Here is a 115343-nt window from a genome sequence, read left to right as displayed (position 1 = left end):
AAAAGTAGTTCGATTAGGGAGTTTAGCTCAGCTGGTTCAGAGCACCTGCCTTACAAGCAGGGGGTCACTGGTTCGAACCCAGTAATTCCCACAAAGTTTTAGATTTTTCTAAAATTTCCTAGTTTTTAAAGTTTTTGTCTTGGGAGTTTAGCTCAGCTGGTTCAGAGCACCTGCCTTACAAGCAGGGGGTCACTGGTTCGAACCCAGTAATTCCCACGAAGCCTCAACGAAAGTTGGGGCTTTTTTTTGTTTAATCGTAGGTTTTTCTTCTTGCCTCAAATAAAACTCCAAAAACGCTTGACTTTTGATTATTAATTAGATTACCTTTGTTCATTAAAACAATTTTAAGAGATGAATAATATTATATCACACAACCACATATCAAAATCATGATAGAAATGATACTTATTAAACAAAATGAGTGCAGAATAAGAAGCATTGAAACAGAGAAGAATACTATTAGACGTTTAAATTTTCATTATTTAAACTACTCGTCCAGCTAAAACAAGGATTGTAGACAAAAAAAGGATGTATTCTCGCTCGCCAAAGTTCAAATACATCCTACCCATTTTTAAATTTTCTTAAACAAAATGAATTATTCCGTTTAGTAAAACAAAAAACTTATGACAAAAATACCGAATCTCCTGCTTAAAAGCAATTCCAATTATCATAGTCCTGATATTTGGTTCTTCCTACCTCCTTCTAAATGCCCTAAATGTTGTGGGTTTTCTTCATTTGATGAAGACGATAATATATGCACAATTTGTAATCGCTCATGCTGATTGACAAATGAGCATACCGTATTTTTACGTATTGATATTGCGTAGAAGTACTCTATTATTTGAGAATTAAAATTCTTTAATTGCAAAAAAATGTTTTATGCTCAATACTCTAATTAAACTTGGCTCACAATTAAGTCACAATCGTGGCGAATGGGACGATATTATTGATTATCCTAATATTCAACAGGAAAAGGAAAAAAACATAAAGCTTTATGTCGCTGAATTAGTCTTTGATTTAGATAATCAAGATATTTATGTCAATCCTTCGTTAAAAGAATACGATGAAGAAAAGTCTTGTTTGAATTATAAAAACATTAAAATACAAGGAGGAAATAATAAAGCAATTTATGCTTGTGTAGAAGCTGGAAAACTTGAACAAATTAGAAAAAGTTTTTTTGGTATTATTGATTCAAAAGGAAATACACCTGCGGTTAGCCAATTCCAAGAAGCCCTATCTAAAGATTTTCCTCAGTTTATAATATCTCCATTAGGTAGGTTATTGCCTCAAATATTTAAGTTAAGAAATATTTTTGAAGCAAAATTTACCATTGAAAAGGAAAGCAAAGGAAAAACAGAAAATATTATTGATGAAAAAATAATAGCTTCAATGATAAACCTTCCTGCATTTTCTAAAATCGTACTTTTCTATACAAGTGTAATCTCTTCATATGATGGGTATATTAATTCTACTCCAATTTCACAAGTAGTTGGTTTTCAGGAATTTATGAAGGCTAAGTTTCTTGAAAAAGGGCAAACAAAAAATACTGTCAATAAAAAAGTATGTTATGCTACTGGTGTTTTAAGTGAGAATGTTGATGAAGTTGATTTTGCAGACAGGTATAGTATGAACAAAATGTTTGTGAAAGAAACCAAAAACTATGCTTCTTTTTTTGATAAAAATAGCTTCGCTGCAAATTATCAAGTTTCGGCAAATAATCAATTATTACTCGGAAGAGCATCAAAATATCTTTTAGAGCATCAAAAAGTTAGAATTGCAGGGATAGACCATTGTATAATACCACAGTTCCTCAATAAGGAAGATGTTGATATTCGCTATATTACAAGAGGTATATATCAAAAAACAGAACTCTTATTTAACTCAGACCCATTGCAGGAATTAATAACAGAGGCTGAATACGAGACAGATTCTCCATTTTGGATAACTTATTTAGCTTTTGAATCTGATGGCAATTTTTTCAAAACAATCAATGAAATAAAAGATGTAAGCAAGTTTCATTTTTATAAAATCATTGAAACATTCCAAAAAATTAATACTTTTTTCAAAGTTGATTTAAAAGATGCTGTTGATTGGCTTTCAGTAATGACAGACTATGGGAAACAGCATAGTTTCAATTTAGCATCTATTTATTCAATAATTCCACTTAGAAAGGATAAAGAGAAAAAAAATGAAGTTCTTGCCTTATTTAAGTTGATGTTTGAAAACAGAAAAATTGATTCAAATAAACTATATAAACACTTTTGCTACCTTGTTTTGTGTCATAGATATAAAAGATATGACGCATTTAAAAATATTAAAAAGTATGATGATAAATACTTCGATTTTGCCATTCGAGATTCAGTATTCAAATATTTTGCTCTAATTCAAACACTTAAACAATTAAATCTTTTACAAGACATGGAGGAAAACGAAATAATTATTGACGAAGTTTCAGAAAGCATAAAGAATGAATATCAACAAAAGATTGATTCATTTTTCACTAAAATGAGCTATAATACAAATCAAAAAGCCATGTTTTATTTAGGAAGAATGTTAAGCACTGTTGCATATATTCAGAAAGATAAAAGTAAGAATGTTTTAGAAAAGGTCAATTTTAGTGGTATGGATAAAACAGATATTCTACGTCTAAGAAACGGTCTTGTCGAAAAGGCTAAGCAGTATAAGGAGGTATCCAAAATAATATTTACAGACTCAGAGTTTTCAACATACTTTAATTTTAATGATTGGAATATGAAATCTGAAGAAGCTGTATTTTTCTTATTATCTGGTTACTCGTTTGGAATAGTCAAATCAACTGAAAATAATTAATCATCTACTCAATAACAATGGAAAATAACAACATTATCAACGAAAATTCTGACTTTCTTTTTATTTATGATGCTACACTTAGTAATCCAAATGGCGACCCTGACCAAGAAAATAAGCCAAGAATGGATTATGATACAGATACTAATTTAGTAACAGATACAAGAGTTAAACGTAGTATCAGAGATTATTTAAAAGCAACAGGAAATGAAATATTTGTGGACATGGAAGGCGACACAAAAGTAAGTCCTGACTCAAAGTTAAAAGCGGTAATCAATAGAATTTTAGCAGATGAATCGCAAATAGATACTTTCTTTGGTGAAAACTCTCATAAGGTATCTTTCTTAAAAATAATGAAAGAAAAGAAGGAAACAGAACCAATTTTCAAGGCTCTTCAAGACAAGAAAAACCTTGAATTGAATAGTTTTATTCTTGAACAATTAGTTAAGCAGAAATTTATTGATATTAGAATGTTTGGAAGTGCTTTTGCTATTGGCGGCTTTTCAAAAGCATACACTGGCCCAATTCAATTAAATTGGGGTTATTCTCTACATAAAGTTGATTTAGTTGATTCTAATACCATCGTAACAACGATGAACGATGATAGCAGTACATTTGGAAAAGATTATCGTGTTCATTACTCAATGCTGGCATTTAATGGAACTATTAATAAGCACGTTGCAAAATCGACAGGATTAACTGTTGATGATAGAACAACATTTCGTAAAATGATTTGGGAGAGTATTTCGGCTATGCCAACTCGTTCAAAACTTAATCAGTATGCCAAGTTATATGTTGAAATTGTATATAATGATGGCTTCTCGAATGGTCATTTTGGCGATTTGCGTAACCTTATTTCTGCCAATCCTTCTGAAAATGTTCGCAAAATCCAAGATGTAAATGTTGATTTAAACAAACTAATAAAGTTACTCCAAGATAATAAAGGAGAAGGTAAAGCAATCAAGGACGTAATCTTTAAAAACCAATTAACAGATGATAAAATTTAGGGTAAACTATGGAAATCATTCAATTTGATATTAGTGGTAAGTTTGCCCATTTTAGAAAGTATTATGCCAATAATACAGCTCTGACTTACAGTTTACCACCACGAACCACTGTAATGGGGATATTGGCTGCAATTTTAGGGAGGTCAAGAGATAGTTATTATGAGGAGTTTTCATCGGATAAAATCTTGATTGGGATTGCAATAAGAACCCCAATTAAAAAGAATTTTCACAGGCTCAATCTCTTATCTGTTAAAAGTTTAGGAGACTTCAAGAAATCTTTTGAATCCGATTTTAGAGGAATGGCAGGCAATTCTATTCAAACACCATTTGAAGTCGTCACGGGGTTAGATTTACAAAAAGATGATGTTTGTTACCGAATTTTTGTTGCCTGCAACACAACTGGAAAAGAGACATTTCAAGCCTTAAAAGGTGCATTATTAGATAATAATCAGGTTTACGCTGTAACATTAGGTACAGCAAATTTTAATGCTTTTATTAATCGAATCGTTTGTTATGAGGATATTCAAGTAACTGAGAAACAAGCTGATAAAGAGTTTTTTGAATTTGATTCTGCTGTAAATTCTGAGTTAGTTGATGAAATTAGTTTTGAAAAAGACGAAAAATTAATGAGTTTTATTGAAGAAGAACTTCTTCCAGCAGATTTTGTAGCAAATAATAATCGAGAACTCTCAAAAATGAACAGAGTTCTTTATACGACTGCTGGTCTTCCTTTAAAGGTAAAAGTCTCAGGTAAAGTATTTATTTTAAAAAATCAATTAGTAACTCAAACTATTCAATTTTTAGATTAATGATTTTCTATTCGCACAGCATAACCTTGCCTGATGGGTCTAAAAAAGGGGTAAAGACAATACAAACACATAATCAAGGCGTTGTTCACAATGCCTTGATTTCGTTTGAGCCGTCTATTTCTTTTTCAATAGAAAGTCAAGAACTAAAAAACTTAATAGAGGATATTTGTCGCTATCACGACCTCGGAAAATATTCGGAGTACTTCCAAAAATATTTATTAACGAATGATAAAATTGATAGTTTTTTAAAAGCTCATGCACGATTTGGGTCTTATGTAATTTTTCAAAAGTATAAGGATAAAGACACAATTACAGCTTTGTTTTTATATTATATTGTTGTAAATCACCATCTTAATTTGGATGATATTAGTGGCAATGAATTTTCAAAGAAAATAGATGCACAAGCAAATGAAGGTTATTTCAACAAACAAAAAATAACTTTAGCTGATTCTTTAACTTTAATAAAAAAGGAATTGGGTGAAGAGGATTTAGAAAAACATTTAACTACCCCAGATGGAAAACTTTTCTACAAAACAACCAAAAAGGTAATACAAGAACCCAACATCCAAAACTACTTTCTTATCAATTATCTATTTTCCCTTTTGATTGAAGCGGATAAATTAGATGCGTCAGACACAAAGTTTTACCACAAAGCACTAATTCCTACACATTTAGTAGATAAATATCGTCCTCTGATATTTTCACAACTATCAGATAATCAAGATATAAATACATTTTCTCAAAATGAACTTCGTAGTTATGGACGTTTAAGGGTTAATCAATATCTTAAACGTCAAGATTGGCAGGAGCATAAACTTTTTACACTCACAGCCCCCACAGGTCTTGGAAAAACCTTAATGGCTCTTGATTTTGGCTTAAAATTGAGAGAGAAAATTAGGCAAACAGAGCAAAGAGAAGCCCAAATAATTTATGCTTTACCTTTTATTAATATCATTGAACAATCATTACAAGTATATAATGAGGTTTTTGAAGGCGAAAACATAAATCTTTTAGCCCACTATCAGTATGCAGATGCTTTAGAACAAACTTCTAAGAATGAAACAAGTAATTATAATCAAAAAATGATGACACTCGACACTTGGCAGTGCGATATTGTTATTACTACTTTTGTCCAGTTTCTTCAAACGCTTATTGGTAATCGAAATAAGCTACTCAAAAAATTCAATCATTTTGCAGGTTCAATTATTATTCTTGATGAAGTTCAAACTATTCGTTTGGGACAATTGCCGTTAATTGGTGCTTCCTTATTTTATCTTGCCAAATTCTTAAATACCCGAATTGTTCTAATGACGGCAACGAAGCCTAAAATTTATGAATTAGCTAATCAAGAAATTCTAAAAAATGAAGGGGAAGAAGCGAAAAGTATAGAATTACTTCCAGACTATTGGGAAATCTTCCAATGTTTTAAAAGAACAAAAATAGTTTCATTAATTAGTCAGAAAATAGAAGATGAAAACGATTTTATAGAACAAATATTTATACATAAATGGTCAGATGAAAAATCATGTATCATAGTTTGTAATACTGTTAAACGTTCATTGGATGTCTATAACCTTATTTTTGAGTTAGTTGATGAAACTATAAATCCAGTTTATTACCTCTCAACAAATATTATCCCTGCAAGAAGACAGGGAATTATTGATGATATTAAATCTGATTTAGGAGTAGGATTAAAGCCAATTTTAGTATCCACCCAATGTGTAGAAGCTGGGGTTGATTTAGATTTTGACATGGGTTTTCGAGATTTAAGCCCAATGGATTCCATTATCCAAGTAGCTGGTAGAATTAACCGCAATAATAACCCTAACAAAAATTATTCACCCCTATATATCATTGATTTTGGCGATTGTAAGAAAATTTATGATGTCGTTACTCAACAGCAAGCAAGACTATTATTAGAAAAAAACACTGAAATTTTAGAAGATAATTATTTAGATGTTATTGAAGAGTATTTTTCAAACGTTGCTGGAGATAAATCGTTTATAGATTCCCGCAAGATATTTGATGCAATGAAAACTTTAAAATATGATTCCCAAGAGCCTAAGACAGATATTGCAGTTTCTTCTTTTAAAGTAATTGATGAAAAATTCCCAGCACTTTCTGTTTTTATCGAAATTGATGAAATGTCAGTTAAATACAAGGTTTTATTTATTAAAATGATAACTAAAGAGATTTCACAAGAAGAATTCTCTCCTTATAAAAAAGACTTTCACCAACATATTATTACAGTTCCAAGCCATTTACCTAAAGCTAAAGATTTACTTAAATCGGATAGATATTTAGTTTGTGAGGGAATTTATCTTGTCCCTAACAACGAATTAGAGGATTTTTACAATGTAGTTACTGGCTTTATAAGAACCAACGAAAATAAAGAGCATTCAAGATTTTTCTAAACCCCATGCAAACCATTCACCAAACAATCATACGTTTTCCAGAGATTCAGCTTGCTACGAGAGATGCCCATAAATTGCGGGGCTATTTTGGTAATATTTTTAAAGAACATTCTTCGCTGTTGCATAATCATTTGGAGTCGGGCGAGTCGGCATACAGGTATCCGTTGGTGCAATACAAGGTTTTGAAAAATATTCCGACTTTGGTTGGCTTAAACGAAGGTGCAGAGTTATTGATAAATCTATTTTTAAAGATAAAAACCCTGCAAATTGAAGACAGAACTTACGAAATTCAACAAAAAAATATTGAATCAAAAAACATAGAAATTGGACTTTCGTCAGAGTTACATTCGTATCGTTTTCAAACACTTTGGATGGCATTGAACCAAGAAAATCACCAAAAGTATTTGAATAACAGTCCAGCCGAACGCCAAAAACAGTTGAACGTTTTGCTTCAAAATAATATTTTGAGCTACTATAAAGCCATGAATTATTGGGTTGATGGGCAAGTAATGGGAATGCTACAAAATGTATCGGAGAAAGAAACGAAGTTTAAGGATAAAGCAATGATTGCTTTTCAAGCAGATTTTGTGACTAATGCCATTTTGCCTTCTTTTATTGGTATTGGTAAGTCAGTTGCTCGTGGTTTTGGGAGTATTGAAGCGGTTTAGGTAAAAAGAATAATAATGAGTTATCTATTCTAAAAAAGGCATGAAAAATGAATTTAGAACCAATAAAAACAGATAAAGATTATGAGGCAATGTTGAAATGGGTAAATATTCAGTTCGATTTATCGCCTAATATTGATAGTCCAGCAGGTAAAGAATTACAGACTGCTTTATTGTTGATTAAGGATTATGAAGATGTTCATTACAAGATTCCAAATTTGATTTCTTAAAATTTACTCCGATGCAAATCTTTCTAAACACTTATGGCACGTATCTACATATCAAAGATGATATGTTTGAAATTCGTGTGCCTGTGAAAGATAGCCCACCAAAGGTTACGCTGTTGGCTGCTCACAAAGTTAGCTCTTTTGTGATGGCAACTTCGGCAGCACTTAGCACCGATGCTGTGCGTTTGGCATTGAAAAACAATATTGATATTATCTTTACTCATGCCAACGGGCATCCAATGGGGAGGATTTGGCATAGCAAACTGGGTAGTACAACTCGCATCCGTAAGCGACAACTCGAAGCAAGTTTGGGCAAAGAAGCGGTAAATTATACAATAAAATGGATTTCCGATAAAATGACGAATCAATTGGAGTTCATCAAAGATTTGAAGAAGCATCGTCCGCAAATGTCTGATTATCTGAATGATAAAATTACTCGAATTGAAAACTTAATTGTGTCGGTTGGCAATTTGAAGGGTGAACAAGTGGCGGATTTTGCCGAAACTATTAGAGGTTTGGAAGGAACGGCAGGAAGGTTGTTTTTTGAAACAATAAACCATGTGATGCCCGAACAATATAAATTTAGTGGTCGAAGTATGCGTCCAGCTAAAGATATTTTCAATGCATTTCTAAATTATGGCTACGGTATTTTATACACAAGAGTTGAGAAGTGTTTGATGATTGCAGGGCTTGACCCTTATGTGGGTTTTCTTCACCGTGACGATTACAACCAAAAAAGTATGGTTTTTGATTTTATTGAGCCTTACAGAACTTTTGTAGAAATACCCATTTTTAGACTATTTACGGCAAAAAAAGTTAATAAATCTCACGTTGACGAAATAACAAACGGAGTTAGTCTGAATAAAGAGGGGAAAGAATTATTAGTCAATGCCTTACTCGATTATTTGGAGGGAGATAATATTCGTTATCGAGGGCGTAATCAAACAAGGGCTAATGCCATGCAGCAGGAAGCTCATGTTTTTGCCAATGAATTAATTGAAAAAGATGTTGAACCCGATTCTATTGAATTATAACAATGATTGCATGGGTAATGTACGATATTGAGAATGATAAAGCTCGCACGAAGGTAGCCAAAGTTTGTAAACAAGCAGGGCTTTATCGGGTGCAGTTTTCAGTGTTTTTAGGTACGCTTGATAAAAGTAGAAAAGATACTTTACAACTTCAAATTGAGGAATTGATTAATGAGGAAAGCGATTCTGTTTATATTTTCCCAATGTCAAAAAATGAATTGCAAGAAACGGTGTTATTGGGTCAGGCATTTGATAAAAAATTGATTACAGATGAAGTAAACGCATTGTTTTTATAAAAATGACAATTACACCTTCACATATTATTGAATACTTGTATTGTCCAAGATTTACTTTTTTTGAGTATGTTTTGGCGATTCCGCAATACGAAGACCGTCATTATAAAGTACAAAGAGGGCGAGAAGTACACGATAAAAAATTAGAACAAAATAAAGACTATTTACGACGACGTATAGGGGTGGTAGAACGATATAATGACCAATATCTAACAAGTGATTTATTGAGAGGAAGAATTGACGAAGTAGTCAAATTAGAAAACGGAACAATGTCGCCATTAGATTATAAATTTGCTCAATATGATGAAAAAACTTATGAAACATATAAAACACAATTATACTGTTACGCATGGTTAATTGAAGAAAATTTCGGTTGTAAAGTTGAAAAAGGTTTTTTGGTTTATACGAGAAGTAATAACAAATTGATTGATGTTGAAATTAAAGATTCAGACAAACAATTGGTGAAAGAATATGCCAGAGAGATAGTATCAATGATTGATAAAAATTTGTATCCTAAAGCTACAAAATACAAGCAAAGATGCTTAACTTGCACATATAGGAATATTTGTACCCAATAATTTTAGTTCCGAGTATTAATTTATTTTTGTCAATTAAAAATGGCGTTGTAAATCGCTGGTAGTCAATGTTTTATATTTACGGAAAATATCAGAAAACAAGCCAAAAAGAGTTCTTTGACGTACTAAAAACAGAAAAAAGAACATATATAAAGTGGCTTCAACTCATTGATTATCAGGCAATTAGTCAAACCAACGGATTTAAGAACACCTTCCAAAAGAATAAGGATTGAAACCGACACACATACTTTTTGTCTTGATACATTAGATTTAAAATTTAAGAACACCTTCCAAAAGAATAAGGATTGAAACACATAATACATTATTATATAACATTTCACACTTGGAATTTAAGAACACCTTCCAAAAGAATAAGGATTGAAACCCACTACTAACCCTAATAATGGCACTGATTATGGTGATTTAAGAACACCTTCCAAAAGAATAAGGATTGAAACAAATATCCTTCTTTATTTTGTTTCTTTTGAGATTTAATTTAAGAACACCTTCCAAAAGAATAAGGATTGAAACGACTCTAAAGTTATATACCTACAAGAAGGAGTAGATATTTAAGAACACCTTCCAAAAGAATAAGGATTGAAACATAATAGTATGAAAATTGTGCCAAACAGGGTGTCATTATTTAAGAACACCTTCCAAAAGAATAAGGATTGAAACTAATTTATCAATTTCTACACAAGGTGCATAATTATATTTAAGAACACCTTCCAAAAGAATAAGGATTGAAACAGTACCAAACACCTTTTTTCTGTTGAATATTTACATTATTTAAGAACACCTTCCAAAAGAATAAGGATTGAAACTGATCACGACACGAAGCAACATCGAGAGATTTTGATATTTAAGAACACCTTCCAAAAGAATAAGGATTGAAACTTAAGATTTTTCCCCTTTTCATAAAGTTTTCTCATTATTTAAGAACACCTTCCAAAAGAATAAGGATTGAAACAAATTTACTGATATGGTTGTGATACGTGATGAGGTTATTTAAGAACACCTTCCAAAAGAATAAGGATTGAAACTATACGATGGAATTTTCATTTAAAAAAATGGGTGCGATTTAAGAACACCTTCCAAAAGAATAAGGATTGAAACATTGTTAAAAATATGTACCACTATAATTCCATTAAATTTAAGAACACCTTCCAAAAGAATAAGGATTGAAACAGAATCAATGAAATCAATACTTATCGGGGTCAGGAAGATTTAAGAACACCTTCCAAAAGAATAAGGATTGAAACCATCCGCTTGAGTGGGCTTGCATACTTGGTGAAGAAGATTTAAGAACACCTTCCAAAAGAATAAGGATTGAAACAACGGCAGTATGATTATAGCGACTGCTTCGACGATTATTTAAGAACACCTTCCAAAAGAATAAGGATTGAAACAAAAAATAGCCCAAACCGTCGAACAAAACCGAGAATATTTAAGAACACCTTCCAAAAGAATAAGGATTGAAACAAAGACAATAGCTACGAAAGCTACAAGACTGATATAATTTAAGAACACCTTCCAAAAGAATAAGGATTGAAACTATCTACTATGAAATGTAGGGTATGTACTTTCCAAACAATTTAAGAACACCTTCCAAAAGAATAAGGATTGAAACAAGATATGCCATTACAAACGGGCTTAATTTGGTTGGGTATTTAAGAACACCTTCCAAAAGAATAAGGATTGAAACCTTCTTCATGCCCTTCTTTTTCAGATTTTCCTTTTGATTTAAGAACACCTTCCAAAAGAATAAGGATTGAAACTGTTCAAACCTAATCGTAAATCTTGACGAACTAGCAATTTAAGAACACCTTCCAAAAGAATAAGGATTGAAACTGACAACGCCAAAAAGTTTTACCCACAGGTGGCCACATTTAAGAACACCTTCCAAAAGAATAAGGATTGAAACAATCTAGGTGGCAAAAAAAGAACTGGCCGTAAAAAGATTTAAGAACACCTTCCAAAAGAATAAGGATTGAAACAAAATGTACTGATATGGTTGTGATACGTGATGAGGTTATTTAAGAACACCTTCCAAAAGAATAAGGATTGAAACTTATTATAATCGGCTTCATTGTTTAGTACTGCATCAAATTTAAGAACACCTTCCAAAAGAATAAGGATTGAAACAATCAGTATGGGGCTGGGGCTGAAAGTGCTGCGAAAATTTAAGAACACCTTCCAAAAGAATAAGGATTGAAACAGAAAACCCAATACTACATCCAAAAACCAATAAAAAATTTAAGAACACCTTCCAAAAGAATAAGGATTGAAACAAACAAAAACTAGAACAAATGGGAACACAAACAACGATTTAAGAACACCTTCCAAAAGAATAAGGATTGAAACGAAAAAAAACTTCTTTTTTGAAACGCAGATTCATCAATTTAAGAACACCTTCCAAAAGAATAAGGATTGAAACTGACTATTGCTGAAGTAAATAAGATTGCGGTTGAGTATTTAAGAACACCTTCCAAAAGAATAAGGATTGAAACTTAGGGAACGACGGTTGATTAGTGATAGCAGCGTGCCAATTTAAGAACACCTTCCAAAAGAATAAGGATTGAAACACAAAACAAATTGAAAATGAAAACAAGATTTGGATATTTAAGAACACCTTCCAAAAGAATAAGGATTGAAACTCTACAATCTTCTTGAGTTTCACTCTCAGTCCCTGCAAATATTTAAGAACACCTTCCAAAAGAATAAGGATTGAAACAAAAATCAGTTAGTTTTTTCCATAAAGCTCAGCAAATTTAAGAACACCTTCCAAAAGAATAAGGATTGAAACGCAACTATGGGACTGGGTTTTTGAAAACTAATAGTATTTAAGAACACCTTCCAAAAGAATAAGGATTGAAACAAATCAAAAAGCTCCCTTCGCTAGCAAAAAAACATAATTTAAGAACACCTTCCAAAAGAATAAGGATTGAAACAACTTTCAACCACAACTTTTGCAGATTCAGGCACATATTTAAGAACACCTTCCAAAAGAATAAGGATTGAAACTAACGCAATCAATCACAAAATCATGTCAAACAGAACAATTTAAGAACACCTTCCAAAAGAATAAGGATTGAAACTCCCAAATTAATTTAGCTTTTGTTAGGGCTGCATTGATTTAAGAACACCTTCCAAAAGAATAAGGATTGAAACAAAAAGTCATCTTCTAATCCTTTTTTACCAATAATTATTTAAGAACACCTTCCAAAAGAATAAGGATTGAAACCATTAATATTGCTTGAAACAAGTTCTAACGGGGAATATTTAAGAACACCTTCCAAAAGAATAAGGATTGAAACATGCAGGAAAACGAATAATCTCCCATTGGTTGGGCATTTAAGAACACCTTCCAAAAGAATAAGGATTGAAACTATAACCCGCAATTTCAATGATTTTTTGTTCATCCTATTTAAGAACACCTTCCAAAAGAATAAGGATTGAAACAAGTATTCAATTAGCTGTTCGTCTGTTATCGGGTCTATTTAAGAACACCTTCCAAAAGAATAAGGATTGAAACAGAACACTAGGCAATGCACTAAAAAAAGATTGCACACTATTTAAGAACACCTTCCAAAAGAATAAGGATTGAAACCGAACAGGATAAGCTGTATCTTTCATCTTCCGCTATATTTAAGAACACCTTCCAAAAGAATAAGGATTGAAACTTTCTTACATTTGCATATAAATTAAACATTAAAAAGATTTAAGAACACCTTCCAAAAGAATAAGGATTGAAACTTTCACTTAGTGGCACACCCGAAAAAACCAATCAAATTTAAGAACACCTTCCAAAAGAATAAGGATTGAAACTTATTTTAGAATATTCGCTTTTCTACTAAAATAGAAATTTAAGAACACCTTCCAAAAGAATAAGGATTGAAACAGAAAATAGCCCAAACCGTCGAACAAAACCGAGAATTATTTAAGAACACCTTCCAAAAGAATAAGGATTGAAACGGTATTTTCTAGGGCTATTTCTAGGTATAGTCTAGGCTATTTAAGAACACCTTCCAAAAGAATAAGGATTGAAACAAGTATCTTTCGACGTAAGTAAGTTGCTCAACATTAGATTTAAGAACACCTTCCAAAAGAATAAGGATTGAAACACGGACTTAGTAGCTTTAAGCTGGAAACGGGTAGTAATTTAAGAACACCTTCCAAAAGAATAAGGATTGAAACAAGAAAGCTACATTATCATTGTATTTTTTTTCTGTAAATTTAAGAACACCTTCCAAAAGAATAAGGATTGAAACACCCTAAGCTTGTCGGGTGCGAGTGAAACACAACAATTTAAGAACACCTTCCAAAAGAATAAGGATTGAAACTCTCATTCCCCGAATATTCATGCCATCGAATTTTGAATTTAAGAACACCTTCCAAAAGAATAAGGATTGAAACTTGACACCGAGCAAAGTAAGCAAAAGACACAGGAATATTTAAGAACACCTTCCAAAAGAATAAGGATTGAAACGGTGTTATATTCATTGTTTAGTTAATAGTTTTATACTATTTAAGAACACCTTCCAAAAGAATAAGGATTGAAACAGGATATACTTTATAGTTCCTCTCAATTCTTTACCCGAAATTTAAGAACACCTTCCAAAAGAATAAGGATTGAAACTAGCGTGCAAATAGGCAAATTCTTCCGTTGTAGTTGCAAATTTAAGAACACCTTCCAAAAGAATAAGGATTGAAACCATAAATGATGTAGTTGATGGCGAAGGTGTTACGCATTATTTAAGAACACCTTCCAAAAGAATAAGGATTGAAACAAAAGATTAAAGAACTTATACTAACTAAACATGAAAAAATTTAAGAACACCTTCCAAAAGAATAAGGATTGAAACCAAAACTCGACTGCTCATTTGACCAGTGGAATTATTATTTAAGAACACCTTCCAAAAGAATAAGGATTGAAACATGCAAAGCGAGCAGGATTTAAAAACGCTTTACACATATTTAAGAACACCTTCCAAAAGAATAAGGATTGAAACCAGTCATGCAATAATGAACATAATCTATAATGATTATATTTAAGAACACCTTCCAAAAGAATAAGGATTGAAACAAACGTCATTTGTAGTATGACCATCAAACTCGTACTATTTAAGAACACCTTCCAAAAGAATAAGGATTGAAACCATCAGTTTGAGCAACCAACAATTCAGCATCTTTACATTTAAGAACACCTTCCAAAAGAATAAGGATTGAAACTTTATTGTCTCAACTGGAGTATAATCAAACAAGTCAGATTTAAGAACACCTTCCAAAAGAATAAGGATTGAAACCGCCTGATGTAGAGTGGCCGAAACGTGCGGATATTAATTTAAGAACACCTTCCAAAAGAATAAGGATTGAAACCAAAACCTTCTAAGTGCTTACCTTCACCGCTTTCAAATTTAAGAACACCTTCCAAAAGAATAAGGATTGAAACGTTGCCCGTTTGTGTATGTCAAAAGTAAGAAGGTTATTTAAGAACACCTTCCAAAAGAATAAGGATTGAAACAATTTATCTACAACTAAAGAGGCTAAAGATATTCGCATTTAAGAACACCTTCCAAAAGAATAAGGATTGAAACTTGCTGGTCGATGTAAACTCAAAAACATCTGACATAATTTAAGAACACCTTCCAAAAGAATAAGGATTGAAACGTGGACAACTTGGAAAGGTTATCAACGATATTCAAGATTTAAGAACACCTTCCAAAAGAATAAGGATTGAAACGAGCAATATTTCAATTCCGTTTTTATTGAACACTCAAATTTAAGAACACCTTCCAAAAGAATAAGGATTGAAACATAGTAGAAATCAGAAGGTCAACATCCTCACAATCTATTTAAGAACACCTTCCAAAAGAATAAGGATTGAAACAGCAAGATTTCTGTTATGCACCTGGCACTGCTACCCATTTAAGAACACCTTCCAAAAGAATAAGGATTGAAACACAATAAAATTGAAAGCCCTGAAAGACCACTTGGCAAAATTTAAGAACACCTTCCAAAAGAATAAGGATTGAAACAAAAATAAAAAAATGATACATCAAGGGACTAAAATAATTTAAGAACACCTTCCAAAAGAATAAGGATTGAAAACAAGAAAGTAGTAAACGCATAATTATTTTGAAAGATAATATTTAAGAACACCTTCCAAAATAATAAGGATTGAAACAAGCATGGTGCATATAAAGTGAGATCTAATAGCGGAATTTAAGAACACCTTCCAAAAGAATAAGGATTGAAACTAATGATTAAAAAAGCACCGTCAGAACGATTAAAATAAATTTAAGAACACCTTCCAAAAGAATAAGGATTAAAACTATAGAAAACGGTGCTTTGAAATTGCTTGCATAAAAATTTAAGAACACCTTCCAAAAGAATAAGGATTGAAACAATCAGAATAGGCAGCAACCCTTCTAGTATTAATATTATTTAAGAACACCTTCCAAAAGAATAAGGATTGAAATAAAGATTATTAAAAAATATTTACAACCAAAATTCCAATACCATTTAAGAACACCTTCCAAAAGAATAAGGATTGAAACTAATAAAGTAAATAGAAATTAACAAAAACTCTAACAAATTTAAGAACACCTTCCAAAAGAATAAGGATTGAAACTCTCACTTGCATATTTCAACAGAAACTGGAAATTAGATTTAAGAACACCTTCCAAAAGAATAAGGATTGAAACCCATTATACCAATAATTTTCCCAATAACCATCTTTTTTATAAGATCACCTTCCAAAAGAATAAGGATTGAAATTCAATATGTTTATCTAACTTTAATTTACTAGCATTTTTGAAGCATCATAAAGCACTTCATTATCAAAATCATCTAAATAAATCTGAGTAGTTTTTTCAGAATCGTGACCCATCATTTCTTGAATGACTGGAGTTGGTAAGCCTTTTCTCTTTAAAACTGTGGCAAATGTATGCCGAGCTACATAAAATGTAATATCTGCATCAATACCAATCATTGAGGCTATCTCTTTAAGATTAGTATTTACCTCACGATTTATTTTCTTTATTCGGTTATAAATAGATGTAGCTGTCTGATGACGTTTCTTATAAAGGATTGGAAAAATATAATTATCTCTTCGATATTGTCGATAATAATCTATTATATTTATTGCTTCTGCTATTAATGGAATAGTATATAACCTATCATTTTTTGAACGGATATATTTCAAAACATTATTTTTAAGGTCAGATCATTCCAACGTAGCTATATCAGCAAAATTAATACCCAAGCAAAATAACTAAAAATAAACAATTGCTGAGTATCGTATAAATCTGATTCTTTTGGAATATCTAAATTTATAATTTTTTGTATATCTTCCCAATAAATCGCACGATTTTCGGTTTTAGTATTAAATTTAGAAATTTTAAAATCTGAAAAAGGATAGTTTATTTGCTTAGCATACTTTTCTGTAATAGCTTTATTATATAAGGCATGAAGAGTACGAAAATATGTACTCTTCGAAACTTCAGACATTCCCCTATTTCTACAATCTTGTTCTATTTTTCTCAAAAATAACTCGTCAATTTCAGCAAATCCCATATCTTTTTCATTCCGAAATCGACTAAGAAATCGTTTTAAATCTTTATAAACATCTGCATTCCCAATTCTATTCTCTTCTGTAAGTTTTGCGATTAGCAAATCTAAAAAAACAAAAACTGATTTAGATTCATTTTTTGTTTGTAATCCTTTTTCAAAATCGGTTAATGAAAAATTTTCTTTTCATCCTCTAATGCAATTAATAGTTTTTTTGCCTCTGATTTCTTTTTTTCAATCAAGATTTCTAAATCTCTAAATTGGGGATGTTTATGTTTAGGGTGTTGTAATTTAAAGTCCCAAAGAGCGGGTAAACAACTACCAACTAGTATTTTTTTTTACTTTTCTATCTTTGACTCATCCTGAAAAAATATATACCGATTAGTTTTAAAACTACATTCATACTAAAGTCTCAGTGAAATTCGGATTTTTGTTAATCTAACTCTTTTTTTATTACATTAATTTAAAACTTATGTTTTAAGTCATATTACTCCAAGTGGTTTCATCATATTTTAGTTTTTGTACTGACCCGAAATTGCTTTCGATTTCAAGCAGTATTATTTCTTACCTAAAATAAGTTTTTATGAAACTTTTTAAGACAAAGTACCCGTGGGTAATAACAGCTTTCGTGTTAGCTGTTTTTTACGACATCAGTTGTACAAAAGATGATCAAGTGTTAGATACACTTCAAACAAATGCTTCTACTGACCTTACTTCTATTAAGGTTTCCACTTCTCCTACAATCGATGGCACTATTGAGCCAATGTGGGATAACGCAACCAAACTAAAATTTAACTTGGTTGTACCAGACCCAGGCAATGCACTTTTTAGTGGATATATTGGTGATAGTTATCCTACATCAATACGTTCGATGTATGATGATAAGTATATATATTTTTTAGCAGAATACGCAGATAACACCAAAAGCGTAAATATTACACCTTGGTATTTTAATCCAAAAACAAATCTTTGGGCTCAAGAACCTTCCAGTAGAACCTTTGATGGAAATGGTGTTTTGACAAGAACAGACTTTGGTGAAGACAAAATGGCAATGTTATGGAATATTGATTTCTCTACTCCAAAATTTACAACTCAAACTTGCTATGCGAGTTGTCATGTTTTTACTCCTTATACTGATTATTCGCTAACACCTGCAGTTTATAAATCTAACGCTGGAAGTGGTAATCACTATACCAATGGAGCCAATGAAAAAATTGATATGTGGTGGGGACATTTAAGCAAGGATTTAGTATTTAACCAAATGGATGATAATTATCAAGACTGGGCTGGTGGCCCAGGAGTTACTAACTTAACTGGCGGTAATGGTAATGGAAGACACGTAGATGGCATTGTCGTATCTGGAACTTCTAGCACATGGCCTAATAGACCAACTTACACCACAACCCAAGCACAAGGGTCATTTAATAACAGACAATCATTGAAAATAGATGGAAAAGGTGCTTCCGTTACAGTTCCAATGTGGTTAATTCCTACGGCAACTAATTATAACTATATTCTTGCTGCTGATACTTTGGCTGGTGGAAAAGCAGTGAAAGTTACGGCTGTTAGTTCAACTGGAGTGCTAACTTATAATGGTGGCACGATTGACCCAACGGTTGGTACTGATTTTCAAAGAGTTGGTGATGCCGTAACAGGCGGCGTAGGGCCAAAAGCAATCCCAAGTTTTATTGCGTCACCTTTAATTGGTGGAAGAGCCGATATTACATGTGCAGCAGTTCATACTGGTGCTGGTTGGGTTGTTGAATACAAACGTTTATTGAAAACATCTGATGTATTAAAACAAGACGTTGATTTTTCAAGCCTAAAAGACCAACAGTTTGGATTTGCGATTTGGGATAAATCAAATAACCAACACGCCATACAGCCAAATTTGGTCTTGAAGTTCAAAAAATAGTTTTATCAGTGTGAGTATAATTCATACAAAACTCAAAATGTCATGTTTCATAAAAGAGCAGTACAGCGGGTGATTTTAATGTATGGAAGCATCTTGTTCTTGGCCAGTTGTTACAAAGACCGAACGGTTATCGCAGAAGTTCCTGAGATAACAAGGACAGTAAGCTTCTCTCAAGATATTACCCCTATTTTTAATAACAGTTGTAGCATGAGTGGCTGCCATAATGCTGGAGGGCAAGTACCTAATTTATCAACAACCAATGCTTTTAATTCACTAATCGTTGGTAATTATATTGATAAAAATAACGCTACAAACAGTATCTTATACTTAAAGATGACTGGAAAACGAGGTATTCCAATGCCTGTGAGTGGCGTAAATAAAGATTATAATGCACTCATTTACGCATGGATTAAACAAGGTGCTTCCAACAATTAAGCACCTACCGTTGGTGATTATCTATTATTAGTTAGGTGCTGATAGTAAATATATAGATAATCAATCTGATTTTGGCACAAGTATTTAAAACATTAACATGAAAAGTTATATAAATAATATACCTAAGTTTCTTGCAAAATTTTTCTTGCTCATGCTTATTGCTGGTCAAGTGTTTGCTCAAGATTCAACAGAAGTGGCTCAGGTTAAGAAAAAAGCAAAACCTGTAAAAAACACTTTTGGAAGTGTTTGGTTGATGGATAACCAGACCGTAATGGTACCGATAAAAGGTACATTAGAGTTTGATATTCAACACCGATTCGGAACAGTGAAAAATGGAGCTAAAGACCTCTTTGGTTTTTTTGCTCCTTCAAATATCCGATTAGGGATAAGTTATGCTCCCATGCAAAAATTATTTATTGGGGCGGGCATAACCAAAGATAGAATGCAAGTTGACCTTAATGCCAAATATGCTTTGCTTCAGCAGATTAATGGTAAAATACCCGTAAGTATTAGTTATTTTGGTAATTTGGTTATTGATTCCCGTAATGCCAGTAATTTTCGTTACGATGTTCATCGCTTATCTTATTTCAACCAATTGATTATTGCCCGAAAAATAAATGATAAGTTTTCGGCACAGATTTCTCCTACGTTTTCTTGGTATAATAACATTGAAGGGTACGTAAACAGTAATGGTGAGATTATGAATAAAATGAAAAATGGACACTTTGCTATTTCTGTTTTAGGTCGCTTCAAAATAAGCGAAAAATCGGCAGTTATTGCGGGTTACGACCAACCACTTACTCAACATCCTACCAATAATCCTCATCCTAATATTTGTTTTGGTTTGGAAACAACGACTTCAGCTCACGCATTTCAGGTTTTTGTGGGTAATGCCGCTGGTATCGTACCTCAAAGTAATTACTTCTTTAATCAAAACGACTATACAAAAGGACAGTTTTTAATTGGTTTTAACATCACACGTTTGTGGAATTTCTAATTAACCCTTTTTCAATACCTAAATTTCTTAAAACAATGAAAGGAAAAATGTTATTAGTAGCCTTTGCTACCATATTCTTATCTCTCGGTTTTACATCGAATGCCAATGCACAAAAAAAACCATGGACAGTTCCCGATGCAGCAAAAAACAAGAAAAATCCCGTTGCAAATGATGCCGATGCTATTGCTACAGGCAAATCGTTGTGGAGTACACACTGTAAGTCTTGTCATGGTACAAAAGGTTTGGGAGATGGCACTAAAGCAGCTCAACTAAAAACCGAACCTGGTGATTTCTCAAAAGCCGATATTCAGTCTCAATCGGATGGTTCAATCTTCTATAAAACCTCTGAAGGTCGTGATGATATGCCCTCTTTCAAGAAAAAAATTCCTGATGATGATGATAGATGGAGCCTTGTTTATTTTATCAGAACACTGAAAAAATAATTAATCCCCCTTGAAGAATGGCTCATCTATTGAGCCATTTTTCATCTATTTATTCTCTTCAAATTAGTCTCCTACTGAGGTCAAAATTCAGTAGTGTAAGATTCCACTATTTAATTCTAAGAAAATGCAAGCCTCTCAATCATCTCCAACAAGGAAAAAATTTATACTATTGAGTGTTGTCGCGGTGTGTTCGGCCACAGTTCTTAAATTTTTCACAGGAGAAAATAAGAAAAAAGACGAGGGTGACACCGTAAAAATGCTTACCCAAGATGGAAAACTTGTTGAAATAAACACCAAACTCATTACGCAATGTGGCGGTAAAATAACCAACGAAGAATTGCAAAAATGGGTAAAAACTAAGGCAAACTCATGAATAATAACAATAATATACCAAGACGAGATTTCCTTCTGGGCGGACTACTAGGTACTGCTGCTTTGGTAGAAGGGTGTAGTGAACCTAAAAATCCTTTTGCTCAAGATGAAGTGGTTTTGACGGGAGAAAAAGTAAAACTACTTTCAGTTGATGGTCAAATAATTGAAATCGATAGGGCTTTCTTGAAACCTGTACCCGATGTGCCTCATTTGTCGAATGCAGAAGAAAGACAAGGCGTAGCAGGTAAAAAATTTATTATGGTGATTGACCTTGCTCGCTGTAAAAATTTAAAAAAATGCCAAAGTGCTTGTAACCACATGCACCAAGTTCACCCAGGTCAAAACTGGATTAAAGTACTTGGTATGGAAGATGCAGATCACACTGCACCCTATTGGCAGCCAACCACTTGTATGCACTGCGACGAGCCTCCTTGCGTAAAAGTATGTCCAGTTGATGCTACTTTTAAACGCCAAGATGGAATCGTGCTGATTGATAGCGACCGTTGTATTGGTTGTCGTTTTTGTATGGCGGCTTGTCCTTACTCAACCCGTGTTTTCAACTGGGAAGAGCCTGTTTTGACACAAGAAGTAGCCGAACAGCCATATTCATGCGAAACAAGTATGCCGCAAAAGAAAGGAACTGTTGGCAAATGTGATTTCTGCCCAGATATGACTCGCAAAGGAGAATTACCTCACTGTGTATCAGCTTGTCCGAATGGAGTATTTATGTTTGGCGATTTGAATGAAGATTCAGTCACCAATGGTGCCGAAACATTCCGTTTCAGTGATTTGATAAAAGATAGAGCTGGTTATCGTCTAATGGAAGATTTAGGTACAAAACCAAGCGTTTATTACTTGCCGCCTGTCAACAGAAACTTCCCATACGAAGCTGGTCTGGAAAATGAAAATAGTGAGGAAACTAAAAAATAAGCAGAAATAGATAGCTTGTCGATTTCACAAGAATCATCTCAAAAATAACTGCTTAGTTATTTAACTCTAAATAATTAATAATGAATACTTCTTCTAACGATAAACAAATCACTGATGATTTGATGCCCCAAAAATTTAGCAAAAGCGGAATGATTTGGGTGGGCATTTTATCTACTATTTGTGTGATTGGAGCTTATGCTTATTACCGCCAATTACGCTACGGATTAGGTGTTACTTCCATGAGAGACTACGTTTCGTGGGGAATTTATATCTCTAATTTTGTTTTTTTTGTAGCCATCAGTTTAGTTGGCTCGCTTATTACAGCCATTTTTCGCTTGGCAAATGTAGCGTGGAGTACTCCGCTAACTCGGATTGCCGAAATTATTGCGGTATCTGCTATTACTTTTGCATCGCTCATTATCATCGTTGATATGGGTCGCCCCGAACGACTATACAATTTATTCGCTCATGGTCGTTTACAGTCACCAATTGCATGGGACGTAATCGTAATTACTACTTACCTTTTCATCAGCCTTTTTCTATTATACGTTCCTCTTTTGCCTGATTTGAAAATCATGAATCAGCAAAAAAACAAAAACAGTGCTTGGCAAAACAAAATCTATATTTTTTTAGGTTCATTTTGGAAAGGCAACAGCGAACAAGTAAAAATAAGCGATAAAATCATCAATATCTTGTGTATTATGATTATTCCCGTCGCTTTTTGTATTCACACTGTTACGTCTTGGCTTTTTGCAACCACCTATCGACCAGGTTGGGATAGTACAAACTTTGGTGCATATTTCATTTCAGGGGCTTTTTTAGTGGGAGCTGGTGGGGTAATCGTAGCAATGTATGTATTTCGTAAGCATTATCATCTTGAAAAATATATTACTGAATTACATTTTGAAAAAATGGGTCGAATCGCAGTAATGCTTTCACTTATTTATCTTTATTTCAACATCAACGAATACCTTGTTCCTGCTTTCAAAATGAAAAAATCGGAAGCAGCTCATTTAGCCGAATTATTTACAGGAGAATTTTCAATCATGTTTTGGTTTGCCATTATGGTTGGCATGATAATTCCAATTTTTATCATGCTATTCAAAAAAGGTCGAAAACCTCTGCCAATGTTCATAACAGGTATCATGATTGTTGTTGGAGCATGGTTTAAGCGATATTTAATAGTAACACCTACATTGTTACATCCATTTTTACCAATGCAAAATGTTCCTGATAATTATAAACATTATTTCCCAAGTTGGGAAGAATGGGCCATTACAATGGGGTCACTCGCAGGAGCTTTGCTTATCGTTACTTTTTTTGTACGGATTTTTCCAATTATTCCTATTCACGAAACAATAACCGAACAAAATGAAAAAGATCATTCAAAATAGATACCTACTCCTGTTTTTCGTTTTCTCTTCGATGTTGTTTGCAAATAGGAGTTTTGCACAAGAAGATGCTGGACAAGAGATTGTTAAACTGCACTATTATAATTCCAATAATAGCATACAATATTTAATTTTAGAAAGCACATTAAAGAAAAACAAGGTTTTTACACCACAAAAAGATAAAACTTATCAAATTTATCTTGACAGTGCGGGCACAAATCTGATTGCCAAAGTCAAAACTGACGCAGCAGGAAAAGGCAAAGCTTTTTTGCCACCAACACTCAAAAAAATATGGGATGCTTCTCCTCAACATACATTTATCGTGAAAGCTGGTGACGAAGAAATTATTTCTGATTTCATCATCACAAAAGCCAAAATTACGATTGATACTCTTAATCTTGATGGAATAAAAAGTATTGTTGCAACCGTATTTAAGTTTGAAAATAACACGTGGACACCCGCAAAAGATGTAGAAATGAAAGTTGGTATTCAACGCCACGGAGGTGTACTTTCAGCAGGAGATGAAGAAACATATACAACAGACTCAACTGGCTCGGTTACTGCTGAATTTAAAAAACTTAACTTACCAGGCAATCAAAAAGGTGATATTACATTAGTTGCGAAAGTTGAAGAAAATGAGTTTTTTGGTAATCTTGCTGCTCAAAAATCAGTAAAATGGGGCGTTCCTACCAAAGTCGATACACATTTTTTTGAACAACGCACTTTATGGACAACTCGCTTTAAAACGCCTTATTGGCTTTTATTCATGGCCTATTCAATCATAATTGGCGTTTGGGGAACACTCATTTATTTGGTTCGTCAAGTGATTAAAATAAAAAAATTAGGTTCTTAATTGAAAAAAAGTCTTTATTTCCTATAATCATCAAGTCAGTAAAATCCTCGCCAATTGCGGGGATTTTTAGTGTTATAAGGATTCAGTTTTTTAAGGCTACAAATCAGTAATATATTTTGTACTTAATCAAACTCATTTTTATTGACTATTTGATAATTATAATTCATCGTAATGATTGAATCATTACGAATATATTTTAAGAAAACTAATGTTTTTAAGAAAAAAACTCCTACCTTTGCACCCTAATTTCAAAAGAGTGTAATTATTTTTAAAAATTACTACTCCTTTCGTGAGACTTACAAATCAAAAATAATTTAAAACAAAAAAATGGCACGCGATTTAAAATTCACAAGAAATATCGGTATTGCTGCCCACATTGATGCGGGTAAAACTACCACTACTGAGCGTATCCTTTACTATGCTGGTGTTAGCCACAAAATTGGTGAGGTACACGACGGAGCAGCAACGATGGACTGGATGGAGCAAGAGCAAGAAAGAGGTATCACTATTACTTCGGCAGCTACAACTGTAGATTGGGACTACCGTGGCGACAAATACCATATTAACATCATTGATACCCCAGGTCACGTTGACTTTACTGTTGAGGTAAACCGTTCGTTACGTGTATTAGATGGTCTTGTATTTTTATTTAGTGCGGTTGATGGTGTTGAGCCTCAATCAGAAACTAACTGGCGTTTAGCAAACAATTATCACGTTGCTCGTTTGGGCTTCGTTAATAAAATGGACCGCTCAGGTGCTGATTTCTTGAACGTGTGTAAGCAAGTAAAAGAAATGTTGGGTAGCTACGCAGTGCCATTACAATTACCAATCGGTTCGGAAGAAAACTTTAAAGGTGTTGTTGATTTGGTAAACTTCCGTGGTATCGTTTGGAACGAAGATGATAAAGGTATGACTTTCACTGAAGTTCCGATTCCTGACGATATGATGGAAGAAGCAACTGAATACCGTGAAAAATTACTTGAAGCTGTTGCCGAATTTGACGACACTTTGATGGAAAAATATTTTGAAGACCCAACTTCAATTACTGAAGCTGAAATCTTAGCCGCTCTTCGTGCAGCAGTTGTTGCAATGAAAGTTGTTCCGATGCTTTGTGGTTCTTCATTCAAAAATAAAGGTGTTCAAACAATGCTTGACTACGTGATGGCTTTATTGCCTTCACCATTGGACAAGCCAGCGATTGTTGGAACAAACCCTGATACAGGTGAAGAAGTGATTCGTCGTCCTACGGAAGATGGTCCTTTTGCTGCATTAGCGTTTAAAATCGCAACTGACCCTTATGTTGGTCGTTTGTGCTTTATCCGTGCATATTCAGGTGGTTTGGATGCAGGTTCTTATGTTTTGAACAACCGTTCTGGAAATAAAGAGCGTATCTCTCGTATCTTCCAAATGCACGCTAACAAGCAAAACTCAATTCCAAGATTGGGTGCTGGTGATATCGGTGCGGTAGTTGGTTTTAAAGACATCAAAACTGGTGATACTTTATCTGACGAGAAAAACCCAATCGTTTTAGAATCAATGGTATTCCCTGAGCCAGTTATCGGGTATGCAATTGAGCCTAAGAAAACTGCTGACCAAGATAACTTCTCGAAAGCAATCACTAAACTTATCGAGGAAGACCCAACGCTTACAGTTGAATCTAACGAAGAAACAGGTCAAACAATTATCCGTGGTATGGGTGAGCTTCACCTTGAAATCATCATCGACCGTATGCGTCGTGAGTTCAAAGTAGAAGTAAACCAAGGTGCTCCACAAGTAGCATACAAAGAAACATTGACAAAAGCATTCGAACACCGTGAAGTTTACAAAAAACAATCAGGTGGTCGTGGTAAATTCGCTGACATCGTGTTTGAAATTATGCCTCGTGAAGATGGCAAACCAGGTTTAGAATTCGTTAATGAAATCGTTGGTGGTGTTATTCCTCGTGAATTTATCCCTGCGGTTCAAAAAGGATTTGAACAAGCAATGGCAAATGGTCCATTAGCTGGTTTCCCAGTTGATTCAATGAAAGTTCGTTTATTCCACGGCTCTTACCACGATGTCGATTCAGATTCATTATCTTTCGAACTTGCTGGACGTATGGGCTTTAAAGAAGCTGCTCGCCAAGCTGGTCCTAAGATTCTTGAACCAATCATGGCTGTTGAGGTAATCACTCCTGACGAATATACTGGACCAATCACTGGTGACTTAAATCGTCGTCGTGGTATGATGAAAGGAATGGATACAAAAGCTGGTTCACAAGTAATCAAGGCTGATGTACCTTTGTCAGAATTGTTCGGTTATGTAACTGACCTTCGTACAATGTCTTCAGGTCGTGCTACTGCCAACTTGACATTTGACCACTACGAAATCGTTCCGCAAAATATCGCAGAAGGTATCGTTAAAAAATCAAAAGAATAGTCCTTAGACTCTTTCTATAGTAAAAGTCCCTCGTTGAAAAATGAGGGACTTTTTTTATACTTTCTACCATACAATTAAGCTCAAAATTAGATTGCTTTAGGTAAACAGGGTATTTTTACCGAACTTTGCAAAAAAATGTGGAGCTATCAGGCAGCGTTTTGCTGGCCGGCATTCCGTTGGGCGTCATTCCGCTCTCCAAAATCGTTTAAAAAGATAAAATGAAAACAAAAGGAATAGTAAAAAATAAAATCAATATCGTTACGCTTGGTTGTTCAAAAAACATTGTTGATTCAGAAGTGCTTTATACACAACTCAAAGGCAATGGAATGAAAGTTGAACACGAGTCGAAAAAAGATGATGCGAATATTGTCATTATCAATACTTGTGGTTTTATTGATAATGCCAAACAAGAATCAATCGATACTATTTTACGCTACGTTGATGCAAAAGATGCAGGAATTGTTGATAAAGTTTATGTAACAGGTTGTTTATCGCACAGATATAAGGATGAACTTTCAGTCGAAATTCCAACAGTTGATGCATGGTTTGGTACAAATGAGCTACCAAGAATGCTCAAAACCTTGAAAGCGGACTACAAACACGAGTTAGTTGGCGAAAGACTTCTGACAACACCTGCTCACTATGCCTACTTAAAAATAGCCGAAGGTTGCGACCGTCCTTGTAGTTTTTGTGCAATTCCATTAATGCGTGGAGGTCACGTAAGCCGCCCAATGGAGGAAATGGTTTTGCAGGCTCAAAATTTGGCAAAAAAAGGCACAAAAGAATTAATTTTGATTGCCCAAGATTTAACTTATTATGGACTAGATATTTACAAAAAACGCAATTTAGCCGAGCTTCTCGACAAGCTTTCTGACGTTGAAGGCATCGACTGGATTCGTTTACAATATGCTTATCCTTCAGGATTTCCGATGGATGTATTGGATGTAATTAAAAACCGCTCCAACGTATGTAAATATTTGGATATGCCACTCCAACACGGCTCGTCAGAAATGTTGAAAATAATGCGTCGTGGTATTGACCGCCCGAAAACAGAAGCTTTAATCAATACAATTCGTGAAAAAGTGCCAGAAATAGCCATTCGTACTACGCTGATTGCAGGCCATCCCGGTGAAACTGAAGAGCATTTTGAAGAAATGTATCAATTTGTAGAAAAAATGAGATTCGACAGGCTCGGCGTTTTCCAATATTCTCACGAAGACGATACGCATTCATTTACAATGGTGGATGATGTTCCTTCGGAAGTGAAACAAGAACGCACCGACATAATTATGGAGTTGCAACAAGGTATTTCTGCAGAATTGAATCAAGCTAAAATCGGGAATACTTACAAAGTTTTATTTGATAGAAAAGAAGGCGGATATTTTATTGGAAGAACCGAATTCGACTCACCAGAAGTTGATAATGAAGTACTTGTTTCAGCTTCACAATATGTGCGATTAGGAGATTTTGCCAACGTAAAAATCAATAATGCTGAAGAATTTGATTTATACGGCGATTTGGTTTAATAAAATAATTGAAAGAGACATTGCATGCAACGTCTCTTTCAATTAAATCTATCATTTCACTGCCGCAACAATCCCCTTTACTAATGCAGAATGATTGAAATTATCATTTGGTGTACATCCCAAACGTACAATAACCAATTGTTTCGATGGAATAATCGTTACATATTGCCCCTCAAATCCAACTGCCATAAAAGCATCTTGCGGAAACGATTTATCTTGGTGGTCTAGCCAAAACTGAGCCGCATATTTTCCATCAGCGTGTGGTGTTTCAGTTGATGAATATCGAACCCAACCTTCGGGTAATATTCGCTCGCCATTCCAAACGCCATCTTGTAGATAAAGTTGTCCAAATTTTGCCCAATCACGGGCAGTTGCAAACATAAATGAAGAGCCAACGTAAGTTCCCGAAGCATCAGGCTCGATAACAGCACTTTTCATGCCTATTTTATGAAATAATCGTTGATGTGGAAAAGCCAAATAATCAGCATGGCTAGTAAATTGTCGACGAATAATCTCTTGTAGAATATTGCTTGTTCCACTAGAATACGACCAAATTTTATCAGGTTCGGCAGCTGCTTTACTCAACAAAGCATAAGCCCCTGCTCCTTTTTTTCGGAAAAGCATTTGCGTTGCATCACTTGGTGAAGCGTAATTTTCTTCAAAATCAAGTCCACTACTCATCCGTAATAAATGGTCAATTGTGATTTTTTTACGTTCATCATTTTTCCATTCTTCAATAGGAGCTGCCTTTTTTATATCTAATTTTCCATCTTTTACCAAAAGTGCAATCATAGCATTTGTCACACTTTTAGTCATTGACCACCCTAAAAGTGGGGTTTGAAATGTAATATTTGGAGCATATTTTTCGGCAATAAGTTTACCATTTTGTAAAACAACCACGGCTCTTGTTCTGATAATATTTTTCGGGTCATTTTCAATAAATGCTTCGTCAATTGTTTTCTGCAAAGTAGTTTCATCAATATTTGAAGGCAACTTTGTTTCTAAAGAAAGTATCTCCGTTAAAGTATCGGCCGACGGAACACTCGGTTGTTTTCTGATGTCCTCTTCCGACAACTCATTGACCAAAGTACAGCCTAATCCTGTGCGATAAATAGCTTTTGTTTCCGCAAAACCATATATATTTGAAGTTACGGTTTTGTTAGCTTCGTCAACATTAATCGTGGCAAAAGGCACAGCATAAAGGTCTTCAGCTTTTATATTTTCCAGTTTTCTTCCCGAAACAAACATACACGAACAAACTGTTTTTGTATCGTAAGATGAACCGATATAAGCGTACTGAATGGCATAATTTCCTACATAAATTAGTCCTAAAAGTACCGCAATGACAATTACATAAATAATTTTTCTAGTGTTTGACATCTCCGTTTTGATTAAATCTAGGTTATATATTTACCAAATTCGCACTCTTTTTTCAGGAGCGATATACATTTTATCGGTTGGTTTTACTCCAAAAGCCGAATAAAACTCATCTACATTAACAAAGATATTATTCACTCGATTTTTTGAAGGCGAATGCACATCTGACTGTAATTGCTCTTTCAAACTTTCTTTTCTTTCATGCCCAAGCCAGCCCAAAGCATAACCCATAAAATAGCGTTGCGTCGGCGAGAAACCTGCTATTTTTTCATTTTTCTTAAACTGCTCTGTTTTCTTGAAAGCATCTAAACCAAGCAAAACGCCGCCCAAATCTGCTATATTTTCACCCAAAGTTGCTTTTCCGTTGATTTTTATACCATCCACTACAACGGTATTATTAAATTGGTTTACCATCACATCTGCCCGCTTTTTAAACTCAACTTCGTCGGCATTTGTCCACCAACTTTTTAGATTACCTGTTTCGTCAAATTGGCGACCTTCGTCATCAAAACCATGTGTAATTTCATGTCCAATCGTTGACGCTCCACCATAACCATAAACAGTTGCATCGTCCAATTCTTCGTCTCGATAACCCGGTACAGTAAAAATACCAGCAGGTAATACAATTTCATTGTTAGATGGGTTATAATAAGCATTGTATGTTTGTGGCGTCATATCCCATTCGTCACGGTCAACGGGTTTACCAAGTTTGTTTACACTATAATTATGCCACCATTGCGACGCACGAATTACATTGCGAGCGTAAGAATCTTTGGTTATTTCTAAGGATGAAAAATCTTTCCATTTATCGGGATAACCCACTTTTTTCTTAATCGTTGATAGTTTTTGTAAGGCTTTTTTCTTGGTTACATCACTCATCCAAGTGAGGTTTTTAATCCGTTCTGCATATACGTTTTTAACCGTCTCAACCATATCTGAATACCTTTTTTTTGCTGTTTCATTGAAAAATTCTTTCACAAAAAGTTGCCCCATCAATTCTCCCATGATACCTTCTTCTTGTCTAATTACTCTTTTCCAACGAGGTTTTTGGGCTTTTACACCATTCAAAACGGTTCTATAAAAATAAAAATTTTGGTTGTCAAAATCACTACTTAGACTACTAGCGTAGTTTCCTATCAAATTCCATCTGAGATAATTTTTCCAATCATTAATAGAAGATTCTTTCAACATTTTTTCGATTTCTACATAAAACTCTGGTTGACCAACAATTACAGAATCTAATTTTTTAATACCAATTTCTCCAAAATATGTATTCCATTCGATTGAAGGAGCAAGTTTGTAGAGGTTTTTTATAGGCATTTTATTATAATTTGCGTAAGGGTCACGCAAGTCTTCTAGTTTTCGAGAAGCTTTTGCCATACGTGTTTCCATAGCCATGATTGTGGTGGCTATTTTCATTGCATCAGCTTCTTTTTCACCCATTAGCTGAAACATTTTTGTGATATGTTTCACATACTCATTTCGTACTCTAATACTTGTAGTATCGGACTTAAAATAATAATCTCGTTCGGGCAAGCCTAAACCTGTTTGCCATAAATGAACGGCCATGAGGTCGCTCTTTTTAGCATCTTGGTTAATACTCGTGCCAATCATTCCACCAACGCCTTTGGTTGTTAAATCGGCCAATACATTTTGTAATGATTTTAAATCTGCAATGCTATTAATGGCATCAAGTTCGGGTTTTAGCGGCGAAATCCCTTGTTTTTCAATAGTGCTTGAATCCATGGCTGACTGCCAAAAATCGCCTATTTTCTGCGAAGTTGTCCCTTTTTCGGCATTTTCTTTCATCGCTTTTTCGTTGATTTCTTTTAACCGTTTAAGGTTTTCTTCAATCACTAAATTTCCAATTCCCCAAGCACTTTCTACATCTGGAATAGGGTTTTTCTTAATCCAACCACCGTTGGCATATTGAAAAAAATCGGTTGCGACATTGACCGTTGTATCAATATTAGCCTCCAAAACATCAGGCTTTGAAGTGCTAGGTTTTGCAGGCATAAAAACTTCCTGCTAATAAAGAGACAATAATGAGCTTTTTCATTAGTTTTAATTGAATAGGTTTTGCTGAAAGTGTTTTTTGTCAAAAATAAGGAAGAAAAAAGATAGAACATTACGATTCTACAGCCTTAATCTTCCAAAATATTGCCAATAAAGGTATTTTTGAAAAAGAAAGCCGCAAGCAGAAATACTACTGCCCAGTTGAGATATATATAGTAAAAATCTTCCACGTCACGATAAACATTATCTTTGATTTTTACTTTTTCTAAGCGATTGATTTGCTCGAAGATATTTTTGAGTGTCTGATTATCAGTTGCCCTAAAAAACTGACCATTGCCTTCTCTGGCAATTTCTCGAAGTGTATTTTCATCTATTTTTACGTCTCCCCCATCTCCGCCTACTGCGATTGTATAAACTTTTATACCAAATGAGGTTGCTAAATCAGTGGCAGCTAAAGGGTCGAGCGTTCCTGCAGTATTATCTCCATCACTCAATAAAATAGCCACTTTACTCTTGCTTGATACCTCTCGCAGACGATTAATACAAGTGGCCAAAGCACTTCCAATGGCAGTTCCTGTGGTTTTTATGAGATTACTATTGATTTCATTAAGATATTCGTTTAGCATCTCGTAGTCGGTCGTGAGCGGACACACAGAAAACGACTCTCCTGCAAAAACGACCAACCCGATGCGGTCTTGAAAACGGCCTTTGATAAACTCATGGGCTACATTTTTTGCGGCTTCTAAACGGTTAGGTTTTAAATCAGGTGCAAGCATTGATTCTGAAATATCCATTGCAAGCATAATGTCAATGCCTTCTGAGAATTGTTCTTTGCTTTCTCGGACTCTTTGTGGGCGTGCAAGTGAAAGCATCAAGCAAATAACACCCAAAGAAAAAAACATTGGTGGAATAAAACGAAGATAGCTAATCCAGCTTGTACGAAGTTGAAATGTACTGAGTGAAAGCCCTAATTTTTGTTGTCCACGATTATAAAAAAGCCAACGAAGTAAAAATAAAAAAGGTACACCAACGATACCATAGAGATAAAGTTTTTCTGCCCAAACGAACGACCGTAAGGTTTGCCAACTAAGCCACTCTATTGAAAACCAGTCCCACATTTTTAATTAATAATTAACCTTCGTTGAGCATTATCCATCATAAACTATAATTATCAACAGCGTTTCTTACGCTACCGTATCTATGTAAAAGTTCGCTTGCTTCTTCATGAGAAATCTGTAACTCGTTCATCACCATCCTAACTCCTCTTTCTACTAACTTTAGATTAGTAAGTTGCATATCTACCATTTTATTTCCTTTTACTCGACCCAATTGAATCATTACTGACGTCGAAATCATGTTCAATACCAGTTTTTGAGCTGTTCCTGACTTCATTCGAGTACTTCCTGTTATAAATTCAGGGCCAACAACTGCTTCTACTGGAAACGCTGCTTCTGCGGCTACGGCACTTCCAGCATTACAAACCACACAACCTGTCAAAATTCCGTTTTCACGAGCAGTTTTTAATCCTCCAATTACATACGGAGTTCGACCAGAAGCCGCAATTCCGATGAGTGTATCATTGGTGTTTATGTCGTATTCTTGTAAATCTTTCCAAGCTTGTTCGACATCATCTTCTGCATTCTCAACCGCTTTTCTGATGGCTTTATCACCGCCTGCCATGATTCCAACAACCATTCCGAATGGAACGCCAAATGTTGGTGGGCATTCGGAAGCATCAACTACACCCAAACGGCCACTTGTTCCTGCCCCAATATAAAAAATACGCCCGCCAGCTTTCATACGTGGCACAATTTGATTTACCAACGCTTCTATTTGTGGGATACTTTTTTCAACGGCAATAGGAACTGTTTTGTCTTCATTATTAATGCCTTCCAATAATGCTCGAACCGACATTTTCTCAAGATTATCATAATGAGAAGACGATTCTGTTGCTAATTTTTCTAAGCCGAGTGACATAGTATTTTATACTTTTTCAAGTTTAGAATTTAGTTTATTTCATCAATTCAGCATAATGCTTGAAAAACAATGGAATTGTTTCGATGCCTTTGAAAAAATTGAATAAGCCATAATGCTCATTGGGCGAATGTAACGCATCCGAATCTAAGCCAAAACCCAATAAAATTGATTTTAAGCCTAGTTCTTGCTCAAATAAAGCTACAATCGGAATACTTCCGCCACCTCTGGTTGGAACTGGTTTTTTACCAAACGCCTCTTCTAAAGCCAAAACTGCTGCTTGATAACCTGGCGAGTCAGTTGGAGTTACGTAAGGTTGTCCACCATGATGACGACTTACTTTAACCTTAACCGTTGGCGGTGCAATTGCTTTAAAATGAGCTTCAAAAAGGTCAGCTATTTCTTCCCAATCTTGGTCTGGAACCAAACGCATCGAGATTTTTGCAAATGCTTTTGATGGCAAAACCGTTTTTGAACCTTCGCCTGTGTAACCACCCCAAATACCGTTCACATCAAGCGTTGGACGAATACTAGCTCTCTCACGAGTTGTGTAGCCACTTTCACCCGAAACTTCAGCTATATCAAGGTCTTTTTTATATTCATCCAAATCAAATGGAGCAGATTCTAAAGCATCACGTTCGGTTTGTGAAAGTTCAGCTACTTTATCATAAAAACCTTTAACGGTTACTTTTCCCTCGGCATCATGCATCGAAGCAATCATTTGGCAAAGTACATTTACTGGATTTGCAACCGCTCCGCCATAAACCCCCGAATGTAAATCACGATTCGGCCCAGTTACAGCTACTTCCATGTATGTTAATCCACGTAAACCTGTTTCCACAGAAGGAATATCATTGGCAATAATTGAAGTATCCGAAATTAAAATTAAATCGGCAGCAAGTTTTTCTTTATTTGCTTTTACAAAAACGCCCAAATTTTCTGAGCCTACTTCCTCTTCTCCTTCAAACATTATTTTTACATTACAAGGCAAACCACCCTCAGCCAACATCATTTCGATGGCTTTTATGTGCATGTATATCTGCCCTTTGTCATCGCACGAACCACGAGCAAAGATTGCTCCGTCGGGGTGGTTTTTAGTAACTTTGATAGTTGGTTCAAATGGTGGAGAATCCCACAATTCGTAAGGATCTGCGGGTTGAACGTCGTAGTGTCCATAAACCAAAATCGTTGGTAAAGCTGTATCAACATTTTTTTCTGCATACACAATCGGATGCCCAGCCGTTGGACAGATTTCTGCTTTATCAAGGCCAGCGGTCAATAGTTTTTCTTTCACGAATTCAGCCGCTCGCAACATATCTGGCTGAAACTGCGAGTCTGCACTAACTGATGGAATACGTAAAAAATCAAAAAGTTCGTTTAAAAAACGGTCTTTATTTTGTTCGATGTAAGTGTTCATTATCTGTAAAGCGGTGTGCCGCCTGTTTGCTATTTATACAAAATTAGGAGATTATTTCTTTGCTCCAAACTTACTTTCAGTGCCAAGTAGAAGTCGTTGAATATTTTGGCGGTGCATGATGGTCAAAATGACAAATATTAGCCACGCAAAAACCTGTGAATAAACATCGGCATTGTTGTTCCAAATATTGAATGATAGTTGAATCGGGAAGGCCATCGCTCCTAAAATCGACCCCAAGGAAACATATTTAGTAAAAAAAACAATTAGTGCAAAAACCACTACGCAGCCTAAAGCTGCCCAAGAAAATGTTGCAACCAAAACTCCCATGGCGGTTGCTACGCCTTTTCCTCCACGAAATTGGGCGAAAATCGGGAAAATGTGGCCCATAATTACAGCAATTCCCATGATTAATGGCAAATATGCAGTTGCATCTGTAACAAAAATAGAAGAAGCGAAAACCGCCAAAAAACCTTTCAAAAAGTCAATAATTAAAACTATTATCCCTGCTTTTTTACCAAAAGTTCTTAATGAGTTGGTTGCCCCAGCATTGCCGCTTCCATGTTCACGGACATCTATTCCATGAAAAATCTTACCATACCAAACTGCCGTAGGAATTGAGCCTATCAAGTAGGCAAAAATAGTACAAAGAATAATTAAGGTCATTTGTGGCTTATTGATGAACAAACAAAATTACAAAAAATTGTGATATTTCATGTTCACAATATAGCAAAAAACACATAAACAACTGACTATTAGTTATTTATGTGTTTAAAAATATTGCAAAAATTGTATCTTTTAAAAACTTCGTTCAAAAAACGCCTTAAAGTCTTTTGTAATGCAAGTTTTAATAACAAATTTACATTCGAGTTACTCCTTTACGCTTTAAAGCTAAGTCATGAGCAGTATCATAGTATGACCTTAAATTGCTCCAATCAAATACTTCCGAAATATTCTCCACACGATTACGCTGCATGATTCTATCTCGACGATTCATTGTTACGAACTTAAACAACAAATCAGCTAATTGGTCGGCTGCTTTATCAAAGTTTTTCTTTTTACGATTCACAACATAAACTCCCACATTGTCGTAGTCTTTCATTAATTGCATGATAAAATCACCAAAACCAGACAAATCACTCGTTACCGTCGGAATGCCTCGCACTACACATTCGAGCGGAGTATAACCCCAAGGTTCGTAATAACTCGGAAAAACGCCTAGGTGGCAACCACGCACAAACTGGCTATATTCCATTCCAAAAAGCGGATTAGTTGGCGAAATAAAGTCAGGATGATAGACAAATTTTACACGGTCTTGCTCATGGTTAAGCAAATTTGTTTCTTTCAAATAAGCAGTAATATCGTCGGGTTGTTTCAAAAGGTGTGTAACTGTATGCGGAAGCTTCTTGGTTTTCCAAGTTTGAATCGTTCTACGCAAACGAAGTCGCCAATATTCATCCACAAATTGGTTCAAATCAGGCAAGTTAGGATCTTCATTCGATGCTGATGCGTGAAATAGATGCTCGCCAACTTGTTTTTCAATTGATTCACAAGTCTGACGAATTTCCTCCATTACAGCTCTTGATTGCAATACTTCGGGGTCAATCGAATGAACTGGATTTTTGGTAATAATAAACATCACGACTGTTGTATCAACACCTGCTTGCACAAGCTTGAAATTTAGGCGTTTGAGGGCTTCTAAGGTTATATCATAGCCTTTATTTCTAAATTCGTAGCGACCTGACGTGAAAAAATACAGCGTATTATCCAAATCCCAAGAATAACTTTGGAAGAAATGGCCCATCACAAACTGATGAATTTTCTCTTTGTACTTTAAGTGTAGGTTTTGGAATTCGTGCGTTGCTGCAAAACGAGTTACATTAAGGCCATTGGGCAAAATCAAATCACAAGTTCTACCAAAAAAAACTTCGCATTCTTTGGCGGTCACGTCACTTACTGTTGTAAGTACATGCGATTTTTGGGCAGCCAAGCGTTCGATTTTTGCTTGTGCTTCAATACCGTAATTTTTAGCTTCAACTTCCCAATTATAAGTCGATAGTTTTTCATAAAAATCTGCTTCATTTCCTGCGATATAACGCCCAAGCATAGTTGCATGCGTTGTAAAAACAGTTGAAATCGGCACATTATCACTACGAATATCTATCAATGCCGTCGCAACCATCCACTCGTGAAAATGAGCTACAATATCATTTTTATTGCCAAAAGTTTCGCCAAATTCAGTCAAGAATACCCGAATCATTTCACCCAAAGCAATTACTTGGTCAACTAATGGTTCAGCATTTAGCGTTGAAATTTGGTGTTTTTCCCACAATTTAAACTTATAATCGTTCGTGTTTTTTAGTAGGTTTTTAAAATCAAGCAAAACGATTTTTGGCTTACCAGTTACCAGCCAACGGCCATAATAAGCATCGAAACCCATTTCTTGCATCCTTTTGACAATCTTTCCAAACGGAGATTCGTCGAGGTCAGCAATGGGTTCAAATTCTATCATTGCAGTATTGGGAAAATAAGGGCCAACGAGGCAATAATTTTCGCCCCATTCCTCAACCATTGCAGGAACTTTTGAGCGAATAACTGTGTAGATTCCGCCAACTTGGTTACAAACTTCCCAAGCAATTTCCATCAACATTGGCTTTTTTTGTTCACGTGGCGTGATACTGATAGTTTCTTCGGAATTTTTTTTAAGTTTTGAGGTTACTGCCATGCTGGTTAAAATATTAATGAAAACTAAGGTTGAATTAGGGCAAAAAATTTAATAATAGCAATAAAAAATTTAACTTTTCAAACAATTTAAGATTGAAATACCATTTTTTATAAATACAGCCATTTTTTTATTAATTTTCTTGTAGCAAATCTATCACATTCATTCATTCGTTCAGTAATTATTCTATTTTTTTTTATGCCCAAACGCTCAAAGTATTGGTTAGGAGCAGGATTAGTTTTTGGGGCAGCGTTTGGTTTTGCTTTAAAAGGAATCTTTATAAAATCAGCTTATCAGTACGGAATTGATACGATTTCACTTCTTACATTACGGTTTTTATTCTCAGCACCTTTCTACATTTTTATCATTTTAAGAAGACGATTTAAAGAAGATTCTCATCCTGTCATACCCAAAATAACTTGGCTACGAGTTTTCCTGATTGGTATTCTTGGCTATTATATTTCTGCCTATTTTAATCTTTTAGGACTCAATTACATTACCGCAAGTTTAGAACGGATCCTCCTTTTTGTTTATCCAACTTTTGTATTGCTTATTAGTGCCATTGCTTTAAGAAAAAAAATAACTCGACTACAATGGCTAGCTCTAGCCATCACATATTTGGGTATTCTATTAGCGTTTCTCAAGCACTTTGATGCACATCAACAGAAAAACATTGTTTTAGGTGCTTTTTGGGTCATTTTAAGTGGATTTACTTATGCTTTTTATTTGGTCGGTAGTGATAAACTCATCGCTAAAATCGGTACAACTCGATTTACATCTTGGGTAATTATTTCAGCTTTTCTTCCGACAATCATTCATTGTTATTACACAAATGGGTTAAATATTTTTCATTTCCCTGTCGAAGTGTTTGTTCTTTCAATATCAATGGCTATTTTTTCTACTGTTTTGCCAACATTTATGCTTTCAGAAGGAATCAAGCATGTTGGCTCAGGAAATGCCTCAATTATTGCGAGTATTGGCCCCATTTTTACCATCATTTTGGCTACAACTTTTTTGGGAGAAAAAATTTGGGCCGAACAAATAATCGGAACTTTTTTTGTGCTTATTGGTGTGTTCTTAATCAGTTGGAAAGGTAAAAAATAAGCTCTCTGTTACTATTCACATATATATGCTAATGGCAAGTTATTATATCACACCTATTATTACTATAAGCAACTTAGTTCTGAAACTATTTGATTAAATTTGAGGAATATTTTCACAACAAAACCAAAGCATGAGATATTATAGTATAGTTATTTGCCTATTATTTTTGACATCTTGTAACAATAACTCAAATCTAAGTAAAAAACAATTATCTGATAATCAAGATTTTAGAGATTATTGGTACACAAATAAAGCCGAAATAAGTAGTTACGATTTGCAACAAGCCCAATATGGAAAACTCAATAAAGGAGAAGCTGTAATGGTATTTGTAACCGAAGGTTTTCGCTTAGATAAACAAGTAAAACCCGAATCAAACGATGCTAATCAAAAAGTGATAACAGTTATGAAATTAAATTTTATCAAGAAATTCATTACTGGCATTTACGATTATTCCATGTACACATCTACTTTTACGCCTGTTCAGACCAATACGTTCCCAACTACGCTGAAAGTCACAAATACTAATCAAGAATGGTGTGGTCAAAGTTTTTTGCAGCTAAATTATCATCAAAATGGCTATCAAGTACTTGGAAAATCATACTTTGAAGATGAAGTAAGCGAAGAAACCCATATTGACAATGCTCTATTAGAAGATGAATTATGGTCAAAAATTCGACTATTACCCTCCGAGCAGCTACCAATCGGAAATTTGTCTATGATTCCGAGCATGACATCATTACGCTTACGTCATAAAAAAGTACAAGCCGAATTTGTAAAAATAACTTTAGATACTTACAAAGGAGATTCTACTTTTAGGGGAGAAAAATTGATGGATTATAAAATCAAATTCCCTGAAAGTCAAAGAGATTTACGAATCATCTTTGAAAACGATTTTCCACATAAAATTGTTGGTTGGGAAGAAACTTACCTGAGTAAGAAAAGTGTGCTTACTTCTCGTGGTATTTTGAAAGCAACCATTCAAAATCCTTATTGGAAGAAAAACACACCAATTGATACCGTTTATAGAAAACTATTAAAGTTAAAATATTGAAAGTATAATTTTGTATTGGAAAAGCTCTGTATTGACTAGAAATCATACTTTTATTTATTATTTTTCGTTTTGAAACCTAGCGGTCGTACAAGTAAAACAGACCTAAAAAAGTTTAAATTTGATGAAAAAGCCCAATTACTCTTACTTTCTTCTTTCTTTATTTTTGTATTTCAGTCTCTTTTCTTGCGGTGAAAAGAACACCAAAACCACCGAAAATCAAGCAAATAGTCCAGCTATTCACACGCTTATTTTCATTGATAAAACTGCAAGTGTAGATGTATCAAAGCCTTTTGTTGCTCAGAAATACCAACAGGCACTTAATACAATTATTGAAGAAAATGTACGTAAATCGGGTGATAAATTTGAAATTTATTACATCCATGAAAACACATCAAAAGGTCGCTGCTTGTCATTGATGTGTCGTACAGAAATGGAAGACACCGAGGGTGTAAATGCTACTGACTTAGAAGCTATCAAAACTTCTTATGACTTATCCATTAGAAAAGAGCGTACTTTTGTAGCCAAACAAGCACTTGCTCGATTAAATGCACAAAATGATAATGCATCTAATCTTGAAACAAATATTCTGTCAAGCATCCCTGTAATTGCAAAAGCATCCGAATCTGGTGCAGTTGTAAAAGTCTATTATTTGAGTGATATGGTTGAAAGTGTAAAAAATGGCAGAGATTTTCAAATAAAACCACCAAAAGATGATTCTGAGGCTGAAAGTTGGGCAAAAATTGATGCTGAAAAATATAAAGATTATGCCTTGAATAGCCCAGATATTTCAATGATTTTACCATTTGAACCAACCAGTTCAATCAAAGAAAATAATCCAACAATTACACTTTATTGGTCGAAATTATTTGAAAATTTAGGCGTGATGAGTGTACAAGAGTTATAGTATAATTCTAAGAATTCTACAACAAAAAATGGCGATATATCTTTCGATACATCGCCATTTCTGTATATAAGAACTACTTTTTTATTGAGCTTTTAAAGCTTCTGCACCACCAACAATTTCCAAAATTTCGTTTGTAATTGCTGCTTGACGACTACGGTTATACTCAATTTTGAGTGTACGTAATAATTCGTTAGCATTATCAGTTGCTTTGTCCATTGCAGTCATTCTGGCTCCATGCTCCGACGCATTTGAGTCTAAAACGGCCTTGAATACTTGCATTTTGATAGCTTTTGGCATCAATTCCAACACAATTTCTTCTTCTGATGGCTCAAAAATATAATCAACTTTGCCTGTTTTTGAAGCATTGTCTTTCTTTTCAACCAAAGGCAACATTTGTTCAGCACGAATAATTTGTGTTGCTGCATTTTTGAATTCATTGAAAACAATCTCAACTACATCATATTTTGCCTCAGTAAATGCATCCATCACTTGTTCGGCAGCCTGACGAGCAGTTGCAAAATTCAAGCGTTGGAAAATATCCATATATTCTGCATTTATCTTGAAGCCACGTTTTTGTAGGGTTTCACCACCTTTTTTACCCAAAGGCATGATTTCTACTTTACCTTTTGCAGCTTGTGGAGCGTATTTTTCTTGAATAAGTGCCATTGCTGCTTTTACAACATTTGAGTTGAAAGCACCGCAAAGACCTCTATCCGAGGTTACAACAATGATTAATACGTTTTCAACAGGACGTACTTTTGTGTAAGGGCTTGTTGCTCCCACTTCCGTATTAGCCGAAACAGTCGAAATCAACTCATTCAACTTAGTTGCATACGGACGCATTTGGATGATGGCATCTTGAGCACGACGAAGTTTCGCTGCCGATACCATTTTCATTGCTTTGGTAATTTGTGTTGTTGAATTTACCGAAACAATTCTATTTCTTACTTCTTTTAATGAAGCCATAATTCTTAAAAAATTAAGACGGGGTCGCCCGTGCGATGGAGAATGTAAGATGTAGAATTACTTCACACAAAAAGTGATTTTCATTCTACATTTTACATCTGCATTAAATTAAGCGTATTTCTCTGCTAATTCCTTACCAACTTTCTTGATGATAGCCGTAACATCATCATCTAATTTGCCTGCTGCAAGTTTTGTTAAAACTTCAGGATATTGAGCTTTCAACAATGTAGCAAATTCATTTTCAAATTCTTTCACTCTGCTTACATCTACTTTATCCATCACACCATTGATTGAAGCATAAATGATTGCCACTTGCTCTCCAACTGGTACTGGTGAGAATTGAGCTTGTTTCAAAATCTCTTGGTTTTTACGACCACGGTCGATAGTCAATTTTGTAGAAGCATCAAGGTCTGAACCAAACTTAGCAAAAGCTTCCAATTCACGGAATTGTGCTTGGTCAAGTTTCAATGTACCTGCTACTTTCTTCATCGACTTGATTTGAGCATTACCACCCACACGTGATACCGAGATACCTACGTTAATCGCTGGACGGATACCTGCGTTGAACAAGTTTGATTCCAAGAAGATTTGACCGTCAGTAATCGAGATTACGTTAGTTGGGATATATGCAGAAACGTCACCAGCTTGAGTTTCGATAATTGGAAGGGCAGTTAATGAGCCACCACCTTTTACCTTTCCTTTCAATGAAGGTGGTAAGTCGTTCATGTTACTTGCAATCGAATCATCGGAGCTGATTTTTGCAGCACGCTCCAACAAACGGCTATGTAAGTAGAAAACGTCTCCAGGATAAGCCTCACGGCCTGGCGGACGACGAAGCAACAATGATACTTCACGATACGCAACTGCTTGTTTCGACAAATCGTCATAAACAACCAATGCTGGACGACCAGTATCACGGAAATATTCGCCGATGGCTGCACCAGTAAATGGAGCAAAGAACTGCATTGGAGATGGGTCAGCAGCACCAGCATTTACAATAACTGTATAGGCCATTGCACCATATTTACGTAATGTTTGCTCAACTGCTTTTACAGTAGATGCTTTTTGACCACAAGCTACATAAATACAATATACTGGCTCACCTTTATCGTAGAATTCTTTTTGGTTAATGATTGTATCAATACAAACCGCCGTTTTTCCTGTTTGACGGTCACCGATAACCAACTCACGTTGTCCACGACCGATTGGAATCATGGCGTCAATTGATTTGATACCTGTTTGTAGAGGCTCAGTTACAGGCTGACGATAGATTACACCTGGTGCTTTACGCTCCAATGGCATCTCAAAAGTTTCGCCTTGAATCGGGCCATTTCCATCGATAGGTTCTGCCAAAGTATTTACAACACGACCTACAATGCCTTCACCTACTTTTACAGAGGCAATTTCACCTGTACGTTTTACTGTTGCTCCTTCTTTGATTCCTGTCGAATCGCCCAACAATACCGCTCCGACGTTGTCTTCTTCGAGGTTAAGTGCAAGGGCTTTTAAGCCGTTTTCAAATGCCAGCAATTCACCGGCTTGAACTTTTGATAAACCGTATATACGTGCTACACCGTCACCGACTTGTAACACAGTACCAACTTCTTCGAGTTCAGCTTCGGTTCTTGAACCTGCCAATTGCTCACGCAGGATTGCCGAAACTTCATCTGGTCTAACTGATGCCATATAATTTTTTTGATGAGTTTTGAATATAAATTTGAAAAAAATAGTGTTGTACCCTTACTTTTTCGGGTGCAAAATTACGACAGTATTTTCACAATTCCCATATTTTCATTAAAAAAAGATTAAAAAGGTAGGATTATTTTTAGAAAATCGAAATCAATTTCAAAAGTTTACTGCTAAAATTTGACATCTTTACGAAAGTTGTCAAATTTGAACATATTTTTTGGCATCTTTGCAGCAGTTTTTTACCAAGAATTATTGTTTTTTAAAATGAAAAATATTGACGTTTGTTTAACTCCAGATTTACTGCATCTCCACAACATTGACAACACCATTGTGATTGTGACTGATATTTTTAGAGCGACTTCATGCATGGTTACAGGCTTTGCTTATGGTGTGAAAGCCATCATTCCTGTCGAAACTGTTGAAGAATGTCAACAATTACAAGAAAAAGGCTATATCGCAGCCGCTGAGCGTAATGCACAAAAAGTAGAAGGATTCGACCTCGACAACTCACCTTTTAGCTACATGGACGAAAAACTCATAGGTGAAAAAATTGCTATGACAACCACAAACGGCACTTACTCAATCACAAAAGCGAAAAGTTCGGCCGTGAAAGTTTTGGTTGGAGCTTTCTTAAATCTTAATGCAATCGTTGAATATTTAAAAACCCAACCTTACGATGTACTTGTGCTTTGTGCGGGTTGGAAAGGAAAAGTAAACTTGGAAGATACTTTATTTGCAGGGGCTGTTGTTGATGCCGTACAAGATGAATATTTTGTGGCCGAAGATAGTGCCATTTTAGCCATGCGAATGTATCAACAAGCCAAAGATGATATGTTGGGTTATTTAGCAAACTCTTCGCACATACGTCGTTTACAACGATTAGGAATCAATAAAGACATCAGTTACTGTTTACAACGAGATTTGTATGATGTGGTTCCTGTGCTGCGTGGGAATGAGTTAGTGAATATGTAAACGCATTGTAACGCTTAATTTTAAAGATAATCACCCTTCTTCATCAATAATGAAACTAAAATTCCATATCCTGACGCTGCAAATGCGGCATACATTTACGATTGCTCATGGTTCACGTGATGACATTGACGCATTCATTGTGGAGCTACAAGATGGCGAACACAGCGGTTACGGAGAAGCTACACCGATTCCGTACTATGGCGTTACGGCCGAAGGTATGAGAGACAAACTTGCTCAATATCAAGAGTTTATAGAGAACTACGATCTACAAAGTCCCGAAGAATTTTGGGCAGTAATGTATCCATTTTTAAAAGATGATTCTTTTGCTCATTGTGCCTTAGATATGGCTGTTTGGGATTTATGGGGCAAAAAACAAGGAAAACCTTTGTACGAAATTTGGGGACTCGACATCTCAAAAGTTCCGTATTCCAATTATACCATTGGCATTGATACCATCGAAAAAATGGTTGAAAAAATGCAAGAATTTGATTTCCCGATTTATAAAATAAAACTCGGCACCGACCACGATGTTGAAATTGTGCGAGAACTTCGCAAACATACCGATGCCCTTTTTAGGGTCGATGCTAACTGTGCGTGGGGCGTGGAAGAAACAATTGAAAATTCAAAGGCATTCGCTGAATTGGGCGTTGAATTTATTGAACAACCCATGAAAAAGGACGATTATGAACCAATGATTGAAGTAATGAGAGGTTCGGTTTTACCTTTAATTGCTGATGAAAGTTGTATCGTTGAAGAAGATGTAAAAAAATGTGTCGGCAAGTTTGATGGCGTAAATGTAAAATTGGCAAAATGTGGTGGAATTACACCTGCCTTACGCATGATTGCTGAGGCTCGAAGTTTAGGATTACAAGTAATGTGTGGCTGCATGACCGAAACAAGCATTGGCATTTCCGCCATTGGGCAACTTACTCCTTTGCTCGATTATGTTGACATGGACGGCTCAATTTTGATTTCAAATGACCCTGCCGAAGGTGTCTATTTAGATAAAGGAAAGCCTATTTTCCCGAAAAGAAACGGTACGGGAGCTACCTTAAATTTATAATAGCAATTGGCCATTAGCCTTCAAATTTGAAGACAAATGGCCAATTATCTTATCAAAACTCATTCAATATGATTAAGCTCGACTCGGCAGTGTTACTCACATTGCCTGCTCGGTCTTTGATAGTAATTTGAAATTTCAAAGAATCCTTTACTGGTGTAAATGGGTGCGGAAAATCAACTGAATAATCAATCGAACCTTCGATTGGGCCAACTTTTCCATCACTTTTTAAACGTGGAAAATATCCTGAATAAGGTACATCTGGCACGAATTCCTGAAAAACACCTTTCTTTTTACGAAAAAGTCTGATAATATAATTATAGTCGCTCTTCAATTCGGCTGCAGCTTTTTCTTTTTCATTCAAACCTAAATCTCCATCACCATCTTGAAATTTTATTGTTAAAATCACAGAATCCTTTTTAGAACCCGAAAATTGGTCTAATCTGATTTCTTTGCGTAATGTTTTAAACTCAATGGCGGGTTTTACATCAAACGTTGTTTCTTTGTAACATCCTGCTAATGAGGCTATTGCAGCTAAAATAATAAATCCTGAAACCTTTTTCATTGTTAATATGTAATTTTAATCAATAGCACTTAAAAAGTCTATTCATTTTTAAAATCGTAATCTATCTGCTAATTTAGTAAAAATTTATACTTCCTTCATTTTTCAAGAAAAAACTTGTTGCGTATAAATCAATAAACATTAAAATTTTTCATGGGTATTCGAGATGAACTAAAATCAGCGGTTTTGCAATTAAGCGATAAATCTTTAAGACCACATGATTTTGAAGAATTAGCTTTAGAGATTTTTCGTTTTCAAGCTTCAAGTAACTTTGTCTATAAAGAATATTTGAGTTGTTTAAAAGTTAATCCTCTTAAAATCAATCGTTTAGACAAAATCCCTTTTTTGCCAATTCAGTTTTTTAAATACCATACAATTGTTTCTGATAATGCTCCTACTCAAATGGTTTTTGAAAGTAGTGGAACAACTGGCGACCTCACCAGCAAACATCTCGTAAGCGACTTGCCATTTTATGAATACTTGAGCCAAAAGATATTTGAACAATTTTACGGCCCACTCAGTGACTTCCATATTTTAGCTTTGCTTCCATCTTATCTTGAACGAAATAACTCGTCGTTGGTGTATATGGTTCAAAGTTTTATTTATCGTACATTTTCTCGTGAATCGGGTTTTTATCTAAAAAACACCCATGAACTCCTCCAAAAACTGCGTCAATTATCTGATAGTCGGCGTTCTTCTAACAAAAAAATCTTACTGATTGGTGTTACATTTGCTTTACTTGATTTGGCCGAATCTGGTGAAGATTTGACGCCGATGCACCAACTCAAAGATAAACTTATTGTCATGGAAACGGGTGGCATGAAAGGCCGCCGAAAAGAACTTTTGCGAGAAGAAGTACACGAGATTTTGACAAGTGCTTTTGGCATTGATAAAATACATTCCGAATATGGCATGACCGAATTGCTTTCGCAAGGATATTCAAAAGGCGATGGTGTTTTTGAATTACCCAAAACAATGAAAGTATTATTGCGGGAAATCAATGACCCTTTCAAAATTATTTCGACCTTAAAAACAAGCTCTCATTCGGAGCGAAGTATCATTCGTGGTGGAATCAATGTGGTTGATTTAGCGAATATTGATTCTTGCTGTTTCATCGAAACGCAAGATTTAGGAGCATATAACACTCATAATCAATCATTTAGCATCATTGGCAGATTTGATAATTCAGATATTAGAGGCTGTAACTTGATGGTCGTTTAAGATAAATATTTATTCAAGGTACGAACAACTGGCGGCAAATAACTTGTACCGAAAAGGTTAACATGCACCAAAAGTGGATAAATATTATAAATAGGCACACGCAAATCGAAGCGAGGTTGAAGTGGAAATACTTCGTGATAAGTGTCGTAGAAACGTTGGTCGAATCCCCCAAAAAGGTTGGTAAATGCGATTTCCATTTCACGATTTCCATAATAAACAGCTGGGTCAATTAAGCAAGGATTTCCGTTATTATCGGTAATTACATTGCCAGACCATAAATCTCCATGCAGAAAAGATGGTTTTTCAACTGGCAATAATTCGGGAAGAATTTTATAAAACTGTTGAAATTTATCATATAATTCTTTACTAATCAACTCATTATAATATGCTAAACCAGCTTGGAGATTTAATCTTTTTTCGATAAAAAACGTTAACCAGTCATCTTTTTTTTCATTACTTTGGCGAAGCGAACCGATGTAATTATCAAAATCTAATCCAAATTTTTCATCAGTATTTCGGTGTAATGCCGCTATTTTTTCACCCAAATTTTCCCAATAATCAACATTGGGTTTTGTATATTCGATATTTTCTAAAACCAAATAATCTTGTCCATCTCTACGCCCCCAATTTATTACTTCTGGCACACGTACGGCATTCGTTTCACGCAGCAAATCAAGGCCTTTGGCTTCGGTTTCAAACATTTGTTCATGATTCCGAGTATTATATTTTATAAAGAATTTACCTTCATTTGTTACCACTTGCACCGTAATATTGATACTACCACCTTGCAGTAAACGATATTCGGTCACTTGCACATCATGCCCGAGGGTTTCAAAAAAAACACCTTCAAAAAACTGGAATTGCTCTTCTGTTGTCTTCATATAAACCGCCTCTTAGCCCTAAAAGGGAACAAAACATGATAAATCGTATTCTCTATTATTATTATATATCTTCAAAAGACACATACAATTCGCTTATAATCAAACACTTATAGTATTCACGTTTATAATTTAGCATTCGTAATCTATAATTCAATTGGATAACGATTGGCAAAATAAAAACTTTATCATTAAATTTTCCGAACTTTGTGCTAAAATTTAAGTATATTTATAAACAGTCGATTTTTTTCATGCAAAAACGTCATCTCGCCATACTTGGCTCAACGGGTTCGATTGGTACTCAAGCTTTGGAAGTAGTTGAGGCAAATCCTGATATTTTTGAAGTCGAAGTTCTTACAGCTCAAAATAATGCCGATTTACTTATTGAACAGGCAGCCAAATTTCGTCCGAACGTAGTTGTTATTTCTAATGAAAGTCTTTACGACAAGGTTTTTGCAGCACTTGACCCACTTGATATAAAAGTTTTTACTGGCGAAAAATCCCTGATTTCGGTTGTCGAAATGGAATCGGTAAACATGGTTTTGACGGCATTGGTTGGTTATGCAGGCTTGATTCCAACGGTTGCGGCCATCAAGGCTGGTAAACATATCGCTTTAGCAAACAAAGAAACCCTCGTTGTGGCTGGCGAATTAGTAACTGATTTGGCTCAAAAACACAAAGTTGATATTTTACCTGTTGATTCCGAACATTCGGCTATATTTCAATGCTTGGTTGGTGAATTTCACAACCCAATCGAAAAAATAATTTTGACTGCGTCGGGTGGCCCATTTCGTGGGAAAGACCGAGATTTCCTGAAAACGGTAACTAAAGCACAGGCCCTCAAACATCCAAACTGGAGCATGGGAGCAAAAATAACGATTGATTCGGCATCGTTGATGAATAAAGGCTTAGAAGTAATTGAAGCAAAATGGCTTTTTGGGTTAACGCCCGAACAAATCGAAGTGGTGGTGCATCCACAAAGTATTATTCATTCGATGGTTCAGTTTGAAGATGGTAGCATGAAAGCCCAAATGGGTTTACCTGATATGCGAGTGCCGATTCAGTTTGCGATTGGCTATCCAAACCGTTTGAAATCTAATTTTCCAAGAATGGATTTTGCTCAATTTCCATCATTGACTTTTGAAAAACCTGATTATCAGACATTTAGAAATTTAAGTTTTGCTTTTGAGGCTCTCAAAGTTGGCGGAAACATGGCTTGTATTGTTAATGCTGCCAACGAAATTGCGGTTGCCGCTTTCTTGCGTGATGAAATTGGCTTCTTAGAAATGTCCGACCTGATTGAAGATTGTATGCAAAAAGTGAGTTTTGTACAAACCCCTACCCTAGAAGATTATATTGAAACGGATAAAGAAACCAGACGTTTGGCTTTGGCGTTTGTTTAGATAAAACCTTAAAAACACAACTTTAGAAAAAAGAATACAAATTAGGTAAATGGTTCAGAAATCGTTCACCGCACTAATAAAATATCATGGCAAAGAAACCATTTCAAGTAATTTACGAAGACAATCATATCATTATTGTCAATAAGGCTCAAGGCATTTTGGTGCAAGGAGATAGCACTGGCGATAAAACATTGTCTGATTATGTAAAAGATTACATCAAACAAAAATATAATAAACCAGGCGATGTGTTTTTAGGAACAGTACATCGACTTGACCGCCCTGTAAGCGGTTTGGTAGTTTTTGCTCGAACCTCAAAAGCTCTCGAACGCATGAATGAGCTTTTCCGAAAAAGAGAAATTCAGAAAACATATTGGGCAGTTGTTGGCAATAAACCTGAGAAAAAAACAGGAAAATTGACCAATTGGTTAGTGAAAGACGAAAATAGAAACACCGTAAAGGCTTTTGACGAAGAAGTAGCAGGTTCGCAAAAAGCCGAATTAACCTACAGATATTTGGGTGAAATCAATCATTATCATTTACTTGAAATCAATCCAATTACGGGTCGTCCGCATCAAATTCGTGTGCAATTAGCCAAAATGGGTTGCCCAATCAGAGGAGATGTAAAATACGGTTATCCAAGACCAAATCTGGAAGGAAATATCAATTTACACGCTCGACGCTTGTATTTTGTACATCCTGTAAAAAAAGAGCCAATTATTTGTAAAGCAGCATTGCCCGAAAATCCATTCTGGGAAGAGTTTTTGGAACTTGAACCTGAAGATGTAAAAACCGAAAATTTGGACTTTTTATACTGAGAAAATAAAAGCGTTTGGGTCGCCCCAAACGCTTTTTAAATATTTACTACACTTTCCAACCATCTCGGTAGCTGCTTCTACCTACAAATTGATTAGCTTCTTCTAAGTTAGTTATTCTCATATTTTCACCGTCCCAAAGAAGTTTTTTACGGGCAAAGAACTCCATTTGTCCTTTACTATTTTCTTTCCGTAACATATAGCTTCTAATTGCTAAATTTCCCATCAAAACTGTTTCAGTCATTGGGCCAGCATAATCAAATGAAGACGTTAAAGCTAAATGTTCTTTGCTTTTGAATCCTGCTTTACAAGCATCAACCCACTTACGTTGATGTCCGTATTCAGGCTCAATATCTTTAGGTAAATCTGGGCCGAGTTCCTTTGTTCCGTCATTCAAAAACAATTTTGGCATCATCGGCGAGCTATCATTGATATTGGTTGAAATAATGCCTTTTTCACCAATAATTAATACACCATTGCTACTATTTGTTCCACCAATGTCTTCATTTGCAGGAATAATATCAGGGTGTGAAGGTCTAATACCGCCATCACTCCAAGACATTTCTATTGGCGATTTGCTTTTTGCGGTTGCTCCAAAATGAAGTGTTATAAATGAAGATGCTGGACAACCTTCTGGATTATAATCGGCCGTCCACATTTTTGTATATACCGAAGCTACACTACACTCAGCATCAGTTGGATATTTTAAGCCTAATGTTCTGAATGGAATGTCTATTAGGTGGCAACCCACATCACCCAATGCTCCTGTACCATAATCCCACCAACCACGCCAATTGAATGGGTGCATATTTGGTATATAAGGCTTATATTCGTTTGGTCCAAGCCATAAATTCCAATCTAAATCTTTTGGTTTTAAGCTATCATCAGGTTTTGGCATGGCAAAACCTTGCGGCCAAACTGGTCGGTTTGTCCAAATCTGAACTTTACCGATTTTCCCTAATCTTCCTGAATCTATCCAATTTTGTACAGTAATCAAGAGTGGATTTGAACCTCCTTGATTACCCATTTGGCTTACAATTTTATTTTTTCTTGCCATTTCAGTTAGCAAACGAGCTTCACGAATGTTATGCGTCATTGGTTTCTGAACATAAACATGTTTTCCTCGTTCCATTGCATAAGCTGCGGCTGGGCCATGCACATGGTCTGGTGTTGAAATCGTAACAGCATCAATATCTTTTTCTTTATCCAACATTTCTCGGTAGTCGGCATAACGTTTGGCATTCGGAAATAGCCCAACGGTTTCTTTTGCTGAACCTGAAAAATCAACATCACAAAGGGATACTATTCGCTCACGACCATTTACTGAAGCATTTTTAATATCGCTTCGGCCTTTTCCTCCTGCACCGATGGCTGCAATGTTAAGTTGGTCACTTGGGGAAATATATCCCAATCCACCAAGTACATTTCTCGGCACAATGAAAAAAGAGGATGCAATAGCTCCCTTTTTTATAAATTCTCGCCGAGACTCATTTGATTTCTCTTTCATGTTTTAAACTTCATTTTTAGGATTGAATAATTAAACTTTTATAAGAACTGATGTTTCTTTTTGAACACCACTTTTTACTTTGCTAAACTAATAAAAAGTTATAGTCAAATACTTACAATAAGAAATAAATTTAGTTTAAAGTAAGGATATATAAACAATTTTATAAATTGGTGAGATATTTTAAATATTCTTAGATTTATGTCACTGGCATTTTCTATTTGTTTTTGTTGCTTCAAAACTACGTTCTGCGATTAGTAGATATGGAAAATCCATTTTTCAATTGTACATTTGTTTAGTATCAACTGAGAGATGTGGGCAACTTACAAATTCACACTTTTAGTAAATATAATCATTCAACCTTCAATCTATAAAACTAATGAATCGCAGAAATTTCCTTTCTAAAAGTGTCCTAGCAGCTGGAGCTACCACCATAGGAACACCAACGGCTGTGTTTGCCACTGAAAATTCGTCAATCAAAAAATCAGTCGCACCAACATATAAACTTCTCTATGCTCCACATTTCGGAATGTTTGAAAACTCCGCAGGAAAAGACCTTTTCGACCAACTCAAATTTATGGCCGAAAACGGTTTCATGGCATTAGAAGATAATGGAATGCTCAATCGAAGTACTGAAACCCAAACAAAAATTGGCGAAACATTGGCAAAACTTGGCATGAAAATGGGCGTTTTTGTGGTTGATGGTGGCGACAATTGGAAAACTTCGCTAGCTACTGGCAAAAAAGAATTTCTCGAAAACTTCTTGAAAACCTGCCGTGCGTCAGTAGAAACAGCCAAACGATGTAATGCAAAATTCATGACTGTTGTGCCTGGCTATTTTGAAAGAAATTTGCCTTTAGGTATTCAAACTGCTAACGTAATTGACGCCCTACGCCGTGCTTGTGATATTTTTGAACCGCATAATCTGACAATGGTTTTAGAACCACTAAGCGACAACGCAGACTTGTTTTTACGTCATTCCGACCAAACTTATATGATTTGTAAAGCTGTCAATAGTCCATCATGTAAAATTTTATTTGATATGTGGCACATGCAACGCAATGAAGGTCGGATGACACAAAATATGGATTGGTGTTGGGAAGAAATTGCTTATTTCCAAATCGGCGATGAACCTGGTCGCAAAGAACCAACAACGGGCGAAATAAATTATAAAGCTCTTTTTAAACACATTTACGACAAATCAAAAGCCAATAACCAAGAGTTTATCATGGGAATGGAACACGGAAATTTCGCTAAAGGAAAAGAAGGCGAAGCCAAACTTATTGAAGCATATCAATGGAGCGATAATTTTTAAGCAAAATTTATTTTTTATAACGATTGGAGCTTTATTCTGGTAAAGCTCCTTTTTTATTTCTGTAAGTTTTAATTAATATTGACCCACAAACCGTAAAACACTTCATGAAATACATAATTATCCTTTCAATTTTTGTTATTCAAGTAACTTTTGCCCAAACCTCTTTTAAATCAGAAGAAGTAAATTACTGGAATATAGCCGATTCTGTTCATATTTTTGGCACACTCACAATGCCCGAAAGTGGCTCAAAATTTCCTGCTGTAATCCTAATTACTGGTTCGGGAACACAAGACCGAGACGAAACTATTTTTGGGCATAAGCCATTCAAAATTATTGCAGAATATCTTTCAGCAAGAGGTTTTGCGGTACTTCGGGTCGATGATAGAGGAGCAGGAAAAACAACAATTGGTAAAAATCCAAAAGCAATAACGAGTGAAAATTTTGCCAAAGATGTAGAATCTGGTATCAATTTCTTGAAAACTCGTACGGAAATAAACCCTAAAAAGATTGGCTTAATTGGCCACAGCGAAGGAGGAATGATTGCACCAATGGTTGCAGCACACTCAAAAGACGTAGCTTATATCGTTTTATTGGCAGGAACTGGTGTTTCGGGCGAAGTTGTCTTGCAGAAACAATTGACCTATCAAATTGACGCTTTACCAAATATACCAGTTAATTTTAAGCAAAAATATGCTCAATACGTTGCCAATGTTTTAAAGGCTTACAAACAAGCAAACTCTCAATCTGAAGCATTGGTTGATTTGGAAAGGCTTACCAAAAACTGGCGAGATAGCCTCACTACCGAAGATACTAAATATGCAGGAAACCTGGCCAATATTTATTATACATTCAAAAATATTGCCATTGATTGGGGACGTTTTTTTATTCGATATGACCCAAAAACAGCATTATTTAAAACAAAATGTCCAGTTTTGGTAATAAACGGAGAAAAAGACCACCAAGTTTTTCCAGAAGAAAATTTGGCGGGAATAGAAGAAGGTTTAAAAAAAGCAAAGAACAAGCACTACAAAATCGTTAAACTAGAAGGACTAAATCATCTTTTCCAACATTCGGTTACAGGTTTGCCGCAAGAATATCCAACAATAAAAGAAGATTTCGCTCCTGAAGCTCTACAATTAATGAGCGATTGGCTCTCTGAAAACATAAACTAAGATTGTTTTACTATGTATTTACTGAACGGTTGATTAAATTTGAATTTTGAAAAATCCTGAAAATGCTTACATTTCCCAACGCAAAAATAAATATCGGCTTAAACATCATCGAAAAACGAACGGATGGTTTTCATAATATCGAATCTGTGTTTTATCCAGTTGAATGGTGCGACGTATTAGAGATAATTCCTTCGCAAGATTCAAGTGCCAAAGAAGCTACTTTTCAAAGTTCAGGTTTGATAATTCCTGGAAACGAAAGTTCCAATTTATGTCTAAAAGCGTGGAATTTGCTCAAATCTCGCATTACTTTACCACCAATAATTCACCTTCACAAAGTTATTCCAATGGGTGCAGGCTTGGGTGGCGGTTCGGCAGATGGAGCTTTTACGCTCACAATGCTCAATGAAGTTTATGATTTGAACCTTTCAAATGATGAGTTAAAAGATTTTGCTCGACAATTAGGGTCGGACTGTGCATTTTTTATCGAAAATAGACCTGTTTTTTGCTATGATAAAGGCGACCAATTTGAGGATTTTTCGTTAGATTTGAAAGGTAAATATGTAGTGTTGGTTAATCCAGATATTCATATTTCAACTGCTGAGGCTTATGCAGGAGTTTCACCTAAAAAACCAGAAATTTCACTGAAAGAGGCTTTAATGCAACCAATTGTTTCATGGAAAAAAATAATTAAAAACGATTTTGAAGAAAAACTGTTAATATCATATCCAACCATTGCAGACATTAAAGAATCTCTTTATCAATCAGGAGCAATTTACGCCTCAATGACAGGTTCGGGTTCGACCGTTTATGGCATTTTCGATAATGAGTCGGAATCTCTAAAAATTGACATAAAGACTCATTTTCCAAATTTTGCTGTATGGCAAGGAGTCTTGAAAAATTAAAAATATTATACCAAAGAAAAATTATTGCAAAATTAAAATTCCCCTTTAGGGGCAAGGGGGTATGAATAGATTAACCAAACGCCGTGAACCATTTACATTCATGCTATATTTAGCCATGGTTGGTAGTGCTTTGCTCTTTTTATTCCTAATTCTCGTTTTTATTACGAAAGAACATAGAAACCAAGATATTCCACTCAAAATCCCTGCAGTTTTTTGGGCAAGTACATGGGTAATTTTGGCGAGTAGTGCCACTTTACACTGGGCCAACAAAGCATTTCGAGAAGAACGTTTCCGCAGTTATCGACTTAATATTTCTTTGACGCTAATTGCAGGATTATTTTTCATTGTTTTACAAGGTTTTGGTTGGAAAACATTGCTTTCTTCGGGCATCACAATGAGAAATAATACAGGTGGAATGTTTATCTACATTTTGTCTGGATTGCATATTTTTCATACACTTGGCGGACTTATCGCATTGGCTTCTGCTAATACAGATGCTTTCCAGCGGATGGAATATGTCGATTCTTACGTATATAGTGTTAATCCTCCTAACCAATTGAAAATCAAGCTAATAAGTATTTATTGGCATTTCATTGATATTCTATGGATAGCAATTTTTCTTTTTCTACTTTATCATGCTACACAAAACTCGGGGAATAGTCATTAATTATATTCGTTATCGAGAAACGTCTATCATCGTTAAGGTTTACACCGAAAAATTCGGTATTCAATCTTTTATCGAAAATGGTGTAAGAAGTAGCAAAGGAAAAAACAAAATTGCCCTTTTTCAGCCACTTTCACTTCTAGATTTAGTCATTTATCACGACGAAAAAAAAGACCTTCATCGAATTTCTGAAATAAAAGCTGGATTTCCATTTCTGACATTGCCTTATGAAATTCATAAATCAAGTATCGCAATGTTTTTGGATGAAGTTTTGAACAAAACATTGAAAGAACATACCGAAAATGAAGTTTTATTCGATTTTCTTTATCATTCTCTTATTTTTTTAGATGAAACTGAAGAACATTTTGAAAATTTTCATCTCATTTTTTTACTCAAATACGCTTTTTTCTTAGGTTTTTCCCCACAAGATGCCGCCGAAATTGTTACTCAATTCAAGGAATTCAACATAACGATTCCTTTCGACAATGATTATCAAAAATTAATGAATCAGCTCATTTTAGCAGATTATCAAACACCTCTTTTAATGAATAGAGGCGTAAGAAATCACTTGCTTGAAGTAATAATCATATTCTACCAACTCCATGTTGAAGAGTTTGGAGAAATAAAATCATTACAAGTTTTACGAGAAGTTTTGAGTTAAACAGTTTAATTTATTTCTCTTAACCAAGTAGTCAATAAATTGACTCCATAAGCAGTTCCTGACTTCATTTTAGCAAATTCAGAATCGCCAAAAGCTAATCCAGCAATATCCAAATGAGCCCAATTTGTATGTCCATCAATAAAAACTTCTAAAAATTTGGCGGCCGTAATTGCTCCTGCCAATGGAGCTGAAGAAAGATTTTTAATATCTGCAATGTCAGAATTCATCATATCTTTGTAATCATCCCAAAGTGGTAAACGCCAAAGTTTTTCCCCAGTTAATTGACTGATTTCCAAGAGTTTATTAGCTAAAATATCGTTATTTGAAAGTAATCCTGCGGCAACATAACCCAAAGCCGAAATACAATTTCCTGTAAGTGTTGCCAAATCAATGATTACATCTGGTTCAAAATTTTTCTTGATATATGAAAGTCCATCAGCCAAAACCAAACGCCCTTCGGCATCAGTATCAATCACTTCAATTGTTTTGCCCGAATACGACGAAATAACTTCACTGGGCTTTAAGGCATTGCCATCAACACAGTTTTCAGTACACGGAATAACCCCAATTAAATGTACAGGAAGTTTTAGTTTGGCTACCATTTCCAATGTTCCTAAAACTGCTCCTGCACCACCCATATCTGATTTCATATAACTCATGCTCGCCGAACCTTTGATTGAAATTCCTCCAGTATCAAAAGTTACACCTTTGCCAACCAATCCTATTTTTTTAACATTTTCTTGAGAAGCATTGTATTCCATCACAATAAATCTCGCTGGATTTTCGGTACTTCCCCTTCCAACAGCCAAAAGTGCATGAAGTCCGAGTTCAAGACATTGTTTTTCATCAAAAACCTTTACATCAAAGCCATATTTTTCACCCGATTCAATAGCGAATTCAGCAATTTTTTGAGGATATTTAAAATTAGCAGGTGCATCAACTAAAGCCATTATTCGTGCTTGTGTTTCTGCCATTTCATGCCCGATTTTAGCCGATTTTTCTACTGTTTCAATGGTACTTTCTGTTACTTGTATTTCCAAAACAGCTTCCTCACTAAAAAAGTCTGCTACTTTTTTTTGTTCAGTTTTATAAACACCTACTTCATAATCAGCTAAGCAAATTCCGTTCACAATAAACTCTGTATATGCTTCCAATCCAGCCATTTTCAGCTTTAATCCGACATTTTTGGGTAGTTTTTTCTTAGAATTATAGAAAAAAGAACGAAAAGCTTTTACAAAATCTATTTGCTTTGGAGATTTACCTAAACCCAAAAGATATACTTTTTCTAGCCCTTCTTGGTTTCCATAAAGTATTAAACTTTCTTTCAAACCTGCCTTAAAATCTTGTTGTAGATGCTCAGCATTTAAACCAACATGTTTGGCAATTTTAGATAGATTTTCTGCTAAATATTCATTGTCCAATAATGGAAAAATAATCGTTTTGGCAATTGTATTATTGTGAGTTATGTTGATTTTCATAAGACTACGCTCGATTATAAAGATTACATTTGACTATAAAACATAACGCCGATGCTACTGATTTCTAACATTGATTTTCAAGGATAAAAACCGAGAATCAATATTGAATATACCAGTGGCATCAGCGTTCTAAAAAAATTTAGACGATTAAAAAAACAACCATTCTATTGCTTTCGGAAATTCTTGTCCCCAACGCTTTTCGTTATGCTCACCTTTTGGGTCAGTCGAGAGTTTGATTTGGATTTTCTCTGTATCCCAACCTTGACTTTCGATAGTTTCTTTCATTTTTTTCACGTTCGGAATCATTGCCGAGCCTTCCTTTCCTCCGCCATAAAGATAAATATTAGTATCCATTGGGCTAAAAAACTCAATAGCATCAAAATATATTTTCGGAGAAACCCAAAGAGCGGGCGAAAGTACCATCAATCGACCAATTGCTTCTGGATACATCAGTCCAGCATAAATACTAATCAAGCCGCCCATTGAACTACCGCCAATTCCTGTAAATTGACGCTCAGTTTTTGTTCTATAATTAGCATCAATAAATGGTTTTAAGTTACGAACAATAAAGTTAGCATACTTCATACCCAAACCTTTGCCTTTTTTCTCTACTGTATAAGGCGAATATTCATTAAAACGCTCTTCATCTGCATGGTCAATGGCCACAATAATGACATCTCCTTTTTCACGTTCTGCCAATAATGACAAACGTTTATCAATTTCCCAATTACCAAAACTAGACCCTTTCCCAAATAAATTTTGGGCATCTTGCATATACAAAACTGGATAACGTTTTTCGGTATTTTGTTCGTAATCGTGAGGAAGCAAAATATAAATTTTCCGTGTTTTACCAAGTTGAGGTATTTCAAATTTTTCTGAAACAACTTTCACTTTTGGCATCAGTTTTTTGATAAAAGCCGTAGAACCATCGTGTCTCCAATAAGGCACGAAATCTGTAAAATTTCCTACACTAGAATCAATTTTTCTGTTTTCTGGCGAATTTCCGTAAGTATCTAATTCTACATAATTCCAGCCGCCACGGGTATATTTATATTCGATTGTATCTGGTAGCTTAATTTCTGGTGCAAAAGTAAATTTGTACTTTCCCTTGCTCACACGCTTCATCTCAAAGTCAGGAATATCTGGGTTCCATTCACAAAAGTTGCCTGAAAGATAAACAGGTCTATCATCATCAACTGGTGTGGTTAATTCTAAACTCAATAATTTTCTATTACTCATTTTAACTTTTTGTAGTGGTCTGTAAGTGTAAATTTACAAATTATAACGCTGTAAAGAACAATTGTGTTCTGAAAATAAGCAATGGATTCAAAATTTAATCTATTTATAAGCCAAAAAAGGTTTTTTTTTATAAATATTTTAATTTAAAATATAACTTAATTGGTAATTTTTACAAAAAGGCTAAAAAATCTATACTATTTTAGCAAATTAGTTTTTTGATTAAGGTTTATACAAAAAAATAGCGGAATTTTTACCCAAAAGAGAGCAAAAATCCCGCCAAAAAAAGTATAAAAATTAATATTTTAAACCAATGCTTGCCAAAGAATTTCGACAGGATGAAGAGCTTTTCGACCCGTTCCGTCATGAATTTGATGGCGACAACTCGTTCCTGGAGCAGCAATAATTACCTCTTCGGGCTGTTTTCTTACTGTTGGGAAAAGCACTAATTCACCAATTTTCATTGACAAATCATAATGCTCTTTTTCGTAGCCAAATGACCCCGCCATGCCACAACAACCCGATGGAATGAGGTGAACTTCGTAATTTTGGGGTAATGAAAGTATTTTTTTCGTTGGCGTGAGCGATGCAACAGATTTTTGTTGGCAATGTCCGTGCAGTTTAATCAAACGTTTTTTATCCGTAAAATTTTCACTCGTAATTCGTTTAGCATCAATTTCACGGGCAATAAATTCATCAATCATTAAAGCATTTTTTGCCAATTTTTTAGCAGAATCAATCAAATTTTCTTCAACCAAATCTGGGTATTCATCTCTGAAAGTCAATATCGCCGATGGCTCAATGCCGATGATTGGCGTTTCGTCATTCACAATATCTTTCAACAAAGCCACATTTTGATTAGCCAATTTCTGAGCATCTTTCAACATTCCTTTTGATAAATAGGCTCTTCCAGAATCAACATGGTTTGGAATAACTACCTCATAACCAAGCTTTTGTAATAATTCGAGTGCTTTTTTACCAATCTCAACATCATTAAAATTGGTAAATTCATCGCAAAACAAATAAACTAGGCGTTTTCCACTAGCTAGGTTTGGCTTCACTTCCTTAGAAAACCAAGCTTTTAGTGTATTTTTACCCAATAAAGGCATTGTTCTTTCAGGATGAAAACCAATAACTCGATTCGCAATTTTACGCAAAGGAGCATTTCCTAAAACCAAATTATACGCCCAAGGAATATACGAAGCGATATTACTCATTTTGGCATAATTTCCAATTAACCACGACCTTAATGGCAAGCCATTCTGCTCGTGGTAATGCTGTAAAAACTCCATTTTTAACTTCGCAACATCAACGTTTGATGGGCATTCAGATTTGCAGCCTTTGCAAACCAAACACAAATCCATTACTTCTTTGACTTCCTTACTATCAAAACGATTGATTTTTTCGGAGTTGGTCAATACTTCTCTCAAAATATTCGCTCTCGCTCGAGTTGTATCTTTTTCGTTACGAGTAGCCATATAGCTCGGACACATCGTGCCGCCACTTAATTCTGTTTTTCGGCAATCACCCGAACCATTACATTGTTCGGCATGTTGAAGAATATTTTGATTGTTAAATCTGAAAACTGTTTTGAATTCTGGCACTTTTTGGTCAGCCTCATAACGCAAGAATTTATCCATTGGAGGTGTATCAACAATCTTGTTTGGATTGAAAATATTTTGTGCATCCCACACTTGTTTTAATTCTTTAATTAAGGCATAGTTTTTATCCCCGATTTGCTGACGAATAAATTCGCCTCGTAAACGCCCGTCGCCATGTTCGCCAGAAAGCGAGCCTTTATATTTTTTTACTAAGGTTGAAATTTCTTCAGCAATTAATCTAAATTGACGATGTCCTTCTTGTGTTTTAAGATTAATGATAGGCCTAAGGTGAATTTCGCCTGAGCCAGCATGAGCATAATGCACCGCCGACATATTATTTTTAGTCAAAATATCATTAAACTCTCGAATAAAATCGGGTAAGTCATTGACATCAACGGCTGTATCCTCAATTACAGCAACTGCTTTTTCATCGCCAGGAAGGTTTGACAACAAACCTAAGCCTGCTTTTCGTAAAGTCCATATTTTTTTTGTGTCATCTCCAAAAAGCAAAGGAAAATGATAACCTAAACCTGCTGCTCTCATTTCGGCTTCCATTTCGGTAGCCAATTTCATAACTTCTTCTTTAGAGTTTCGAGCTAGTTCAACTACTAAAATTGCTCCAGGGTCACCTTGCACGAAAAAACGATTTTGTAGTTGTTCTTTATTTTCTTTCGTACATTCTAATATGTAATGGTCTATTAACTCAACCGCTGATGGATTATATTTTAAGGCAATCAAATTGGCACGAAGCGACTCGTCAACTGAATTGAAATGCACACAAACCAATCCTAAATCTTTTGGAGGCAAGGGATTAACGTGCAGTTTTAATTCTGTCAAAAACATTAACGTTCCTTCCGAACCAGCAATCAGTTTACAAAAATTGAAAGGCTCATTTGTAGTTGAAGTAAATATTTCGGTTTCTAGCAATTCGTCAATGGCATAACCAGTATTACGTCTTTTAATACTTGGTTTAGGAAATTCTTGGCGAATTTCCTGTTGATTTGAAGGATTACTCAATACATTATATGTACTTTTATAAATCTGATTTTCAAGAGTGTTTGTGCTTGCTTCAACTTTTTGTTTAAACTGCTCTGCTGTTAAATCTTTGAAAACAACCTCACTCCCATCGCTCAAAAATCCTTTAACTTCCATAAGATGGTCACGGGTGCTACCATAAACAACCGAGTTTGACCCGCAAGAATTATTGCCCACCATTCCACCCACCATTGCACGATTGGCCGTTGATGTTTCTGGTCCAAAGAAAAGACCGTATTCTTTCAAGAAGAAATTTAATTCGTCGCGTACAACTCCAGGTTGAACTCGTACCCAATTTTCTTCTTTATTTACCTCCAATATTTTAGTAAATGTACGAGAGACATCCACGATTATTCCATTTCCGACTACTTGTCCAGCGAGAGAAGTTCCAGCAGTTCGAGGGATCAAGGATGTTTTATTATTTTGTGCAAAGGATATTAGTTTTTTTATGTCGGACTCATCTTTAGGAATTGCTACCGCAAGTGGCATTTCACGATAAGCCGACGCATCAGTAGCGTACAGCGTACGCATCACGTTATCAAGGTAGAGTTCACCAGCTAAATCTTTGGCAAGCTGCTTTAATTGTTGGTCAATCATTATCGGCAGGTTTTGAATTTTTCAAAGATATTTAATTTTTAGAACCGTTACTAAAAAAACATATCCACAGAAAAATAATCTTAAAAAAGTACAAATTTTAAAAAAAATTAGGTTTAGATATCTGAATAATTGTAATTATTAAGTAACAAGCTTAATTTTTATACCTAAACCTGATTACAAAATTACGATGAAAAACTAAAAGCTATATTGTTTTTGTACAATTTTTCAAAATTGAATTTTTTGAAGAAATTTTATTTTTTAATATAAACTTTTGGACTTTATATATTTCTTTTTGTAATTTTGGGGGTTAATTGAAAAAATAGTTCAACGTTTTCTAAACAAATTTCTATATCGCTCGGTTAAAACTGTCTAATCAACGATAATTTACTATGAAATTACTAGAATTTAGAGAACTTATTTTTTAAGTTAAATTAATCATTTATTAATCTTTCTTTAATTACAACCTATGATGAAGTCCTACCAAGTGGGTCGCTATGTTGGGCGACTATCAGCTTGTGTGAAAAAATCAATTTTCACTATAGCTGCAATGCTGTTAACATCACTCACATTCTCTGTGATGGCACAAGAAGTAACTGTTTCGGGTACAGTAAAAGGAGCTGATGGCAGCGGATTGCCAGGCGTAACTGTACAATCAAAAGGTACTACAAAAGGTACTCAAACAGGCTTAGACGGAACTTACAAACTAGCTGGTGTTCCGAAAAGCGGAGTATTGGTATTCAGTTTCGTAGGTATGGAAACCAAAGAAGTTGCAATTGGCAACAAAACTGTTGTTGATGTAACATTGGTTGACGACACAAAAGCCCTTGAAGAAGTGGTTGTCGTTGGTTACGGTACACAAAAGAGAAAAGAAATTTCGGGTACAGTAACCAGTTTAGGTAGCCGTGATTTTAACGCAGGTATTGTTACTAACCCATTAGCTGCCGCTCAAGGTAAAGTTGCTGGTTTAGTTATTACACAAAGTAGTGGTGACCCAAATGCAACTCCAACGGTTCGTTTGAGAGGTACTGGTTCATTAAGTGCTGGTTCTGAGCCACTTTATGTGATTGACGGTGTGATTGGTGCTCCAATTCAAAATATTGCACCAGAAGATATTCAAACAATGGATGTTTTAAGAGATGCTTCTTCTGCAGCTATCTATGGTTCAAGAGGTGCGAATGGTGTTATCTTGATTACTACTAAAAGAGGTAAATCTGGTGCTCCTTCTGTAGATTTCAATGCTTATTATGGTACTGAAACAATCTCTCAAAAACCTGATTTAATGAATGGTGCTCAGTTTAGAGAAGCAGCTAAAAAATACAATCAAACTTTTACTGATAATGGTGCAAATACTGATTGGTTAGATGTAATTACTCGTACTGCTCATACTCAAAACTACAATGTTGGTGTATCTGGTGGTTCTGAAAATACTTCATATAGAGCTTCTGTTGGTTATTTAGACCAAGTTGGCACATTAATTGGTTCTGGGAAAAATCGTTTGAATGCACGTTTGAACCTTGATTCTAAAGCATTAAATGGTAAATTGAACATGAAATTTAACGTCTCTGCTTCACAATCAAATGGTGACATTGCTCAAAATATCGCTTTAGGTCTTGCTCAAAATATGCGTCCAACTGACCCTATTTACAATGCGGATGGTTCTTACTACCAAATTCCTGGAACATTCGCTAACTATAACCCTTTAGCAATCGTTGAAAACAGAACTCAACAAGAAAAATTGAGTGATTTGTTAGCAAACGTTCAAGCTGGTTATACAATTGCAGAAGGTTTAGTATTTAATGTTAGTGGAACTCTACGTACACAAGCAAATAACATCAGTGCATTCCAAAATTCATTTGCTAATGTTCCAACAAGAGGATTTGGTGGAAACTCTGCAATGCGTCAATTGAATGCAGTTACTGACAAACAGTTAGAAACAACATTGAGTTATAGCAAAGCATTATCTGCTAACAGTAACTTGAACTTATTAGGTGGTTATACTTACCAAGATGTAATCAGTGATGGATTTGGTGTTGTTAACAATAACTTCTTGACAGACATTTTTGAAGCAAACAATATTGGTTCAGGACTTGGTATCAGAACTAACCCTGGTTTCATTGGTTCATACAAAAATGAATACAAATTGGTTTCGTTCTTAGGTCGTGCTCAATATAGCTTAGCAAACAAATATTTTGCAACAGTTAACGTTCGTCGTGATGGTTCTACTAAATTTGGTGATAACAACAAATGGGGCTTCTTCCCATCGGTTTCAGTGGGTTGGGCAATTAGCGAAGAGGCTTTCTTGAAAGGTAGTTCAATTGTAGATAACATGAAACTTCGTGTTAGCTGGGGTAGAACTGGTAACTCTGAAGGTATCAGACCATTGCTTTCTAAATCATTCTACGGTCCAAGTGGATCTTACTATGATGGAAACACTGGTAGCTTCTTACCTGCTTACGCTATCCAATCAAATGCTAACCCTAACTTGAAATGGGAAGTTAACGAAAACTACGGTGCTGGTTTAGACTACTCATTATTAAAAGGAAAAATCTCGGGTTCGATTGACTGGTACACTCGTCAAACTAAAGACTTGTTATATACAGTAAATGCACCTCAAGAGAAAGGATATGTATATCCAACTATCTTAGCAAATATTGGTAGCATGCAAAACCGTGGTGTTGAGATTTCAATGTCTTACCAATGGATTGACACTAAAGATTTCTCATTTAGCTCTACATTCGCAGGTTCATTCAATAAAAACAAAATTATTAGTTTGAAAAACAATGAATTCGCGGCTCCTGACCAAGTATTCTTATCTACTAGCTTAGGTAACTTCATCAGAGGTACATCTGCAGTAAACTTCTCAGTATTACAAGCTGGACAACCAGTTGGTGTATTCTACGGAGCTAAAGTTGCTAGCATTTCTGACAAAGGAACTTATGTATTTAAAGACCTAGATGGTAATGGTAAAATCGAACCAAGTGCTGGTGACAGAGATTATATCGGTAATCCAAATCCATTCTTCGTTGGTGGTTTGTCAAATAACATCAAATACAAAAACATTGACTTCCAATTCCAATTTACAAGCAATTTAGGTGCAAAAATCATGAACACTAATGCATTGTTATTAGGAAGACAAGATGGTCGTATTGCTGAAAGTAATGCTTTAGTTGGTGCATTGACTTCAAAAATCAATGATACACAAACTATCCCGATGGATTATTATGTAGAGTCAGGTAACTACCTACGTTTGAACAACGCTTCATTAGGATACACAATTCCAGTAGGAAAAGGTATTGTTAAAAGAGCTCGTGTTTATGTTGCTGGTAATAATTTGTTATTATTCACTAAATACTCAGGTGTTGACCCAGAAGTTAGCCAAGCATTATCAATTGGTTCTCAAGCACCAGGTATTGATGTTCGTGAAACTTATTACAAAACTCGTGGTATTACAGCGGGTGTAAATGTTAGTTTCTAAACATTTTATTAAACTCATTGTTTATTATTTAAAATATTAATTTAATCATGAATAATATAAAAAAACACATTTCAAAAGCACTTTCTGTGGCGGTTGTGGTGTCTCTATCACTTCAATCTTGTACAGATTTAACTGAGCCTGTGTATGACTCAATCCCAGCTGACCAATTTTTGAAAACTGATGCTCAAGTAGCAGCAGCTCTTGGACCAGCTTACTCTGGTATGAGAGGTATTACATGGGATTGGTTCAACCCAAGTGAAGCTACTTCTGATGAATTAATCGTTCCAACTCGTGGTGGAGACTGGTTTGATAACGGTGACTGGTTGGCGTATTCTCGCCACACTTGGACTCCACAACACGGTCCAATAAATGGTATGTGGGGACATATCTTTGGAAATATTGCACAAGTAAATCAATTAATTCCGGTTGTAAGTGCTAACAAAGCAGCGGTTGACGAATTACGTGCTATTCGTGCGTATTATTATTCAATGGCAATTGATGCTTTTGGTAATGTGCCAATTGTTACAGATGCTACATCTTCAGGTGCAACGAAATCACGTGCTGAAGTTTATGCATTTATTGAATCAGAATTGAATTCAGCGATTCCAAGTCTTCCAGCTGGAAAAGCTTACGGTCGTATGACGCAAGATGCTGCAACTATGTTGTTAGCTAAATTATACTTGAATGCTGGTGTTTACAAAGGCTCAGCAGAATGGCAAAAAGCTTATGATACTATCAATAAAGTTATTAACTCGAAAAATAGTTATTCATTAGCTGCAACTACTTTGGCTAACTTTACAACTCAAAACCAAGGTTCATCTGAGGCAATCTTCAATATTCCTTTTGATAGCTTCTTGGCTGGTGGTTTGAACTTCCAAATGAGAACTTTGCACTATGCTAACCAACAAACATATGGTTTAGGTAATGCTCCATGGAATGGTTTCTGTACATTAGCTGATTTCTACAACTCTTTTGATGCAAAAGATGCTCGTAGCAAAATGTGGATTGCTGGTCAACAATATTCTGCTTCAGGAGCAGCTTTGAAAGATGCTAAAAACCAACCATTGGCGTTTATTGCTGATTTCGCTAAAGACCAAATGACAGATGCTGACCCTGAATTCCAAGTAGCTGGTATTCGTTCTCAAAAATATGAGATTCAAAGAAACAACCCTAATGGAGACCAAGATAATGACTATGTATTCTTCCGTTTGGCAGACGCTATTTTGATGAGAGCTGAAGCAGCTTTCAGACTTGGTAAAACTTCAGAAGCTCTTGCTGATGTAAATAAAATCAGAGAGAGATCATTGGTTGAGCCATTGAAAGCTATCACTGCTGAAGATATTTTGGCAGAAAGAGGTCGTGAATTAGCTTGGGAAGGATGGAGACGTAATGATATGATTCGTTTCGGAACTTTCAGTACTGCAAGAAAATTCATGAAAGTTGTTGACAAAACAAGAGAATTGTTCCCAATTCCTCAACAACGTATTGATGCTAACCCATTATTGAAACAAAATCCTGGGTATTAATATTTAGTTTCTTAATAAAAAGGCAGTTCCTAACGGTTCTGCCTTTTTATTTTTTTAAACCATCAAACAATAATATCTTTGTGGTATAATTACTTTAACCTATAATTGATGAAAAAGATACTTTGGGCTATCTCTTGCATTTTTCTTACACTTTCCTGCAAAGAATCACAAGAAACATTATTTGAGTCTTTACCCGCATCACAAACAGGAATAGATTTTGTAAACAGAAGTCTCGAAAAAAAAGAGTTCAACATTTTTAACTACCGAAATTTCTACAATGGTGGCGGGGTTGCTATTGGCGACGTAAATAACGACGGTTTTTCAGATATTTTTGTGACTTCAAATTTTGAAGATAACAAGTTATATCTCAACAAAGGCAAAAAAGAAGGGTCATCTTTTCAATTTGAAGACATCACTGTAAAAGCGGGCATTGTTGGTAAAAAATTCTGGTCAACTGGTGTCACTTTTGCTGATGTAAACGGCGATGGATTGATGGACATTTATGTTTGTAACTCGGGAAGTAGAGACCAAAGAGGCAATCAATTGTACATCAATAAAGGCATAAAAGATGGTGTTCCATCTTTTAAAGAACAAGCTAAAGAAGCGGGACTTGAAGATGGTGGGTTTTCAACTCATGCCGCATTTTTCGATTATGACCGTGACGGTGATTTAGATATGTACTTGCTTAATAATAGTTTCACTCCGATTGATAAATTAGGTTATATGAACCTAAGAAATGAGCGAGATAAATTGGGGGGAGATAAATTATTTAGAAATGACAGTCCCAACGAAACCGATATAAAATTTACAGATGTATCTGAAGAAGCTGGTATCTACGGTAGCTTAATTGGCTTTGGACTTGGCATCACAATCGGTGATGTAAACAACGACAATTGGCCAGATATTTATATCTCAAACGATTTCTACGAAAGAGATTATCTGTACATTAATCAGAAAAACGGAACATTCAAAGAGGACCTTGAAAACGAAATGCCTCATACTAGCCTTAGTTCAATGGGTGCTGACATTGCAGATATTAATAACGATGGCAATTTAGATATTTTTGTAACCGATATGTTACCAGGAGATGACCGTCGATTAAAAACGACGAGTGTTTTTGAAGGGTACAATTTGGTCGATTTAAAGTTAAAGCAAGGTTTTTGGCACCAATACATGAGAAACAACCTTCATCTAAATAATGGTGATGGCTCGTTTAGCGAAGTTGGGCAATTGGCTGGCGTACATGCCACTGACTGGAGTTGGGGAGCTTTAATTTTTGATGTCGATAATGACGGATTAAAAGATATTTTTGTAGCAAACGGTATTGCAAAAGATTTAACTGACCAAGATTTTGTAGAATTTCTGGGCGACCGTAACACAATGCAACAAATGCTTGAAGGCAAAAAGTTTAATGCTAAAGAATTTATTGACAAAATTTCTTCAAAGCCGATTCCAAACTATGCCTTCAAAAATACAGGTGATTTGAATTTTTCTAATCAAGCAAAAAATTGGGGTTTAGAAGGGCCAGGTTTTTCAAACGGCTCAGCTTATGGAGATTTAGATAACGATGGGGACCTTGATTTGGTAGTAAACAACGTAAACGCTCCTCTTTCGGTTTTTAGAAATAAAACAAATGAGAAAACTAAAAATCATTTCTTGACTGTAAAGCTAAAAGGAACAGCCAAAAACTTAAATGGAATTGGGGCAAAAATCACGGTTTATCAACAAGGAACAACCAAACTTTTACAACAAATGCCGAATCGTGGTTTTCAATCTTCGAGTGACCACCAAATGGTATTCGGTTTGGGAGATAAATCAACCATTGATTCTTTGAAAATTATTTGGACAGATGATAAAATGCAAGTGATAAAAAATGTAAAAACTGACCAAACACTTACATTAGATTATAAAAATGCAGACCAAGTTTTCAAACAACAATTTGCTCCAATAGCACCGATATTTAACGATATTTCTGCAAATACACTTACTTACACACATCAAGAAAGTAATTTTCAAGATTATGACCGTGATGTACTTTTAAAACAAAAATATTCTACTCAAGGCCCTGCAATGGCAGTTGGTGATGTCAACGGAGACGGATTAGATGACCTTTATTTAGGTGGAGCAGCGGGGCAAGTTAAACAGCTTTTTATTCAGCAAAAAAACGGAAAATTTGTTGAATCTAAACAAGTTGATTTTGGGATGGATATAACCACCGAAAATACAGATGCGTTGTTTTTTGATGCAGACAAAGACAACGACCTCGACTTGTTTATAGTAACGGGGAGTAATGAATTTATTGAAAATGCCCCAGAACTTCACGATTTGCTATATCTCAATGACGGAAAAGGGAATTTTACACGTGATATTCGTTTTCCTTCAATCTTTGAGAATGGCTCTTGCGTTTCGGCTGCCGATTTTGATAATGATGGAGACCAAGATTTATTTGTTGGCTCAAGAATGATTTCGGGGAAATATGGTTTAAATCCAAGTAGTAATTTCTACATCAATGATGGAACAGGAAATTTCAAAAATCAGTCAAAAAGATTCATGCCTGAAATACTAGATTTAGGAATGATAACCGATGCCGAATGGAGCGATATTGACAAAGATGGATTTACAGATTTGATTGTAACACAAGATTGGGGACAAATCGTAGTTTTCAAGAATGATAAAGGTAGAAAAATGACGTTGAACAATAAAATCAAAAATTCGGAAGGATTATGGAATTGTATTAAACCTGCTGATATTGATGGTGACGGAGATATAGATTTCATTGTTGGAAATATAGGTGACAATACAAAACTTAAAGTTTCGCCCGAAAATCCAGCTTTTCTTCACGTCAAAGATTTTGACAACAACGGCACGATTGAACAAATTATTTCTTGCCTAACAGAAGATGGCAAAACTTATCCAATGGTTTTGAAAGGTGAATTACAACGAGCTTTGCCAATGATAAAAAAGAAGTACGTAAAATATGTTGATTATGCCAATCAGAGCATAACAGATATGTTTTCGCCTGAACAAATGAAAGATTGCGTGGAGAAAAAAATCACAATCACCAAATCAATAATCTTGATAAACGACGGAAAAGGCAATTTTGAAATAAAAGCATTGCCTGTTGAGGCTCAGTATTCTCGTATTGGGGCAATCGAAATTGGCGATTTTGACAAAGATGGTATTTTAGATATTTTGTTAGCAGGAAACTTCTACGATGTTTTGCCCGAATGGGGTCGTTTTGACGCCAATTATGGTTTGTTTTTAAAAGGCAAAGGAAAAGGAGCTTTTGAAGTAAAGAAATCAAAAGATTCTGGATTTAAAACAATCGGACAAGTACGAAAAATGTATAAATTAAAAGCCGGTGCAAATCAAGAGGTAGTAGTGTTGGCAAAAAATAATGATAAAGCACAAGTATTTAGTTTTAAAAAGTAAAATAATATGAAATCAATAGTTAAATTTTTAAGCATTGTTACAATTTCAACACTGGTTATTAGCTCTTGTAAATTTGGAAAAGGGAATGAGGATGTGGCTTTATTTAAAAAACTTTCTCCCGAACAAACAAAAATTGATTTTGTAAACCAAATCAAGGAATCAAAAGACTTCAATATTCTCGACTATCTTTATTTTTATAACGGTGGTGGCGTTGCTGCGGGAGATATCAATAATGATGGATTTACAGATTTATTTTTTGTCTCAAATCAAGGGAAAAGCAAACTTTACTTAAATAAAGGTGTAAAAGATGGTTCGCCACAATTTGAAGATATTTCGACAAAAGCTGGAATCGAAGGATTTTCTGACTGGAAAACAGGTGTTACTATGGCAGATGTCAATGGCGATGGTCTGCTCGATATATATGTTTGTGCCGTTGGAAATTATAAAGGGCTAGAAGGCTCTAATGAGCTTTATATCAATAACGGTGATTTAACATTTACTGAAAAATCAAATGAGTATGGATTAGATTTTACTGGTTTTTCAACACAATCTGCATTTTTCGATTTCGACAAAGATGGAGATTTAGATATGTATTTGCTCAATCATGCCGTTCATAATTCTCGTTCGTACGACCGTGTAAATACCCGAATGCTCAAAGATAACGAAGCGGGCGATTATCTGTACCGCAACGATAATGGGAAATTTAAAGACGTTAGCAAAGAAGCAGGGATCTATCAAGCCGCAATGGGCTATGGATTGGGTATCTCAGTGGCAGATTTGAACAACGATGGTTGGCAAGATATTTATGTAAGTAACGATTTTCATGAAGATGATTATTATTACATTAATCAAAAAAATGGTACTTTCAAAGAAGAAGTGAAAGAGCACTTCAAACATTTGAGCCGTTTCTCGATGGGTTCGGATATTGCCGACATCAACAACGACGGTTATCAAGACGTAATGACCCTCGATATGTATCCAGAAGATGAAGCCGTTGAAAAATCATCGGTTGGCGAAGACCCCTTGGATATTTACCTCTACAAACTTCAATTTGGCTACTTTAATCAATACAGTCGAAATTGCTTACAGTTGAGCATGGGCGGCAAGAAATTTAGCGATATTGCTCCTTCGGCAGGCGTAATGGCAACCGACTGGAGTTGGAGTACACTTTTAGCAGATTATGATGGAGACGGAATCAAGGATATTTTTATAACCAACGGTATTCTTCGACGACCAAACGATTTAGATTATTTGAAGTTTATCGCTAGCGATTCACTACATTTTAATTTACCAACTTCTGAGAAACTTGACCAAGAAGCCATCGACAAAATGCCAAGTGGAAAATGGCATAATTACTTGTATAAAGGCACAAAAGAGCTTCGTTTTCAAGATAAATCGCAGAATTGGGGATTTGATGAGAATGGCATTTCTAATGGAGCGGCTTACGCAGATTTAGACAATGATGGCGATTTAGACCTCATTACCAACAATCTCAATGAACCTTCGGCTATATATCTTAATAATAGTCGCCAACTTTTAAACAACAATTTCGTAAAAGTAAAATTCAAAGGAAATGATAAAAATACCTTCGGTGTTGGGGCAAAAGTTATCTTGAAAACATCAGATGGTGAGCAATTACAGCAAATGATGCCCACTCGTGGTTTTATGAGTTCGGTTGAACCGAGCTTGATTTTTGGAATCGGGAAATTGACAAAAGTGGATACCATGATTGTGATTTGGGAAAATGAAAAAATGGAAATAATCAGAAACCCAAAAATCAATACAACCTTGACTTTAGATGAAAATAACGCTCAAATCAAGGTAAGCAATTATCAATTTTTTGTACCTTCAACTCCAATCTTTGAAGAAGTTACTTCACAAATCAATATTCCTTTTGTACATCAAGAAAACACTTATTTTGATTTTAATCGTGAAAATTTGATTCCATTTAAGGTTTCAGTTGACGGCCCAAAAATGGCTGTTGGTGATGTAAACGGCGATGGTTTAGAAGACTTTTATGTTGGTGGTGCAAAATATCAATCGGGTACATTGTTTCTGCAAAAAGGCGATAAATTTGTTGCTTCGCCACAAACAGCATTCAAGGAAGATTCTCTTCAAGAAGATGTTGATGCCTTGTTTTTTGACGCTGATGGCGACAAAGACCAAGATTTGTACGTGGTTTCTGGTGGAAATGAATTCTTCGACAAAATGCCACAGCTTTTTGACAGACTATATATAAATGATGGAAAGGGCAATTTTAGTAAATCTACAACCGCTTTACCGCCAATGTACGATAATAAATCTTGTGTGAGACCTTGTGATTTTGACAAAGATGGAGATATCGACTTATTTGTTGGTGGCCGAGTAGTTGGTTATAATTACGGAAAATCACCTCGTTCGTACATTTTAGTCAATAATGGAAAAGGTCAATTTAGCGATGTTACTACCAATATTGCTCCCGAAGTTCGTGAATCAGGTATGATTACCGATGCAATTTGGGCGGATTTAGACAAAGATGGAGACCAAGATTTAACCGTAGTTGGCGATTGGATGCCAATAAAAATGTTTGAAAATGACAAAGGAAAATTCAAACAAATTGATAATAAACTGGGTGATTTTACTGGTTTTTGGAACGGTGTCACCGCTGCTGATTTTGATAAAGATGGCGATATTGATTTATTAGTCGGAAACTTGGGTACAAATACTAAATTCAGAAAAGAAGAAGGTGGCAAACTAAAAATGCTCATCAAAGATATTGACGATAACAAAGCAAACGACCATATTTTGGCATATAATAGAGATGTTAAAAGTAGCGATTCTCGTTGGTATCCTGTCAATAGCAAAGACGAAATGGGCAAACAAATGCCAAGTATAATCAATAAAAAATACGTTGAATACAAAAATTTTGCTGGAAAAACCATTGATGAACTATTCACGAAAAAAGAATTAAAAGATGCTGAAGAAAAACTCGTGAATACTTTTGAGTCTGTTTATCTCGAAAATCAAGGAAACAAAACTTTTAAGATGTCTGTTCTTCCAAGTTTGGCTCAAGTTTCAAAGGTGATGTCATTATTTACTGAAGACGTAGATAACGATGGAAATCTTGATGTAATTATTGGTGGGAATTTCAGCGGTGCAAATATGTACCAAGCACGATATGATGCATTTTTTGGTTTAATTTTGAAAGGGAATGGCAAAGGACAATTCAAAGCATCAGTTCCGACCGATAACGGATTCTTGATGGAAGGCGATGTACGTGACATTAAAACGTTGAATACTCCGAAAACAAAACTCTATTTTATCACTCGTAACAATGATAAAATGCAGATTTTCAAGAAAATAACGAAGTAAAAACTTCAATAATAGCATTTTAACTCACATAAATCCCTCTCCTTCGCAGGAGAGGGACTTTTAATAAAATGAAACTCTACCGCTCAAGCCTGTTTCTTGCAAGTTTATTCATTATTGTTGGCGTTGAGTCAATTTTATTGAGTTGTAAAACCAAAGAAGACGAAGGTGAAAAACTTGCCCAAACCTATTGTGCGAGTTGTCATTTATTGCCAAAACCTGAGTTCTTACCAAAAAATGTATGGCAATATAGCACTTTGCCTTACATGGGTATTTTGATGGGAGTTGATAGAGAAATCCGACAATTACAAAAACCTCTTTCTGATTATGCCATTTTGAGACCATCTTCTCAAATGATAAGTGATGAAGACTGGTTGAAAATCAAGCGATATTATTTGTCAAAAGCACCAAAAACACTTGAAATGCCAGAATATGAAGATTTGGAAGAACTCACCGAACGATTCGATATTCAGAATCTTAATGTTTCACTTCAAGGAGCAACAATTCCAAATTTTACTGCAATATCATTTGATACCATCAACCAAAAAATAATTGCTGGCGACCAATCAAATAGAGTAATTTGGATGCTTGACCAAAACGGAATCCCTGTTCAATCTATCAAAAATCAGAATGCTTTAACAAACGTTGATTTGAGTTATGCGAAAAAAAATCAATACTTATTGACTTACATTGGCACAACTACACAAGCAAACCCCGACGTAAATGGCTCGGCAGAACAAGTTGAATTTGGGAATAATTCGTTTTCTAAAACAAATAAATTATTGCCAAACTTAAATCGCCCAATTGAAGTAATTACTAAAAATATTGATGAAAGTCCTGAAGACGAATTAATTAGCAACGAATTTGGATTTAAAATTGGTGGACTTTCTATTTGGAAAAAAGACTCGAAAAATCAATACCAAAAGCAAGTTTTAAGCACTCAAACTGGAGCAACCAAAACCATCGTTTTGGATTTTGACGGCGATAAACGCAATGATATTTTAGCACTTTTTGCTCAAGGCGACGAACAGGTAATATTGTACCTAAATAAAGGAAATCTTCGTTTTGAAGCTAAACAATTACTCCGATTTCCTTCGATTTACGGTACAAGTTCATTCGATGTTACAGATATAAATAAAGATGGAAAACTTGATATTGTTTGCACAGCAGGCGATAACGCCGATTTTTCAACAATTTTGAAGCCTTATCATGGAGTCTATATTTACACTAACAAAGGAGGCTTTAAATTTGAACAAACTCATTTTTTCCAACAAAATGGGGCTACAAAAGTAATTCCACGAGATTTTGATAATGACGGCGATATTGACTTAGTTTCTATCGCCCTTTTTCCTGATACCGACCATCGCCCACTCGAAGGATTTATTTATTTTGAAAATACTGGCTCAGATTTCAAACAAAAAACACTAAATATCAATCATTTAGGTCGATGGAGCGTTATGGACGCAGCCGATATAGACCATGATGGCGACATTGATTTAGTATTGGGAAGCCATGCAGTGGCTAAATTTCCCGCAGGTTTCGACCAAGCTTGGAAACAAGGAAGTGGATTAGTAATTTTGCGAAACAAGACAAAATAATCACTTCGCTAATACACTATCAATATAACTGTAAAAGTTTTTATTATCAAAATAGCCAATGCCTGCATAGTAAAAGGCGGTTTTTCTATTCACTTTTAGATGACTTATGGGAAAAACCTCCAAATCAGCAGGAAAACGTCCATTTTTAAATACATAAAACGGCACAGATAATGATTCGTTTTTGAGGTATTTTCGTGCAGTGGTAAGACTATCATTACTTAGTACCAAAAATCTGATTTTATTTTTGTATTTTAGGTAAAACTGCTCAATATCAATCAATTGAGTTTCGCTATTTTCAGTCCCTTTATGCCAAAAATTCAAGAAAATATGAGACGTATCCATTAATGCTGCATTTGCATAAACTTTCCCACTTCTGACATCAATCACTGAATCTTTATTAAACCTAATCGAGTCATTTTCTCTCACACTTAGCGGACTCATCCAATTTGCTTCGTCAAACGATTTTCGTCCTGCTTTTATATTGGAAAGAAATTTTTCTTTTTCAATATTCTCTTGTTTGTTTTTTTGTAGGAAAACATAACCCAAAATGCCTAGTGCCATAATTGTAAGAACGTAGCTGATAAGTTTCATAGTTTTGATTTTTTGTTTGCCTCAAAACTACGGCTTAATTAACACTCTTGGCTGTTAAAGAAACCTAATCTATGTTAATGAAAGTTAAGTTAAACGCCAAATTATCGCATTTCTCTCCATATCCGTCGTTCATTACTTGCCGTTCTTCTATTTTAACGCCACAAACCACAAGATTTCTCTATCTTTGCCATTGAAAATACAAAAACCTATAAATGAAAAAAAGCTTACTACTATTCTACCTTATTTCTATTGCCATAACTTTTGCTACACAAGATTCCTTCTCTCAAAAAAAAAGTTTTTTGCTTACAGGAACAGTAAAAGATGCTGAAAATGGCATGCCTCTTGAAAATGCTAATATTCTCTTTTCTGGATTAACTTTCGGTACACAGACAGATTCGTCAGGAAATTTTTCCATATTTCTTCCAGCCACATCTTATCAGATTGTTGTAAGAATGTTGGGTTACAAAATTAAAATCGAAAGATTTACGCTTAATAAAGACACTAAATTTGATGTTGTTTTGGATAAAGTGCCTCGTTTGCTCGATGAAGTGGTAATTACGGCTGAAAAAGCGGATGCAAACGTTAATCGAACAATCATGGGTGTTGAAAAAATATCAGGCAAAACCATGAAAAAATTACCCACACTCATGGGCGAAGCCGACGTTATCCGTAGTATCATGCTTTTGCCAGGTGTAACAACCGTTGGTGAAGGAGCTTCAGGGTTCAATGTTAGGGGCGGAAATGTTGACCAAAATTTGGTACTTTTAGACGGTATTCCACTTTTTAACACCTCTCATTTATTTGGTTTTTTTACGGGTTTTAATGCCGATATGGTACAAGATGTGAGTCTTTTCAAAGGAGGAATTCCATCTATGTATGGTGGCAGAGCATCTTCGGTGTTAGACGTAAGACTGAAAGAAGGCAATTTTGATAAATGGAGTTTACAAGGTGGTGTTGGCCCAATTTCGAGTCGTTTACTTCTTGAAGGTCCAATTTTTAAAGGAAAAACCTCAATCATTATTGGTGCAAGAGCTTCATTATCAGACTTTTACTTGAAATACTTCAATAATGAATCTTTAAAAAACAGTAAAGCTAATTTTTATGATATTAACGCAAAAATTACGCATAGATTCGGAAAAAACCAGCGAATTTCAGTGGCAGCTTATACAAGTAATGATGCTTTTAAATTTGCCCAAGATACACTCTATTATTGGAATACCCGTAATATCAACTTTAAACATAATGCTCTGATTGGAGCTAAAATTTCTCATAATTTTACCGCATTTCTGAGCAAATATCAATACGGAATAAAAGGACTAAAACCACAATTTGAGTATAACTGGCAACCATCAATTACTCAAAAATCAATTCGAGAGGATTTGAGTTACGAATTATCAAATAAAAATAAATTTGATTTTGGAGGTGATTTTAGTATTTACAAAAATGATGCAGGAAGTTTGTTACCGAATGCCGAACAATCAATTATCGAAGTATTCCGAATGCCTGTTCAGCAATCAAGAGAAATGTCGATTTATGCGGGTCATAGCCTAACTTTAAGTCCGAAACTAAGCATTGATTATGGCCTTCGATATGCTTTTTATCAGCTTGTTGGTCCAGGAGATTATTATAATTATCAGTCTGGTAAACCAAGAGAAATTTCGACGATTATTGATACTTTGACTTATAAAAAAGGCTCAGTAATCAAATCTTACGGCGGTTTTGAGCCTCGTTTTTCATTGGCTTTTAAAATGGATTCGAGTTTGTCTATCAAAATTGGTTTCAATCGAATGCAGCAATTTATGCACTTACTTTCAAATACAATGGCAATTTCTCCAGCAGATATTTGGAAAAACAGCAACAGCCAATTGCCTCAACAAATTGCTGACCAATTTTCGATTGGTGTATTCAAAAACTTCAATAATGCCCAAAATAATACTTTTGAAACTTCCGTCGAAGTTTATTACAAAAACCTCAAAAATGTTATTGATTACGTTGATGGAGCAGCACTTTATCTAAATCCAACGGTCGAAACCCAGCTTATCGTTGGAAAGGGTTATGCCTACGGAGCTGAGTTTTTTATCAAAAAATCTCGTGGAAAAAAGCTAACTGGCTGGATTTCATATACTTATGCACGAACTTTCCGTCAAATCCAAGCCAATGAAAACCAAACTGCTGCAAACTTTGGTTTGAGATTTCCTGCAAATTTTGATTCTCCACATAACATAAAATTTGTCTTAAATAATCGTTGGACAAAACGGATTTCGTTCAATGCCAATTTTACTTACAATACTGGCCGACCGATTACTTACCCCAATGGTCGCTATAAAATCTATGCTTACAACGATGTTTATGATTACATGGTTGCCAATGGCTTAAATCCTAGACAAGGATTAGATAAAAAGAGCTACGTTTATAATGGACAAACCTATGTTTTCTTGGATAATGCTACGATTCAAGAAACATTGGATGGTTATGCGTCACCAAGCTTTACGCTCAGGAATGCCGAACGAATACCTGATTATTTTAGGTTAGATTTAGGTATTACTCTCGACCCAAAAGAGAAAAGTAAAATGAACGGCAGTTGGAATTTCTCGATTTACAATATTCTGAATCGTCAGAATGTTTATTCCATTTATTTCAAATCTTCAACAGGTTTGCGAAACTTGGCTCGAACCTACAAACTCTCTGTTTTAGGAGCTGCTATTCCATCTTTAACCTATAACTTTAAATTTTAATGAAAAAAATAGCCTTTTTCCTCATACTCTGTTCGTTATTTTTTTCGTGTGAAACAGAAATTGATAACTTTCAAACCAAAAATCTGAGTACAGCAATTGTTGTTTACGGAGAAATAACAAACCAAAATGGCCCATATTCTGTAAGAATCAATCATACAACTTCATACTCTCCTTACGATATAACCGCATTTCAAGGAGATGCCATAAAAAATGCTGACGTAAAAATCATTGATGGATTAGGAAATATCACTCAACTTACCGAAATAAGTGGTGGATATTATCAAACAAGTCCATTATTTAAAGGAATTCCCAATCAGAAATATCAATTAAAAATCAAAACTTCCGATGGAATTGAAATAGAATCAACACTCGAAGAGCTAAAAACACCGACGCCATTGAGTGAATTTACACATAAATTTATCAATGCGGATAATGTTGAAGATATGCGATTTGACTTAAAAGCTTCTATCAAAGACTCTAAAGAAACCGAAGATTATTATTTCATCAAACGTCAAGATTTTATCCAATTTCTGACAACTTGCCCCGCACCACCACCACCGCCTGCTCCAGTACCTATCTGTTACTCAAAATGTTGGCGAGCTCCGCTCAATACACAACCTTTATTGGTAAATGACTTTTTGGTGAACGGAAAAAATATTCCTATCGAACTCGGTAGCGTAAATCTATACGATTTTCCCGATTGGATTGTACAACTTGATGTTTATTCTGTTTCAAAAGAAACTTACACTTATTGGAAACGCCAAGAAGACCAAAGAATAATCGGCGGTGGGCTTTTTGATAAAATTCCAGCACAAATTATCGGCAATTTGAAATGTACCAACAGAGCAAATCAGGAGGTTTTGGGTCTTTTTCAGGTAGGTGGCGTTTTGAGACAACGCCTAACGGTTGATCGTTATAACTCAATTACGAGCGAAATACTTCAAAAAGTACAGTTTTATGCTGATTTTCATAACATCCGCCATAAAGATGCCCCACTTTGGGATTGTCAAAAAGCTGGTTTTATAGATTATAACATCGGTTATAACTTGCCTAAAATATTCTAAAAACGTACGCCAGCTATTGATTGATTTGTTGATTATCATGCAATTACTTGCAAATAACTACACAAGTACTGAAATTGCAGGAAATTTGAAACAAGGTTAATCTATGGACTATGGTCAAAGACCATTGACTAAAATATGAGCGTAGTAAAAAAATTAGCGAGCGATACAGCTCTCTACGGAATCAGTAGTATTGCAGGACGATTTTTAAATTGGCTTTTGGTGGCTGTTCATACACGTGTTTTTGAGCAGCCTCGATTATTAGCCGACAATAATCAACTCTACGTTTATGTCGTTTTGCTAAATATTCTTTATACTTATGGCATGGAAACTGCGTTTTTTCGCTATGCCAACAAAAAAGAAAATCGACAAGAATATTATAACTTGATACTCTCATACATCATTCTGACGAGTCTAATCTTTTCTACCGTTATCTATTTTTTCGCTACACCAATTATCAATTGGATGGGTTTTCCAGGAAAAGAAAGGTTAATCGTTTGGTTTGCAATAATTTTGGCAACTGATGCCATTGCAGCGATTGCGTTTGTGAAATTACGAGCAGAAAGTAGAGCAAAACGTTTCGTTTTCATTCGATTAAGTAATATTTTTATCAATATTGGGCTAAATGCCTTTTATTTAATGTTTTGTAAATATATCCATGAAGGCCTTTTCTTACCAACGTGGAAACCATTTGCAGACTTTTTCTACAACCCTGCCGTCGGGCCAGATTATATCGTTTGGGCAAATTTCATTGCAAGTTTAATAACAATTTTGCTTTTGTGGCGAGAGTTTATAGATTTCAAATTTTCTTTTGATTTTCAAAAATTCAAACCTGTTCTAATTTACGCCTATCCCCTACTCATTATGGGCCTGGCAGGAGCAATCAACCAAACAGCCGACCGACTAATGTTCAGCGAAATTCTTCCTGAAGGTTTTTATGAGGGTTTAAGTACCAAAGCCGCTTTTAGTATTTACGCCAATGTTTATAAATTATCAATTTTCATGTTGCTTGTTGTGCAAGCCTACCGTTATGCGGCCGACCCGTTTTTTTTCTCGAAAGCAGAAGATAAAAACTCCCCTTCTATGCTCGCTTTAGCCACCAAATGGTTTACGATTGCTTGTATTTTGATTTGGGTTGGTGTGAGTATCAACATTGATTTGATTAGCTTAATTTTGGGTAAAAACTACCGTTCTGGAATTATCGTTGTGCCGATTTTGCTATTAGCAAACTTATTCATCGGAGTTTACCAAAACATATCAATGTGGTTTAAATTAAGCGATAAAACGCATTTTGGCACTTATTTTACCATTATCGGGATGGTTCTGACGGTCATTCTAAATATTATTCTTATTCCGATTTTGGGCTACGTAGGTTGTGCGGTTACGTTTGCTTTTTCATCGTTTGTTATGATGATTTTATGTTACTATTATGGTCAAAAATATTACCCTATTCCTTATGAATTAAAATCAGTAAGTATTTATCTCATTGTTGCTGCGGTGTTGATTTATGCTTCTTGGCAATTCAAAATCGAAAACCCTTATTTAGCTGTTCCATTCCATATTTTGTTGAGTATATTATTTCTTTCGGGAATCATTTTTTTGGAAAGAAAAAGTTTAGGAATCAATTTCAAAGGAAAACCAAAACATAAAAGTACCGAATAATATTTCATTTAAGTACTTTCATTATCCAAAACTATGTGCTTTTGTCACTTTGAATTACTAAAAAATGAACACCGAATTTTCTTTTATCATCATATCTTTTAACGAAGAACAGCACCTTCCACGATTGCTTGAGTCAATCAAAGAACTCAATGCCGAAACGTTTATTTTAGATTCGGGAAGTACTGATAAAACGCTCGAAATTGCGGCTAACTATGGTGCGACCGTGAAATATAATAAGTTTGAAAATCATCCAAAACAATGGGATTTTGCTTTAAAAAACTTTCCAGTAAAAACTCCATGGACAATTGGGCTTGATTCTGACCATATCGTTTTACCCGAATTATTAGCTTTATTGAAAGATTTTAAGGACAAAAATCTACCTTCGGATGTCAATGGAATTTTCTTCAATCGAAAAAACTACTTTAAAGGACGTTGGCTCAAACATGGTGGGTATTTTCCGAAATTTCTAATGAAAATGTTTCGTACTGGCGTCGGCTTTTCGGACTTAAACGAAAATATGGATCATCGGTTCGTGGCTGAAGGCAAAAATATTGTTTGGGACAAAGGTTATTTAAAAGAAGAAAATCTCAAGGAAAACCGAATTAGTTTTTGGATTGAAAAACATAATAAATACAGTGATCAAGTAGCACGTGAAGAAATTGAACGAAAAAAACAATTACGCAATCAAACCATTAAACCTGATTTTTTTGGAAATCCTGACCAAAGAATAGCTTTTTTAAAGAAAATTTGGTGGGATATGCCTCTTTTTGTTCGACCATTCCTCTATTTTTTTCACCGATATTTTATTCAACTAGGTATTTTGGACGGCAAAGAAGGAATGATTTTTCATTTCCTGCAAGCACTTTGGTTTAGATTTGTGGTAGATGTGAAGATTTTTGAGATTGAAAACGAAGAAAAGCAGAAAAACGAGGCAAACAAATGAATAAATCAATAAGTATTTTGGGTTGTGGTTGGTTGGGATTACCACTTGGTAAACATTTCTCAGATAAAGGATATACCGTAAAAGGAAGCACAACTAATGAAGAAAAGCTATCTATTTTAACAAAAAATGGTATTGAGTCTTTTCGTATTCAACTTAATCCACAAGTTGTTGGCGAAAATGTGGATAACTTCTTAAATACAGAAACCCTTTTGATAAATATTCCGCCACGCACCAGTTTACAAAAAGTTGATGCCCATGTAGAACAAATAAGCGAATTTTTACAACTTGTAAAAATGTATTCTACTAAAAACATTATTTATGTAAGTTCAACCTCAGTTTATCCAGAGTTAAATCGAGAAATTTTTGAGGAAGATGTCACAACTCCCGAACAATCGGCAAGCCCGACGATGGTAAAAGCTGAGAATTTATTGAAGGAATTTTGTACTTTTCATGAGATTAACCTTACAATTTTACGCTGTGGTGGGCTAATGGGTTACGAGCGAATTCCTGCAAAATATTTTTCGGGTTGGAAAGGGTTAACCACTGGACAAATTCAAGTAAATTATATTCATCGTGACGATGTAATTGGAATCGTAGAGACAATTATTGAACAAAACATTTGGAACGAAACATTCAATATTGTTTCACCTATTCATCCGACAAGAAAAGAAATTTACGCTAAAAATTGTGAAGAATTAGGTTTTGAAATGCCTGAATTTGTGCTACCTAGTGAGTTACAACCATTCAAAATAATTAGTCCAAAAAAATGGATTGATTACTCTAAATATAGTTTTATCTACGAAAATCCACTTGATTATTTTTACAAAAGAATTGTTTAAAATTAATGCGAATGGCTATGGCAGGCTCTTCGGTGAGAATTCCAGTTTACCCAATAAGCCGAAGCCATTGACAATGCCCCGATTACGTTAAAAAGAACTTCATAAATGCCTTTTACTAGAAATAAACCCGAAAAATTGAACACCAACGCAATACTCAAGAGCCGAAGTGGCAAAGGATTTTGATGATTTCGGTAATCTTTTATCAATAAAAAAACAGCCAAGATTGCACTGATGCCAATCAAATAAATTTCAGATTTCTCACTTAAAAAATTTTGTCCCAAAAACGGAAGTGCTGTCATCAAAAATGGCATTGCCAAACAATGAATCGTGCAAAGGATTGAAAGCCACAAGCCAACTTTATTGAGTGTATGGTAATGAGTGAATATTTTTCGCATAAAAACTTAATCCATGTTCGTATTTACAAGCGTAGCTCCGCCTAATAATGATGCAAAGGTACGATAATGCAACATCATTGCAAATAAATTGGTTCAAGTTTAAAAAATTATTATTTTCAGTACGATTCCTTTGTGCTTGGGAAATCAGAGGATTTTACGTCTTTGGTATAATTGATTACGGCTTCGGTCATAATAGCATGCAAATCTGCATAACGACGCAAGAATCGAGGTGAAAAATCATTATTAATTCCTAGCATATCGTGTACTACTAAAATTTGTCCATCACAGCCATTTCCTGCACCAATACCAATGGTTGGGATATTGACTGATTCAGTTACCTTTTTTGCTAATATGGCAGGAATTTTCTCTAAAACCATTCCAAAACAGCCAACTTCGTCAAGCATTTTGGCATTTGCCATCAATTGTTCAGCTTCTTCATCTTCTTTGGCTCGCACAGCATAAGTGCCGAATTTATAAATAGATTGAGGCGTCAATCCTAAATGTCCCATCACCGGAATTCCTGCACTCAAAATCCGCTCAATTGACTCTTTAATTTCTATTCCACCTTCTAGTTTTACTGCATGTCCACCCGATTCTTTCATAATTCTGATAGCCGAACGCAAAGCTTCTTCGGAATTGCCTTGGTAAGAACCAAACGGCAAATCGACTACAACCAATGCTCTTTTTACACCTTTTACTACCGCTTGGGCGTGATAAATCATATTATCGAGCGTAATTGGTAAAGTTGTTTCATAACCAGCCATCACATTTGAAGCCGAATCTCCCACTAAAATCAACTCCACACCTGCCGCGTCAACGATTTTTGCCATTGAATAATCATAGGATGTCAAGCAAGCAATTTTTTCGCCTTTACGTTTAAGTTCTTGTAGCGTATGCGTTGTTACACGCTTAATTTCATTATGTACAGACATTTATCTTTGAGAATTGTAATTAATAATTAAGAAAGTTAGATCAAAAATTTACCTTGGAATAAGCCACCCTTCGGGGTTTAAATGCTCGCTATTATGCCAAATTTGGAAGTTGATTTCCGTTGCCCCGCCAGATTCTCCAGCAGTGCCAATGGTTTCTTTAGAAGCTACTTTTTGCCCAATTTTTAAAAATATTTGACGAAGATTAGCATAAACCGTAAAATATTCTCCGTGTTGAATCAGTACTACATTGCCAAGACCAGGAATTTCAGTAATATCTTTTACTTCGCCAGCATATACCGAACGAACAGTTGCATTGGTTGAAGTCTGAATATCAATTCCATTATTATTTATCAAAACACCGTTCAAAACTGGATGCTCTTTTATACCAAATCTATCTGAAATAAATCCTCGTTGAACTGGCCAAGGCAAACGAGTTCTTGAAGCTGCAAAAGATCTACCCAAAGCTGCATCTTTATCATCAAGGTCTTTTTTGGGCTTCTCGTTTATTCGTTTTTGGGGTTTACTTTTAGCTAATTTCGCATCTCTGTCTTGTTTTAATTCTCTTTCTCGATTTTTTCGGGCAATTTCTCGAGCAACTACATTGGCAATAGATGCTTCCAAACGATTCACCGATTTTTTGGTAGCTTCAATTTCATTTCTCAAATCTTTTTCTTTTTTCGACAACTCACCAACCATCTCTGTTTGACGATTTTTGAGTTGTTCGAGGTATTGTGCTTCTGTTAATTTTGCAGAAATAATTCGTTTTTTATCCGATTTCTTGCCTTCCAAATTCGATTGTCGTTCTCGAAGTAAAGCCACTACTTTTGCAATTTGAGCTAATTGAGACTTTCGATTATCGGTATATTGCTGTAAATATTTATACCTCATTATCAAATCATTGAACGATGAAGAAGAGAATAAAAAGCTTAATTTATTGATTTTTCCACTTGCTTTTGATGCACTATAAAGCATTGCAGCATATTCTTTTTGAAGCGTATCAAGTTTTTGTTCGAGATTATTTTTTGCTCCAATAATATCTTGCATTTCCATGTCAATCAGCTCCATATCCTGTTCCATGAGTCCAATTTGCTCTTCTTGCGACGAAATTTGCTCCTTTATTGCCTTTATTTTTCCAACGGTTACTTCTTTCTTTTCTTGTGTACTTTCTAAAGCTTGCTTGGTTTCGGCAATTTTTTCAAGATTTCGTCTTTTTTCACTTTCGAGTTGGGCTCGGCTTTTTTTCTTACGTTGAGCAAAAGCATCAGTACTCGTAAAAATACTAAGCACTGAAACCCAAACCAGCAAATATGTTAATGTTTTAAAAGTCATTTTGGGGAAATATTCATATTCAGCAACAGCATTCATCCATTTTTTTCACACACCTGCTGATATTAAAGAATTATTTGGGCAAATACGATTTGGGAATGCTAAACAAAAAACCTGGACTTTGGTCAAGAATCTCGATTTTATTGTGTTGTAAATTGATTGTAGTTTGGATATTTTGACCATTTTTTGGGGCATCAATATTCGCTTTTATTTCCTGCGGAATCAACAATTCGCTGATAGACAAGAAATTAGCATAATTAATCTCCATTTTACTGCCACCTGTCGAATCGCTGGCATTCACTTTTTGGAGTTTCAAGGATGGTTCGGCAATAAAGTTTTCGACCGACACAAATCCTTCTTTTTGTTTGACTAGAAAACCGCCTTCTTGCTTCAAAACTTCATCAAATTCTCGTTTCTTGAGTGGCATATTTCCAATCAAAATAGATTGAACAAGGTCATAATTGATATTGAAATTGAACTGTTTACTCAAACTCACAAAATCGTATTTGTAATAAGTTCTACGAAGGCGGTCTAAAAAAATAACCGAGTCTTTGGTAATAATCCCTCTCGCTCCTTCTAAACCAACCACAATTGACAACCAAATAATACTATCTTTTTTGATATGAATATTTACTGGAAAACTTTGCTCTTCACCTCCTGATGAAAAATTAACCTTCGATTTAAGGTTCAAATATTTAAAGTCGATTTCCGCAGGATTGACGTCAATTTTTACAACAACTGGTGCTTCAACTTTAGGTTGTTCAATCGGTGTTTCAATTTTAACTACTTCAGAAGTTAATGTATCGACCACAACAATTTCTTTCTTGTGCAATTTATGACGTTTGCAAGAAGAGGCTGAAAATAATATAAAAACGCTAAAAATAAGAAAAGAGTATTTTGACATTTTATGGGGTATTTTTATCGACGATTTTTATAATTTAAAGTACTTTTTTTATTCTATCAACTGTCCCGATTGAATTTTTTTATCAATACTTTGGCTGTTTTCTCCCATTTGACGGGCTTTTTTCCATTGTTCTAAAGCTTTTGCTTTTTCGCCAAGTTGATACAAAACATCTCCATAATGCTCAATGATTGTTCCACTAACGCCAGTACTTTGATTGATTGCTCTCTCCAAAAACTCACGTGATTTTTGGTATTCTTTCATCGTATAAAGCACCCAAGCATGTGTGTCGAGATAGGTTGCGTTATCGCCAAATTTATCGGTTAAACGAGTGGACAACTGCACAGCACGGCTGAGTTTATCTTTTCTTAATGAAAGATAATAACTATAATTATTCAACACGTGTTCATAATCAGGGTCGGATTTCAAAACTGCTTCATAAGCCTCGTCCGACTTTATATATTTTTTTAGTTCGTTATAAGCATCACCCAAAAGAGCATTGATGTGCTTAGCCAATTCTGGATTATCAACGGCTAAATTTCGAGCTTCTTCGAGCGATGAAATGGCTTTATCGTAATCTTTTTTGGCAAAATTTGCAAAGCCGTTATGGTACCAAAAAAATGATTGATTCGGAAAATACTCAATCGCCTCTTCCGAATGTTTCGCCAAACTATCAATATGGTTCAGTTTTGCATCCAGTTCAACTATTGCCAACCAAACTTCAAAAACTGATTTATCATACAGTGTTGATTTTACATAATTATTTCGTGCGGTTGCCATTTCTCCTTTTTTCATCAACAAATCACCCAAAACGACATACCCTTTCGCTTCATTTGGCGATTGTTTGACTAATTCTTGCGTCAAATTTAGGAGATTTTCTAATGTTTTATCGCTGTTGTCATCTTTCATCATGAGCATATAACTACTCAAAATTTTGAATTTTACTTCAACAGCTAGGTTTTTGTTAGAAAAAGCAACTTGAAGTTCTTCGTTACATTTTTCTAACTCATTTTGTTTTCGGTAAATTTCTGCCAACAATACGTGTGCTTCGGCAAAGTCTGGATTTTTCTTCAGCGAACCTTGAAGCATCTTTATTGCTTGTTCATAACGTTCATTTGAAATCAGAATTTGGGCTTGTTGTACAACATATTCGGGTTCGGTTGGCTCGGAAGCAATCAGGCGATCGCCTTCTTCGATGGCTTTTTCTAACTTATTTTGCTTTAGATAAATCAATTGTTTTTGGTGCGTAATTTCTTCACTTACACCGATGGTTCGCTCAATTTTGTTATAAATTTCAACCGCATCCGAAAATTTTTCTTGCAGGATATAAACATTGGATAATTCAAGATAATTATCAACATCTTGCGGGAATTTATCTGCGAGTTTTTCGTACATCGAAGCTGCTTCTTTGTATCTTTTTTGCTTCGTATAAATTTCGCCTAAAAGCTTGCGATAAAACTTGTTCTCATCATCTATTTTGAGGGCTTTTTCGCTGTAAATCGTAGCATTCGCAAGGTCATTTGTGGCAAAAAAAGATTTCGCCAGCATAAAATTTACACCTGCACTCGTTGGATTTCCTTCGGCCGCTTTCTTGAATAAAGCAATAGCCTTATCATAAGTTTCGGCGATATAATATTTCATTCCTTCAACGAAATATGCTTCTGCTTTTAACTCTTTTTCTGAAATGCCTTCATTCTCAGTTTTTTTGTTTTTCTGAGCTACCGAATAAATCGGCAAAGCAAGTAAGGCAATATATATTATCTGTTTAAACTTCATTGTTGATTTTTATGTAGCAATTAAAACGCTAAAAAACACAAAATATTACCACTTAATGACGCAAGATTCTTGCCAAAGAATAGTCAAAGTTCTTAATTTTTCCTGATAAAATAGCTATATTCGAGGCATTCTTTTGGTACTTCAATTATACAAATGAATCTGGTGAGAGCTTCAAATCAGTTGATTCCTACAAAAAATATAATATCAATCAAATCAAAAGCAAAGTTTGCCAATAGTAACTACTTGTTTTGGCAAGATAATTGAAATATTTTTGTGTAACCTAATAATAACCCTTAAAAATGGCAAAACAAAAACCACAAGCCAAACAAGTACCCAAGAAAGAGGTCGTTTCGCAAGTAAAAGCCGAACAAATATCTAATAATCAAGCACTTAGCTTCCAACAAGAGCAAAGTATAACTCGATGGCTTCCTGCAATTTTTGCTTTACTTATTTTTGTAAGTTACATTCCAGTTTGGCAAAACCAATTTGTTTGGGACGATAAACCTTATATTTTGCTCAATGATTTAGTGAAGAATTTTGACTTAAAAGCCATCTTTACAGATTACGTTGTTGGTAATTATCATCCATTTACGGTACTTTCTTTTGCCATCGAATATGCTCTCGTTAAAGAACAAACATGGCTTTATCACCTCGATAACCTTATTTTACATACGGTTAATAGCTGGTTGGTTTTTAGACTTTTGCAAAAACTAAACGGCAATTTTTTGGTGTCACTTTTTACTTCAATGCTCTTTGCTATTCATCCGCTTCATGTTGAATCAGTTGCTTGGGCAGCAGAACGAAAAGATGTGCTTTATACCTTGTTTTTGCTTTTGTCAATGTGGTATTATTTGAAGTTTGACGATACCAAAGACATGAAATGGTACATTGCTTCAATATTACTTTTCTTGGCTTCTTGTATGTCGAAAGGGATGGCGGTTGTTTTGCCAGCTTTGCTTATAATTACAGACTACTGTTTCTTGAAAAAGCCGATTAATTTACAGCTTTTCTTGAATAAAATACCTTATTTTATCATTACGTTTATTTTTGCCTACCTAGCCACACACGCACAAAAAGACGCAGGGGCTGACGCTTCAACCGTAATTGGGAATGCTTATACAACTGGCGAACGCACTTTAATGGTTGCTTATTCTTTTTGCTTTTATTGGGTAAAAACAGTTGTTCCTTTCAAACTTTTTGCTTTTTATCCCTATCCTACCAAGCTCAACGGTAATCTTCCTAGCACTTATTCATTGGCATTTTTAGGTGCAATTATCCTAATTGGTGCTTTGTTTTGGTTTGGCCGAAAAGACAAACGTATATGGTGGGCAGGTGCATTTTTTACAATTGCAGTTTCGACAGTTCTGCAAATTTTACCTGTCGGTAGTGCGTTGGTTGCCGACCGTTATTATTACCTTTCTTCGATTGGCCCATTGTTTTTGATTGGCTTGATTTTCAGCAAATTATACCTTAAAACAAAGGCTATTTTACCCATCTTTGGCGTATTGGTCTTGGTTCTTTGCGGACTTTCTTACAAACAAGCTGGTACTTGGAAAAACGGTCTTGCTTTGTTTGCTGATGCCGATAAAGAATATCCAAACGACGCCATGATTTTGAGTAATTTAGGATGGTATTATTTGGAACAAAAAGAATTTCCAACCTCAAAACAATACCTTATTCGTGCCGATGAAGGTGGTTTTAAAAATGGAGATGTTTGCCGAACAATTGGCTCAATGTTTTTAGACGAAGGCGATTATAAAACTGCTCTTAAATATTTTGAGCGTGCAAGCCAATATTTACCAAAATCTAACCGAACAAATTGGCTTTTTGCAACAGCCTATTATAGATTAGGAGATATGACAAACGCCGAAAAATATTACTATGATGCTGTCACCAACGAACCCAAAAATGCAGAATATTGGAATGTATATGGTTTAGCTTTGACTGGAACTGAAAAATTTGACGATGCCAGAAAGGCTTTCGATGAAGCAATAAAATTACAGCCCGACTTGTGGGATGCTTATCTCAATCATTCGTTTACTTATCGAAAAGAGAAAAAATTTGACCAAGAAATCAAAGAATTACAAGCATTAATTGAGAAAAACCCAGATTATTTGACTGCTTACCGCAATATTGGCGTTACTTTCGTTGAGCTAAAACAAGACCAAAATGCAATCGAATACTGGAAAAAAGGTGCATTAAAAGATAATACAGGCGAGTATGAATACAATATTGGTATCAATTATGTTTCTCGTGGAGATATAAAAACCGCTACCGAATGGTACATAAAATCTGCTCGAGAAGGCAATGCCAATGCCAAAGGTATTTTAGAGAAAAACGGCGTAAAATATTAAAAACAAAGAATCCCTGATAACTTTATCAGGGATTCTTTATTTCAACTTTATCTCAAAACGATTAGATATACTGATTAATAATCATTTCGAATAACTCTTGTTTACCACTGATTTGTTGCGGTTCGCCGTTGGCTAATGCAATACGATGTAAATCTTCTAAGCTTAATTTTCCAGCTTCGTACAAAGCACCATCACCGCTATTAAATGAAGCATAACGATTGGCACGGAGTTTCTTGTATTCTGATTTTTCAAGGATATCATTCGCTATCAATAAAGCACGAGCAAAAGCATCCATACCAGCAATGTGAGCAATGAAAATATCTTCTAAGTCTGTTGAATTTCTACGCGTTTTAGCATCGAAGTTTACTCCACCAGTTACAAGGCCACCTGCTTCCAAAATCACTAACATTGCTTCCGTCAATTCAAACAAATCAACTGGAAATTGGTCAGTATCCCAACCATTTTGATAATCACCACGGTTAGCGTCAATACTTCCTAACATGCCCGCATCAGCAGCCATTTGAAGCTCATGAGCAAAGGTATGTCCAGCCAAAGTAGCATGATTTACCTCAACATTTAATTGGAAATCTTTGTCTAAACCATAGTTACGCAAGAAACCAATAACTGTTTGAGCGTCATAATCGTATTGGTGTTTCGATGGCTCACATGGTTTTGGCTCGATGTAGAATTTACCTGTAAAACCTTGTTTACGGGCATAATCACGAGAAATTGTCAGGAATTGAGCTAAATGGTCAATTTCTTTTTTGGTATTTGTATTCAACAACGACATATAGCCTTCACGACCTCCCCAAAATACGTAACCTTCACCACCCAATGCAATCGTTGCATCAATTGCATTTTTTACTTGAAAACCACCGTGAGCAACTACCGAAAAATCAGGATTAGTCGACGCACCGTTCATGTAACGTTTGTGCGAAAACAAATTGGCAGTTCCCCAAAGCAATTTTACGCCACTTTCTTGTTGCTTCAATTTGGCTAAAGCAGCTATTTCTTGAACATTTTTTTCAAACTCAGCTTGAGAATTTCCTTCTGGAGCAATATCAATATCATGGAAACAATAATAAGGAGTTCCTAATTTTGTCATAAACTCAAATGCTGCATCCAATTTATCTTTAGCTGCATCCATCGGTGTTTTGGCCAAATCCCAAGGAAAAACTTTAGTTCCTGGGCCAAATGGGTCGCCACCATTACCACAGAATGTATGCCAGTAAGCTGTTGCAAAACGAAGGTGTTCTGCCATTGTTTTACCAGCAACTATACGATTTGCATCATAAAATTTGAATGCTAAATAGTTATTTGATTCTTTTCCTTCGTAAGCAACTGCGTTTTTTATGAATGGAAAATACTCTTTCTGACCAAGAGTGATGTTAAGCTTCGACATGGTTTTGATGTTTTGAAATCGTTCTAAAGATTAAATATCTGGTGCGAAGTAAATTATTAAGTGTCAATTTTACAATTAATTTTAAATAATTATTTTTAGCACGATTATAAAGATTACAAGATAAGTATAATTATTGATTGGAAATCGAAATAAACTTTTGATATTGTTTTTGCTTGAAAAGAATTAATTTTGATAAAAATACTTGAAATATGAGTACATTAGAGAAAACGAAGAAGCAATATATTACCGTTGAGGAATATTTTGCAATGGAGGAGCAAAGCGAAATTCGCCATGAATATTTTGATGGAGAAGTTTTTGCAATGGCTGGAACCTCGTTGAATCATAATGAAATAGTGCAGAATATTGCGGGTAAATTACGTACAGAATTTCGTCCAAAGGGCTGTAAAATCTTAGTTGAAAGCGTAAAATTGGAGGTAATTAAACGTTATTATTACCCCTACCCTGATGTCATGTTGACTTGTGACAAAGAAGATTCAAATGCAGAATATTTAATAAAGAATCCGATTTTGATTGTAGAGGTTTTATCAAAATCTACTATGTCGCATGATAGGATTTTTAAATTAAGACGTTATAAAACAATTCCTTCTTTGCAATATTACTTGATTGTTTCACAGTATGAACATTTGGTAGAATTATATAGCCGCTTTGATGATTCATCCTCTTGGTTATATGATATTTATGAAAACAAAGAAGACATCATCAGCTTTCAAAAACTTAATCTAACACTTTCTTTATCAGACATTTATGAAGCAATCGAAATTCGAGATGAAGATAAAGAAAGTGATTATTTGAAAGGTTAAATCATCTATTTATACTTAAACAATATTCTATATTGTCTTCATGCAAAATAAACTTCTTTTTTAAAAAAAAATGGTTATTTATACTAACAATTTTTGTTATTATGATACCTATTATATTTTACTTAAAAACCTTCACAATTCAGAGTAAACAAACATCCGATTGGTCTAACTTTACCACATTTTTTGCTGCATTTATCTCACTTGCAAATCTACTGGTATTTATATATTTTTCTGATTTACTTTATAAGTACAATTTAAAGAAAGATAAACAAATAGAAGAAAAGGAAAAACAAATCGAAGCCTTAGAAAAACCCATTTTAACTTTTAGTAAAACTAAAGAGTCAATATATGAAGTTACGAATATTGGAAGAGGAGCTGCTTTAAATGTTAAAGTATTTGTAAATCAAAAAGTACAGGGTGATAAAGATGAATATAAATGCTGGGGATACAGATGTTATTCTATGTATATTCATCAAACAATATTACTAGAAAATACATCAAATTGTATAGAAATTGGAGCTAAATATACTGATATTTTTGGAAATGAATTTAACTCTTATATGACGGATTATTCCTTAAAGATATTTGATTTACGTCTTGATTTACCATCAATCCCTTTACTTGTCGGCCCAGAACCTACGCTTTATCCTTTGTAGTCTCTAACATAATATATTTTCTCCCCTCAAAATATCGTATCAAACAACAAATAGCTATTCAAGGCGATGATGATAAATGTCACTATCCAAGCGGTATATTTTACATACGCAGGATTCGCAAATTCGCCCATTTTGAGTTTATCTGATGTAAACATTACCAAAGGAACAACCGCAAAACTCAACTGCAAGGATAATATCACTTGGCTTAGTACAAGTAAGTCAGAAGTGCCTTTTTCTCCGTAAATAATTGCCACAACCAACGCTGGAATAATCGCTACAAGTCTAGTAATCAATCTTCTAAGCCACGGTTTTAGTTGAATATTCAAAAAACCTTCCATCACTATTTGTCCAGCGAGCGTACCTGTAAGGGTTGAGTTTTGACCAGCCGCCAATAAAGCAACAGCAAAGAAAAGTCCTGCCAATTTCACACCCAAAATCGGGTCAAGCAAAAGATACGCATCCGTAATATCTGCCACTTCTTTATTTCCAGTAAAATGAAACGTGGCTGCAGCCATAATCAAAATAGCGGCGTTGATAAAGAAGGCAATAAATAAGGCCGCGGTAGAATCAATCGTAGCATATTTGATAGCACTTTTCTTGGCAACGTGCGTGTTTTCTATCTTGCGAGTTTGAATTATGCTCGAATGCAAATACAAATTGTGGGGCATCACGGTTGCACCTAAAATCCCGATGGCGATATAAAGCATTTCGGGGTTTGTAACAATCTGACTGCTAGGAATTAGCCCTTTCGATACGGCAATAAAATTTGGTTGGGAAGCTAAAATTTCATACCCAAAACAAAGCAAAATTATCAAAATTAAACCACCAACAATGACCTCAATGATGCGAAAACCCTTGTTTTGTAGAAATAAAATAAAAATTACATCAATCGCTGTGATCAGAATTCCATAAGTTAGCGGAATATTAAAAAGTAAATTCAAGGCCACAGCCGCTCCGATTACCTCAGCCAAATCACAAGCGGCAATGGCAATTTCTGCCAAAATCCATAATATAAACGAAACTGGTTTTGAATACGAATCTCTACAAGCCTGTGCTAAATCTCGCCCTGTTACGATTCCTAATTTGAGCGATAAATGTTGCAAAAGCATCGCAAAAAGATTAGAAATCAGAATTACCGAAAGAAGTGTATATCCAAATTTTGCCCCGCCAGCTATATCCGTTGCCCAATTGCCTGGGTCCATATAACCAACGGCAACCATTAATCCTGGCCCAACAAAAGCCGACATTTTTTTCCAAAAGCTCCCTTTTGTATAAACCTTGATACTTCCGTGCACTTCAGGCAAAGAAAGATTACTCGTTGTCGAACGCCACGCTTTATTTCTATGAATGTCTAAATTCTTTTCCATTTTTTGCTATAAACCATTTTTCAATACAAACATAAAACAAAAAATTTGCCAATCAAAATATTTTTTTAGATTAGTCTAAAATTTTGTTTGATTAGACTAAAATTGTAGTTTTGTAAAAGCATTATTTTAGCTAAAGAACCAAAATGACCTCTTTCACCGAAGAAAATTACTTAAAAATCATCTATTTACTTACCGAACGACACAACGGTAATGAGGTGAGTACCAACCAATTGGCTGAGCATACACAGACCAAAGCGGCTTCGGTGTCGGATATGCTACGAAAATTAGCAGAAAAAAACTATATCAATTACCGCAAATATCAAGGTGTAACATTAACTGATGCAGGTGAACAAATTGCGTTGGGTGTAATCAGAAAACACCGACTTTGGGAGGTTTTTTTGGTAGAAAAATTAGGTTTTGGTTGGGATGAAATCCATGATATTGCCGAACAACTCGAACATATTGATTCAAAGGAATTAACAAAAAGTCTCGATGATTTCTTAGGAAACCCTAAATTTGACCCACACGGCGACCCGATTCCTGACTCAAAGGGAAAAATGCCTTCCGTGAGTTACCAGAAACTATCCGATATTCCACTTAATCAATCGGTCGTAATGATGGGGGTTTCGGTGCATTCGCCTTCTTTTTTACAGCACCTCGACAAAAATCAAATTACACTTGGATGCACGTTGAAAATACGTGAAATCAGCGAGTTTGATAAATCTTACAGCATTTTACTTGATGAAAAAAATACTATTTTTGTAAGCAATGAAGTTGCCAGAAATTTATTAGTACAAATGCAAGAATCTTAAATTTTGCTTTGTTAATAGTTCTTAATAAAGCATTTTACCCATCCACAATTCATATCTTTGTATTCAAATCAAAAGATTCTTTTAGGGCTTTCATGAAAATTCTGGATAAATATCTAATTAAACGCTTCCTCAAAACATATTTTTTTGCGGTTTTGGTCATTGTACTTATCATTATGGTGATTGATTTCGTAGAAAAAAATGATGACTTTATTCAGAAAAAAGCTCCAATGCGAGCAATTTTGTTGGCTTACTACGCCAATCTTGCACCTTATTGGGCAAATTATATTAGTCCATTAATGATTTTTATTTCGACAGTTTTTTTTACTGCTCAAATGGCCGCTCACACCGAAATCGTAGCAATTTTGAGCAGCGGCACAAGTTTCCGTCGATTGATGTTACCATATCTAATTGCTTCGTCGATGGTAGCTGTATTGTCATTTGTAATGGTTGGTTGGATTTTGCCACGAGCCAATAAAGTGCGGCTAGCCTTCGAAAGTGTCTATATTAACGATAAATTTTATTTTTCTGATCGAGATTTTCATACCGCAGTTGCACCCAATACTTATGCTTATATGTCGAGCTACAACAACGAAACCAAAACTGGTTATGATTTTACGCTCGAAAAAATTGCTCAAAATAAACTCATAGAAAAACTTTCTGCCAAAAGAATCGAATGGAATGACAGCACTAAACGCTGGAAAATCACTGACTATAAAATTAGGACTTTAGGCATCATGAAAGACAAATTGGTTTATAATGTTGCCTCCAAAGACACCGTTATCAATCTTTCTCCGAGCGATTTTGAAAGTGACAGAAATGTATATGAAACGTTTACGATTCCTGAACTTCGTGAAAGAATTTCGCTCATAAAAAGTAGAGGAGCGGAAGGAATTGAATCGTTTCAAATTGAACTTTACCAACGAATTGTGACACCTTTTGCAGTAATTATTTTATCGTTGATGGGTTTAATTGTCTCGGCTCGAAAATCTCGTGGTGGCGTAGGTTTTCAAATTGCGATTGGTTTCGTGTTAGCGTTTGTCTATATCCTTTTCTTCATTATGTCAAAAGGAATAGCTGAATCGGGTAATATGCCGCCAATTTTGGCTGTTTGGTTGCCAAATATTGTTTTTGCATGCATCGGCACATTTATGTATTTTACAGTTCCAAGATAAGAAATTGAATCCATTTTGAATGAGTAAGTCTGATAAATTTCAATCTAAAAATCGCTCTGACGCACAAACATTCACGCATTCTATCATCAGCTTTATTTGAATAGTACAATAATTTTAAATAAAATTCGAGATTTTACCTCAATAAGTCCTATTTTTGCGGTGAAATTTTGTTAAACTCTAAAAAAATACGCTCGTTTGTAAACGAGTTTGGGCTTATGAAAGTTGTTTTGGCATACAGTGGAGGTTTGGATACTTCCTTTTGTGTAAAATATTTGACCGAAGATTTGGGTCATGAAGTTCATTCTGTATTGGTTGATACTGGCGGATTTACGGAAGATGAAATAAAAGATGTTGAGAAAAAAGCCTATGAATTGGGTGTAAAAAACCATTTTACAGCTCGTATGGTGGACGAATATTACCAAAAATGTATTCGTTATTTGGTTTATGGCAATATCTTGAAAAACAATACTTATCCGCTTTCGGTTAGTGCCGAGCGTATGTTTCAGGCAGTGGCAGTGGCAGAATACGCCAAGAATATTGGTGCTGAAGCCGTTGCTCATGGAAGTACGGGTGCAGGAAACGACCAAGTGCGTTTTGATATGGTTTTCCGAATCGTGTTACCAAACGCTGAAGTAATTACCCCAATCAGAGATTTGAAATTATCTCGTGAAGCAGAAATCGAATATTTAAAATCGAAAGGCGTAGTGCGTGAATGGCACAAAGCGGCTTATTCAATCAATAAAGGATTATGGGGAACATCAGTTGGTGGTCGTGAGACACTAAACTCATACGAGTTCCTGCCAGAAAGTGCCTTCCCAACTCAAGTTTCCAAAACCGATGCGTCTGAAATTTCATTGCAATTTGTTGAAGGAGAATTGAAAGGCGTAAACGGTGAACTTTTTGAAAACCCTGTTCATGCTATTCGTCGTTTATCTGAATTGGCTTCACCTTATGGTATTGGGCGAGACATTCACGTGGGCGATACAATCATCGGTATCAAAGGTCGTGTAGGTTTTGAAGCCGCCGCTCCTTTGATTATCATTAAAGCTCACCATTTATTAGAGAAACATGTTTTGTCAAAATGGCAACAATATTGGAAACAAAACCTAGCAGAATGGTACGGAATGATGCTCCATGAAGGACAATTCTTAGAGCCGTTGATGCGTGATATTGAGAAGTTCTTGGAAAGTATGCAGTCGCACGTAACTGGCGAAGTACGTGTACATTTAGCTCCTTACAACTTCCAATTACTAGGTATTAAGTCAGACTACGATTTGATGTCACCAGTATTTGGTAGCTACGGCGAAATGAACAATGCTTGGAGTGGAGATGACGTAAGAGGTTTCTCAAAAATTATGTCAAATCAAGTAATGATTCATCAGAAAATTGCAGAATTGGCTGAGAAGAAATAAGCAGTCAAGCAATCTTTATATTTTAGGCATACGTTTTCAGCGTATGCCTATTTTTTTAGAATATCCACAACCGCCTTACATTTTTCAAAATCAGCTTCATAAATCTCATATTCATTTGATAATGAGGCACTTGCCATACTTACATCGGATTTCCTGAAAATCATTTTACTTTCCTGAATTCCTTTGCCAGTCATGTGTAAAGCATGAATTCCAATATTCAAAAACTGTTGGGCATTTTGGGCAGAAACACCGCTTCCTGCCATTATTTCGATGCGATTATTAGATTTTTCAACCAACGCTTTGAGCAAATCTAGTCCTTCAATTGCGGTGTTTTTTTGTCCAGAAGTCAAAATTCTTTCGCATCCACAATTAATTATATCCTCTAATGCTTCAAAAGGATTCTTTGCAACATCAAACGCTCGATGAAATGTCACTTTCATCGGTTTAGCCAAATCAACTAAAGTGGTGGTTCGGGTTTTATCTACACTCCCATCAGGATTTAAAATTCCAAAAACAACACCATCAGCACCTGCATTTTTTGCAATCAAAATATCTTCTTTCATCACCTCAAACTCAGCATTAGAATAACAAAACTCTCCGCCACGTGGACGAATCATCACATATAATTGAATGCTCAGATGCTGACGAGCCAATCGAATCAAACCCGCCGAGGGTGTTGTACCTCCTTCAAACATTCCACCACATAATTCTACACGACCAGCTCCTGCATTCTGAGCTGTTAGGCAAGATTCTAAAGAAAAACTACAAATTTCTAGCATTAGACAGGATTTAGTTTTTTGATAAAATGAACATTCGTCATTCTCTTTTATGCAGTCAATTCACGGAAAACATCTTCAATGCCTTTTCCGCCTTGTTTTAATTCAGAAAGTGTACCGTTAGCCACAATTTTTCCACGATTTATAATTACTACTCGGTCACAAATTGCTTCAACTTCCTGCATAATATGTGTACTAAAAATAACCGTTTTATTTTTACCAACTGCCTTAATTAAATCTCTAATTTCGACTAATTGGTTGGGGTCGAGACCAGTAGTTGGTTCATCCAAAATCAATACATCAGGGTTATGAATGAGTGCTTGTGCTAGTCCAACTCGTTGGCGATAACCTTTTGATAATTGACCAATTTTCTTGTGTTTTTCTAGGCCTAAACCGACCATTTCGATGGTTTCGGCAACTTTTATATGCAGTGTTTTTCCATTTAAGCCGTATAATGAGCCAGCAAATTCGAGGAATTCACGAACGTACATATCTAAATACAATGGATTATGTTCGGGCAAATAACCAATGCTACTTTTGACTTGCATTGGTGAGTTTTTTACATCAAATCCGTTTACTTCAGCCGAGCCATCTGTGGCGGGCAAATAACCCGTTAAGATTTTCATAGTGGTTGATTTACCTGCTCCATTTGGCCCAAGAAAACCCACAATTTCGCCTTTAGCTACTTCAAAAGAAATATTATCTACTGCTCGTTGACTGCCGTAAGTTTTACTTAAATTTTGGATTTTTATTGACATAATTATACTTCCTTGATTGAGCGATTTCTGATTTCTATTTCTAATATAACGCAAAAATAGTTTTTCTAATGAAAACTTTTCTTAAAAAAGATATTTGATATAGCTTTTTGGTTAAATTTGATACATTCAATCTTACAATTACTATGAAAAAAATCACTTTCCTACTCTTCTGTCTATTTACGACCTATTCTTTTGCACAAGAAAAACCAGTGCGGATGGGTATTGCGGGCATGACACATGACCACGTTCGGCAAATTTTGAATAACATCAATCGAGCGGGTCTTGAAATTGTTGGCTTTGCCGAACCAAACAAAGAATTGGCGTTAAGATTGCTTAAACAGTATAAATTGCCCGAATCTCTCTGGTATAGAAGTCTTGATGAAATGTTGATCAAAGCTAAACCAGAAGCCGTTTGTGATTTTAGAAGTATTGTCGAACACCTCGAAACAGTACAGAAATGTGCCGTAAAAGGAGTTCATGTAATGGTAGAAAAACCTTTGGCAGTAAATTTGGCTCATGCCATACAAATGGAAACTCTAGCAAAAAAATATAAGATTCAGCTTTTGACCAATTACGAAACTACATGGTACGCCAGCAATCATCAAGCTTATGAAATGATTCACGAACAAAATACCATCGGTGATATCAGAAAAGTGGTCATTCATGATGGACATCGTGGGCCAAAAGAAATTGGTGTAAGTAAGGAGTTTTTTGGTTGGCTTACTGACCCTATTAAAAATGGCGGAGGGGCAATTATTGATTTTGGTTGTTATGGGGCAGATATCATGGCTTGGTTAATGAAAGGGGAAAAACCCACTTCCGTAACGGCGGTTACGCAAACTATCAAACCTGAAACTTATCCAAAAGTTGATGATGAAGCAACTATCATTGTGACTTACCCAAAAGCACAAGGTATTTTTCAAGCTTCATGGAATTGGCCTTTTGATAGAAAAGACATGGAAATTTATGGCCAAACGGGCTATATTTATGCCGATAAATCAATGCAAATGAATATCAGAAAAGGAGACAGAAATGCATTCCCAGAAGAAGTAATTACAGTAAAACCACTAGAAACACCAAGAAATGACCCATTTTCTTATTTTTCGGCTGTTGTTCGTGGTACAATAAAATCTGAAAATGATTTGGGTTCTTTAAAAATAAATATGGTAGCAATGACGATTTTAGATGCTGCCGTCAAATCTTCAAAAACTGGTAAAACTATCATGCTTAAATAATTTCTGAACCAACCATCATTCGCGAAGTTACAATGAGGGTGGTGGTGCTTGTGCGAAAGATATTTTTTCGTTGGTTTGTTATTATAAAAAGAAACACTTTTGAAAGAAAAGCCTATTTTTCTATACAAAAAAACCCATCATCACTGACGGGCTTTTTTGTAGAATTTTGCAATTCCTTATGCTTTTACTTCTTCAACTGATGGCTCTTCCACTACCGCAGGAACAAAAAGTTCGGGCATTGCTGATGAAAGAATATTATACCAGCTAATGATTTTTTTGATGTCAGAAGCATATACTCTTTCACGGTCAAAATCTGGCATGATGCTCGCAAACATATCAAATATTTGATTGTTTGAAGCTGTTTTGAAATCGAATTCAACTTTTTCACCGTGAAGTTCACGAGTTTTCAAGAAAATATCTCCTAGCGGAGTTGATTTATTTGGGTCTTCCGTATAAATAGAAATGTCTTTCAAAACCGATACACGAGCGTTTGAACTAACCATTTCTTTTTGTTTTTTCTCGTCAAGCGTTTCAACGATTACGCCACCACGTCCAGGCTTCAAAATTCTATACAAACCACTTTTTCCAGAAATGTGGGCAATATCTCTTAATAATTCCATTTGAAAAATATATTGATTTTACACTTTAATTACTTATATTTAATTGACTATCAGGTGATTAGAGAACTACTTTTTTAAAATATTGAGCTTCAACTACCAAATAACGCTGCAAAAGTACAAATTATTTCGTAAAAGACAGATTCAACTCTTCGATTGCTTTCAATAATTCCTCTCGACCTGTTCTTCTTTCCGCTGAAGTAATGAAATATTGCGGAATTTTCGTCCAACTCAAAAGCATTGTTTTCTTAAAAGATTCTACACTTTGTTCGGCTTTTACGCTACCAACTTTATCGGCTTTTGTGAAAACTAAATAAAACGGAACATCCTTTTCGCCCAAAAAATCTAAGAATTCTAAATCAACCCTTTGTGGTTCGTGTCGTACATCAATCAGTACAAAAACACACATTAAATTTTCTCGATTAACCAAATAATCCCCAATCATTTCGCCCCATTTATCTCGTTCGCCTTTGGGTGCTTTTGCAAATCCGTAGCCAGGTAAATCGACTAAATACCATTTTTTATTTATTTCAAAATGATTAATTAATTGAGTTTTACCTGGTGTTTGTGAAGTTTTTGCTAAATTTTTATTGCCCACTAGCATATTTATCAACGAAGATTTGCCTACGTTTGAACGGCCAATAAAGGCATATTCTGGCTTTTCAGCTGGCGGACATTTACGATAGTCTGCGGCACTTGTAACAAATTTTGCTTCGATTAATTTTGTATTCTTCATATTTATTATGCCATCTTTAACTCAAAAAGGAGAAAGAATTCTGTACAAAGGTACTAATTTCTTTCTCCTTTTATTGATAAAATTTAATTGAAGCATTTGTTAAATGCCTTCCTAGCATTATTTTATTTCTAATTCAAAAGGCATTCTAGCTTGAATTTTATCCAAATTTTGAAGATTTTTCAACTGTTTTGCATACGGACCAAAATCGCCTAAATATGCTTTCAATTTGGCATCTTCTTTATCATTACCAAATTTTTCAATGATTGTTTCAAAACTTGATTTTTTGATAGGTAAATATTTAACTCGGTATGTACCTTCCTTTAATTTAGCTTTTTGAGCAGCTATTTTGATGGCATCATCTATACTTCCTAAAACATCAACCAAACCGTTTTCTTTTGCTTGACTTCCTGTCCAAACTCGACCACTTGCGAGTGATTTTAATTTCTCAACACTCATGTGGCGGCCTTTCGCTGCTTTTGTTGTGAAATTTTCATACCCTTTATTTACGCCATTTTGAATCATGTTTTTCTCGGCATCAGTCATTGTTCTGGTTGCTGATGGAAAATTGGCATATTTATGCGAGTTAACTCCATCAAAAGTAACGCCTAATTTTTCATTCATCAATTTCTCAACGTTAAACATTACGCCAAAAATACCAATCGACCCCGTCAATGTTGTTGGTTGTGCCACAATTGTATCACACGCCATTGCCATATAATAACCTCCCGACGCAGCGTAATCTCCCATTGATGCAATAATAGGTTTTACTTTTTTTGTCAATTCTACCTCTCTCCACATCACGTCCGAAGCCAAGGCACTTCCTCCACCCGAATTGATGCGTAACACAATTGCCTTGATTTTTGAATCTTTACGAGCTTTTTGTAGTTCTTTCACGATAGTTTCAGAGCCAATCGAACCATCTTGGCCTTCACCCGAAATAATATCTCCTTCACCCACAATTACGGCTATTCGTTGTGAACTTTCGCCCTCTTTAACCAATTTATCAGCTTTCAAATATTTGTTCAATCCAATATATTCAATTTTCTTGTCGGCATTAAATCCGAGTGCATGGCGAAGTGCCGTTTCAAATTCATCCCAATAACCTGTGTTAGTAATTAAGTTATATTTTACGGCGTCATTTGGTTCTTGAATTAAGGCATTGTTCAAAATATTATTTAATTCCGCCATAGGAATTTTGCGAGAAGCAGCTATGTCTCCATAGAAATGATTCGCCATATCTGAGATAAAAGATTGGGTTTGCAAGCGATTAGCGTCACTCATTTTTGTCAAGAAAAATGGTTCAACTGCACTTTTATAATCCCCCACTCTGAAGATTTCTGGTTTAACGCCAATTTTATCAAACAAGCCTTTCATAAACGAATAATTGGCACTCAAACCGTTAAAATCCAAACCACCTGATGGTGTCAAATAACTTTTGTCTGCAACAGAACAAAGGTAAATTGAACCCTCGGTCATGGTTTCGCCATAAGAATAGATAAATTTCTTAGATTTCTTGAAGTCCAACAGATATTCTCTCACTTCTTTCAGCGTTGCAATGCCTGCCATCGGATTTTCGGCTTTCAAATAAATACCTTTGATATTCGGGTCGATTTTAGCATTAGCAAGTGCTTCTTTGATTTGTGTCAAACTAATTTGTCCTGGACTATTTCCACCAGATAACAATTCCGTAAACGGGTCTTCTTCAGGAGCATTTTCTCTAATCACTTGATTTAGGTCAAGTTTCAACACTGAGTTTGAGGCAACTGTCGTTTTTGTATCTGAACTCGACATCAAGCTTCCGATTCCTATCAAGATAAAGAAACTCAAAATAGTAAATAAGAAGATACCAACGATGGTTGCAAAAACATATTTCAAAAATTGTAACATATACGGTTTTAAGTTTAGTATTTTTTCTGCCTACAAAAATAAATGTATATACAGTAATTTTTGCGAATACTTGATAAAAGGAGAAAATGAATTATGAGCCATGAATTATTAGCCATGAAAAACTATTTTTTTGCCAAAGCCTCCGCAATTTTCCTGTCATTCGACAAACGAGGTACTTTGTTTTGGCCGCCAAGCTTTCCTTGTGAACGCATATAGTCTATGAAAGCATTTTTTTGTAGCGGCGTTATGACCAACTTTTTCAGAATACTACCCACAATTAAATCATCGTAATAGACATTTAATTCGGTCATTTTTTGGTCTAAATCATTATTAAACAGCTCCATATCTTTTGGAGGTACGGCAAACTCAATAAGCCATTCGTGGTAAGGAAGCCCTTCATTAGGAGCAACCATCGGAGCAACTGTGAATTCGACGATTTCGACTTCGGGCTGGCGTTGACAAGCGTATTTCATCGCTTTTTCTACCTCTTCGCCAATTACGTGTTCGCCAAAAGCCGAAATAAAATGTTTGATTCGCCCCGAAACAATTACTCGATACGGATTTAGCGAAACAAATTTCACAGTGTCTCCAATCGAATAGCCCCAAAGCCCTGCATTATTATTAATAATTAGAGCATAATTTTTGCCCAATTCTACTTGTTCGATGCTCAATCGGGTTGGATTTTCGTTAAAAAATTCTTCGGCAGGAATAAATTCATAAAAAATACCAGTATTGAGTAAAAGCAACATTCCTTCTTCGTATTGTGAATCTTGGTAAGCAAAAAAGCCTTCTGAAGCAGGGAAAAACTCAATTGAGTCGATTTTTTTACCGATAGATTCGTATAATTTTGCTCGATATGGTTCAAAATTTACTCCGCCGTAAACAAACAAATCAAAGGAGGGAAAAACATCTTTTATTTTTTTCCCAGTTCGAGCTTGAATTCTGTCAAAATACATTTGTACCCACGGTGGAATACCAGAAATCAAGCTCATTGGTTGGTTAATGGTCTCATCAATAATTTTTTCCAATTTGGTTTCCCAATCTTCTATGCAATTGGTTTCGTAAGAAGGCAAACGATTACTTTGTAAATATGCCGGCACGTGATGGGTAGAAATCCCCGAAAGACGCCCTGTTTTGATGCCTGCATTTTCGTGCATTTCGGGGCTTCCTGAAAGAAAAATGAGCTTATTGTCCAAAAACTTTGCTTTTCCAGATTCATTGATGTAATTGAGCAAAGCGTTTCGAGCCGAATCGATGTGATTATGAATAGAATCCTGTGAAATTGGAATATATTTTGTGCCTGAAGTTGTTCCTGAAGTTTTGGCGAAATAAAGTGGTTTTCCTTTCCACAAAACATTTTCTTTTCCTGCCAAAATCTGATTGATATAAGGTTTCAAATCTTCATAATCACGAACAGGAATAGCATGTTTGAAATCTTCGTAGCTATGAATATCTTTAAAATAATGGTCTTTGCCAAAAGTAGTATTCTGTGCTTGGCTAATTAATTTTTCTCGCCATTCTGCTTGTATTTCAGCCGAACGAGCTATCCATTTTTTTTGCTGTGCAACAATATATGCGGCAATCGGCTTACTAAGTATCGAACGAACTCCCATTGTCAATAAATAATTTTTCTACTCTTTTTTATAATTAACGACTTACTAACGCCAAAAAAGACTTTGGTCAAAGGCAAAGATAATGTTTTTTTTTTACTACACTTCTTTTCCACAAATGCCAAAGCTATGAATGATAAAATGAGCTTCAATTAATAAATCAAGTATTTTGGTGCATCTCAATAATAGTATAAGAACATTGATTATTGAAAAAACCATACTTATTGGCAATGCTGGCATCCATTGGCAATATACTTTTCTGTTTTTTAATACTTTTTCAACTTTTTAGAAATATTTTGCAAATAATAGTTGTAAATTTGCGGGCAAATAAAAAATTTATTAACCCATAAAGCTCAAAATGGCTGGACTGTTTAACTTCCTCACGAGTGACATCGCGATTGACTTGGGTACCGCAAATACCCTCATTATCTACAAAGACCAAATCGTTGTAGATGAACCCTCTATTATTGCTTTGGACAAAATTACTGGAAAAGTGTTGGCGATAGGTCACAAAGCAATGCAAATGCATGAAAAAACCAATGAAAATATAAAGACTATTCGTCCACTCAAAGATGGTGTAATTGCTGACTTTACTGCCGCTGAATTAATGATTCGTGGTATGATAAAGATGATTGAGACAGGTCGTAGTTGGTTTTTCTCACCTTCGCACCGAATGGTCATTTGTATTCCATCAGGTATTACTGAAGTTGAAAAACGTGCCGTAAAAGACTCAGCCGAACACGCAGGTGCAAAAGAGGTTTATATGGTACATGAGCCAATTGCAGCGGCTATTGGTATCGGTATTGACATTGAACAACCAAATGGCTCAATGATTGCGGATATCGGTGGTGGTACTACTGAGATTGCCGTTATTGCTCTTTCTGGCATCGTTTGTGAAGCATCGGTGCGTATTGCAGGTGATTTATTCACTAGAGATATTGTTGATTATATGCGTCGTGAACACAACTTGCTAATTGGCGAGCGTTCTGCCGAATTTATCAAAATTCAAGTGGGTGCTGCTTTGCCAGATTTAGATAATCCGCCAGCGGATATTGAGATTCGTGGTCGTGATTTAATGACTGGTATTCCGAAAGAAATCAAAGTTACTTATAGTGAAATTGCTTACGCACTTGATAAATCAATTTCTAAAATCGAAGAAGCCATTATGCGTGCATTAGAAATGTCACCGCCTGAACTTTCGGCTGATATTTATGAAAATGGTATTTATTTGACAGGTGGTGGAGCATTGCTTCATGGCTTGGATAAACGTTTAGCTATCAAAACAAAACTTCCGATTCACGTTGCTGATGACCCACTTCGTGCGGTTGTTCGTGGAACTGGCGAGATTTTGAAAAATATCGAAAAGTATAGAGCTGTTATTGTTCAATAGTTTTCTGAGTTTTGAGTGTTGAATACAGATTTTAACGATTTATCGTTTTTTAAATATGAGAAAAAAGACAGTTGAATGTAAAAAATCATTCAACTGTCTTCTATTTAATCATGTTTACAACTCAGCACTCCGAACAATGAACTCATAACTCAAAAAATAATGTCGCAACTCTTCCGACTTATATTTCGAATACGAAATTTTCTTTTATTTGTTATCCTTGAACTTATCAGTTTTTGGTTGCTTGTAAAAAACAACCATTACTGGGATGTATCGTTTTTCAATACCTCCAATTTCTACGCAGCAAAAACGCTTGAAAGCTCAAATTATGTAAAAAATTACATGAACCTTGGGTCGGTAAATGACCAATTGATTGCAGAAAATGCTCAATTGAAAAAAGCCGTTGCTTCGATGCAATCATTTAAAGCAAGAGAAGGTGATTATTATAAAGTTGATTCAACTTTTGCTCTTAGATTTGAGTTTAAAGTAGCTAAAGTTGTTAATAATACGGTAGATTTATCAAAAAACTACCTGACAATCGACAAAGGAACACTCGACGGAATCGAGCCAGGAATGGGTGTTATTTGCCCACAAGGCGTAGTAGGCACGGTTATGCAATGTTCAGAGCATTTCTCTCGCGTATATTCAATCCTACATTCAGAGTCTAAAGTTTCGTCGGAAATAAAAAATGCAGCTCTTCGCAAGAAAAATGATAAAGCATTGGGTATTGCCATTTGGGGAGGACTCAATCCAAGCGTAATAGATTTGACAACCATTGATAGATTTAAGTCAATCAAACAAGGCGACTCGGTAGTTACTTCAGAGCAAAACGTTATTTTCCCATCAGGAACAATGCTTGGACGAATCAGAAAATTGAGTGTAAAACAAGACCAAGCATTCTTCGATATTGAGGTAGCGTTAGCAACCGACTTTAGAAATTTATCTTATGTTTATGTTGTAAACAATAAGTTAAAAAAAGAACAAGAATTATTAGAGCAATCAACTACCGAAGTTAATAAATGAATTCTCAAACGGTCATAAAATTAGTCTTGACATTCGTCATTTACTTGATATTACAAATTGTAGTTATCCGCAATTTTGTATTTTTCGACGTGGCGTTCTGTTTTGTTTATATTGCATGTATTTTGTTATTACCCGATGAAATTGCCCCTATCTGGGTTATTATGATAAGTTTTCTCATCGGGCTTCTAGTTGATATTTTCTACAATACGGCTGGCGTACACGCATCTGCTTGTGTAGCTGTTGGTTATCTTAGAAGCTATATAATCAAATTTTTGTTTCCTACTAAAGGTGTTGAAAACGAAATAGTTATTTCATTGAAAGATATGGGTGCCGAACGCTTCGTGAGATACGTCGCCATCTTGACTATTATTCATCATTCGATGCTATTTTTTGTTGAAGCAGGTGGTTTTCAATTTTTCCTTATTACAGTTTTGAAAATTATATGTAGTGTAGTTTTTACTACATTTATGATTATCACTTTGCAATATGTACGAGGAAATTGATTGTTAATTAATTCAAATAACTAAGTCTTTATCTGCCACACTAAGTCTAACAACTATCATAGGCTTGTTTAAATTTGTGCTTTTTACAAAGCATTTACTTCGTTTGTTTTTGTTTGAATCGGATTTGTGAGAAATAATTATGAAATTAACAAGACGCTTTCCTTTAAATAGTTATTGCTATATCTTTCTTTTTTGCCTGTCGATAGGGCTTTTTTCATGTCAAAATGGTACATCAACTTTGGGTAGCTCGAAAGTTGATAGTGTAGCATTGAAAAAAGAAGAAGCTCGTATTAGAAAAGAAATCAATGCTGACAAAAAATCTGCTTTAATTGACTTAATTATTCAGAAAAAAATAGCTGAGGGTTTTAATGGAAATGTTTTAATTGCCCAAAAAGGTGTTATTATTTACCAAAAATCTGTTGGGTTTGCCAATTTTGAAGACACCGTTAGAAATAATCTCCAATCCAAATTTCAATTAGCCTCTCTTTCCAAAACATTCACGGCCGTTGCTATCATGAAACTAGCTGAAGAAGGGAAAATTGGACTAGATTATACTGCAAAAGATTATTTCCCAGATTTTCCTTACGACGGAATTACGATTCGTAGCTTACTTTGCCATCGTTCGGGACTCCCATTTTATCAATACACTTTTGATAAATTGGTGAGAAACGATAAGATTTACCCAACTAATCAACAAATGATGAATTGGTTTGCAACGGCTCAACCAACACCACCGATGTTTAATCAGCCTGACCATTATTTTGGCTACAACAATACTAATTTTGCAATTTTGGCCGCTTTAGTTGAGAAAACGACAGGCAAAGATTTTGATATTTATATGCGAGAAAACATCTTCAAACCAGCAGGAATGAAAGATTCGTTTATCGTTACGACCAAAAACGATTCAATTAATATCAATCGCACCATTGGTTATCAGTTTGGGAGAAAAGTACAAAAAGATTATTACGATGATATTTCAGGTGATAAAGGCGTATATTCAACCGTTGGCGATTTATTGAAATGGCACGCTGCCTTAAAAAACAATATACTTATCAACAAAGAATCATTCCGCGAAATGATTACGCCACGTAGCTTTGAATTTCCTGGCTTACGCAACTATGGTTATGGCTTTCGTTTGTGGGTAAATAACAAACAACAAACCGACTACGTTTATCACACTGGTTGGTGGAAAGGCTATAATACAATTATGTTTTTTGACCCACGTGAAGATTTCGTGATAATTCTACTAAGTAACCGTTATAACCGAACGGTTTATAATATCAAACAATTGATAGAAATCATGCACGGCGGAAACTCTACGATGGAAGAGAGTATTTTGGATGAATAATTTAACACATAATTCATCTTATATTTATTCAATAGCAGACCTCTTTCAGTATATTTGCAATCAATGAACGCAAATTTGACTAATTGCAAATGAATAAAATTTTACTTCTCGCTATTTTCTTTGGAGCTTTCAATGCATCAACTCAAGTCAAAAAAAAGGCAATTTTTATTATTGTCGATGGCATTCCTGCTGACGTAATTGAAAAATTAAAAAAACCAACGCTTGATTCTATCGCCCAAATTGGCGGATATACTCGTGCGTATGTAGGCGGTGAGAAAAAAAACTATTCGCAAACACCTACAATTTCTGCCGTTGGTTATAATAGCCTATTAACTGGAACTTGGGTCAATAAACATAATGTTTGGGACAATGATATCAAAGCTCCAAATTATTATTACTGGACTATTTTTCGTTTCTTCAAAGAGCAGTATCCTGAAAAGAAAATAGCCGTTTTTTCTACATGGCTCGACAATCGTACAAAACTCATTGGTGATAATCTGCCACAAACCAACAATATCAAAACAGATTATTATTTTGATGGCTTAGAACTTGACACAACTCGCTATCCGCATGATAAACAAAGCAAATATATCAACCTGATTGACCAACAGGTGGCCAATACAGCTGCAAATACTATTCAAACGGTTGCACCCGATTTAAGCTGGGTTTATCTTGAATATACTGATGATATGGGACATAAATATGGCGATAGCCCAGAATTTTATGCCGCAATAGAACAAATGGACAAACAAGTCAATCAAATTTGGCAGGCTATCAAATATCGTCAAGCAAAGTTTAAGGAAGATTGGGTCATTTATATTACAACAGACCACGGTCGTGATGCTAAAACAGGAAAAGGACATGGCGGACAATCAGACCGAGAACGCTCTACTTGGATTGTAACCAATGCTCAAAATCTGAACCAGTATTTTCACCAAAATCAACCAGCGATTGTTGACATCATGCCATCAATTGCTAATTTTTTAAATATTTCTTTTCCTCGTAAACAGCAGTTTGAGATTGATGGAATTTCTTTAACTGGTAAAACTTCAGCTATTTCGCCAGAAGCAACATTTAAGGATGGAAATATTAATTTGACTTGGAAAGCTATTGAAAAAAAAGGTAACGCCAAGATTTGGGTAACAACCACTAACAACTTTGAAATAGGTAAAAACGATAAGTATGAACTTCTAAAACAAGTGCCTGTCGATGCCGAAAAAGCTACGATTGATGTACATAAACTTCCTTCTAAATTTTACAAAATAGTCATTGAAACGCCTTATAATGTATTGAATCGGTGGATTGTTTTGGAAAAATAAGCTTTCATTCTTTTGAAAAATACCGCTTTTTAAAAGCCAATGGGTTTTCGCCAGTTAACTTTTTGAAAGTTCGGTTGAAATACGACATACTTTCAAAACCACATTCAAAGCAAGTTTCGGTAACATTTTTATCAAGTAATAATAAATTTTTTGCTTGATTTACGCGATAATGATTCAAAAATTCAGTAAAAGTTACTCGTGTCATTTTTTTAAAATAACGACAAAAAGCGGCCTCGCTTAAATTACTCATGTCGGCAACTTCGTGTAATTCAATTTTCCGTTGATAATTTTCATCAATAAATTGATATAATCGCTTGATTCGCTCTTGGTCTTTTTTATTATATTGATTTTCAACTGGTTTTTCGTGCAGCAAAACATAATCTTGCGTATTAGCTAAAAATTGAAAAATACTCAGAATTTCTAAAAACTGCTCAAATTGAGTCAATTCGCTCAATTCTTTCAATCTTTTTCCTACTTGTTTCTTTATTTCGGTACCAAAAGCAATGCCGTGTTGTGATAATTTAAACAATCGAAAAACCGCCGCAAGCTCAGGAGTATTACCAAAAGCACTTTGCAAAAAATCTTGTCGAACCTGCAAAACCACTTTTTCGTAATCAGTTTTTACCATGTAATCGAAATTTAAGTGCGGAATATTTGAGCCAATAAAAACTAAATCGCTGTTTTCAAAACGAGAAATATGTTCTCCCACATGGCGAGTACCATTTGTGCCTTCGATATAAACTAACTCAAATTCTGGATGAAAATGCCAATAAAAAACTTGACTCAGCCGTGGTCTAAATAGCCTAAATGAGCTATCGGAGTCAATCGTAAATTCTTCTAAAACAATTTTCATAGAAAACTAGATTTCTGATTTTAAAATATATTTAGTAGTTTATTTTTGAATAAGTTTTCTTAACCTTATCCACATAATTTGCACATTATTCATCAATAACCAACAATATTAATTCTAAAATATCAATATTGTTCAAAAAATAGCAATTATTGGTTAAGCATTGCGTGGTTTTAGTCTTTAATTTTGTATCATTATTTCAACCTTAAATATCATTAAACAAACATACGCTATGCAAATGATTCCGACAATGATGCCCAATAAAAATCACACCGATAAGCCAGGGAATCCATCTACCGCCACAAGTAGCCAAGTTAAGTTACGTACTAATCTTGCCGAAGGTGATAAATTGAGAGTTTTGAGTGAAGAAGACTGGAACTTTTGGCTTACAAATGGTTATGTGATTATTAAGAATGCCGTTCCGAGAGAGCAAGCACTACAAACTGCCAATTTTATTTGGGAATTTGAGGAAAAAGACCCCAACGACGCAAGCACTTGGTACACGCCTCCACGTGCAGAAATGCAAATGAAAGAACTCACAGGAACGGGTATGGTAGAAGTTTATAATAACCAGCACCTCTGGAATAACCGTCAAATGCAAAAAGTTTACGATGCTTTTGTTGATATTTGGGGAACCGAAAAATTATGGGTGACAATTGACAGAGCCAATCTGAATTTTCCGCTTCGTCCAGGTTTTGAATATAAAGGTTTTATTCACTGGGATTATGACCCAGAAACCAAACCCCAAAATGTACAAGGAGTTTTGGCTTTAGCCGACCAAACCGACGAAAATATGGGAGGTTTTCAATGTATTCCTGAACTATTTCGTACATACGATACTTGGAAATTAACGCAACCCGAAGACCGAAATCGTTTTAAACCAGATGTAGCTGGTTTTGAAAAACATATCGTAAAAGTAAAACTCGAAGCTGGTGATTTACTGATATTTAATAGCAGTCAACCACATGGAATTCGTCCAAATAATTCGACTGATAAAGTTCGTATAGCTCAATATATTTCGATGATGCCAGCCGAAGAAGACAACGAAGCATTACGCGATTGGCGAGTAAATTCTTGGAAAAACCGTATCGCTCCTGAGGGCTATGCTTTCCCTGGAGACCCACGAAATCTAGAAAAAGAGGTTTATGAAACCGCCGTTTTAAGTGATTTAGGCAAAAAACTATTAGGTTTAGAAAAATGGTAAATAAAGAAAACCAACAATTATACACAAGTCTCAATAATGGTAAAAAAATGCCATTATTGGGACTTGGCGTTTACGATATGTACAACCGTGAAGCCGAACAAGCGGTTTTATGGGCTTTAGAAACGGGTTATCGCTTGATTGATACTGCCGAAATGTACCACAACGAAACTGAAATTGGCAATGCCATTAGAGAAAGTAAAATCAATCGGGAAGAAATTTTTGTAACAACAAAAGTTAATAACAGCGACCACGGTTTTGACAAAACGCTTCGAGCTTTTGATACGAGCCTCCAAAAACTCAACATTGATTATATAGACTTGTATCTCATTCACTGGCCAATAAAACACGCCCGCAAAGAGACTTGGTTAGCCCTCGAAAAATTGTATCAAGAAGGTCGAGTGAAAGCTATTGGTGTGGCAAATTACCTCATTCCTTTCTTGAACGAACTCGAATCTTACGCTACAATCGTTCCTGCGGTTAATCAAGTTGAATTTAGTCCTTATTTATATCTAAAAGATTTGGTTGATGTTTGTAAAACGAAAAATATTCAACTGCAAGCATATAC

At 35.1% G+C, this 115343-nt stretch carries 87 protein-coding genes, 2 tRNA genes, 2 pseudogenes and 1 CRISPR repeat array (1 of these 92 running past the window's edge); of the genes and pseudogenes, 58 read left to right on the top strand and 33 right to left on the bottom strand.

From position 1 onward, the window contains the following. The first annotated feature begins 16 nt into the window (after positions 1-16). The 11 genes from MJQ71_RS16420 (at position 17) to cas4 (ending at position 9850) form a co-directional block, all read left to right on the top strand. Positions 17-91 (top strand) — tRNA-Val (locus MJQ71_RS16420). Between the two features lie 50 nt (positions 92-141). After that, a tRNA-Val gene (locus MJQ71_RS16415) sits at positions 142-216 on the top strand. Between the two features lie 864 nt (positions 217-1080). Then, on the top strand, positions 1081-2829 hold the full coding sequence (locus tag MJQ71_RS16410) for a hypothetical protein (protein WP_510185981.1): 1749 nt from the start codon (positions 1081-1083) through the stop codon (positions 2827-2829). A gap of 17 nt (positions 2830-2846) precedes the next feature. Further along, positions 2847-3833 (top strand): type I-B CRISPR-associated protein Cas7/Csh2, encoded by a 987-nt coding sequence (cas7b, locus tag MJQ71_RS16405; protein ID WP_238807773.1) that lies wholly within the window; start codon positions 2847-2849, stop codon positions 3831-3833. Positions 3834-3841: 8 nt separating this feature from the next. Continuing rightward, positions 3842-4642: a CRISPR-associated protein Cas5 gene (cas5, locus tag MJQ71_RS16400; RefSeq protein WP_238807772.1), complete on the top strand. Its 801-nt coding sequence runs from the start codon at positions 3842-3844 to the stop codon at positions 4640-4642. Positions 4643-4668: 26 nt separating this feature from the next. Beyond that, positions 4669-7056, top strand: coding sequence for a CRISPR-associated helicase Cas3' (cas3, locus tag MJQ71_RS16395; RefSeq protein WP_238807771.1), 2388 nt, complete (start codon positions 4669-4671; stop codon positions 7054-7056). 5 nt (positions 7057-7061) lie between these two features. Further along, positions 7062-7724, top strand: a complete 663-nt coding sequence (locus MJQ71_RS16390) for a CRISPR-associated endonuclease Cas6 (protein WP_238807770.1) — start codon at positions 7062-7064, stop codon at positions 7722-7724. Between the two features lie 47 nt (positions 7725-7771). Beyond that, on the top strand, positions 7772-7951 hold the full coding sequence (locus MJQ71_RS16385; protein ID WP_238807769.1) for a hypothetical protein: 180 nt from the start codon (positions 7772-7774) through the stop codon (positions 7949-7951). 11 nt (positions 7952-7962) lie between these two features. Further along, positions 7963-8982: a CRISPR-associated endonuclease Cas1 gene (gene cas1, locus MJQ71_RS16380; protein WP_238807767.1), complete on the top strand. Its 1020-nt coding sequence runs from the start codon at positions 7963-7965 to the stop codon at positions 8980-8982. A 2-nt stretch (positions 8983-8984) separates the two neighbouring features. Further along, the gene (gene cas2 / locus MJQ71_RS16375; protein ID WP_238807765.1) at positions 8985-9275 is read left to right on the top strand and encodes a CRISPR-associated endonuclease Cas2; all 291 of its coding nucleotides are present in this window, start codon (positions 8985-8987) and stop codon (positions 9273-9275) included. 2 nt (positions 9276-9277) lie between these two features. Continuing rightward, positions 9278-9850, top strand: coding sequence for a CRISPR-associated protein Cas4 (cas4, locus tag MJQ71_RS16370; RefSeq protein ID WP_238807764.1), 573 nt, complete (start codon positions 9278-9280; stop codon positions 9848-9850). A 196-nt stretch (positions 9851-10046) separates the two neighbouring features. After that, a CRISPR array of direct repeats spans positions 10047-16627; the repeat unit is 37 nt; unit sequence ATTTAAGAACACCTTCCAAAAGAATAAGGATTGAAAC. A 19-nt stretch (positions 16628-16646) separates the two neighbouring features. On the opposite strand, the pseudogene MJQ71_RS16365 reads toward cas4, so the two are convergent. The 3 genes and pseudogenes from MJQ71_RS16365 to MJQ71_RS20975 all read right to left on the bottom strand — a co-directional run. After that, positions 16647-17060 (bottom strand): annotated as a pseudogene (locus MJQ71_RS16365) (tyrosine-type recombinase/integrase); the annotation flags it as partial. Positions 17061-17089: 29 nt separating this feature from the next. Continuing rightward, positions 17090-17530: pseudogene (locus tag MJQ71_RS16360) on the bottom strand (phage integrase SAM-like domain-containing protein); the annotation flags it as partial. A 56-nt stretch (positions 17531-17586) separates the two neighbouring features. Beyond that, positions 17587-17751 (bottom strand): hypothetical protein, encoded by a 165-nt coding sequence (locus MJQ71_RS20975; protein WP_374759623.1) that lies wholly within the window; start codon positions 17749-17751, stop codon positions 17587-17589. A gap of 251 nt (positions 17752-18002) precedes the next feature. Between MJQ71_RS20975 and MJQ71_RS16355 the strand changes: the two genes are divergently transcribed. The 10 genes from MJQ71_RS16355 to rimO all read left to right on the top strand — a co-directional run bounded on the left by MJQ71_RS16355 (position 18003) and on the right by rimO (position 28699). Then, the gene (locus tag MJQ71_RS16355; RefSeq protein ID WP_238807761.1) at positions 18003-19334 is read left to right on the top strand and encodes an ethylbenzene dehydrogenase-related protein; all 1332 of its coding nucleotides are present in this window, start codon (positions 18003-18005) and stop codon (positions 19332-19334) included. 42 nt (positions 19335-19376) lie between these two features. Next, entirely contained in the window at positions 19377-19769 is a 393-nt protein-coding gene (locus MJQ71_RS16350) for a hypothetical protein (RefSeq protein ID WP_238807760.1), read from the top strand. Positions 19770-19866: 97 nt separating this feature from the next. Further along, on the top strand, positions 19867-20766 hold the full coding sequence (locus MJQ71_RS16345; RefSeq protein WP_238807758.1) for a DUF5777 family beta-barrel protein: 900 nt from the start codon (positions 19867-19869) through the stop codon (positions 20764-20766). A gap of 35 nt (positions 20767-20801) precedes the next feature. After that, positions 20802-21209, top strand: coding sequence for a c-type cytochrome (locus MJQ71_RS16340; RefSeq protein WP_238807756.1), 408 nt, complete (start codon positions 20802-20804; stop codon positions 21207-21209). Positions 21210-21333: 124 nt separating this feature from the next. Then, positions 21334-21582, top strand: coding sequence for a hypothetical protein (locus MJQ71_RS16335; protein WP_238807754.1), 249 nt, complete (start codon positions 21334-21336; stop codon positions 21580-21582). Continuing rightward, positions 21579-22511 carry a 4Fe-4S dicluster domain-containing protein gene (locus tag MJQ71_RS16330; protein WP_238807752.1) on the top strand — a complete coding sequence of 311 codons (933 nt, stop codon included), beginning with the start codon at positions 21579-21581 and terminating at the stop codon, positions 22509-22511. The genes MJQ71_RS16335 and MJQ71_RS16330 overlap by 4 nt, the downstream gene beginning before the upstream one ends. Positions 22512-22591: 80 nt before the next feature. Next, the gene (gene nrfD / locus MJQ71_RS16325) at positions 22592-23905 is read left to right on the top strand and encodes an NrfD/PsrC family molybdoenzyme membrane anchor subunit (RefSeq protein ID WP_238807750.1); all 1314 of its coding nucleotides are present in this window, start codon (positions 22592-22594) and stop codon (positions 23903-23905) included. Next, positions 23883-24755, top strand: coding sequence for a hypothetical protein (locus MJQ71_RS16320; protein ID WP_238807749.1), 873 nt, complete (start codon positions 23883-23885; stop codon positions 24753-24755). The genes nrfD and MJQ71_RS16320 overlap by 23 nt, the downstream gene beginning before the upstream one ends. Positions 24756-25082: 327 nt before the next feature. After that, entirely contained in the window at positions 25083-27173 is a 2091-nt protein-coding gene (gene fusA, locus MJQ71_RS16315; RefSeq protein WP_238807747.1) for an elongation factor G, read from the top strand. A gap of 218 nt (positions 27174-27391) precedes the next feature. Continuing rightward, positions 27392-28699, top strand: a complete 1308-nt coding sequence (rimO, locus tag MJQ71_RS16310) for a 30S ribosomal protein S12 methylthiotransferase RimO (protein ID WP_238807745.1) — start codon at positions 27392-27394, stop codon at positions 28697-28699. 51 nt (positions 28700-28750) lie between these two features. On the opposite strand, the gene MJQ71_RS16305 is transcribed toward rimO, so the two are convergent. The 7 genes from MJQ71_RS16305 to MJQ71_RS16275 form a co-directional block, all read right to left on the bottom strand. Beyond that, positions 28751-30079 carry a serine hydrolase domain-containing protein gene (locus MJQ71_RS16305; protein WP_238807743.1) on the bottom strand — a complete coding sequence of 443 codons (1329 nt, stop codon included), beginning with the start codon at positions 30077-30079 and terminating at the stop codon, positions 28751-28753. A 30-nt stretch (positions 30080-30109) separates the two neighbouring features. Then, on the bottom strand, positions 30110-32092 hold the full coding sequence (locus tag MJQ71_RS16300; RefSeq protein WP_238807742.1) for a M13 family metallopeptidase: 1983 nt from the start codon (positions 32090-32092) through the stop codon (positions 30110-30112). Positions 32093-32220: 128 nt separating this feature from the next. After that, positions 32221-33210: a vWA domain-containing protein gene (locus tag MJQ71_RS16295; protein WP_238807741.1), complete on the bottom strand. Its 990-nt coding sequence runs from the start codon at positions 33208-33210 to the stop codon at positions 32221-32223. Between the two features lie 37 nt (positions 33211-33247). After that, entirely contained in the window at positions 33248-34069 is an 822-nt protein-coding gene (gene murQ / locus MJQ71_RS16290) for an N-acetylmuramic acid 6-phosphate etherase (RefSeq protein WP_238807740.1), read from the bottom strand. A 34-nt stretch (positions 34070-34103) separates the two neighbouring features. Continuing rightward, the gene (locus tag MJQ71_RS16285; RefSeq protein ID WP_238807739.1) at positions 34104-35483 is read right to left on the bottom strand and encodes a dipeptidase; all 1380 of its coding nucleotides are present in this window, start codon (positions 35481-35483) and stop codon (positions 34104-34106) included. A 51-nt stretch (positions 35484-35534) separates the two neighbouring features. Further along, entirely contained in the window at positions 35535-36146 is a 612-nt protein-coding gene (plsY, locus tag MJQ71_RS16280; protein ID WP_238807737.1) for a glycerol-3-phosphate 1-O-acyltransferase PlsY, read from the bottom strand. Positions 36147-36339: 193 nt separating this feature from the next. Beyond that, positions 36340-38205: a glycogen/starch synthase gene (locus MJQ71_RS16275; protein ID WP_238807735.1), complete on the bottom strand. Its 1866-nt coding sequence runs from the start codon at positions 38203-38205 to the stop codon at positions 36340-36342. A gap of 195 nt (positions 38206-38400) precedes the next feature. Between MJQ71_RS16275 and MJQ71_RS16270 the strand changes: the two genes are divergently transcribed. The 3 genes from MJQ71_RS16270 (at position 38401) to MJQ71_RS16260 (ending at position 41261) form a co-directional block, all read left to right on the top strand. Beyond that, on the top strand, positions 38401-39306 hold the full coding sequence (locus MJQ71_RS16270) for a DMT family transporter (RefSeq protein WP_238807733.1): 906 nt from the start codon (positions 38401-38403) through the stop codon (positions 39304-39306). A gap of 130 nt (positions 39307-39436) precedes the next feature. After that, positions 39437-40357, top strand: coding sequence for a hypothetical protein (locus tag MJQ71_RS16265; RefSeq protein WP_238807731.1), 921 nt, complete (start codon positions 39437-39439; stop codon positions 40355-40357). Positions 40358-40478: 121 nt separating this feature from the next. Continuing rightward, positions 40479-41261 (top strand): hypothetical protein, encoded by a 783-nt coding sequence (locus MJQ71_RS16260; RefSeq protein ID WP_238807729.1) that lies wholly within the window; start codon positions 40479-40481, stop codon positions 41259-41261. A gap of 81 nt (positions 41262-41342) precedes the next feature. Here MJQ71_RS16260 and atpG read toward each other — a convergent pair whose 3' ends face one another. Together atpG and atpA are read right to left on the bottom strand one after the other, a co-directional pair. Then, positions 41343-42227, bottom strand: coding sequence for an ATP synthase F1 subunit gamma (atpG, locus tag MJQ71_RS16255; RefSeq protein ID WP_238807727.1), 885 nt, complete (start codon positions 42225-42227; stop codon positions 41343-41345). A gap of 108 nt (positions 42228-42335) precedes the next feature. Then, positions 42336-43913, bottom strand: coding sequence for a F0F1 ATP synthase subunit alpha (gene atpA, locus MJQ71_RS16250; protein WP_238807726.1), 1578 nt, complete (start codon positions 43911-43913; stop codon positions 42336-42338). Positions 43914-44180: 267 nt separating this feature from the next. Between atpA and MJQ71_RS16245 the strand changes: the two genes are divergently transcribed. Continuing rightward, complete coding sequence (locus tag MJQ71_RS16245; protein WP_238807725.1) at positions 44181-44888, top strand: 2-phosphosulfolactate phosphatase; 708 nt, start codon at positions 44181-44183, stop codon at positions 44886-44888. A 49-nt stretch (positions 44889-44937) separates the two neighbouring features. Continuing rightward, complete coding sequence (locus MJQ71_RS16240; protein WP_238807724.1) at positions 44938-45951, top strand: dipeptide epimerase; 1014 nt, start codon at positions 44938-44940, stop codon at positions 45949-45951. Between the two features lie 52 nt (positions 45952-46003). Here MJQ71_RS16240 and MJQ71_RS16235 read toward each other — a convergent pair whose 3' ends face one another. Then, positions 46004-46513, bottom strand: coding sequence for a hypothetical protein (locus tag MJQ71_RS16235; RefSeq protein ID WP_238807723.1), 510 nt, complete (start codon positions 46511-46513; stop codon positions 46004-46006). A gap of 150 nt (positions 46514-46663) precedes the next feature. Between MJQ71_RS16235 and MJQ71_RS16230 the strand changes: the two genes are divergently transcribed. After that, complete coding sequence (locus MJQ71_RS16230; protein WP_238807722.1) at positions 46664-47731, top strand: LuxE/PaaK family acyltransferase; 1068 nt, start codon at positions 46664-46666, stop codon at positions 47729-47731. On the opposite strand, the gene MJQ71_RS16225 is transcribed toward MJQ71_RS16230, so the two are convergent. Beyond that, on the bottom strand, positions 47728-48612 hold the full coding sequence (locus MJQ71_RS16225) for a fructosamine kinase family protein (protein WP_238807721.1): 885 nt from the start codon (positions 48610-48612) through the stop codon (positions 47728-47730). The genes MJQ71_RS16230 and MJQ71_RS16225 overlap by 4 nt on opposite strands. Before the next feature lie 248 nt (positions 48613-48860). On the opposite strand from MJQ71_RS16225, the gene MJQ71_RS16220 reads away from it, so the two are divergent. Continuing rightward, complete coding sequence (locus MJQ71_RS16220; protein WP_238807720.1) at positions 48861-50012, top strand: 1-deoxy-D-xylulose-5-phosphate reductoisomerase; 1152 nt, start codon at positions 48861-48863, stop codon at positions 50010-50012. Between the two features lie 86 nt (positions 50013-50098). Continuing rightward, positions 50099-50827, top strand: a complete 729-nt coding sequence (locus MJQ71_RS16215; RefSeq protein ID WP_238807718.1) for an RluA family pseudouridine synthase — start codon at positions 50099-50101, stop codon at positions 50825-50827. 46 nt (positions 50828-50873) lie between these two features. Here MJQ71_RS16215 and MJQ71_RS16210 read toward each other — a convergent pair whose 3' ends face one another. Continuing rightward, positions 50874-52331 (bottom strand): Gfo/Idh/MocA family protein, encoded by a 1458-nt coding sequence (locus tag MJQ71_RS16210; RefSeq protein WP_238807716.1) that lies wholly within the window; start codon positions 52329-52331, stop codon positions 50874-50876. A gap of 376 nt (positions 52332-52707) precedes the next feature. Between MJQ71_RS16210 and MJQ71_RS16205 the strand changes: the two genes are divergently transcribed. From MJQ71_RS16205 to recO, 5 genes are all read left to right on the top strand, one after another. Beyond that, positions 52708-53643 carry a hydroxypyruvate isomerase family protein gene (locus MJQ71_RS16205; RefSeq protein WP_238807715.1) on the top strand — a complete coding sequence of 312 codons (936 nt, stop codon included), beginning with the start codon at positions 52708-52710 and terminating at the stop codon, positions 53641-53643. Between the two features lie 104 nt (positions 53644-53747). Continuing rightward, the gene (locus MJQ71_RS16200; protein WP_238807714.1) at positions 53748-54815 is read left to right on the top strand and encodes an alpha/beta hydrolase family protein; all 1068 of its coding nucleotides are present in this window, start codon (positions 53748-53750) and stop codon (positions 54813-54815) included. A 62-nt stretch (positions 54816-54877) separates the two neighbouring features. Beyond that, positions 54878-55717, top strand: a complete 840-nt coding sequence (ispE, locus tag MJQ71_RS16195; RefSeq protein ID WP_238807713.1) for a 4-(cytidine 5'-diphospho)-2-C-methyl-D-erythritol kinase — start codon at positions 54878-54880, stop codon at positions 55715-55717. A gap of 61 nt (positions 55718-55778) precedes the next feature. Continuing rightward, complete coding sequence (locus MJQ71_RS16190) at positions 55779-56384, top strand: cytochrome c oxidase subunit 3 (protein ID WP_238807712.1); 606 nt, start codon at positions 55779-55781, stop codon at positions 56382-56384. Then, positions 56353-57042, top strand: coding sequence for a DNA repair protein RecO (recO, locus tag MJQ71_RS16185; protein WP_238807711.1), 690 nt, complete (start codon positions 56353-56355; stop codon positions 57040-57042). The genes MJQ71_RS16190 and recO overlap by 32 nt, the downstream gene beginning before the upstream one ends. A gap of 5 nt (positions 57043-57047) precedes the next feature. Here recO and MJQ71_RS16180 read toward each other — a convergent pair whose 3' ends face one another. The 3 genes from MJQ71_RS16180 to MJQ71_RS16170 form a co-directional block, all read right to left on the bottom strand. Next, positions 57048-58520 carry a leucyl aminopeptidase family protein gene (locus tag MJQ71_RS16180; RefSeq protein ID WP_238807709.1) on the bottom strand — a complete coding sequence of 491 codons (1473 nt, stop codon included), beginning with the start codon at positions 58518-58520 and terminating at the stop codon, positions 57048-57050. Positions 58521-58667: 147 nt separating this feature from the next. Beyond that, positions 58668-59759, bottom strand: coding sequence for an alpha/beta hydrolase (locus MJQ71_RS16175; protein ID WP_238807708.1), 1092 nt, complete (start codon positions 59757-59759; stop codon positions 58668-58670). A 302-nt stretch (positions 59760-60061) separates the two neighbouring features. Continuing rightward, positions 60062-62989: an FAD-binding and (Fe-S)-binding domain-containing protein gene (locus tag MJQ71_RS16170; protein WP_238807707.1), complete on the bottom strand. Its 2928-nt coding sequence runs from the start codon at positions 62987-62989 to the stop codon at positions 60062-60064. A gap of 466 nt (positions 62990-63455) precedes the next feature. On the opposite strand from MJQ71_RS16170, the gene MJQ71_RS16165 reads away from it, so the two are divergent. From MJQ71_RS16165 to MJQ71_RS16145, 5 genes are all read left to right on the top strand, one after another. Further along, positions 63456-66464: a SusC/RagA family TonB-linked outer membrane protein gene (locus MJQ71_RS16165; RefSeq protein ID WP_238807706.1), complete on the top strand. Its 3009-nt coding sequence runs from the start codon at positions 63456-63458 to the stop codon at positions 66462-66464. 47 nt (positions 66465-66511) lie between these two features. Further along, positions 66512-67990: a RagB/SusD family nutrient uptake outer membrane protein gene (locus MJQ71_RS16160; RefSeq protein WP_238807705.1), complete on the top strand. Its 1479-nt coding sequence runs from the start codon at positions 66512-66514 to the stop codon at positions 67988-67990. Positions 67991-68098: 108 nt separating this feature from the next. Beyond that, on the top strand, positions 68099-71422 hold the full coding sequence (locus MJQ71_RS16155) for a VCBS repeat-containing protein (RefSeq protein WP_238807704.1): 3324 nt from the start codon (positions 68099-68101) through the stop codon (positions 71420-71422). A gap of 6 nt (positions 71423-71428) precedes the next feature. Next, a complete protein-coding gene (locus tag MJQ71_RS16150; RefSeq protein ID WP_238807703.1) occupies positions 71429-74773 on the top strand; it encodes a VCBS repeat-containing protein in 3345 nt (1114 codons plus the stop codon). A gap of 68 nt (positions 74774-74841) precedes the next feature. After that, positions 74842-76368 (top strand): FG-GAP repeat domain-containing protein, encoded by a 1527-nt coding sequence (locus tag MJQ71_RS16145; protein ID WP_238807701.1) that lies wholly within the window; start codon positions 74842-74844, stop codon positions 76366-76368. Here the strand turns inward: MJQ71_RS16145 and MJQ71_RS16140 are convergent, their stop codons facing one another. Continuing rightward, the gene (locus tag MJQ71_RS16140) at positions 76369-76959 is read right to left on the bottom strand and encodes a hypothetical protein (protein WP_238807699.1); all 591 of its coding nucleotides are present in this window, start codon (positions 76957-76959) and stop codon (positions 76369-76371) included. A gap of 212 nt (positions 76960-77171) precedes the next feature. Here MJQ71_RS16140 and MJQ71_RS16135 point away from each other — a divergent pair, with 212 nt between their 5' ends. The 5 genes from MJQ71_RS16135 (at position 77172) to MJQ71_RS16115 (ending at position 84199) form a co-directional block, all read left to right on the top strand. Next, positions 77172-79694, top strand: a complete 2523-nt coding sequence (locus MJQ71_RS16135; RefSeq protein WP_238807697.1) for a TonB-dependent receptor — start codon at positions 77172-77174, stop codon at positions 79692-79694. Next, positions 79694-80758, top strand: coding sequence for a DUF4249 domain-containing protein (locus tag MJQ71_RS16130; protein ID WP_238807696.1), 1065 nt, complete (start codon positions 79694-79696; stop codon positions 80756-80758). The genes MJQ71_RS16135 and MJQ71_RS16130 overlap by 1 nt, the downstream gene beginning before the upstream one ends. A 135-nt stretch (positions 80759-80893) precedes the next feature. Beyond that, positions 80894-82417 carry a lipopolysaccharide biosynthesis protein gene (locus MJQ71_RS16125; RefSeq protein ID WP_238807695.1) on the top strand — a complete coding sequence of 508 codons (1524 nt, stop codon included), beginning with the start codon at positions 80894-80896 and terminating at the stop codon, positions 82415-82417. A gap of 64 nt (positions 82418-82481) precedes the next feature. Next, complete coding sequence (locus MJQ71_RS16120; protein ID WP_238807694.1) at positions 82482-83360, top strand: glycosyltransferase family 2 protein; 879 nt, start codon at positions 82482-82484, stop codon at positions 83358-83360. Continuing rightward, a complete protein-coding gene (locus MJQ71_RS16115) occupies positions 83357-84199 on the top strand; it encodes a Rossmann-fold NAD(P)-binding domain-containing protein (RefSeq protein WP_238807693.1) in 843 nt (280 codons plus the stop codon). Before MJQ71_RS16120 ends, MJQ71_RS16115 begins: the two co-directional genes overlap by 4 nt. Positions 84200-84201: 2 nt before the next feature. Here the strand turns inward: MJQ71_RS16115 and MJQ71_RS16110 are convergent, their stop codons facing one another. The 5 genes from MJQ71_RS16110 to MJQ71_RS16090 all read right to left on the bottom strand — a co-directional run bounded on the left by MJQ71_RS16110 (position 84202) and on the right by MJQ71_RS16090 (position 89529). Continuing rightward, entirely contained in the window at positions 84202-84594 is a 393-nt protein-coding gene (locus MJQ71_RS16110; RefSeq protein ID WP_238807692.1) for a MerC domain-containing protein, read from the bottom strand. 116 nt (positions 84595-84710) lie between these two features. Next, positions 84711-85526 carry a 3-methyl-2-oxobutanoate hydroxymethyltransferase gene (gene panB, locus MJQ71_RS16105; RefSeq protein ID WP_238807690.1) on the bottom strand — a complete coding sequence of 272 codons (816 nt, stop codon included), beginning with the start codon at positions 85524-85526 and terminating at the stop codon, positions 84711-84713. Between the two features lie 48 nt (positions 85527-85574). After that, the gene (locus MJQ71_RS16100) at positions 85575-86855 is read right to left on the bottom strand and encodes a murein hydrolase activator EnvC family protein (protein ID WP_238807687.1); all 1281 of its coding nucleotides are present in this window, start codon (positions 86853-86855) and stop codon (positions 85575-85577) included. A 70-nt stretch (positions 86856-86925) separates the two neighbouring features. Continuing rightward, the gene (gene lolB1, locus MJQ71_RS16095) at positions 86926-87756 is read right to left on the bottom strand and encodes a lipoprotein insertase outer membrane protein LolB1 (protein WP_238807685.1); all 831 of its coding nucleotides are present in this window, start codon (positions 87754-87756) and stop codon (positions 86926-86928) included. 48 nt (positions 87757-87804) lie between these two features. Continuing rightward, on the bottom strand, positions 87805-89529 hold the full coding sequence (locus MJQ71_RS16090) for a tetratricopeptide repeat protein (RefSeq protein WP_238807684.1): 1725 nt from the start codon (positions 89527-89529) through the stop codon (positions 87805-87807). Between the two features lie 299 nt (positions 89530-89828). Between MJQ71_RS16090 and MJQ71_RS16085 the strand changes: the two genes are divergently transcribed. Next, positions 89829-91883 carry a tetratricopeptide repeat protein gene (locus tag MJQ71_RS16085; RefSeq protein ID WP_238807681.1) on the top strand — a complete coding sequence of 685 codons (2055 nt, stop codon included), beginning with the start codon at positions 89829-89831 and terminating at the stop codon, positions 91881-91883. A 61-nt stretch (positions 91884-91944) separates the two neighbouring features. Here the strand turns inward: MJQ71_RS16085 and xylA are convergent, their stop codons facing one another. Next, entirely contained in the window at positions 91945-93285 is a 1341-nt protein-coding gene (gene xylA, locus MJQ71_RS16080) for a xylose isomerase (protein WP_238807679.1), read from the bottom strand. 209 nt (positions 93286-93494) lie between these two features. On the opposite strand from xylA, the gene MJQ71_RS16075 reads away from it, so the two are divergent. Both MJQ71_RS16075 and MJQ71_RS16070 read left to right on the top strand, forming a co-directional pair. Continuing rightward, positions 93495-94106, top strand: a complete 612-nt coding sequence (locus MJQ71_RS16075; RefSeq protein WP_238807678.1) for a Uma2 family endonuclease — start codon at positions 93495-93497, stop codon at positions 94104-94106. Between the two features lie 101 nt (positions 94107-94207). Then, positions 94208-94762, top strand: a complete 555-nt coding sequence (locus tag MJQ71_RS16070; RefSeq protein ID WP_238807677.1) for a hypothetical protein — start codon at positions 94208-94210, stop codon at positions 94760-94762. 26 nt (positions 94763-94788) lie between these two features. Here MJQ71_RS16070 and MJQ71_RS16065 read toward each other — a convergent pair whose 3' ends face one another. Then, positions 94789-96129, bottom strand: a complete 1341-nt coding sequence (locus tag MJQ71_RS16065; protein WP_238807676.1) for an Nramp family divalent metal transporter — start codon at positions 96127-96129, stop codon at positions 94789-94791. 143 nt (positions 96130-96272) lie between these two features. On the opposite strand from MJQ71_RS16065, the gene MJQ71_RS16060 reads away from it, so the two are divergent. The 3 genes from MJQ71_RS16060 (at position 96273) to MJQ71_RS16050 (ending at position 99525) form a co-directional block, all read left to right on the top strand. Further along, the gene (locus MJQ71_RS16060; protein ID WP_238807675.1) at positions 96273-96941 is read left to right on the top strand and encodes a metal-dependent transcriptional regulator; all 669 of its coding nucleotides are present in this window, start codon (positions 96273-96275) and stop codon (positions 96939-96941) included. Positions 96942-97033: 92 nt separating this feature from the next. Continuing rightward, positions 97034-98113, top strand: a complete 1080-nt coding sequence (locus tag MJQ71_RS16055; protein ID WP_238807674.1) for an LptF/LptG family permease — start codon at positions 97034-97036, stop codon at positions 98111-98113. Positions 98114-98328: 215 nt separating this feature from the next. Next, the gene (locus tag MJQ71_RS16050; protein ID WP_238807673.1) at positions 98329-99525 is read left to right on the top strand and encodes an argininosuccinate synthase; all 1197 of its coding nucleotides are present in this window, start codon (positions 98329-98331) and stop codon (positions 99523-99525) included. 47 nt (positions 99526-99572) lie between these two features. On the opposite strand, the gene MJQ71_RS16045 is transcribed toward MJQ71_RS16050, so the two are convergent. Then, positions 99573-100304, bottom strand: coding sequence for a copper homeostasis protein CutC (locus MJQ71_RS16045; protein WP_238807672.1), 732 nt, complete (start codon positions 100302-100304; stop codon positions 99573-99575). 47 nt (positions 100305-100351) lie between these two features. Beyond that, entirely contained in the window at positions 100352-101059 is a 708-nt protein-coding gene (locus MJQ71_RS16040; RefSeq protein WP_238807670.1) for an ATP-binding cassette domain-containing protein, read from the bottom strand. Between the two features lie 143 nt (positions 101060-101202). Between MJQ71_RS16040 and MJQ71_RS16035 the strand changes: the two genes are divergently transcribed. Beyond that, complete coding sequence (locus tag MJQ71_RS16035; RefSeq protein ID WP_238807668.1) at positions 101203-102294, top strand: Gfo/Idh/MocA family protein; 1092 nt, start codon at positions 101203-101205, stop codon at positions 102292-102294. A gap of 176 nt (positions 102295-102470) precedes the next feature. Here the strand turns inward: MJQ71_RS16035 and MJQ71_RS16030 are convergent, their stop codons facing one another. The 4 genes from MJQ71_RS16030 to MJQ71_RS16015 form a co-directional block, all read right to left on the bottom strand. Next, positions 102471-102914: a DUF5606 family protein gene (locus MJQ71_RS16030; RefSeq protein ID WP_238807667.1), complete on the bottom strand. Its 444-nt coding sequence runs from the start codon at positions 102912-102914 to the stop codon at positions 102471-102473. A gap of 121 nt (positions 102915-103035) precedes the next feature. Then, positions 103036-103647, bottom strand: coding sequence for a ribosome biogenesis GTP-binding protein YihA/YsxC (gene yihA / locus MJQ71_RS16025; RefSeq protein ID WP_238807666.1), 612 nt, complete (start codon positions 103645-103647; stop codon positions 103036-103038). A gap of 117 nt (positions 103648-103764) precedes the next feature. After that, on the bottom strand, positions 103765-105534 hold the full coding sequence (sppA, locus tag MJQ71_RS16020) for a signal peptide peptidase SppA (RefSeq protein ID WP_238807665.1): 1770 nt from the start codon (positions 105532-105534) through the stop codon (positions 103765-103767). A 122-nt stretch (positions 105535-105656) separates the two neighbouring features. Further along, entirely contained in the window at positions 105657-107147 is a 1491-nt protein-coding gene (locus MJQ71_RS16015) for a GH3 auxin-responsive promoter family protein (RefSeq protein WP_238807664.1), read from the bottom strand. A gap of 355 nt (positions 107148-107502) precedes the next feature. Between MJQ71_RS16015 and MJQ71_RS16010 the strand changes: the two genes are divergently transcribed. The 5 genes from MJQ71_RS16010 to MJQ71_RS15990 all read left to right on the top strand — a co-directional run bounded on the left by MJQ71_RS16010 (position 107503) and on the right by MJQ71_RS15990 (position 112724). Further along, a complete protein-coding gene (locus MJQ71_RS16010) occupies positions 107503-108534 on the top strand; it encodes a rod shape-determining protein (RefSeq protein ID WP_015028530.1) in 1032 nt (343 codons plus the stop codon). Positions 108535-108693: 159 nt separating this feature from the next. Beyond that, positions 108694-109554 carry a rod shape-determining protein MreC gene (gene mreC / locus MJQ71_RS16005; RefSeq protein WP_238807663.1) on the top strand — a complete coding sequence of 287 codons (861 nt, stop codon included), beginning with the start codon at positions 108694-108696 and terminating at the stop codon, positions 109552-109554. A 161-nt stretch (positions 109555-109715) separates the two neighbouring features. After that, on the top strand, positions 109716-110057 hold the full coding sequence (locus tag MJQ71_RS16000; RefSeq protein WP_238807662.1) for a hypothetical protein: 342 nt from the start codon (positions 109716-109718) through the stop codon (positions 110055-110057). 139 nt (positions 110058-110196) lie between these two features. Next, on the top strand, positions 110197-111405 hold the full coding sequence (locus tag MJQ71_RS15995) for a serine hydrolase domain-containing protein (protein WP_238807661.1): 1209 nt from the start codon (positions 110197-110199) through the stop codon (positions 111403-111405). A gap of 89 nt (positions 111406-111494) precedes the next feature. Then, positions 111495-112724 (top strand): alkaline phosphatase family protein, encoded by a 1230-nt coding sequence (locus MJQ71_RS15990; RefSeq protein WP_238807660.1) that lies wholly within the window; start codon positions 111495-111497, stop codon positions 112722-112724. 4 nt (positions 112725-112728) lie between these two features. On the opposite strand, the gene MJQ71_RS15985 is transcribed toward MJQ71_RS15990, so the two are convergent. Beyond that, positions 112729-113577, bottom strand: a complete 849-nt coding sequence (locus MJQ71_RS15985; RefSeq protein WP_238807659.1) for a helix-turn-helix domain-containing protein — start codon at positions 113575-113577, stop codon at positions 112729-112731. Between the two features lie 235 nt (positions 113578-113812). Between MJQ71_RS15985 and MJQ71_RS15980 the strand changes: the two genes are divergently transcribed. Both MJQ71_RS15980 and MJQ71_RS15975 read left to right on the top strand, forming a co-directional pair. Then, the gene (locus MJQ71_RS15980; protein WP_238807864.1) at positions 113813-114778 is read left to right on the top strand and encodes a phytanoyl-CoA dioxygenase family protein; all 966 of its coding nucleotides are present in this window, start codon (positions 113813-113815) and stop codon (positions 114776-114778) included. Beyond that, positions 114772-115343, top strand: partial view of an aldo/keto reductase gene (locus MJQ71_RS15975; protein WP_238807657.1) — the 5' portion only. The gene runs 259 nt beyond the window's last position; 572 of the gene's 831 nt are visible here — the first part of the coding sequence; the start codon lies at positions 114772-114774; the stop codon falls past the right edge of the window. The genes MJQ71_RS15980 and MJQ71_RS15975 overlap by 7 nt, the downstream gene beginning before the upstream one ends.

This window comes from Emticicia aquatica (assembly GCF_923079645.1).
In the GTDB taxonomy this organism is placed as follows: domain Bacteria; phylum Bacteroidota; class Bacteroidia; order Cytophagales; family Spirosomataceae; genus Emticicia; species Emticicia aquatica.
This window is presented reverse-complemented; position numbering and strand designations above follow the sequence as displayed.

Excerpts from the sequence above, each read along its gene's own strand:
- recO (WP_238807711.1), top strand. The coding sequence starts at position 56,353 with ATGCTACACAAAACTCGGGGAATAGTCATTAATTATATTCGTTATCGA.
- MJQ71_RS16155 (WP_238807704.1), top strand. The coding sequence starts at position 68,099 with ATGAAAAAGATACTTTGGGCTATCTCTTGCATTTTTCTTACACTTTCC.
- MJQ71_RS15990 (WP_238807660.1), top strand. The coding sequence starts at position 111,495 with ATGAATAAAATTTTACTTCTCGCTATTTTCTTTGGAGCTTTCAATGCA.
- plsY (WP_238807737.1), bottom strand. The coding sequence starts at position 36,146 with ATGACCTTAATTATTCTTTGTACTATTTTTGCCTACTTGATAGGCTCA.
- mreC (WP_238807663.1), top strand. The coding sequence starts at position 108,694 with ATGTCGCAACTCTTCCGACTTATATTTCGAATACGAAATTTTCTTTTA.
- MJQ71_RS16070 (WP_238807677.1), top strand. The coding sequence starts at position 94,208 with ATGATACCTATTATATTTTACTTAAAAACCTTCACAATTCAGAGTAAA.
- MJQ71_RS16260 (WP_238807729.1), top strand. The coding sequence starts at position 40,479 with ATGAAAAAGCCCAATTACTCTTACTTTCTTCTTTCTTTATTTTTGTAT.
- MJQ71_RS16300 (WP_238807742.1), bottom strand. The coding sequence starts at position 32,092 with ATGCCTGCAAAACCTAGCACTTCAAAGCCTGATGTTTTGGAGGCTAAT.
- MJQ71_RS16125 (WP_238807695.1), top strand. The coding sequence starts at position 80,894 with ATGAGCGTAGTAAAAAAATTAGCGAGCGATACAGCTCTCTACGGAATC.
- MJQ71_RS16235 (WP_238807723.1), bottom strand. The coding sequence starts at position 46,513 with ATGAAAAAGGTTTCAGGATTTATTATTTTAGCTGCAATAGCCTCATTA.
- MJQ71_RS16210 (WP_238807716.1), bottom strand. The coding sequence starts at position 52,331 with ATGAAAGAGAAATCAAATGAGTCTCGGCGAGAATTTATAAAAAAGGGA.
- MJQ71_RS16340 (WP_238807756.1), top strand. The coding sequence starts at position 20,802 with ATGAAAGGAAAAATGTTATTAGTAGCCTTTGCTACCATATTCTTATCT.
- MJQ71_RS16240 (WP_238807724.1), top strand. The coding sequence starts at position 44,938 with ATGAAACTAAAATTCCATATCCTGACGCTGCAAATGCGGCATACATTT.
- MJQ71_RS16140 (WP_238807699.1), bottom strand. The coding sequence starts at position 76,959 with ATGAAACTTATCAGCTACGTTCTTACAATTATGGCACTAGGCATTTTG.
- MJQ71_RS16180 (WP_238807709.1), bottom strand. The coding sequence starts at position 58,520 with ATGAAAATCAACATAACTCACAATAATACAATTGCCAAAACGATTATT.
- rimO (WP_238807745.1), top strand. The coding sequence starts at position 27,392 with ATGAAAACAAAAGGAATAGTAAAAAATAAAATCAATATCGTTACGCTT.
- MJQ71_RS16035 (WP_238807668.1), top strand. The coding sequence starts at position 101,203 with ATGAAAAAAATCACTTTCCTACTCTTCTGTCTATTTACGACCTATTCT.
- MJQ71_RS16205 (WP_238807715.1), top strand. The coding sequence starts at position 52,708 with ATGAATCGCAGAAATTTCCTTTCTAAAAGTGTCCTAGCAGCTGGAGCT.
- MJQ71_RS16285 (WP_238807739.1), bottom strand. The coding sequence starts at position 35,483 with ATGAACACTTACATCGAACAAAATAAAGACCGTTTTTTAAACGAACTT.
- MJQ71_RS16350 (WP_238807760.1), top strand. The coding sequence starts at position 19,377 with ATGTTTCATAAAAGAGCAGTACAGCGGGTGATTTTAATGTATGGAAGC.
- MJQ71_RS16150 (WP_238807703.1), top strand. The coding sequence starts at position 71,429 with ATGAAATCAATAGTTAAATTTTTAAGCATTGTTACAATTTCAACACTG.
- MJQ71_RS16270 (WP_238807733.1), top strand. The coding sequence starts at position 38,401 with ATGCCCAAACGCTCAAAGTATTGGTTAGGAGCAGGATTAGTTTTTGGG.
- MJQ71_RS16390 (WP_238807770.1), top strand. The coding sequence starts at position 7,062 with ATGCAAACCATTCACCAAACAATCATACGTTTTCCAGAGATTCAGCTT.
- MJQ71_RS16160 (WP_238807705.1), top strand. The coding sequence starts at position 66,512 with ATGAATAATATAAAAAAACACATTTCAAAAGCACTTTCTGTGGCGGTT.
- MJQ71_RS16100 (WP_238807687.1), bottom strand. The coding sequence starts at position 86,855 with ATGACTTTTAAAACATTAACATATTTGCTGGTTTGGGTTTCAGTGCTT.
- MJQ71_RS16165 (WP_238807706.1), top strand. The coding sequence starts at position 63,456 with ATGATGAAGTCCTACCAAGTGGGTCGCTATGTTGGGCGACTATCAGCT.
- MJQ71_RS15985 (WP_238807659.1), bottom strand. The coding sequence starts at position 113,577 with ATGAAAATTGTTTTAGAAGAATTTACGATTGACTCCGATAGCTCATTT.
- MJQ71_RS16335 (WP_238807754.1), top strand. The coding sequence starts at position 21,334 with ATGCAAGCCTCTCAATCATCTCCAACAAGGAAAAAATTTATACTATTG.
- atpA (WP_238807726.1), bottom strand. The coding sequence starts at position 43,913 with ATGGCATCAGTTAGACCAGATGAAGTTTCGGCAATCCTGCGTGAGCAA.
- MJQ71_RS16090 (WP_238807684.1), bottom strand. The coding sequence starts at position 89,529 with ATGAAGTTTAAACAGATAATATATATTGCCTTACTTGCTTTGCCGATT.
- MJQ71_RS16265 (WP_238807731.1), top strand. The coding sequence starts at position 39,437 with ATGAGATATTATAGTATAGTTATTTGCCTATTATTTTTGACATCTTGT.
- MJQ71_RS16045 (WP_238807672.1), bottom strand. The coding sequence starts at position 100,304 with ATGCTAGAAATTTGTAGTTTTTCTTTAGAATCTTGCCTAACAGCTCAG.
- cas1 (WP_238807767.1), top strand. The coding sequence starts at position 7,963 with ATGCAAATCTTTCTAAACACTTATGGCACGTATCTACATATCAAAGAT.
- MJQ71_RS16010 (WP_015028530.1), top strand. The coding sequence starts at position 107,503 with ATGGCTGGACTGTTTAACTTCCTCACGAGTGACATCGCGATTGACTTG.
- MJQ71_RS16245 (WP_238807725.1), top strand. The coding sequence starts at position 44,181 with ATGAAAAATATTGACGTTTGTTTAACTCCAGATTTACTGCATCTCCAC.
- lolB1 (WP_238807685.1), bottom strand. The coding sequence starts at position 87,756 with ATGTCAAAATACTCTTTTCTTATTTTTAGCGTTTTTATATTATTTTCA.
- MJQ71_RS16200 (WP_238807714.1), top strand. The coding sequence starts at position 53,748 with ATGAAATACATAATTATCCTTTCAATTTTTGTTATTCAAGTAACTTTT.
- MJQ71_RS16320 (WP_238807749.1), top strand. The coding sequence starts at position 23,883 with ATGAAAAAGATCATTCAAAATAGATACCTACTCCTGTTTTTCGTTTTC.
- yihA (WP_238807666.1), bottom strand. The coding sequence starts at position 103,647 with ATGAAGAATACAAAATTAATCGAAGCAAAATTTGTTACAAGTGCCGCA.
- MJQ71_RS16115 (WP_238807693.1), top strand. The coding sequence starts at position 83,357 with ATGAATAAATCAATAAGTATTTTGGGTTGTGGTTGGTTGGGATTACCA.
- MJQ71_RS16000 (WP_238807662.1), top strand. The coding sequence starts at position 109,716 with ATGATAAGTTTTCTCATCGGGCTTCTAGTTGATATTTTCTACAATACG.
- MJQ71_RS16110 (WP_238807692.1), bottom strand. The coding sequence starts at position 84,594 with ATGCGAAAAATATTCACTCATTACCATACACTCAATAAAGTTGGCTTG.
- MJQ71_RS16060 (WP_238807675.1), top strand. The coding sequence starts at position 96,273 with ATGACCTCTTTCACCGAAGAAAATTACTTAAAAATCATCTATTTACTT.
- MJQ71_RS16050 (WP_238807673.1), top strand. The coding sequence starts at position 98,329 with ATGAAAGTTGTTTTGGCATACAGTGGAGGTTTGGATACTTCCTTTTGT.
- MJQ71_RS16230 (WP_238807722.1), top strand. The coding sequence starts at position 46,664 with ATGGGTATTCGAGATGAACTAAAATCAGCGGTTTTGCAATTAAGCGAT.
- MJQ71_RS16295 (WP_238807741.1), bottom strand. The coding sequence starts at position 33,210 with ATGTGGGACTGGTTTTCAATAGAGTGGCTTAGTTGGCAAACCTTACGG.
- MJQ71_RS16075 (WP_238807678.1), top strand. The coding sequence starts at position 93,495 with ATGAGTACATTAGAGAAAACGAAGAAGCAATATATTACCGTTGAGGAA.
- cas2 (WP_238807765.1), top strand. The coding sequence starts at position 8,985 with ATGATTGCATGGGTAATGTACGATATTGAGAATGATAAAGCTCGCACG.
- MJQ71_RS16345 (WP_238807758.1), top strand. The coding sequence starts at position 19,867 with ATGAAAAGTTATATAAATAATATACCTAAGTTTCTTGCAAAATTTTTC.
- MJQ71_RS16330 (WP_238807752.1), top strand. The coding sequence starts at position 21,579 with ATGAATAATAACAATAATATACCAAGACGAGATTTCCTTCTGGGCGGA.
- MJQ71_RS16175 (WP_238807708.1), bottom strand. The coding sequence starts at position 59,759 with ATGAGTAATAGAAAATTATTGAGTTTAGAATTAACCACACCAGTTGAT.
- sppA (WP_238807665.1), bottom strand. The coding sequence starts at position 105,534 with ATGTTACAATTTTTGAAATATGTTTTTGCAACCATCGTTGGTATCTTC.
- MJQ71_RS16145 (WP_238807701.1), top strand. The coding sequence starts at position 74,842 with ATGAAACTCTACCGCTCAAGCCTGTTTCTTGCAAGTTTATTCATTATT.
- MJQ71_RS16040 (WP_238807670.1), bottom strand. The coding sequence starts at position 101,059 with ATGTCAATAAAAATCCAAAATTTAAGTAAAACTTACGGCAGTCAACGA.
- MJQ71_RS16170 (WP_238807707.1), bottom strand. The coding sequence starts at position 62,989 with ATGATTGACCAACAATTAAAGCAGCTTGCCAAAGATTTAGCTGGTGAA.
- cas7b (WP_238807773.1), top strand. The coding sequence starts at position 2,847 with ATGGAAAATAACAACATTATCAACGAAAATTCTGACTTTCTTTTTATT.
- MJQ71_RS16385 (WP_238807769.1), top strand. The coding sequence starts at position 7,772 with ATGAATTTAGAACCAATAAAAACAGATAAAGATTATGAGGCAATGTTG.
- MJQ71_RS16130 (WP_238807696.1), top strand. The coding sequence starts at position 79,694 with ATGAAAAAAATAGCCTTTTTCCTCATACTCTGTTCGTTATTTTTTTCG.
- xylA (WP_238807679.1), bottom strand. The coding sequence starts at position 93,285 with ATGTCGAAGCTTAACATCACTCTTGGTCAGAAAGAGTATTTTCCATTC.
- MJQ71_RS16305 (WP_238807743.1), bottom strand. The coding sequence starts at position 30,079 with ATGTCAAACACTAGAAAAATTATTTATGTAATTGTCATTGCGGTACTT.
- MJQ71_RS16225 (WP_238807721.1), bottom strand. The coding sequence starts at position 48,612 with ATGAAGACAACAGAAGAGCAATTCCAGTTTTTTGAAGGTGTTTTTTTT.
- MJQ71_RS16190 (WP_238807712.1), top strand. The coding sequence starts at position 55,779 with ATGAATAGATTAACCAAACGCCGTGAACCATTTACATTCATGCTATAT.
- MJQ71_RS16135 (WP_238807697.1), top strand. The coding sequence starts at position 77,172 with ATGAAAAAAAGCTTACTACTATTCTACCTTATTTCTATTGCCATAACT.
- MJQ71_RS16355 (WP_238807761.1), top strand. The coding sequence starts at position 18,003 with ATGAAACTTTTTAAGACAAAGTACCCGTGGGTAATAACAGCTTTCGTG.
- atpG (WP_238807727.1), bottom strand. The coding sequence starts at position 42,227 with ATGGCTTCATTAAAAGAAGTAAGAAATAGAATTGTTTCGGTAAATTCA.
- MJQ71_RS15980 (WP_238807864.1), top strand. The coding sequence starts at position 113,813 with ATGATTCCGACAATGATGCCCAATAAAAATCACACCGATAAGCCAGGG.
- MJQ71_RS16030 (WP_238807667.1), bottom strand. The coding sequence starts at position 102,914 with ATGGAATTATTAAGAGATATTGCCCACATTTCTGGAAAAAGTGGTTTG.
- MJQ71_RS16275 (WP_238807735.1), bottom strand. The coding sequence starts at position 38,205 with ATGGCAGTAACCTCAAAACTTAAAAAAAATTCCGAAGAAACTATCAGT.
- MJQ71_RS16120 (WP_238807694.1), top strand. The coding sequence starts at position 82,482 with ATGAACACCGAATTTTCTTTTATCATCATATCTTTTAACGAAGAACAG.
- cas4 (WP_238807764.1), top strand. The coding sequence starts at position 9,278 with ATGACAATTACACCTTCACATATTATTGAATACTTGTATTGTCCAAGA.
- MJQ71_RS16215 (WP_238807718.1), top strand. The coding sequence starts at position 50,099 with ATGGCAAAGAAACCATTTCAAGTAATTTACGAAGACAATCATATCATT.
- MJQ71_RS16065 (WP_238807676.1), bottom strand. The coding sequence starts at position 96,129 with ATGGAAAAGAATTTAGACATTCATAGAAATAAAGCGTGGCGTTCGACA.
- cas5 (WP_238807772.1), top strand. The coding sequence starts at position 3,842 with ATGGAAATCATTCAATTTGATATTAGTGGTAAGTTTGCCCATTTTAGA.
- MJQ71_RS16015 (WP_238807664.1), bottom strand. The coding sequence starts at position 107,147 with ATGGGAGTTCGTTCGATACTTAGTAAGCCGATTGCCGCATATATTGTT.
- fusA (WP_238807747.1), top strand. The coding sequence starts at position 25,083 with ATGGCACGCGATTTAAAATTCACAAGAAATATCGGTATTGCTGCCCAC.
- MJQ71_RS16055 (WP_238807674.1), top strand. The coding sequence starts at position 97,034 with ATGAAAATTCTGGATAAATATCTAATTAAACGCTTCCTCAAAACATAT.
- MJQ71_RS16085 (WP_238807681.1), top strand. The coding sequence starts at position 89,829 with ATGGCAAAACAAAAACCACAAGCCAAACAAGTACCCAAGAAAGAGGTC.
- ispE (WP_238807713.1), top strand. The coding sequence starts at position 54,878 with ATGCTTACATTTCCCAACGCAAAAATAAATATCGGCTTAAACATCATC.
- panB (WP_238807690.1), bottom strand. The coding sequence starts at position 85,526 with ATGTCTGTACATAATGAAATTAAGCGTGTAACAACGCATACGCTACAA.
- MJQ71_RS15995 (WP_238807661.1), top strand. The coding sequence starts at position 110,197 with ATGAAATTAACAAGACGCTTTCCTTTAAATAGTTATTGCTATATCTTT.
- MJQ71_RS16220 (WP_238807720.1), top strand. The coding sequence starts at position 48,861 with ATGCAAAAACGTCATCTCGCCATACTTGGCTCAACGGGTTCGATTGGT.
- nrfD (WP_238807750.1), top strand. The coding sequence starts at position 22,592 with ATGAATACTTCTTCTAACGATAAACAAATCACTGATGATTTGATGCCC.
- murQ (WP_238807740.1), bottom strand. The coding sequence starts at position 34,069 with ATGTCACTCGGCTTAGAAAAATTAGCAACAGAATCGTCTTCTCATTAT.